Here is a 112619-nt window from a genome sequence, read left to right as displayed (position 1 = left end):
CCGAGCACATTGTCCGACCGGTGGACACCCGCCTGCCGCGCGGCGGTATCCATGCGGATCATCGCTGGAACGCCGATGGCGCGGGCGATTGCCGCGCAGGTGCCCTTGTCGACAAGCGCGGCGAAGCGACGGGCAAGCTCGCCCTCTGTCTCGTCGAAACGCTGATAGAGCCACGCCGCGACGACGCAGCCGAGCACGCGGTCGCCGAGAAATTCAAGCCGCTCGTAGTTGCGCTTACGCCCCCCGCCGTGCGTGAGCGCGGTTTCAAGCAGCTTTGCGTCGCTGAATTCGTGGCCGAGCGCCTCTCGTGCCCAACCGGCGCTTTCCATCAGAAGAGGCGCCCGATGCGCTCCCAACGTGCGGCGGAGACCCAGGTCCACGGCAGGAACCAGTTTGCCGAACCGTCGGTCGAGAAGAACATGATCTCGGCGCGGCCGACGAGGTTTTCCGCAGGCACGAAGCTGATGCCGCCCTCGGCGAAGCTGAAGCGGCTGTCGGAGCTGTTGTCGCGGTTGTCGCCCATCATGAAATAATGGCCTTCGGGCACGACGAACGGAGCGGTGTCGTCTCCGGCGCTTGCAGGATCGCTGTCGAGCACGAAATAGCTGCGGCCGCCGGGCAGCGTCTCTTCGAAGCGCATGTAGCGGCACATGCGCTCGCCGCTCGCATCGACGAAGATCTCGCCCTTCAGGCAGGCCATGTTCGGGCTCTGCGGCACGACGAAATCGGCGACGCGGCGCTTCGGCACGGCGTCGCCGTTCAGGTAAAGCCTGCCGCCGCGCATCTGGACGATGTCCCCCGGCAGGCCGATCACGCGCTTGATGAAGTCCGTACGGTTGTCGCTCGGCGTCTTGAACACGGCGATGTCACCGCGTTCCGGCGCGCTGCCGGCGATGCGCCCCTCGAAGATCGGCGGTCCCATCGGGAACGAATAGCGACTGTAACCGTATGGCCATTTCGCGACGAACAGGTAATCGCCGACGAGGAGGCGCGGCAGCATCGATTCGGACGGGATATTAAAGGGTTCGTAGCCGAAGGAGCGCAGGAACAGCGCGATCAGCACCGCGCCGACGATGGTTCTGAGGCCTTCCTTCATCGAGCCGAGCATCTGCTCACCCCGCGCCTGATGGACTGCGCGGGAGGCTTCGGTAGAAGGGTCTACGGTTTCGGGATCGCTCACAGGGCGGCACTATTGGCCCCGGTCCGGGGTGTCAAGCAAGGAGCGGAGGGCGGATGGACGAGCGGAGCAGGGCCTGGGCGGCGGCGGAAGCGGCAGCGCGTGAGGTTCCGACGCTGGCGGGGCTGTTCGCAGCGGAAGCGGATCGAGTGAGCCGGCTTTCGGTGGACGTCGCGGGGCTGCACGTCGATGTTTCGAAGACGCACCTTTCGTCGGGCGTGGAGGTCGCGCTTGCGGACCTGCTGACGGTATCGGGCTTCGAATCGGCGCGGGCGGCGCTGTTTTCGGGCGCGGTCGTGAACCCCAGCGAGGGGCGGGCGGCGACGCACGTGGCGGAGCGGGGTTCAGGAAGTGGCTCCGCGGTCGCGGCGGCCGACGCCGCGCGAGCGGCGACGCGGCGGCTCGTGGAACGCGTCGAGGCGGGGGCGTTCGGCGAGATCCGACACATCCTCCACATTGGCATCGGTGGCTCGGCTCTGGGCCCCGCGCTGCTCGTCGATGCGCTCGCCGGGAACGCCGGGCGGTACGATACGCACATCATCTCCAACATCGACGGTGTTGCGCTGGAGCGCGCGATGCGCGCCTGCGACCCCGCGCGGACGCTGGTCGTCGTCGTCTCAAAGACGTTCACGACCGTGGAGACGATGACCAATGCGGAGAGCGCGCGCAACTGGATCGGCAGCGCGGCGCGCTTCGTCGCGGTGACGGCGGCGCCCGAGAAGGCGGCGGCGTGGGGCGTTGCGCGCGACAACGTGCTCGGCTTTGCGGAAAGCGTGGGCGGGCGTTACTCTTTGTGGTCCGCAGTGGGCGTGACGGCGGCACTCAGCCTCGGCTGGGCGGCGTTCGAGGCACTTCTGGCGGGCGCGCGGGCGATTGACACGCACTTTGAAAGCGCGCCGCCGGCGGCGAATGCGCCCGTTCTCGCGGCGATGGTGGACGTTCTTTATGCGGCCTTGCTCGGCGCGGAGACGCGAGCGGTGTTCGCCTACGATGAGCGGCTGCGGCTACTGCCGTCCTTCCTCCAGCAGCTCGAGATGGAAAGCAACGGCAAGCGCGTTGACCGCGAGGGCTGGGCGATGACGCATCCAAGCGCGGCGATCACGTGGGGAGGCACGGGCACGGACGCGCAACACGCCGTGTTCCAGCTGCTGCATCAGGGCACGCATCTTGTGCCTGCCGAGTTCGTGATGGTGAAGACGCCGGAGCACGGGCTCGGGGCGGCCCATCATCGGCAACTGCTGGCAAATGCCGTTGCGCAGGGGGCGGCGCTGATGCGCGGGCGGACGACCGAAGAGGCATTGGCGATGAGCGGCGGCGATGCCGCGCTTGCAGCGGCGAAGACGTTTCCGGGTAACCGGCCATCGAGCGCAATCGTGCTTGAAACGCTGGATCCGCACACGCTCGGCGCGCTGATCGCCTTCTATGAGCACCGTACGTTCACAGTGGCGGTGCTGCTCGGCATCAACCCGTTCGACCAGTGGGGGGTCGAGCTGGGCAAGGAGATGGCCCGCGCCGCTTTGGACGGCAGCGCGGGGGAAGGGTTCGATGCATCGAGCCGGGCATTGCTGGCGCGGGTGCTTTAGGCCCCGGCGGCCACCAGCGCCTGTTCGATGTCGGCGATGATGTCGTCGATGTGCTCGAGGCCGATCGACAGGCGCACGTAGCCGGGGGAGACGCCGGTGGCGATCTGGTCAGCTTCCGAGAGCTGCGAGTGCGTCGTCGAAGCGGGGTGGATGGCGAGGCTGCGGGCGTCGCCGATGTTTGCGACGTGGTAGAGCAACTTCAGATTGTCGATGAAGGCGCGGCCGGCTTCGCGGCCGCCTTCAAGTTCGAAGCCGAGCAGGCCGCCGTAGCCGCCAGAGAGATACTTGTCGGCGCGGGCACGGGCTTCGCTGCCTTCGGCTGAGGGATGAATAACCTTCGTTATCCCCTTGCGCTTCTTCAGATAGTCGGCAACCGCCTGCGCGTTGCTGCAATGGCGCGGCATCCGGAGCGGCAGGGTTTCTAGGCCCTGCAGCAGCTGGAAGGCGTTCATCGGCGAGAGCGCGGCGCCGAGATCGCGCAGCAACACGGTGCGGGCGCGCAGGATGTAGGCGATGGGGCCGAGCGGCTTCACCGCCTGCGTCCAGACGGCGCCATGGTAGCTCGGGTCCGGCGTGTTGAGCGTCGGGTGACGCTCCGGCGTCGCTTCCCAATCGAAATTGCCGCCATCGACGATGAGGCCGCCGATCGAGGTGCCGTGGCCGCCGATATACTTCGTTGCCGAATAGACGACGATGGCAGCGCCATGATCGAACGGGCGCGCGAGGAGCGGCGCGGCGGTGTTGTCCACGATGAGCGGGATGCCAAGCCCCCGGCCGAGCGCGGCGACCTCAGCGATCGGGAACACGCGCAGCTTCGGGTTCGGCAGCGTCTCAGCATACCAGGCGCGGGTGCGATCGTCGCTGGCGCGGACGAACGCCTGCGGATCGGCTGGGTCGACGAAGCGCACCTCGATGCCCTGATCCCTCAGCGTGTTCGCGAACAGGTTCCATGTCCCGCCGTAAAGGTCTGTAGAACTGACAATATTGTCGCCGGCGCGGGCGAGATTCTGGATCGCGAATGCCGACGCTGCCTGACCCGACGCGACCGCGAGCGCCGCAACGCCGCCCTCGATTGCGGCAATGCGCTGCTCGAGGATGTCGGTCGTGGGGTTCATGATGCGCGTGTAGATGTTGCCAAGTTCGGACAGCGCGAAGAGGTTCGCCGCGTGCTCGGTGTTTTTGAACTGGTACGAGGTCGTCTGATAGATCGGAGGGGCCACCGCGCCCGTCGTCGGGTCCGCGCGCCAGCCGGCGTGAAGCGCTAGCGTTTCGGGGTGCAGGCTGTTGGTCACGGGCGATCCTCCTTGTTGGTTTTGAAGCTCTAATCGGGTGACGGGGGCTTCGCCAAGAGGTGACACGCCTTGCTGCGATGCAGCAGGTGCTGTATGCGCGCGCCAAATCCGTTTCCTCGAATCTGAAAGAGACCCCCATGGGCCTTCGCAACGTGGCAATCATCGCCCACGTCGACCACGGCAAGACAACGCTCGTGGACCAGCTGTTCCGCCAGTCCGGCACCTTCCGCGATAATCAGCGCGTTGAAGAGCGCGCTATGGACTCGAACGACCTCGAAAAGGAGCGCGGCATCACGATTCTCGCGAAGTGCACCTCCGTCGAGTGGACGCACGGCGGCGAGACGACGCGCATCAACATCGTCGATACGCCCGGCCACGCCGACTTCGGCGGCGAGGTGGAGCGAATCCTCTCGATGGTGGACGGCGTGATCCTGCTCGTCGATGCCGCCGAAGGCCCAATGCCGCAGACGAAGTTCGTGACCGGCAAGGCGCTGGCGCTCGGCCTGCGGCCGATCGTCGTCGTGAACAAGGTTGATCGTTCGGACGCGCGCGCCGATGAGGTGCTCGACGAAGTGTTCGAACTGTTCATGGCGCTCGACGCGAGCGATGAGCAGCTCGACTTCCCGGCGCTCTTCGCCAGCGGTCGTGGCGGTTACGCCGGGCTTTCGGCGGACGTGCGCTCCGGCGACCTGACGCCGCTGTTCGAGAAGATCGTCGAGCACGTGCCCGCGCCGGACGCCGATCCGGCGGGGCCATTCGCCATGCTGGCGACGCTGCTCGACCGCGACAACTTCCTCGGCCGTATTCTCACCGGTCGCATCACCAGCGGCAAGCTTTCCGCCAACATGCCGATCCGCGCGCTCGACCCCGAGGGCAAGGTCGTCGAGGAAGGCCGCGCCAGCAAGGTGTTCGCGTTCCGCGGGCTTGAGCGCGTGCCGGTGGAAAGCGCCGAGGCGGGCGATATCGTCGCCATTGCGGGGCTTTCGACGGCAACCGTCGCCAATACGATTGCCGAGCCTTCGGTGACGACGGCGCTGCCCGCGCAGCCGATTGACCCGCCGACGCTCGCCATGACCTTCGCCGTCAACGACAGCCCGTTCGCAGGCCGTGAAGGCAGCAAGGTGACGAGCCGCATGATCCGCGACCGCTTGCTGCGCGAATCAGAGGGCAATGTCGCCATCCGCGTCACCGAAAGCGCCGACAAGGACAGCTTCGAAGTGGCGGGACGCGGCGAGCTTCAGCTTGGCGTGCTCATCGAGACGATGCGCCGTGAAGGCTTCGAGCTGGGCATCTCGCGTCCGCGCGTGCTGTTCCGCGACGGTCCGAACGGCCGCGAAGAGCCCTACGAGACCGTCGTGATCGACGTCGACGAGGAGCACTCGGGCACGGTCGTCGAGAAAATGGCGCTCCGGAAGGGCGAGATGACCGACATGCGCCCGTCGGGCGGCGGGAAGACCCGGCTGACGTTCATCGCGCCGTCGCGCGGACTTATCGGCTACCACGGCGAGTTCCTGTCCGACACGCGGGGCACCGGCATCATGAACCGGCTGTTCGACAGCTACGGGCCGCACAAGGGCCAGATCACGGGCCGCCAGAACGGTGTGCTGATCTCGATGGAGCAGGGCGAGGCCGTCGCCTACGCGCTGAATGCGCTCGAAGATCGCGGCATCCTGTTCATCTCGCCCGGTGAGCCGCTGTATCAGGGCATGGTGATCGGCGAGAACGCGAAGCCTCAGGATCTTGAGGTCAACCCGCTGAAATCCAAGCAGCTGACCAACTTCCGCGCTTCGGGCAAGGACGATGCCATCCGCCTGACGCCGCCGAAGCGCATGACGCTGGAACAGGCGATCGCCTACATCGACGACGACGAGCTGGTTGAGGTGACGCCAAAGTCGATCCGCATCCGCAAGCGCTTCCTCGACCCGCACGAGCGTAAGCGCGAATCGCGCAAGGCGGCGGCTTAACTGCCGTCCGCCGTCCGCATGAAGGTGATGCCGCGCACGCGCTCGGTCCCGAGCGTGAAACTGCTGCGGTCGTCGGCGAACTTGAGCGTCATGCCTTCCCCGCGATAGATGCCGTCGGGTGAAAGCGTGAAGCTCAGCGGTGCGCCCGTTTCTGCATAGGGCGATGAGATCGCGGCGGTCAGCCGTGGGCCTTCCGACGAGATGTCGTAGGTCGCTTGCAGTTCCTCGGCATAATAGCGCCCGCTCGGTGTTGCGGTATTGGGCTGCAGGATTTTGCCTTCGATGAGTTCGAGAATGGCGTCGGCCTTTTCAACGGGATTCCAGTCGCTTCGATTACAGAACACTGCGATGCCGAGGCGGCGCTCCGGCAGGCGCTGGTACTGATTGAGGAAGGCTTCCGCGCCGCCGCTGTGCTGGACGAAGTGCTGCCCGCGCCGCTCGCCGACCATCAGCCCGCCCGCGTATGCCTGCCGGCTAGGCTTGCGGAGGGCAGGTTCGCCGTTCGTGAAACGGCCGGGTTCGAGCATGATCGCGCTGACCGCGGGCGTCCAAACCTTGTGGCCGACCTCGATATCGTACTCGTAGCGCGCGAGATCGTTGATCGTCGTCATCAGCCCGCCCGAACCGCTGATCAGCGGATAAGTGTCGCGAATTTCAAAGCCGCCATCCTTCGGCTTGTAGCCGTGCGCCACTTTGCCCTGCGGCCTCGCGCCGTTCATGAACAGGCTGTTCTTCATGCCGAGTGGTTTCAGCACGGCCTTCGCGGCATAGTCGCTGAACGGCATACCCGAGACGCGCTCGACGATCTCCGCAAGCAGCAGATAGCCGCCGTTCGAATAGGTGAAATCGGTGCCGGGGGTGAAATTGGTCGCCTTCTGGCGCAGCACCAAATCAAGCGCCTTCGCCTTCGTGAAGGTCGCGGCGTCGTTGCTGCCCGACCAGCGTGCGAGTGCCAGCCAGTCCCGCACGCCCGAGGTGTGGTGGATGAGCATCCGGACGGTGACGGGCACCTCATAGGCGGGCAGTTCCGGAAGGTATTTGCGGACATCTTCATCAAGGCCGATTTTACCCTTCGTGATGAGCGTCGCGGCGGCAAGGACGGTGAATTGTTTTGAGACCGACGCGGCATAGATGAGCGTGTCGCCATCGAGCGGCGTTTTTGCCTCGACGTCGGCCATGCCGGATGCGGTGACGAACAGCGGCTTGCCAGCCTTGAACGCGCCGACCGCGCAGCCCGGCGCCGCAGCGGCGCCCGAATCGGAAACGAGTTTCCGGACAGCGTCGAGATCGGTCGCCGCGGCCGGAGACGAGGGCATCACGGCAATAAGCGCAACAAGAACACGGGACCGTTTCATGAGTAACCCCCTCCAACTGAGCGAGCGGAGAGGGAAGGGCATACGGCCCGGCGCAGCAAGAGCGTATCTGCGCGGCGCGCTATAACCCGGGGTTATTCGGTACGTTTGCCTTCAGGCCGCGACGAGTACGCCGAGATCGGTGAGAAAGTCGGCACCGCCCGTCTGCTGGAGCGGCAGCGCGGTCGCGCAGAAGGCGCATTCGGCGGAACTGCGGCCGATGTACCAGTTGGTGTGCCCGCAGCCCGGGCAGCAGTTGATCTTCGACGGCCGGTACACAAGCCGGTAGCCCTGCTTCGAGCCATCATAGGCGCGCGTGTCGAGCATGGTCCTTGTCCTTTCAACCCGGCGCCAAATGTGGGCGCCTCGTCGCTGGAACACGCAAGGAGGGTGCCAGTTCCCCATGTTACGGAAATTGCAGTGTTCCGAGGATTGGGGGCCACAGGAATGTAAGGTTTATCGACCCATTTGTGCCAGGATGAGACAGGTCGACAGGTCGATTCGAAGACGTAACGTATTGATTTGGCGTTCAGACGCTCAGCAGATGAACCTCGCCAGGCTGCGGGATGAGCATACCGTACCATTCGAGGAACTTGCCGTTGCCGTCCCGCACGGCGGTGCCCGTGGCGCTGAAGGTCACGTATTCGCCGCCCGGCGGCCGCATCCGCATGATCGCCCCGCGCGGGGTTCCGCTTTGGATCGCGAGTGCGAGGGCTGATTTGACGATCGCGACGTCGTCAGGATGCGTGAAGCTCTGCCAGCCGACGCCGAGCGCATCTTCGGACGGGCAGCCTGTGAGCCGGGTGAAACTGTTGTTGATGTAGGTGACTTCGCCCTTCGAATTGCACGCAAAGATGATGACGGGGACGGTGTCGACGATCGATTCAAAGCGTTGCTTGATGATTTGTAGGCACTCGACCTCGGCGCGCAGGCGGCGGACTTCGCTTTCTTTGCGGGCGAGCGCCGCTTCAGAACGGACGCGGACATGATCGACCGCCTTGCGGACGAAATCGAGTTCCTCGGGACCGGGCGAAAATCCCGGCAGCTCTATCTCACGGCCCACGGCCAGTCTCCGGCAAAACGCGACAGGGTGCAAACATACTGGCACGCGAGGGTTAATGCGCTGTATGCGCCGGGCGGAAAGGGGATATTTGTGACATCACGGGAAGCGGAACTGGACGCTGCGCTCGGCGGGCTCGGCGTTGTTTTCACAAAGCACGAGCACGAGGCGGTATTCACCGTGGGCGAGAGCGAGGCGCTGCACCAAGTGATCGCTGGGGCGCACACCAAGAACCTGTTCCTGAAGGACGAGGCGGGCGCGTTCTTCCTGGTGACGATCCCCGCCGACGCGCGCGCGAACCTGAAGGCACTGCCTGCCGTGCTCGGATCGCGGCGGCTGAGCTTCGGAAAGGCGGAGGACATGGAGCGCTTGCTCGGCATCACGCCGGGATCGGTGACGCCGCTCGCAGCATTCAACGATGCAGGCCGCGTGGTAACGGTGGCGCTGGATGCGGCCCTCGCGGCGGCGGAGACGGTGAACGTCCACCCCTTGCGCAACACGGCGACGGTCGGCATGTCCGGGCCTGACCTTGTGCGCGCTCTCGAAGCGTGGGGACATGCGCTGATCATCGCCCACATTCCGATTCTGGAGGAAAAATGATCCTCTTAACTTGCCTTCGGTGACGTTCATTTTCCTTCGCTGGACTGGCGAAAACCACTGTAAAACCGCCATTCCTCTTTCACTGACGTTCATTGACATTCGCTAGCTGTCGTGTTTTCTGGTGGGCATAGCAGTTGGAACGGAACGCCATGCCCACCACGCCAAAACGCAGATCGCGGCCCGCGACAGTCAAGGAAATCGACGCGCTGCGCACATCGGGGAAACACTCCGTCGGCGACAGTCTGCTGCTCGTGGTGGGGACGAACGGCACCCGCTCATGGATCGCGCGCGTGCGCAGTCCAGACGGTCGCCGACGCGATATCGGCCTCGGGCCGCTCGCTGATGTGAGCCTCGCCGAGGCGCGCGAGAAGGCACGCGAGTTGCGTGGCCAGACCCGCGCCGGGCTCGATCCGCTCGCCGAGAAGCGCAAGGCGGCGCGCGTCGTGCCCACATTCGAGGCGGCTGCCCGGAAGGTCTACGCCGAGCGCGAGGACGGCTGGAAAAGCCAGAAGCACCGGGAACAGTGGCTGAATTCCATGGAGCACCACGTTTTCCCGAAAATCGGGCGGCTCCCGATCAATGCGGTGACCGGGCCGCTGATCGTCGAGGCGCTCAAGCCGATCTGGACGACGAAACCCGAAACCGCGAGCCGAGCTCTACAGCGCATCGCGTCCGTCGTCGCTTGGGGCGCGGCGCACGGCTACCGCGACAGTGAGGCGCCCGTGCGGGCCATCCGTATGGGATTGCCGCCCCAGCCCCGCCGCAGCGGCCATTTCGCGGCCATGCCCTACACCGACGTACCGAGCTTTATGCAGCGCGTCCGCGCCGAGACGGTGACGGTCGGTCGGCTCGCGCTGCAGTTTGTAATCCTGACGGCGGCGCGCTCGGGAGAAGCGCGCGGCGCGAGGTGGGATGAGTTTGACACCGATAAGGCGCTCTGGACCATTCCGAAGGAGCGCATGAAAGCCGGAGATGAGCATGTCGTCCCACTATCCCCTGCCGCGCTTGCGTTGCTGAAACAGATTCCCCGGCTCGAAAAATGCCCGCTCGTGTTTCCCGGCGTGAAGCGCCAGCCGCTTTGCGATGCGACCTTGGGCAAAATCCTCCGCGATGCCGGCGAGACGTGCACGGTGCATGGCTTCCGGTCGAGCTTTCGGGATTGGATATCGGAAGAAACAAACTTCCCCGGCGAAGTCGCCGAAAAGGCGCTGGCCCACAAGATTTCGAATGCTGTCGAGGCGGCTTATCGGCGGGGCACGTTGCTGGAGAAGCGCCGCGCCATGATGAACGCGTGGGCCGCTTTTCTGGAGGGCGGGCAGGGCGCCGACGTCATTGATTTCACGAACATCGCGGCAACGTCGCGGAACGGATCGGCGTAGTGCCGATAGCGGCCCGTGCTGGCGCTGGTACCGCTGGCACGGGCCTTACCACCAACGTCCACAGGAGACGAAAATGGCTGTAAGTACCCTACCGAGGCCGGACGAATTGTCCAATGCCCACACACCCGCCACGCTTCTCGACGCTTACGAGGCCGGCCGCATGACGCGCCCCGAGCTGCTCGACCATTTGCTCGAATGGCGCAAGACGTCTGCGCTGGTGAAGCCGCACAGGATCGAGGATGCGCTGTTCGAGGCCGGCGGCGTCGTTAATGCGCTTCGCCTCATGCACCATGGGCTTGACGACGACGACGCCGAACTCGCGTTCCACATGGTCATCGAGGACCTTGCGGGTCGGATCAACATCATCAAGGCGATGGTCAAAGGCGAGAGCGCTGATGCGGTGCGAGTGGGAGCTGGGGCATGAGCGCGTCTACCGATAGGAGGGCCGTACTCGCAGGGATGGCGCTCGCGCCTGTCGCAGCGCTCCCCGCCCTTGCAAACGTGCCGGATCGGAGCGCGTGGACCGCAGCGTTACACGGCTTCAAGATGGCCTTCGACGCCGAAAGGGTTGCCCTGAAGCCATACAAGGCCGCGAGTGCGGCCCTTACGCGGCAGAGTCTGCCCACGCCAAAAGTGGCAATCAAGGACGAGCGTGGCGAGGAATATTTCTACAGCCTGCAGTTTTGCGAAAGGCTGATCGATGGCGTTCCTGAAAGCAAAAGGGACACCGACCCGGTCATCCGGCAAGCGTTTGAAGCGGTGGAAGAACACCACCGGGTCAGGCTGGAGAATAAGAAGCTTTGCACTCATCTCCGCGTGGATGAGCTCGAAGCCGCGTGGTCCAGCGCGTGCGATGATAGAACCGAAGCCGCGAACACGCTGATGGAATGTCCCGCACCGGATTTGGCGGCGGTCATCCAGAAGATCGATATGCTCCACGACGAGGTTGATAGCTGCAATCTTCTGATTGACGTTCGCAACGACCTCAGGCGCCTGAACGGGGGAGGGGCAGCATGAGCGCGACATTCGCTCTTCCGCCCGCCTTTCGTCACGCGACGGCGCTCCCCCGCACCGCATTGGAGCAGCTCATCGAGGAGCTTGTCACGATGCTTGACGCCGCGGACGGAGACCCCGACCTTGAGGACGGCGACGAGGATTGCTGCATCGGCCACGACGACGACCTTGCCTTTCGCTTTGATGATGGCGGGGCGGGAGACGACGTCGATGCCGAGGATGAGCACGACCGGGAGTTGGTCGATTTCGGATAGGCCCCGTGGTGGGGCTCGGCGTGGGCAAGAGCGCCCAGCGGGCCCCACCACGGCCAGTTTCGGCGCTAGGGCGCGATAAGTTCGGCGGATTGTGTATCCGCCAAAGGTTCCGGCAACACGCCGGGCGCGAGGGCTGGGTCGACGGGCCGAAAACGCGGCTACCCGGCCGCGCTGCCCTCGCGATACGAACCGGGCCGCTGGGGAGCGGGTGATGTTTGAGGACGGATTCCATGCGGTCGAGACAACACCGCCGCGCCGCGTCGTCGATGTTCATGGCGACATCGTTTTGGCGGCGCCGCAGCTCGTCGCGCACCTTTGCCACCCCGCGAATCCCAAAAAGGCCGCAGAGGCTGAACTTACGCTAAAGGAGTTCGCCGCCGTCGTGCTGAGAGCGCGAGGCGAAGGCCGTGGGCGCGATCTCGTGCGCGATCAGGTGAAGGCCGCCGCCGGGAGGGAGTTACACAAGCCGGTCGTGCTCGATCGGCGCCTCCGATATCTGGAGAACCGCTTTGCACAATCCATGCGAGCCGGGCTTTGGCTCAACGATGCAATCGTCAACGCAGAATCCAGCCTGCGCCGCATTCTGCCTCAACGGGCGCGGTCCATCGAGAAGGCTGTTCGTGAGGCGTCGGCGGGCGGCGTAATCGCCGACACGCAGAAGGATGGCCACAATCCGGCGCCGCGCCGCACCCTGTGGCTGCCGTACTTCCCGGCTGCGCACCTCGCGCTTGAGGCGCGCCTCGCGATGTGGGATTTTGTCGAGAAGGGCGGGAGGTTGCGATATCCAAAGCAGTTCGCGCTGCTGAATTTCGCGTTCATTTCAGATTGGGTAACCGATGCGCTGACCCAGGCGGAAAAGCGCGCTTTTCTTGTGGGCAAAGCCGACATCGCACCCGGCGTCGACAAGCTGATTTATTTTCGACCGGCACGTTTTTTGCAAGTTTAGGGCGCCCACACTTCGCGCAACTTCCTTTCAGTTGAATTCAATTGAAGGGATCGAAATGGAACAGATCGCGGTCACCGTGGATGAAGCCAAGCGTCAGCTCTGCGTCGGCACAACTCGGCTTTATCAGTTGGTCAACAGCGGCGAACTCGACTCGGTTCGCCTCGGCAAGCGCCGGCTCATCAAGGTCGCCAGCATTCGCCGGCTCCTCGGTGAGGAAGCGGCGTAGCGATGAGACAGACACAGAAACGCCGCCCTGGCGGGGGCGGCGCTGCACCGAAGTTTGGGGACTACCGGCTGCCGACTTCATACCCTGATACCGCGCTGCTGTCCACAATCGCCGAGATCGATCGACGCATGTCGGTGGCATGGCTGGCGGGTCTGGTGGTGCGGAATGGATAAGCCCCGCCTGTTCCTCGTCATCACCGAGCGTCCCGACGGCTGGCAAGTCGAGCTGCATGGTCCCGTTGGCGGGCACCTCGTCACGCTCGCACGCGGCCTTGAAATGCAAGCGGCAGTCGTCCGGGCCGGGATCGAAGCTGCCGAGCGCGGGATCGAGGTGCGGACATGACGCTCGCCCCACTCGATACCGCCGAACTCATCGCCGCCGCGCCCGAAGTCGCGCGCATCCTTCTCGGCGCACCCCAGAAGGCCAGCCGGCCGGGTGAGATGCGCTACCGCCGCAAAGGCTCGCTGACCGTGTTCACGGAAGCCGCGACCTACTTCGATTTCGAGGCCGGCGAAGGTGGCGGGTTACTCAGCCTGATCGCACAGGAAAGGCACTGCACGCCCGGCGAGGCCGTCGCGTGGCTTCGTGAAATGGGCTTCATCTCGCCAGCGCCGGGCGCGCCCGTGCCGCGCCGGCGCGCGGAGAGGTTGGCGAATCCGTCCCCCGATCGCGACCATGCAGGGGAACCCGCGAAGCCCCGCAAGGATGACGCGGAGCGCATCCGCCGGGCGCTGGCGCTGTGGAACGAGGCTATCAGCGCCGAGGCGACCATGGCTGACCATTATCTCGCCGGTCGCGGTGTGGCGCTGCCTGCCGAGCCGTCCCGCATGATCCGCTATCATGCCGCATGTCCTTTCGGCGAAGGGCAGCGCCTGCCGTGTATGCTCGCCCTGATGCGCGATCCGGCGACAGGTGAGGCGATCGGCGTCCACCGTACCGCCTTCTCGCCTCAAGGAATGAAGCTCGATCGCCGGATGCTCGGCAGAGCCGGCGCGATCATGCTGAGCCGTTCCGACGATGTAACGCACGGTCTCGGTATCGCCGAGGGCATCGAGACCGCCCTGTCGGTGCTCGCGGCGGGCTGGGCGCCGGTCTGGGCGGTTTGCTCGGCCGGGGGCATAGCCAGCTTTCCGGTGCTGCCCGGAATCGAGGCGCTGACCGTCTTCGCGGATGCCGACGAGCCGGGCCAGAATGCCGCGCGTGCTGTCGCCGAGCGGTATGCCGACGCGGGGCGCGAGGCGTCGGTGATCTATCCCCGCCAGATCGGCGCCGACTTCAACGATCTCGGGAGGGCAACATGAGCCCACTCAGCCCGGAGAACGTCGTTGTGGAGCGGTTCGCACCGCGGGAGGCTGAATCGCCGCCGGCGGGCACCGCTCACCCCGAGATCATCGCCACGCCATTCGCTTGGCACGATCCGGCCACCATGCCCCGGCGCCCCTACATTCTCGGCCGCCTGTTGCTGCGGGGCACTGTCGCATCCGCAGTAGCGCCGGGAGGCGTCGGCAAGTCCGCCTTCATGGCCAGCACTGCGCTCGCGCTCACCAGTCGCCGCCCCATTCTCGGCGAGCAGGTCTGGGACCGGGCGCAGCGCGTTTGGTATTGGAACCTAGAAGACGACGCGACCGAGCTGGACCGCGTGCTGCTCGCCGCCTCGCTGCACCACGGCGTCAGCGCGGAGGATTGCGCCGATCGACTGTTCGTCGACAGCGGCCTCGACGGGCAGGGGCTTTGCACGGCGACCGAGGATGCCAACGGCTTCAAGATTATTGAACCGGTCTATGAGGCCCTCGCGGCTGAACTGGAGCGCCGAGACATAGACGTCCTGATCGTCGATCCGTTCGTGTCGTCTCATCAGGTTTCGGAGAACGACAACACGAAAATCGACGCCATCGCGAAGCGCTGGGGGCGCCTGGCCTCCCATTGCCAGTGCGCGATCGTCCTTGTTCACCATAGCCGGAAACTCGCCGGGCAGGCCGTGACGGCGGAAGCCTCGCGCGGTGCGGTTGCTCTCATCAATGCCGCCCGCTCGGTGCTCGTGTTCAACCGGATGACCGCCGAGGAAGCCGACCGTTTCGGCATCAATGACGACGCCGAGCGCCGCCGGCATTTCACGGTCCAAGACGACAAGCACAATCGCGCCCCGCCTGAAAAGGCCAAGTGGTTTCGCATCGCATCCGTGCCGCTCGGCAACGGTGACGATATCGGCGTGGTTGAGCCTTGGGCGCCGCCCGACGCTTTCGACGGCATCGATCACACGGTCTTGCGGGCCGTTCAGGCGAGGGTCGCTGACGGTGAGTGGAGGGCATCGTCGCAATCCACCAGCTGGGTAGGCATCGCCATCGCGGACGTGCTGGGCGCCGATCTGGAAAATTCGACGGACAAGACCCGTGTGAAGGCGCTCGCCAAAGGGTGGATTCAGTCCGATGTGCTGCGTGTGGTCGAGGGTAAGGATGAGAAAAGCAACATGCGAAAATTCGTTCGCGTCGGCATCCATGTCGACAGCCCGGCGAAGGGTGCAGAATGATCACCTCCTCACCTTCAAACCTGAGGTGGGGAAAGGTGGGGAAATCCACCCCGAACCTCATCCCCACCCCACTATACGTAGTGGGTGGGGTGAGGTGGTGAGGAAGGCCCTCACCTTGAAATTTCAAAGTGGGGAAAATGCCCCGGTGAAGGAATACGCGCGATGACCACCGCAGCCCCGAAACCGATAGCCACCGACGAACTCCGCGACATGGCTCGGGAGCTCATCCGTGGCTGTGGCGGCGACCGGGCGCTGGCGCTCGTGGCGCTGGACGAGATTCGCGGCCACGTCTGGCGCGGGAAGTTTTGCGGCAATCCGCTGTGTGGCGACCCTGGGTGCACGGGCTGCCTGCCGTACTGAGCCGCACAATCCGCACAGATCGCGCGCGCGAGGTGCGTTGTTATCAACGCAGGAACAACGGGAGGTCGTACAGTTCGGACAGATCGCGCCCGCGCGCGAGGGCCTGTTTTCAGGGACGGAGCAGGTGAGGCCTGGGCGCTGAGAACTTGAAAAAACCTGAAACCGCAAACGCCGTCAGGAGCGGAAAAGGGCGAGCGCATGTTGAAAAATGTTGAAATCGCCGCCGCCGTCGAGAGCGGAAAAGGGCGGGTCGCTTGTTAACAAACGTTAAGGATGCCGCCGCCGTCGACGCACAAAGAACCGGACAAAACCGTACATTTAAGCGCCGAAATCACGGTGCGACGTAAGGAGGTGTGGGAGGCATTAGAAACTGCGCAAACTTCGCGTAGTTTTGAAGGCCGTGGAAACAAAGGTTTTGCAGCAGACACTGCTGAGCGCGGCGAGTAAATCGTGCAAATTTGCACGAAAAGGTCGGACACCAAGACGGATTTGCCGTCTCGACCTGACGAAGGACGAGCGGGACAGGCATATTCGGCGATACGCGGAATTGCTGGAGATCCGCGCGAAAGAGGTTTTGCTTCAAAATGAACCGAAACCTATTTCCAGTCCGGAGGGTGGAAGGCCGAAAACAAGCATCGCTCAGCAGATCGCCGAAGAGACGGGCTTGAGCAAAAGCACTGTCCAACGCGCCCTCAATCCGAAACCTCCCGTCCAGATCAAATCCGTCATCGAGCCCGAGAGTGAACAAGAGGCCATCATCCGCGAGGCCAACGCGATTGTGGCAGCTTGGAACCGCGCACGGCAGGCGATCCGGTTGGCGCAACGGTTGGCATGGCACCGGAGCCGTGCTGAGATCGGCTTAAATCTGCGGCCCACGCTGGACAGTCTGGAGGACTGCACGTCCGCCGATGCTCACCTAGGTTCGAATGGCACCGGCACGCTTTTTGCACGTGTCCGCTGATCGGGTTCTCGTCATCCTTCTCCCACTCCCCGGCATGTCGCCGGGTGAATGGGAGAATGACGAAATGCTTTTTTACACCCGCCGAGACGGCACCATCTGCGATCCGGTCGAAGCCATCGACAGCGACGGCACCATTCGCGACGGATTCGCAGTCCGCCAGCCGCTCATCCTCAAAGACCGCCAGACCGCCGCCGGCTTCATCGCCTTCCGTGACGCCGACAAGGCGCCGAAGGCGCTCGACGAAGCTGTGAAACTCCATTTCGCGGCGCTCGCCAAAAATCACAACGTCGATGTCGAGACCTTTCTCGCCACCCGCCCGCGCTTGAGCCTTGAGGAGGATATCACCTCCATCGTCAAGAATTACGTGGCCAGCCTCGCCGCTGCCAGCATCGCTGCCGAGTTCGGCGACACCGCAGCCGCCAAGGCCACCCGCGACCACGCCCTTGCCACCCGCTACGGCGGCCCCGCACCGCACACCACGGCAGCCATCCGCGACGCCGCGCGCCGGAACCGATACGCAACCGACGTCGCGCCTATCGCTAGCACTCCCGCCGCCGCTGCCACCACCACCGATACCGCCGCCATTCGCGATCAGGCCCGGCGCAACCGCTACGCCGATGCCGCGCCAGCCGAGGCCGCCGAGATCGGCGCCAATATCGGGTGGAGGTCGTAACATGGCGAAACCCCTCGAAGACCGCCAGCGCGCCGCGCTGATGCCGGGCGCGCGTCTCGGCGACGTTCGTGCCGTGCTCGCCGAAACCCAGACCGCAGCGCAGGCGGCAACCGATGCCGCAGCCGAGGCTCGCGCTATCGCGATCGATCCCCGCACACCTTCCGACGCAGCCCGCGCCGCTCGTCACGCTGCCGCCGATCACGAACACGATGCCGAGCGTCAAGTCGCCGCGGTGAAGCTGCTCGCCGAAAAGGTGGCAGCGCTGGAGACCGCCGACGCCACCGCCAAGCGCCGCGTCGATGAACAGGCCGCCGAGGCCGAGCGCGACGCGCTGGTGGCCGAGTGGCGCGACCGGGTGCCGGGCATCGTCTCGTACCTGATCGAACTTTTCGAGCGCACCACTGCGAATGAGTCCCGCCTCGATCGCCTCCGCATCCGCACAGGTGGTGCCGAAGCACTGGCGCGCGGCGTGCCGGGCAACTTCCACTCGGCGCATGGTGGCCCGATCAACCGGTTTGCGGAGATGAAAATTCCGCGCTGGGACAGCGACGGTCTGGCATGGCCGCGACGGGCTGGCGTGATTCCCGACACGTTCGTTGCCCAGCGCGAGAGCGAGCAGAAAAGCCGCGAGATCGCACGCGAGCGCGCTGTTTCTGGCCACCCGGTCTGGGCCATCGTGCACAATAAGCTCGGCTACGGCGTCCGCGGCGTCCGCTTTCGTGCCAACCCGACCGGCAATCCGCTGGCGCACCATGCCTTCTTCGCGGAGATGACCGCCGAGCAGGTTACGGCGGCCCGCGAGATTGGCGTCGTCGTCGATGTGCTCGGCGATGATGCCTTTCACCCCTTCCACCTCGCGCTGCCGGCTGGCGCGAAGGGCCATGCTACCATCGCCACAAAGACCGGTGACGTTCGCGTTGGCCCCGATGGCCTCACGGCGCACGTCAACCGCGAGCAGCTGTATGCCGCCCGCCGTGCTGGGCTCATGGCCGAGCCTGCTCAGCTGCCAAACGCCGAGCAGGCAGCAGCGTGACGATCACAAGATCCTCCCCGGTCGCGCATCAGCGTGGCGCACCGGCAACTCCGCGCCGCTGCCATGGTCCCCTTTGCGCGTGCGGCGCGGGCATTTCTTCGAATGCTCTCCGACGGTCGGATGAGCGCCGCTCGGCGGTTCCTTGCTTCCCGCCGAGCGGCAACTTTTCGCGGGTGCTGTCGTGGTGAAGATCACCGGCGCCGATCGCGTCTTGCGCCGCCTCGACCGCATGGCCGGCGCGCAAGCTCATCGTGAGATCGGCGCCGCGCTGTTCGCTGGCGGGCACCTGATCGCAACGGAAGCGCAAATCAGCATCACGACCGGCGCCGTTTCGGGCAAGGGGCACGTGCCGAGCGCCCCCGGCGAGCCGCCGAACAATGACACGGGCGCGCTCGCCAATCAGATCGAAGTGACTCAGGTCGGCGACCTCAAGGTCGAGATTTCCAGCAACGCGCCGCACGCCGCTCCGCTGGAGCTGGGCACGTCCAAGATGACCGAACGTCCGTACATGCGGCCGGCAGCCGTGAAGCGCCGCGGCGAGGCTGTGCAGCTCGTGCGCAGGGTCATTGCTCGTCAGGTGAGGGGATAGACATGGCTACCGTCGAGGAAATTGTTGTTCTGCTGGAAGCTCGCATGGAAGGCTACCGCCGCGAGGTGCGCGCGGCACATCAAGAAACGGCGCGCGCAATGGACGGCATCGGGAAGTCGACGAAACGTGCCGAACTCCTCGTCAGCACCGCCGCACGCGCCATGTCGGCAGCGCTCGCCGGCATCTCAGTCGTCGCGATCGGACGCGCCGCCGTGCAGACGGCGCTGGACTTCAAGCGCCTTGAGCAGGGGATGCGGATTGCAACCGGCTCCACCGAGAAGGCCGACGCGGAATTCTCATTCCTGCGTAAGACGGCTGACCAGCTCGGCATCCGGCTGCTTACCTTGGCTGAGCAATATGTCGGCCTCGCTGCAGCCGCGCGTGGCACGACGCTGGAAGGCCAGGCAACCCGCGACATCTTCGACGCGATCACGCGAGCCGTCATCGCTACCGGCGGAGGCGCTGAGCAAGCGCACGGCGCACTCCTCGCCATTCAGCAGATCATCTCCAAAGGCACGGTGAGCGCCGAAGAGCTGCGCGGGCAGCTTGGCGAGCGCCTGCCCGGCGCGTTCCAGATCGCGGCGCGCGCCGTCGGCAAGACGACTGCCGAGCTTGGCAAGATGTTGGAGCAGGGGCAGCTCCTGTCTGCGGACTTCCTGCCTCGCTTTGCGGCTCAGCTTCGCGAGGAACTGCCCTCATCTGTCGAGGCGGCAAATGCGCCGTTTCAGCGCCTACGCACGGTGCTGGACGACATCTCGAATTCGACCGCCGACGGTTTCATGGGCGCGCTTTCAGAAGCTACGGACGAATTGGCGTCCGTCCTCAAGCGCATGGACGAGGACGGCTCGCTGCGGCGTCTCGGCGAGGACATCGCGGCTGTTATCCGTATCGCGGCGGGCGGGCTGGCGACGCTGGACCGGCTCGCGACCACGCTGAACACGATCGCGAATCATCCGCGCAAGGCCGGATACTCCATTCCTGACCTGATCGATCGGGGTATCGGCGTCGACCGCCGCGGCGGCAAAAAGACCGGCAAGACGATCGAGCAGCAGCTTCGTGAGCAGATCGCGCGCGATGAGGCGCTGTTGCCGAAAACCGGCAAGGGCAGCGCCATCGCGGACGAGGTCGAGACGCGACTTGAGGCGGCGCGGCAGGGCCTTGTCGCGCTTCAGGCTGGCAAGGTTCTGGAACTGAAGGCGACGCTCGACCGCGTGAACGCCGGCGTCATCAAGGTCTCCAAGGAAGCGCGCGCCAATCTCGAAAAGGAGCTGGCTGCTGCGACTGCGGCGCTGAGCTCGGACAAGGCGGCGCCTACCGACCCTCGCGGGACGCCGCTCGGCGTGGCAGGCAAGGCCGGCAAGGCCAAAAAGCCCAAGCAATCCGCGCTCGAAAAGTACCGTGAGTCCACCGACTACGCGTTCGACGCGAAACAGGACATCAAGGATTTCGTCGAATCCACCAAGGAAATCGACCTTGCCAACGTCCGTATCGGCAAGACGATTTCTTTCACTGAATATCTCGGTGAGAGCTTCAAGGAAGTTGCCGACGTCGTCGACCGCGACATCGGCAAGGCATTCGACGGAATGGAGGAGCGTAGCCGCCGACTCGATCAGGTCGCACAGGAATTTGCCGCCTCTTTCTCCGGCGCGTTCGAGGATGCCATTCTCTCCGGCGATCTGGACGGCGCTCTCGATGGTCTGCTTGAGGACATGGCGCGACTGATTATCCGGCTGACCATTATCGAGCCGCTGGCCAAATCCGTCGCGGATGCGCTTAAGGGCGGTGGGTCTGGCGGGGGCGGGTTCTTCGGCAGCCTGCTTAGCAGCATCGGGACGTTTTTCTCCGGTGGAACGACCGGAAAGGCGACGGGCGGCGCCGTCCATCCGTTCCAGCGAATCCGCGTCGGCGAGCATGGTCCGGAAGAACTCCGAATGGGAAGCGTCGGCGGCTATGTAAGTCCCATGCCGACCGGGCGCGGAGGCAATAGTGGCGCTGCGCTTTCCATCACGATCAACGCTCCCGGCGCAACCGCAGAAACTGTCAGCATGATCCGCCGCGAGATCAACAATGCTGCCGGCCCAATCATCAACGCTGCCAGCAACACGACAATGCAGCGTGCCACCCGCCGTACGCTACCGCGGGGGATGGGTTGATGCGCACCCCCGACATCACCACGGCGTTCGCCAGCGACGCCGAGCAGACGCAGGCAGTGCACGACGCCATGAGCGACCTTATACGCTCATTCGCGGCGCTGGGAATCGACGACGATCAGCTCGCGAACGGGATGCTCGCTGCGGCGTGCACCGTCTGGAGCGCCCGCCGCGGCCCTGAGAACATTGCGGGATACCTGCGCACGGCGGCCGAGGCCTATGAAGCCACGTATCATACGATGGGCGCCACGCCGGGGCGGCATTGAGCGGAGGGCTAGTCCTCCAAGGCTGGGCGGATTCTCTTGGCGTTTCGGGCATTTCTGCTGGAGTGCTGAACTGATGCCCACCGGCTAGCCAACTGGCGTTGCGCTGTGGACCTGTCCCGGAGCGGGTCTGGAGAGGCTCTGGAGCGGTCAAGGGCCGGAAATGATTTCCGGTTGCGAAATAGGAGGGGCGGGGAGCTTGGTGATGCAATGAGCAGCCGCTAGGATGCGACAGAATCGCAGGGGGCGTTCTTGGGGCTGTTTGACTTCTGGAGTATCTTTCGACGCTCCTTTTTAAGGGCTGGAGAGATTGCTTTCTTTGCTCAAGTGTTAGAATTTCTTGGATTATTTGAAGGTTTGAATGAGCTTATTTGGTCGAAGCAGCACTTTCCCGGTTTCCTGTTGATTGCCTGCGCTGGTAGCTTCCTGTACGATATCGTGCATGTTGTGACGCGTCCGGAAATTCCACTTCTACCCGAGAAGCCTTGCGGCCAGGACGAGCCGAGACTACCTTTGGAGCAAGAGATATGACGCAGATCCTCATCTTGGTCGGTGGGTACATTGCCCTGCTCGCGCTTCTCTCGATAGCGGCGCGGCCGGCGCGCCGTGGCCTCATCCAAGTATCGAAAAACCTTGCCAAGCTAGAACTTACCGAACGCGAGCGCCATATGGTGAACGCGCTGCTGTCAGCTTCATATTCTTGGAGGTCTGCGCCGATAATCGCGCTCTCGTTTTTGACCGGGCTGCTGCAAAGCCCTCACTCCCTTGATGAGGAGTCGGAAGAATTTGCCTCCGCGATTCCAAACTTAATTCGGAGCGAGGACTTCCATAGGCTGTTCGAATACCATTTAATCTCGGTGGCGTCGGTCAATCCTTTGTTCGGCCTTTTGGCCTACGCGGCTAGGTTGGCGTTCCGTGCAAAAACGCGTTTCCACACTCAGAGCCGGATGACTGTCCACCAGATCGAATTGATCGGTATGAAGGCTGCGGTGTAGTCACCGCCAAAACCATCAACCGGTCGGCCCGATGTTAGGCTAGCAACCGATGGCAGTTGGCAATCGCGGTAGCGAGGCCCTGATCGGTCATTCGGCAGTGATAACGGAATTGAGTTACCGCATCCTGCAACTCTCGGGCCCGATTGGCGCGCACAATCTCGCCCTCTGCCTGCAACACCACTTTTCTACCGCTCTCCATATCGACCATGACTTCGCGCAGCGCAGCTATGAACCCGGCATCACGCACGCGAGCGAGAGATTGCGTGCTTTCGACCATACGACAAGCTTGAAGGTACACTTCGAGCGCGTCGATACATTTCATCTGATTTTCTGGATCGAATGAGGTGAGCACTTTGAGTTCGTGGCCTTGATCATGTGCTCTGCGCAGTTTGCCCAGCGCATGAAGAACCATGGTAACGTCCTCCCGAACCTCATGGCGCCGACGCCTGTCTTCGATCCAGACGGCCCCGCTGACCGCGAAGGCGGTACCCATCAAGGCGCCGGTGAAGCTTAACCACGCTTCGGCGTTCACAGGTTGCCCCAGCGAATAGACGATGAGGGCGATCCCGAGTGTAACGATCAGGCCCGCGACCGCCCCGAGTAAGAAATCCCCCCAAGTTTTCATGCTCACACAATACGATGAGGGTGGCCGGCGCGTCCAGCACCGCCGGCCTGCAGGGCGCTTTGATTTACATCAGCGGCTATATACGGCCGCAGGAAATGCTTCCTCAAAAGAAGCTGGCACCATTCCCTTTTCCTTGTAGCCGCCCGGTTCGCACCAAAAGCCTATCGAGGGGTCGCGCTCTTTTCCGTCCGCCTTGGCGATTGCCGTAACATTGGCGTTCAACAGCTTCGCGCCCATCATGCAGTTGTTCATATTGTAGGAACCATCAACCTTCGCATCGAAGGAAGACCAGTGGATGCGCATTGAATGATCGACTGGCGAATTTCGATACAACGTCATCGCGCTCGATTGTTCGCCACATGCGGCCAACGTGGTTAGGCAGAATGCCAGAATCGTATTGGCGTAACTCACCTATCTGAACTCCTCCCAAACCCTCTCGGCCTACTGTCCAACCGCCTCCACGCGATATCGAAGCCCTGACCCGTCGACTCCGAGGACCGTCATCCGCACGTCCCGAAAAGCAACTGGGGCAGGGAAGGCCGAACCGATTTCGAAGCTATAGTCTTCGGTGAACGCGGGGCGCGCCATGTCATTCGCGAACTCCCGGTAAGAAAGACGGAGTACGCCACCCGCAAAGCCGAGATACGTGACCGATTGCTTGAAGGTGTCGGTATCCGGGGCGGGCAGTTCGGCCCTTTCATAGGGGACAGGCTCCGCCAGCTTAAAAGCCTGCGTTGCGGAGTCCCTGGCCGATCGATCGAATCTGCCGTCTCCGTCATCGTCCAGACCGCAATAACCGGTTTTCACGTCGCACGCCTTGAAAGCGGTGCGTGTAGAGGCAGAAATCATATGGGCGCCAGCTTGGGCGCTGTCATAGAATTTCACCTTCAATGGAGCCTTGAGGATCGCCCCGTCGACCGCCTCATAGCGAGTGCGCTCAAACACGGCGACGCCCACGGTCGCCGTGGCGTCTGTGCCCACTGGCGGCACGGTGACGGCTCTAACCGGACCTGCGCTGGCGCTGGGCGCAAGGATCAAAATCAATCCCGAAAGCACGCTGAACTGCATTGATCCACCTCTGCATAGGCGCGTCTTCATCACTCAGTGACCGCCGGCCGCCGACGGCTCGGTACGCTGAGAACCATCGCCTTTCCGGCGCGCATGATCTCGATATCGTGGGCGGGTCGCTTATGGGGCTCCCCGAGGCGCTTGAACCACGTGACCTCGTCCTTGAATGGGCGTCCATTGAGCTTTGTGATGACATCACCCGGCAGCATTCCAGCGACCGCAGCAGGACCGTCCGGCGTCACCGATTTAACGCGACGATACCCGTTCCGCCCATCCGTCCCCAAATCTCCCTCGATGCCCAGCCAGACGGCATTCGGGAACGTCGTGCCGACGGGAAGGGTGCCGCCGGCCTCGATCAGGAAGCCGAGCAAGCTGTTGTAGTCATCATCGCCGTCTAACGGCATTTGGCGCATTTGACCCATCGCCATTTGCGTCTCGACCCACCCGCCTGCCTGCGCGCGTACCGTATCACCCACGTCGGCAAAGGTGACGCGGAGGAACTGGCGCGGAGTGGTCGAATAGCTGTTGCCGAGCAGGAGCTGCGTCGCGATCTGCTGCCCTGTGTTCATGGGCGCCTCGCACACGATCTGTCCGGGCGTATTGGTGATGACCGCCATGCGCTTGTCCATGCAGGCGGACGCCACCTTGCCGCGGGCCTCCTCCTCAGTTGCCACACGCATAACAGCTTCAGGCAGTCCGGACGGCGTGACAGCGAGCCTAGGCAGCGCCACGGCGGAATCGGCCAGCGAGGCGCCAATCAGGCACGCAGCCGCCACGAACGATCGTTTCATCCCCTTGCCCCCAAAGAAAAATTCAGGCTGTTGTGTAGCCGAAAAAAGGCCGCTTGTCGCCGATTGCCGCGTGTTGGTTTGGTGGTGGGTACAGCAAGGAAGTATCTGACAACACATTGTAATAGGCTGGTAATTCGCCACGCATGGAGGAAAAATGACCATCGAAACCGTTTCGACCAACCGCAGCTTTGGCGGCACGCAGGGTGTTTATAAACACAGCTCGCGCGAAACCGGCACCCCGATGGTGTTCAGCGTGTTCGTGCCCGATCACGGGCCGGGGGCGAAGCTGCCGGTGGTGTGGTATCTTTCGGGGCTCACCTGCACGCACGCGAACGTCACAGAAAAGGGCGAATTCAGGCGCGCGTGCGCCGAGCTCGGCCTGATCTTCGTGGCGCCCGACACGAGCCCGCGCGGGGATGACGTGCCAGACGACGACGCTTACGATTTCGGCAAGGGCGCTGGCTTTTATGTGGATGCGACGACCACGCCTTGGGCCGCGAACTTCAGGATGCGCAGCTACATCGAAAGCGAACTTCCCGAGGTCCTCGGCGCGCACTTCCCCGCGGACATGACGCGGCAGGGCATCATGGGCCATTCGATGGGCGGGCACGGTGCGCTGACCATCAGCCTGCGCAATCCCGGTCGGTTCCGCGCGACCTCGGCGTTCGCGCCGATTGTCAGCCCTCTGAACTGCCCGTGGGGCGAGAAGGCACTCGGCGGCTATCTGGGGCCGGACCGTGCAGCATGGCGGCAGTATGATGCCTGCGCGCTGATCGAGGACGGCGCGCGCGTGCCGGATCTGCTTGTCGATCAGGGCGGGGCGGACAATTTCCTGAAGGAACAGCTGAAGCCGGAACTGCTGGAAGCGGCGTGCGCGAAGGCGAGCATTCCGCTGACGCTGGCAATGCGCGAGGGCTATGACCACAGCTATTACTTCATCTCGACTTTCATGGCGCAGCACCTCGCGTGGCACCATGAACGGCTCATTCGTTAGGACGGATCGGCCTTGTCGCTGCGCAGTGCTTCACGGAAGGATTCGAGGCGGGCGCGGTAGCCTTCGGCGTCGCCATATTCGAGGAAGGCGCTGTAGCGTTCGTGTGCGCTGCTGACCTTCAGCGCATGCTTGATCGGGCACCAGTATTGCTCGGTGCGGGCTGCGACCTCCCGCACGTAACTGACAACGCCGTTGCCGTAGCTGCAATAGGTGCAGTTCAGCGCCTCGATCCAGTTGAGATAGGCGAGGTGCCCGCGATCGAGTGCGATGTGGTCGCGGCGGCGGACGCGTGGGATACCGTAGTCGCGGAAGCAGATCGCCTGATAAAGGCTGGTCCAAAGGTCGATCAGCACGAACGGCACGATCAGCGAATAGATCACGGGTGCAGTCGCGAGCGTCCTGAAGGACGACTGGGCGATGAACTGCGTGACGCCCATGCGCAGGCGTTTGTGCTCGGCGACGATGCCGTGCTCGAACTCCACCAGCCTCGTCTTCAGTGACCAGCCGAGCGCCTTGCGGCGGCGTTCGATCTCGCGGTCAAGTTCCTGCTGCAGACGGACGATCTCGTGCGCCAGTTCTTCCATCCGTCCTGTCACGCGTTTCCCCCTGAAACCGGTTTGATGGCCGATGGTAGGGCAACGCGGCACCTTGCGCGACTCCCGATGGCGCGTGACTTTGTCCTGGGACTGGCGTGAGCCTGCCTAGGCGGGGACGCGTGTGTAGCGGCCGTCCACGTAGAGGAGCGGGTCGACGGTGTCGCCGACGGTGACCGCCTCGACGCGGCCGATAACGATGGTGTGCGTGCCGTAGGCAAACAGGCCATCCTGCTTGCAGACGACGTTTGCCTGCGCTCCGGCAAGCAGGGGAAGGCCGCCGGGGCCATCCCGCCAGTCACCGCAGGCGAAGCGTTCATTACCCTTGGCGCCGCCACCGCAGAGGCGCGAGATGTCTTCCTGATCGGCCGAGAGCACGTTGATGGCGAAATCCGCGCCCGCCGCGAGCGGCGCGTGGATCGAGGCAGAGCGGTTGACGCAGACGAGCATCGAGGGCGGGTCCATCGACATAGCCTCCACGGCGGTCGCGGCCATCAGGAAGCGCTCGCCCTCGTGGCGGCTGCTGATGACGCAGACCGTGGTGGCGAGGCGGCGCAGCGCCTGCTTGGTCGCACCGACCAGATCGATTTCACCCAATGCGCTTCTCCTGCCACAGCCTGCGGGGCCTATGGCACAGGACGAAACGCCACGTCTAGCCGATGGCGGGGAGATCGAGGCGCTGTTCGCGCGCGCAATCGAGGGCGATGTCGTAGCCCGCGTCGGCGTGGCGCATGACGCCGGTCGCGGGGTCGTTCCAGAGGACGCGTTCGATGCGGCGGGCGGCCGCTTCGGTGCCGTCGCAGACGATGACCATGCCCGAATGCTGTGAATAGCCCATGCCGACGCCGCCGCCGTGGTGGAGTGACACCCACGTCGCGCCGGACGCGGTGTTGAGAAGGGCGTTGAGGAGGGGCCAATCTGAGACCGCGTCGGAGCCGTCGCGCATCGCTTCGGTTTCGCGGTTAGGGCTGGCGACCGAGCCGGAATCGAGATGGTCGCGGCCGATGACGACGGGGGCCTTGAGTTCACCGGAAGCGACCATTTCGTTGAAGGCAAGGCCGAGGCGGTGGCGGTCGCCGAGGCCCACCCAGCAGATGCGCGCGGGGAGGCCCTGAAAGCGGATGCGTTCGCGCGCCATGTCGAGCCAGTTGTGGAGGTGGGGATTGTAGGGGGTGAGTTCCTTCACCTTGGCGTCGGTCTTGTAGATGTCCTCAGGGTCGCCAGAAAGCGCCACCCAGCGGAACGGGCCGATGCCCCGGCAGAACAAGGGCCGGATGTAGGCGGGGACGAATCCGGGGAAGGCAAAGGCGTCCTCGACGCCGGCATCCTTGGCGACTTGCCTGATGTTGTTGCCGTAATCGACCGTGGGCACGCCCGCTTTCTGGAAATCGAGCATGGAGCGTACGTGCGCGGCCATCGAGGCCTTTGCGGCCTCGGCAACGATTTCCGGGTTCTGTTCGCGCATCCCGAACCAGCGTTCGAGGCTCCAGCCGGCCGGGAGGTAGCCATTCACGGGATCGTGCGCGGAGGTTTGGTCGGTGAGGAGATCGGGACGGATGCCGCGCCGGTAGATTTCGGGCAGCAGCTCGGCGGCGTTGCCGAGGAGTCCGACGGAGACGGGCTTCGTGGCGGTGGTGATGATCTTGAGGGCTTCGTCGAGGCTCCCAGCCGCGTGGTCCAGGTAGCCGGTGCGAAGCCGCATCTCGATGCGGCTCGGCTGGCATTCAATCGCGAGGCAGGAGGCGCCGGCCATCGTGGCGGCGAGTGGCTGCGCGCCGCCCATACCGCCAAGCCCCGCCGTCAGCAGCCATTTGCCCGAAAGGTCGCCCCCGTAGTGCTGGCGGCCCATCTCCACGAACGTTTCGTAGGTGCCCTGCACGATGCCCTGCGTGCCGATGTAGATCCACGAGCCCGCGGTCATCTGGCCGTACATGGCGAGGCCCTTGCGATCGAGTTCGCCAAAATGCTCCCACGTCGCCCAATGGGGCACGAGGTTGGAGTTGGCGATGAGCACACGCGGCGCATCGGCGTGCGTGCGGAACACGCCGACGGGCTTCCCGGACTGGACGAGCAGGGTCTCATCGTCCTCAAGGCGGCGCAGAGTCTCGACGATCTTGTCATAGCTTTCCCAATCGCGCGCGGCGCGGCCGATGCCGCCGTAGACGACCAGCTCCTCGGGACGCTCGGCGACGTCCGGGTGGAGGTTGTTCATCAGCATGCGCAAAGGGGCTTCGGTGAGCCAGCTCTTGGCGCTGAGCGTGGTGCCCGTGGCAGGGCGGATGACGCGGGTGGTGTCGGTGCGGGTCATGCGGGTTCCTTCGCGAAGGCGATCGCGGCTTCGAGGATCTCAGTCAGCAAGCGCTGAAGCGGTGCGGCGCGGGCAGGGTCGTAGTCGGCGGGCCAGTTGCCCCACGCGGTGACGGGCGGCTCGGGGAGATAGGTGCGCATGGCGAGCTCCATCTGGACGGCGTGGACGCCTTCGCGGGGACGGCCGTAGTGGCGCGTCGTCCAGCCACCCTTGAAACGGCCGTCGAGGATATGCGTGTAGGACGAGCGTTGGCAGGCGGCCATCATGGCTTCGGCAAGCGCAGTAGCGCAGGTGGTGCCGCTGTTGGTGCCGACGTTGAGGTCGGGAAGATCACCGGGGAACAGGCGCGGGACGTGGCCGCGGATGGAGTGGGCGTCATAGAGGACGACGCGGGCGTGCCGCCTGCGGAGGCGCGCGATCTCCCCGGCGAGCGCGGCGTGGTAAGGATCGAACCAGGTTTCGCGGCGGCGCGCGATTTCGGCGGCATCGGGTTCTTCGCCCGGATGGTAGAAGGGTTCGCCGTCGAACGTCTCGGCGGGGCAGAGGCCGGTGGTGATCTGGCCCGGATAGAGCGAGACGCCGGCGGGATCGCGGTTCACATCGATGACGGTGCGAGACATGCCGGTGCGGATTGTGGTTGCGCCCAGATCACGCGCGAAGGCGTAGAGCGTATCCACCCACCAGTCGGTATCCTTGAGCGCGAGCCAGGGCGACCGCAGGGTCTGCTCGATTTCGAGCGGGATCGTCGTACCTGTGTGCGGGAAGGCGACGACGAGCGGCGCGTCGCCTTGGTGGACCATCAGCCAGGTCACAGGACGGCAAGTTCCGTGAAGGCCGCAAGCGTACCGGCATTCACGATGTGCGTTGCCGCGACGATGTCCGGATGGAAATGGCGGTCGTCCTCAAGCTTCGGAACCTCGGCACGGAGCGCGGCGCGGGCCTGCTCGAGCGCGGGGCTGGAGGTGAGCGGCGCGAGGAAGTCGCAGCCCTGCGCGGCGGCGAGATATTCGATGGCGAGCACAGAGGCGAGGTTCTCCGCCATCGGCAGCAGCCGGCGGGCACCGTGCGCTGCCATCGAGACGTGATCCTCCTGATTGGCCGATGTGGGGATCGAATCGACGCTGGCCGGATGGGCGCGCTGCTTGTTTTCGGAAACGAGCGCGGCCGCCGTTACCTGCGGGATCATGAAGCCCGAATTGATGCCGGGATGCGGGGTGAGGAAGGCGGGGAGGCCGGAGAGCGCGGGATCGACGAGCATTGCGACGCGGCGCTCGGCGATCGAGCCGATTTCGCAGAAGGCGAGCGCGAGCATGTCGGCGGCGAAGGCGACGGGCTCGGCGTGGAAATTGCCGCCCGACAGCGCCTCGTCGGTGTCGGCGAAGATCAGCGGATTGTCGGAGACGCCGTTCGCTTCGTCGACCAGCGTTTCGCCGGCCTGCCGCAGCAGCGTGAGCACGGCGCCCATCACCTGCGGCTGGCAGCGCAGGCAGTACGGATCCTGCACGCGGGCGTCGCCTTCGAGGTGCGAGGCGCGAATTTTGGAGCCCTGCATGAGCGTGCGGAGTGCGTCCGCCACGTCGATCTGACCACGATGGCGGCGGAGCGCGTGGATGCGCGGATCGAACGGCGTGTCGGAGCCCTTGGCGGCCTCGGTGGAGAGCGCGCCGGTGACAAGCGCGGTGCGGAACAGGCTTTCCGCTTCGAACAAGCCCGCGAGCGCATAGGCAGTAGAAAACTGCGTGCCGTTGAGGAGGGCGAGGCCTTCCTTGGCGCCGAGCGTGAGGGGGGTGAGCCCGGCGTCCGCAAACGCGGTGGCGGCGGGGGTGCCGTCGATCTCGCCGACGCCCATCATTGTGGCGGCAATGTGCGCGAGCGGAGCGAGATCGCCGCTAGCGCCGACCGAGCCTTGCGACGGGATGGTGGGCAGCAGGTCCTTCGCCAGCATGGCTTCGAGCAGGCGGACGGTGGTCATCGAAACGCCCGAGGCGCCGTGGCCGAAACTCGCGAGCTTCAGGGCCAGCATCAGGCGAACGACAGCGCGCGGCGTGGGTGCGCCGACGCCGGCGGCGTGGCTGAGTACGATGTTGCGCTGGAGCGTCGCGAGGTCGGCGTCCGCGATGCGCACCGAGGCGAGTTTTCCGAAGCCGGTGTTGATGCCGTAGACCGGATCGCCGTGCGCGACGATACGCGCGACGGCGGCGGCGCTCGCTTCGATGCGGGCGCGGCAGGCGTCGTCGAGGATAGCGACCTCACCGCGATAGATGGCGCGAAGATCGGCGAAGCCGATGGCGCCAGGACGAAGCGTGACGGTCATTGACCTCTCCGAATGCGGGCATGGAGCGGGTTGAAGCCCATGCGGTAGACGAGTTCCGCCGGCTGGCCGATGTCCCAGATCGCGAGGTCGCAGGCCTTGCCGGGTTCGAGCGTGCCGACGTCGCTGTGCCCCAGCGCGCGGGCGGCCTCGCGGGTGAAGCCGGCGATGCACTCCTCGACCGTCAGGCGGAACAATGTGGCGGCCATGTTCATGGCGAGGAGCGGCGAGGTGAGCGGCGAGGTGCCGGGGTTGCAATCGGTGGCGAGGGCGATGGGGACGCCGTGCGCGCGGAGGGCCTCGACGGGCGGGCGCTTTTCCTCGCGCGTGAAATAGAACGCGCCAGGGAGGAGGACTGCGACGGTGCCGGACGCCGCCATCGCGGCAACGCCCGCCTCGTCCAGATATTCAAGATGATCGGCGGAGAGCGCGCCGTGGCCGGCGGCGAGCGCGGCGCCGCCGAGATCGGATAGCTGCTCGGCGTGGAGCTTGACCGGCAGGCCGAGCGTGCGAGCGATTTCGAACACGCGGGCGACCTGCGCGGGCGAGAAACCGATGCCTTCGCAGAAGGCATCGACGGCATCGACGAGGCCTTCGGCGGCGAGCGCGGGCAGCATCGTGTCGCAGACATGCGCCACGTAGGCGTCGCGGTCCGCGAATTCCGGCGGCAGGGCGTGGGCGCCCAGGAAGGTGGTGGTGACGGTGACGGCGCGCAGGTCGGCGAGGCGGCGCGCGGCGCGGAGTTGCTTGCGCTCGTCGGTGAGGCTGAGGCCGTAGCCGGACTTGATCTCCACCGTGGTGACGCCCTCGGCGATGAGCGCGTCGAGGCGGGGCAGGGAGGCCGCGACAAGCTCGTCCTCGGTGGCCGCGCGCGTGGCTTTCATCGTCGAGACGATGCCGCCGCTACTCCGCGCGATCTCCTCGTAGGAGGCGCCCGCGAGGCGCAGTTCGAACTCGCGCGCGCGGTTTCCCGCGTAGACAAGATGCGTGTGGCAATCGACGAGGCCCGGCGAGATCCAGCGGCCTTGGCAGTCGATGCGCTCAGCGGTTTTCGGCGCGCCTGCGCTCGGCCCCGCGTAGGTGATGGCGCCGTCCTCGCACGCAACGGCGCCGTCCTCGACGATGCCGAGGCCACGCCCTTCGAGGGTCATGAGTCTTGCGTTGTGCCAGAGGCGATTCATGCGTGTCATTCTCAGCGCGATCGGCTATTATGTCTAGACATAATATCGAGGTGGTAATGCAAAGGCTTTGGTTCTCGCAGGCAAGACTGAATAGTGGCTGGGCGAAGGACGTGCGGCTCACGCTGTCGGGCGGGGTGATCGAAAGCGTCGAGACAGGCGTCGTGGCAGCGGCCGGAGATGAACGCCACGGCATTGCCATGCCGGGGCTCTGCAATGTCCACAGCCACGGTTTCCAGCGCGGCATGGCGGGCCTTTCGGAGCGGCGCGGGCGGCCGGACGACGATTTCTGGTCATGGCGCGAGGTGATGTACCGCTTCCTCGACCGCATGACGCCGGACGACATCGCCGCGATTACCGCGCTCGCCTATGCCGAGATGCTGGAAAGCGGTTACACGCGTGTCGGAGAGTTTCACTACCTGCATAATGATGTGGGCGGTGCCCGCTACGCCGACCCGGCGGAAACAGCGGGCAGCATCGTCTCGGCTGCGGCGGAAACCGGTATCGGGCTGACGCTGCTTCCCGTGTTCTACGCCCACGCCGATTTCGGTGGAGCGCCTCCCGCGCCGGGGCAGCGCCGGTTCATCAGCGATATCGACGGTTTCGCGCGGCTGATGGAGGCGAGCAGCGCCAAACTGCGCAAGGGTGACGTGATCGGCATCGCCCCGCATTCGCTACGCGCGGTGACACCGGAAGAACTCGCCGCGATCCTGCCGCTCGCGGAGGGCGGCCCCATCCACATCCATGCCGCCGAGCAGACGAAGGAGGTGGATGCCTGCCGCGCATGGTCCGGGGCGCGGCCTGTCGAGTGGTTGCTCGACAACGCGGGCGTGGACGAACGCTGGTGCCTGATCCACGCGACGCACATGGATGATGCGGAAGTGATGGGGCTGGCCGCATCGGGCGCCGTCGCCGGTCTCTGCCCCGTGACGGAAGCGAACCTCGGCGACGGCGTGTTTCCGGCGGAGGCCTATCTGCGTCTCGAAGGCCGCATCGCTACGGGCACCGACTCCAATATCCTCGTCGATGCGGCGAGCGAACTGCGCATGATCGAATACAGCCAGCGGCTTCGCCACCGCCGCCGCAGCATTCTCGGCTGCGAAGAGACGGCGTCGGTGGGCGAGCGGCTGTTCGGCGCGGCGCTCGCGGGCGGCGCGCAGGCACTGGGCATGCAATGTGGGCTCGCCGCGGGAATGCCTGCCGATATTGTCGCGCTCAGCGCTTGCCATCCGGCGCTCGCCGCAAGAAAAAGCGACATGATTGTCGATAGCTGGATTTTCGCGGGCGGTGCGGACTGTGTGGACAGCGTCTGGGTCGGCGGCGTGCGTAAGGTCGAAGGTGGCCGGCACGTCGCACGCGGGGCGATCGCGGCGCGTTATGCCGCTGCGCTGGAGCGCCTCACCGCGTGAAGCCTGGCGAGCGCATCCGCGCCGATATCGAGGGACGCATCCGTTCAGGCGAATGGAAGCCGGGAGACCGCATCCCCTTCGAGCATGAACTTGTCCGCCTCTACGGCTGCTCGCGCGCCACGGTAAGCAAGGCGCTGGAGATGCTCGCGCGCGCGGGGCTTATCGAGCGGCGGCGCAAGGCGGGATCGTTCGTCGCGCATCCGCGCGTCCATTCGGCGGTTCTGGAGGTCCCTGACCTTGCGAGGGTCGTCGCCGAGCGCGGCCTTGCTTATCGCTGGCAGAGGCTGAAGCGCGAGGTGCGGGACGGCACAATTGTTGTCACCGGCCTCCATCACGCGGGCGATGAACCCTATTGCATCGAGCAGCGCGAAATCTCGCTCGCCGCGGTGCCCGAGGCCGAAGCCGAGTTCTTCACGGACGAAGCACCCGGCACGTGGCTGTTGAAGCGCGTGCCGTGGAGCGAGGCGCGGCACCGGATCAGTGCCGTGATGCCTACCGCCGCCGAAGCCCGCCTGCTCGGCATCCCGCGCACCGCGTGCCTCCGCATCGAACGCTGGACATGGCGCGGCGGAGAGCCGGTGACAAGCGTCTCGCAGCTCTTCCCCGGCGACCGCCACGACCTCGTCGCAGACTTTGCGCCGGGCGTCTGAATTCAGGTTTCGGGAGGAGAGAAAGTGGTGGATGCACTAGGGCTCGAACCTAGGACCCGCTGATTAAGAGTCAGCTGCTCTACCAACTGAGCTATGCATCCACATCGGGCATGAGATAGGCGCCGGGGCGCCGCTTTCAACCGCGAGGCGGGGGCTATAGCGCGGGGTATGCGGGGTTGCAAGGCCGGAATTGATGCCGACGCCCTAGAATGATGACGGACCTTCGCCGATCATGGTTTCCTCGCGCTGGCGGTCGATCGAAAGCAGGATGCCGATGAGGAGCATTGCGGTCATCATCGCCGATCCGCCGTAGGACATCAGCGGCAGCGGAATGCCGACGACGGGCGCGAAGCCCATCACCATTGCGAGATTGACGAACACATAGAAGAACAAGGTGCAGGTGAGGCCCGCCGCGGTCAGCCGCGCGAACTGGTTGCGGGCGCGGAGCGCCACCGAGAAACCCCAACCGAGTATGACGACGTAGCAGGCGAGCACGAAGATCATGCCGAAGAGGCCCCATTCCTCGGCCATCGTCGCGAAGATGAAGTCGGTATGCAGCTCGGGCAGGTACTGGAGGTGGCTCTGCGTGCCCGACAGAAAGCCCTTGCCCGAAAGCCCGCCCGAGCCGATCGCGATCTTCGATTGGGTGATGTGGTAGCCCGCGCCCAGCGGATCTGCGTCCGGATCGAGGAAGATGAGGATGCGCCGCCGCTGATAATCGTGCAGCAGGCTGACGGCGATCGGGATTGCCGCGACCAGCGCCGCGCCACCGCCCACGAACAGTGACATGCGCGCGCCCGCCAGAAACACGATCACCACCCCGCCGAACGCGATCGAAAGCGCCGTGCCGAGATCGGGCTGCAGCATGACGAGCGCAACGGGCAGGCCGATGAGGATCGCGGGCGCGACGAGGCTGCCCCAACGCTGCGTTTCGACGCGCGGCAGGTAGTGAAAGAAGCGCGCCAGCGCGAGCACGATGGCAATCTTCATGAGTTCGGAGGGCTGCAGCCGGATGATGCCGAGATCGAGCCAGCGCTGGCTGCCGCCACCCACTTTGCCCAGAATCTCGACGCCGAGAAGCATCACGACAACAATGCCGTAAGCGGGATAGGCAGCGCGCAGCCACCACGATAGCGGCACCTGGCTCATGGCGAGCGCCATCACGAAAAACAGCGTGAAGCGGATGCCCTGATTGAACGCCCACGGGCGTACGTGCCCGCCGGCGGCCGAATAGAGCACGGCCAGCCCGAATCCGCCGAGCGCGAGCAGCGTCAGCAGCATCCGCCAGGGCAGCGCCTGCAGCCGATCGGGAATCGCGCTGTTAAGCATCGGGGATGGGTTCTGTGGGTGAGGGCGGGGCGGCCGCCTGCGCCGCTGCGGCGGCCACAGCAGCACGCTGCGCGGCTTCGCGGCCCCAGCCTTCCTCCAGCCGTTCGAGCGCTGCCATCGCGATCTCGGGCGCGAACAGGAAGGTCATCACATCCTTGGCGATGGGCGCCGCGGTTATGCTCCCGCCGCCGCCGTGCTCGATGACGACGCTTACGGCGTAGCGCGGCTCCTCGACCGGCGCGAAGGCGATGAAGTGGCCGTGGTCGCGGAACTTCCAGGGGATCGACTTGTAATTGGCGCCGCGCGTCGCGCTGGTCAGCGCGCGCACCTGCGCGGTGCCGGTCTTGCCCGCCATCTGTATGGGGATGGGCAGGCGCGAGCGTCCGGCGGTGCCCTGCGGACCGTTCACGGTGAGACCCATCGCATAGCGGATGCGCGCCAGATGCTCCGGATCGACGTCGAGCGTGCCCGGCGTGCTGCCGCCGGAAACGAGGCGCGGCACGACGCTCCGGCCTGAAGCGATGCGCGCCGACATCACGGCAAGCTGCAGCGGCGAGGTGAGCATGTAGCCTTGGCCGATCGCGGTATTCAGCGTCTCGCCGGTCAACCACTCCTTGTCGTAGCGGCGCCGTTTCCATTCAGGCGTGGGAATGAGGCCGTCGCGCTGCGTGGGCAGCGACAGGCCCTCATACTCTTGTCCGAGCCCGAGGCGTTTCGCCATGTTGGCAATGCGCTCGATGCCGATCTCGCGGCCGCGCGTATAGTAATAGACATTGCAGCTCTGGAAGATGCTCTTGTCGAGGTTCACGGTGCCGTGCCCGCCGCGCCGCCAGCAGCCGAAGCGATGGCTACCCAGATAATAGGCGCCCGGGCAATGCACCGTCGCCTCCGGATCGATGCCGTATTCGAGTGCGGCGAGCGCCGTGACCGGTTTGAACGTCGATCCGGGCGGATAAAGCCCCTGCACGGTCTTGTTGATGAGCGGATTGTGGTCGTCCGACATCAACGCGTTCCATTCCTTGTGGCTGATGCCGTCGGAAAAGCTGTTCGGATTGAACGCGGGCATCGAGACTAGCGTCAGCACGTCGCCCGTCCACACGTCGATCACGACGACGCTGCCGGATTCGGGCCCGAGCCGCCGCGCCGCGAAGGACTGAAGATCACGGTCGATGGTGAGCTTCACCGTCTGGCCCGGAGAGTCGTTCACCGTGGAAAGCTCGCGGATCACGCGGCCGCGCGCGTTCACCTCCACGCGGCGCGCACCGGCTTTGCCACGCAGCGGCACGTCCAGCACCTTCTCGATGCCGTCCTTGCCGAGCTTGAAGGCCGGGTGCAGGTAGAGCGGGTCGCGGTCCGCGGCGAGATACTGCTCGCGCGTTGGTGCACCGACGTAGCCGAGCAGGTGGCCGACCGCCTCGCCATCGGGGTAATAACGCGTGAAGCCGCGCACCGGCTGCACACCGTCGTAATCGGGCAGGCGCACGTTTATCGCCGCGAAATCGTTCCAGCTGATGCCCGCCGCAACCTGAATGGGGAGGTATTTGGGCTGCGTTGCCGCCGCCTCGCGAATCCGCGCGACCTCTTCGGGCGGCAGCCGCAACAGGCGGGTGAGATCGGCAAGTGTCTGTTCGAGGTCGGCGATCTGTTCGGGGATCATCTCCAGCCGGTAATCAGGCTGGTTGACGGCAAGCGGCTTGCCGTTCCGGTCGACGATCCAGCCCCGCCGCGGCGGGATCAGCCGCACGGAAACGCGGTTATCCTCGGCAAGGAGCTTGTATTTCTCCTGCTCGAAGATCGAGAGATAGGCCATGCGTCCGGCAAGCAGCAGGCCGAGGCCGCCGGTCGCCGCGCCGACAAATAATGTGCGGCGCGTGAACATCTGCTCTCGGGCGGCTTCGGAGGTGAGCTTCATGGCGCCCACCTACGCTGGATCCGCGCGAAGAAGTGCGCGGCGAACGGATACACGGCGATCGTCGCCGCGGTCTGCGTCGCAAGCGGCAGGAAGGGGAACGGGTCCGCGACGAGGGCGCAAAGTCTCCACAGCGCCAGATGGTACACGAACAGTATGGGTATGCTGAACAGCCAGTCGCCGATCCAGCTGGCGCGGCGGACATGTGCGTCGGCATAGCGCACGAGCATCATGAACAGCGGCAGCAGCAACCCGTTCGCGCCTACGGGGGTTCCGAGCAGGATGTCGCCGGCAAGCCCCATCGGTAGCCCCGTCCATTCGGGCATCTGCTGCGGGCGGTAGAGTGTCCAGAGTAGCACGAGCAGAAGCGCGAGATTGGGCATCACCGGCAGCGGTGCGAACATTGGAAGTGTCATCACCATATAGGCGGTGACGACGACGATCATCGGGATCGACAACTTCCAGTGATCGAAGATCCAGCGCGCCCGTTCGCGCGCGGTCATCTGATGCCACGGCGTCGTAATCACTCGGCGGCCTGCTGTTGGATGACGGCTTCGGGGTGGGATTCGCGCTCCCGCGGTGTTTCTTCGGGAAGCGGCATCGGGGGCATGTAGGGGCGCTCGACGATCACGTAATCAAGCCCGTCCGGGGTCGTCGCGGGGCGGGCTTCGGGCATGTCGCCGGAAACGCGCACGACGGTTGCGACAGCAAGCCCGGGCGGGAAAAGCCCGCCGTCGCCCGATGTGACGAGCCGGTCGCCGACGCGGACTTCCGAATTGGAGGGCCCCGAAAGGTCGACGTCGAGCAGCGGCAGGTTCTTCCCGATGAGGAGCGCGGGAAGACCAGTGCGGACCACGCGCACGGGTACGCGGCTCGAAACGTCGGTGAGCAGCATCACGCGTGTGGCGCGGCTGCCGACATCGACGGTGCGCCCGATGAGCCCCGCCGCGGCGAGCACTGGCTGACCGGGTTCGACGCCGTGGCGTGCGCCGCCGCTGATCAGTGCATAGCGGACATAGGCGCCCGTCGAGGAGCCGGAAATCGCGAACACGCCGATGCGCTCGCGCGACGGTTCGGTGACCCTGAGAAGCTTCTTGAGTTCGCGGTTTTCGTGCAGCGCCTGCAGGTGGCGTTCGCGCTCGATCTGGTACATGCGGTCGCGGCCTTCGAGCAGGCGCACTTTCTCGACAGCCTTGAAATAATCGGCGACGGAGCCCGCCGCGGCCTGAACCTCTGCCAGCGGCACGAGAATGGCGGCCCACAGCGGTGCAACGAGATCGGCTGCGCCGCTGCGAAGCGCGGAATAGCGGTCGGGGCTGGCGCGGCTCAGCACCAGAAGCATCGCGGCGATGGCGACGGCGGCAATCGTCGCCGCGCGTCCCAGAAGCGCAATGTTGCGTTGACGGCGCGAACTCCGCCCGCTCGATCTGCGGGGTGGCCACGCCATCCGCAGTAACTCCCTAGAGTGCGGTGGTCAGGACGCCGCGAAAGATCGGCTCTTCGAGCGCGCGGCCGGTGCCGAGCGCAACGCAGGTCAGCGGATCGTCAGCAACGGTGACGGGAAGCCCGGTCGCATCGCGCAGAACTTCATCAAGTTGTCCGAGAAGCGCGCCGCCGCCGGTGAGCACGATGCCTTGATCCACGATGTCGGCGGCGAGCTCTGGTGCTGTGTTTTCAAGGGCTTGGCGCACGCCTTCGACGATTGCCGACACCGGCTCTGACAGCGCCTCTGCAATCTGCGCCTGGTTGATGGTTATCTCCTTCGGCACGCCGTTCATCAGGTCGCGGCCCTTGATCTCCAGCGTCACGCCGACGCCGTCGAGCGGCGGTTTCGCCGTGCCGATTTCCTTCTTGATACGCTCGGCGGTGGCCTCGCCGATCAGAAGATTGTGGTTGCGGCGGACGTAGCTGACGATCGCGTCGTCCATCTTGTCGCCGCCGACACGCACGGATGTTGTGTAGGCGAGGCCGCGCAGCGAGAGCACGGCGACTTCGGTGGTGCCGCCGCCGATGTCGACAACCATCGAACCGATCGGCTCGGTGACCGGCATTCCGGCGCCGATTGCGGCGGCCATCGGTTCCTCGATCAGATACACTTGGCTCGCGCCGGCATTGTTCGCGGCATCGCGGATCGCGCGGCGCTCGACGCTGGTGGAGCCCGAAGGCACGCAGATGACGATTTCGGGATAATTGCCGAACTTGCGCGTGTGCACCTTCTTGATGAAGTGGTTGATCATCTGCTCGGCGACGTAGATGTCGGCAATCACGCCGTCGCGCAGCGGACGGATGGCTTCCACGTTGCCCGGCGTCTTGCCCATCATCATCTTGGCGTCGTTGCCGACCGCCTTCACGACCTTGCGGCCGTTGATCGTTTCGATCGCGACCACCGACGGTTCATTGAGCACGATGCCCCGGCCGCGCACGTAGACGAGCGTGTTGGCGGTGCCGAGATCGATGGCCATGTCCTGGGCAAGAAAACCAAAAAGGCGGCTGAGCATGGAGTTCTTCTCTTTTATGCGTGTGGACGCGCGTTGGCCTGCATATGCAGTGTTGTCGCGGGGAAGTGCAAGGGGCGCATTGGCGTCGCTTTCGTGGTTAACGCGGCTTTCACCACGCAATACGCGACGAACCGCTAACAAAGCCTTGCGATCGTTGCTAGGAAGACGCGGCCATGTCGATCCGCCGCCTGCCTGAAGACCTCGTCAACCGCATCGCTGCCGGTGAAGTCGTCGAGCGGCCCGCGAGCGCGGTGAAGGAACTCGTCGAAAATGCGCTCGATGCGGGCGCAACGCGAATCGCGGTCGAGCTTGAAGGCGGCGGCCTCGATCTCATCGCGATAACCGACGACGGCTGCGGGATGGACGCGGACGACCTCCGCCTCTCGCTGGAACGCCACGCCACCTCGAAGCTGCCGACCGGCGACCTTGAAGCGATCGCCACGATGGGCTTCCGCGGCGAGGCGTTACCCTCGATCGCCAGCGTCAGCCGCTTCCGCATCGCCAGCCGCACGGCAGGCGGGGAGGGGTGGGAGATCGAGATCGACCACGGCGCTGTGCTGCGCGACGGTCCCGCTTCACTGCCGCCCGGCACGCGTGTTAGCGTCGCGGACCTGTTCGGCAAGGTGCCCGCGCGCCGCAAGTTCATGAAAAGCCCGCGCGCCGAACTTGCCGCCTGCCTAGACACCGTGCGCCGCCTCGCGATGGCGCGCGCCGATGTCGGGTTCAGCGTTGTCCACGAAGGCCGCCGTATCCTCGACGCGCAGCCTTCGGCGGACCTCCTCGAAAGTGCCCGCGTGGCGCGGCTCGCAGCGATCCTGGGGCAGGAGTTCACCGACAACGCGGTGGCGATCGATCTGGTGCGCGATGGGCTTCGCCTCGGCGGGCTCGCAGCGGTGCCCACCTACAGCCGGGGTGCGGCGGATCATCAGTATCTGTTCGTCGGTGGACGTCCGGTGAAGGATCGGCTGCTGCTCGGTGCGGTGCGCGGCGCCTACCGCGATCTCTTGGCGCGAGACCGGCATCCGGTACTCGCGCTGTTCCTCGACGTGCCGTTCGATTTCGTCGATGTGAACGTCCACCCGGCGAAGACCGAAGTGCGCTTCCGCGATCCGGCACTGGTACGCGGCCTCATCGTGTCGGGCCTGCGCCATGCGCTCGACAGTGGCAGCGGCCACGCCGCGACGACGGTGTCCGAAGCCGCGCTTGCGGCATTTCACGCCGAGCCGCTGGCGCCCGCGCCACAGCCACACCGCTCAGCGTCGATGTTCGGCGAACACAGCTTCCGCTTCAATGCCCCTCCGCAGGCGCGCGCCGAAGCGCCGTCACCCGTCTACGCCGAAAGCCGCGACGCCGACCTCACGGCATTCCCGCTCGGCGCGGCCCGCGGGCAGGTGCATGGCAGCTGGATCGTCGCGGAAACGGCAGACGCGCTCGTCATCGTCGATCAGCACGCCGCGCATGAGCGCCTGACGCTTGAAAAGATGAAGCGCGCCATGGAAGGCGGTGGGGTCCGCGCGCAGGCGCTGCTGCTGCCCGAGGTCGTCGAACTCGAGGAAGCCGAATGCGACGGCCTGGAAGCTCACGCTGCCGAGCTCGCCGAAATGGGGCTGGAGATCGAACGCTTCGGCGCTGGCGCCATCCTCGTTCGCGCGGCACCCGCAATCCTCGGCAATGCCGACGCGAAGGCGCTCGTGCGCGATCTTGCCGACGACATCACCAGCCTCGGCGCCGCGCACAGCCTCAAGGAACGGCTCGACGAAGTCTTCGCGACGATGGCCTGCCACGGCTCGGTGCGGGCAGGGCGATCGCTCAGCGTTACAGAAATGAACGCGCTGCTGCGGGAGATGGAGGCGACGCCGCATTCGGGCCAGTGCAACCACGGACGCCCGACCTATGTGAAGCTCGCGCGCGGGGATATCGAGAAGCTGTTCGGGAGGCGGTAGCCATGAAGCGATCCGTGCTGTTGTCGATGCTGCTGCTTTCAGCACCCGCGCTGGCGCAGAGCCAAACGCTTCCGGAGCGGACCTACGGCACGTGGAAGAATCCGAAGAACAGCGTCCACGTCGAGGCGCAGGAGTGCGACGGCAAGATGTGCGGCGTCGTGGTGTGGGCGAACGACAAGGCCAAGGCTGACGCGCGGCGCGGCGGCACGGACCAGCTCATCGGCCGTCAGCTCTTCCAGGATTTCGAGGAACAGCAGGAAGGCCGCTGGAAGGGCAAGGTCTTCGTGCCCGACATCAACCGCACCTTCCACGGCACCGTCACGATCATCGATGCCGATACGCTCGAAGGGAAAGGCTGCCTCATCGGCGGCATCGGCTGCAAATCGCAGGTGTGGACGCGGGTGAAGTAAGCGGAAGCCGCCTACCGCATCGTGGCCGCCGCGCTTATCCTGTTGAGCCGGAACATCACGCCACGAACGACAAGGCCGATCGCAAGCAGAACCAGACACCACAGGCTCGCTTCGAGGCCGATGCCGTAAGTCGCGAAGGCGATGAAGAGGATCGCGCCCGCGATCAGGAGACGCTGGGCGGGGGCGGGGCTGCACCGCCACGCCGCGAGCGCGGATGTCAGATAGACAAGCACCATCGCAGCGGTTGAAAGCAGAATGATGAACGTGAAGAGATGCGCCGTCGCGCGACTGCTGTTGGCAAGCAGCAGAATGACGCTGAGGATGGTGGCCGCGATCTGCGCGGCGACGGGCGTGTTGCTTCCGCGCGTTTTTGTCATGGCCTTGGGCATCTCGCCGCGCAGGGCCATCGCGTAACCAAGCTCACCGCTGCCGAGGATCAAACCGTTCAGGCATCCGATCGCTGCGACCGCGACGGTCAGCGCGCTTACGGTTGCGGCGGTATTGCCCCAGCGCGACACCAGCGCATCGGCAAAAGGCGCCGGCGAAGCGACGATGGCGCTGGTCGGCAGCAGCATCTGGATCGCCGTTCCGGCGATGAGATAGAGCAAAACGACAAAGGCCGTGCCGCCGATCAGCGCGCGAGGGATTGTCCGCTCGGGATCGCGGACCTTGCCGACCGGGGTCGTTACCGTTTCGAAGCCGGTGAAGGCGAAAAAGGTGAGCGCCGTCGCCGTTGCGATGTTGGCGAAGTTCACCGCCACCGGCGCGAAGGGTTCGAAGGTGCCGCCCGTTACGCCGCGTTCGACAAAGAGGAAGACGACCGCCAGCAAGGGAATAAGCTTGATGGCGACGGTAATGATCGAAAAACTGCCTGCAGCGCGCACGCCCACCGCGTTGATCGCGGTGAGCACTATCAGCCAGCCGATTGCCATCGGGACGATCGCGGCATCGCCGCCAAGCGAGGGGCTGACGAAAGAGAGGGCCGCCGCCGCGGCGAGCGCCACCGCCGCCTGCGCCACCCAGTTCGACACCCAGAAGCTCCACGCGACGAGGAACGCGACCGTCGACCCGTATTCCTTTTCGACATTGGCCTGGATGCCATCGCCGCCCAGGCGCGACAGGCGCGCGAGGCCATAGGCGATGCACAGGATACCGACCCCGCTGATGACCCAACCGATCAGTGCGTTGGGGCCGAGGGGCGCAAGGCTGATCGGAAGCATGAAGATGCCCGAGCCGATGATGGTGCCGACAACGAGTGCGGCCGTCATCCAGAAGCCGATCATTTGCGGCTTGGCGCTTGCAGTCATGGTGCCCCCCCACCGACCGGAACGGCAGAATCGCCGTCAGGTCGATGGGGACGTTAAACGAACTGTGGAGGGTGCGGAAATTTTATTGGTACAGGGCCGGGTGTTAGTCCCATCCCCCTCAATAGTTGGCGCGCAGCGTCAGCAGCACGTTCCGCGGCTCGCCGTAGTTGTTGTACGTGTTGATCGAGCCGACCCGGGCGTAATAGACCTTGTCGAACAGGTTGTTCACCGTCGCGAAGACCCGTAGCTGCTCGTCGAAGCGGTAGCCGAGTTGGGCGCTGGCGACCGCGAACGCGCCCTGTTCGCGGATACCGGCGACACCGCCGCCCACGACCTTGCTTTGTGCATTGACCCCGATCGACGCGAACGCCCCGCTGAGCGCAGCGGGTTCGTAGCGCGCATAGCCCTTGAACTGGTGGCGCGGTGTGAAGATGTCGAAGACCGTGCCGGTCTGCACTGCTGTGCCCACCTCGTATTCGGTCTTGACGTTGGTGTAGCCCAGATTGAGGTCGAGGCCTGCAAGCGGGCTTCCCGTTACCTCGAACTCGAAGCCTTCGATGCTGACCTCTCCGGCGGCCACGAAAAAGCCCGGTGCGGAGACGTCGGCGAGCGCGCGGTTCTTGTCCTTGCTGCGGAATACGGCGGCGCTGGCGTTCAGTTTTCCGTCCAGAAACCGGCCTTTCAGGCCGATTTCGTACTGCTCGCCGACGCGCGGATCGATCGTCGTCCCATCCTGCTGCAGCGCGGTCTGCGGGTTGAAGATGTCGGAATAGCTTCCGTAAAGCGTGACATTGTCGGTGAGATAGAGCACCGCGCCGATGCTTGGCGTGAACTGCCCACGTTCCCGCGATGTGACGCGGAAATCGGTTGCGGTTGAGGGCGGAATATTGCGGGACTTGTTGGTGAAGTTGCTGAATCGCCCGCCAAGCACCACAGTCAGCGGATCGAGGATACGGAGCCGCGCCTGCGCATGGAAACCGCTCTGCCGAAGATCGGTTTCGCTGCCCTGCGTGAACGGGCCGGGCTGCGGAATCGAATCCACATCGAAGATCGAGTAACGGCCGACCACGGTCTGAGAGCGGGACAGGAACGATGTCGTCCGCTTGTCGAAGCTGTAACCGAGCGCCAGTTCATGTTCGCGCCCGAACAGCGTGAAGGGACCGGTCGCATAGGCATCCACCGCCCGCTTGCCGTTCTCGCCGTCGCTGCGGCGGTTGACATAGGTTGCCGTCAGCGTGGCGGGATCGACGCCGGTTCCCGGCTGGATGAATGCATCGACGAAGGAGCGCGGAATCTCGCGTTCCAGCGCGCGCACCTTCAACGTCCACCGCCCGATGCGCTGCTCGACCTCTGCGGCGTATTCGACGGTCGTATCGGTGAAGATGTTCCAGTCTGGAAGGTGCTGGAAACTGCGCGGAAAGCCGAGGAATTGCTGGTTGGTGAATGCGGGCTGGCCGTTTTGCGGCGGGTTGGCCTCGTTATGCTGATAGCTGACCGACGCGCCGATCGTGGTGGTGGGCGTAAGGTCGTAATCGACCGCGCCGTAGGCGACGAATTTGCGCGTATGCGATTTCTTCTGGAAGAAATCCCGGTCGAGCAGGCTGCCGACCGCGCGGACGCGAAGCTTGCCGGCGGCATCGATCGGCCCGCCAATATCGAACTCGCCGCGATAGTTGTTCCACGAACCGGCGGCGAGGGCGGCCGACATCGAAAATTCAGCGAGGCCGCGCTTGCGGATGAGATTGATCGTGCCGCCCGGTGATCCGGCACCGCGGAACAGGCCGGTCGGGCCGCGCTGAACCTCGACCCTTTCATAAATTACCAGGTCGAATTCCGGCACGCCGGACGAGAAGGTCGATGGGACGCCATCGTAAGCATAATCGAGCACGAATCCGCGCGCCCGGTAGTCCGGGTTCGATCCGTCGAAGGGCATCACCGTCACGCCCGTCACCTGCTGCAGGGCTTCGCCGATCGTGAAGAGGTTGCGATCTTCGATCTGTTCGCGGGTCACGACACTTATCGATTGGGGAATCTCGATAAGGGGTGCCGGGCTCTTGCCCGCCACCGCCGCTGTTTCCGGCGCATAGCTGTCGTCGGCGGCGATACCGGTGACGACGATCTCCGGGTTGCGATGTTTCTCGTCCTCCGCATCGTCGGCATATGCGGGAACGGTCAGAAGCGGCAAGCCGAGCAGAAGTCCGGCCCTGAACGGCAATGAAAGAATCACGATTTCCCCCTGAATGATATGAGACAGTATATCATATCAATTAGCGCCAAAACGTTTCGGCGCAAGTCAGGGTTTTGGATAATCGTGATCGGTACAGGGCAGGAAAACGGTCGTGCGGCAGCCTCTCAGCCTGCCTTGCGTGCCTCCTTGATCGCCTTTTTCAATTCGTCATACCCCACCGCGCCCGAGAGGATGCGATTGCCAATGACGTAGCTCGGCGTGCCCGTCAGCCCCAGCGCGTTGCCGAGGCGGAGGTTCTTGTCGATTTCGCGCTTCAGGCGCTCGCTTTTCATGTCGGTCGCGGTTTTGGCTTCGTTCAGCCCCGCCTTGCGGACACCCTGAATCGTCTTCTGGGTGGAGACGCGCGCCTTGTCCGTGAACATCCAGTTGTAGAAGGCGCGGTACTTGCCCTGCTCGGCGGCGGAAAGGCTGGCGAGCGCAGCTTCGCGCGAGGCTTCGCCGAGCACCGGGAGGTCGCGGTAGACGACCTTCAAATTCTTGTCCTCCTTGAGCAGCCGTTCGACGTCCGGGTGCGAGAGGCGGCAGTAGGGACAGTTGAAATCGAAGAATTCGACGAGCGTGACATCGCCGTCCTTCGCGCCCGCCCATGCACTGCCGAAGGGCGTTTCGATCTCGTCGCGGTTCTGGGAAACGAGGCTGGAGACCTCGCGCGCCTGCAGGCGGTTCACCGCTTCGGGAATGATCTCCGGGTGCGCGAGGATATAATCGTGGACGATCTTCTCCACCTCCTCGCGCTGCGCTTTCGTCAGCGCGCCGCCGTTCGCCACAGAAGGCTGGCGTCCGGTGAGCAGCATCAGCAGGCCACCTGCGAGCAGCAGCAGCGCGATCGCGCCCGCGATATTGGCCGCAAGCGGCCAGCGCGCCCGCAGGCGTTTGTAGAAGTCGATCATAAAGCCCCTAACGACGTTTCCGCTTGCCGTCCTCGTCTTCGACGGCGTGTTGGCTCACCATGTAGATATCCTGCGCGCGAATCCAGTCCGGAGTGCCGGGGCTGAGGCCTGCCATGGCCGTGCGCGAACTCGCGAGCGCGAGCTGTGCGTTGCCGGTGAGATTGTTCTGCTCGGCGGTGGCGAGCGCGGCGCGCGCTTCGTCGCCGCCGCGCGCGTAAGCGATGCCGAGCTGATACCAGGCGAAGGGATTGCGGTTGTCGCGCGCCACTGCCGCCCGCAGCACGCGCTTTGCCTCCTCCGTATTCTCGGGCTTCTCTGTCGCGATCAGCGCATGGCCGAGCATCCCGGCGATCAGCGGCTGATCGGGCGCGAGCGCCACCGCGCGGCGCAGCGGGCCGATCGCATCACCGACCCTGCCGGATTCGAGCAGCACCTGTCCCTTGAGCTCCAGGAAGAATGGGTCGTCCGGCGCGTCCCGCAGCAGCCAGTCGATCTCGGTCTCCGCGCGGTCCGGGAAGGCATTCTTGTGCCATGCATAGGCGCGGGCGTAGCGCGCAGGTACGGACGTGTCGGTTTCCGGGTACTTCTGGAAGGTGCGCGACGGCTCCTCGATATAGCCGTGGAGCTTTGCCTTGATGCGCAGGAACTTCGCCTGCAGCGCCGGATCCGTGGGCTTTTCCCACGCTGCATCGTTCTTGTAGGTGTTTTCGAGCGAAGCGATGCGATCGCCCGTCAGCGGGTGGGTGCGCGCGTAGCCGTTGTCCTGCGGAATCGCGAGCCGGAACTCCTGGTTCTGCAGCTTTTTGAAGAAGCTGATCGAGCCCCGGCCGGAAAGCCCCGCCTTGTGAAGGAAGGTCGCGCCGGCCTGGTCGGCCGCCGATTCCTGCGTGCGCGAATACGCGAGGAACTTGCCGAGCGCGGCTTGCTGCCCGCCCGCGAAGATCGCCATGCCGGCTTCGCCCGCGCCCGCCGCCATCGCCGCCGCGCCGAGCAGCATCGAGAGGAGGGTGATCGAGGTTGCCGTCTTGGCACCCTCGCTGAAGCGCACGACATGGCCGCCAGTGATATGGCCGATTTCGTGGGCGATGACGCCCTGAACCTCGTTGACGTCGTCAGCGGCCATGAGGAGGCCGCTGTGGATGTAGACCGCCTGTCCCCCCGCGACGAAGGCGTTGATCGAGGAATCGCCGATAAGGATGACATCCAGCGAGCGCGGATTGAGCCCGGCGGCCTCGGCGAGCGGCGCGGAGATTTCATGGAAGAAGGCTTCGGTTTCCGCGTCGCGCAGGATGCTCTGGGCAAGCGCGGGGCGGATCGACGCCATAAAGGCGAGAACAGCGGCGAGCAGGAGGCGCAGGCCCGCCGAAAAAGGCTTTCGGGCTGAAACAAACCGGGATGTCATCGCCGCCCTATCACCTTTCGCGACTGAACCCCCAATGAGCGAAACTAAGGCGGCGGCGGGCGATTGCAAGCCCGCCGCCGTGTCTCTGGTACGCTGGCGTCCTAGTCGCCGAACGTCCGCTGCCACCAGCCCTTACGCGGCGGTGCGGCGACTTCCCCCGTATCGTTCGCGGCAGGCTCGGCCGTCTCGGCGACCTCTACGGCCTCCGACACGGTTTCCGCTGCAGGCGCGCTTTTGGCGGCGGCCTTGCGGCGCGGCGCGCGCTTCGGCTTCTCGGGCGCTTCGGCGGCAATCTCTTCAGCCTGTGCGGCGGGTTCCGGTGTAGGCTCCGGCTCGGGCGCAGCTTCCACGGTCCCCGCCTTCTTGCGACGGCTCCGCTTGGGCTTGGCTTCGGCCTCGGCCTCGGCAGCAGGCGCTTCGACGGCGGGTGCTTCGACCGTTTCCGGTTCGGCCGCTTCTTCCGGGGTTTCGGCCTTCACGGCCTTGCGGCGACCGCGCGGTTTGCGTGCAGGGGCTTCCGCGGGCTCGGCGGGTGCTTCCTCCGCAGCCGGTTCGATGTTCGGCGCGGCTTCGTCCTCTGCGGTCTCGCTTTCAGCGGCTTCGCCCGGGACTTCGTCACCGTTCCTGCGGCGGCCGCCACGACGACCCCGGCGGCGGCGGCGGCGCTTGTTGCCATCCTCATCCTTGTCGTCGCGCGATTGCTCCTGCGTCTCGGCGCGTCCGGCTTCACCTTCTGCGGCTTCGTCCGCATCCTCGCCGGCGTCGAGAGCTTCTGCGGCATCCTGCGGCGCGGGGCGGCGCTCGTCGTCGCGTTCGCGGTCGCGACGGTTGCGCCCACGGCGGCGGCGGCGCGGGCGGCCGCCATCGTCGCGGCGCTCATCGCTGCGCTCGCGGCGGTCGGAGGCTTCGGCTTCGACCTCTTCCTCCTCGACCTCGTCCTCGTCTTCCTCGATGATATCGTCGTCGTCATCCTCGGCGACAGGCGCAACGGGCGCCTGCAGGCTGACGCGGGCGACGGGCGGCGGGCCGCTACCGTCGATCTCCTGATCACCGACATTGAGGTCGCCGTTCGGCGCGATCTCGACCATGACGCCGTACAGATCCTCGACGCGCGAGATCTGGCTGCGTTTCACGTTCAGCATGTAGATCGCCACCTCGAAGGGCAGGCGCAGCGTGATGCGGCTGTGCTTGCCGCGCAGCGCCTCGGCCTCCAGCACGCGAAGCGCGCCGAGCGCGGCGGACTGCACGGTGCGGACCATGCCCGCGCCGTCGCACACCGGGCAAACATGCGTCGAGGCTTCGAGCACGCCGGTACGCAGCCGCTGGCGGCTCATTTCGAGCAGGCCGAACGACGAGATGCGGCCGACCTGGATGCGCGCGCGATCGTGCTTCAGCGCTTCCTTCAGTGCCTTCTCGACCTTGCGGTTGTTCGAATGCACATCCATGTCGATGAAGTCGATCACGACGAGCCCGGCCATGTCGCGCAGGCGAAGCTGGCGGGCGATTTCGCGCGCCGCTTCAAGGTTCGTCTTGAGCGCGGTTTCCTCGATATTGTGCTCGCGCGTGGACTTGCCCGAGTTGATGTCGATCGAAACGAGCGCTTCGGTCGGGTTGATAACCATGTAGCCACCCGACTTCAGCTGCACCACCGGGTGATACATGGCCGCAAGCTGCTGCTCCACCTGGAAGCGCTGAAAAAGCGGAACAGGATCAACGTATTGTTGAACCTTCTTCGCATGGCTTGGCATCAGGAGCTTCATGAAGTTCCTGGCCGCACGATATCCCTCCTCTCCGTCCACCAGCACTTCGCCGATGTCCCGATTGTAGATATCGCGGATCGCCCGCTTGATGAGATCGGAGTCCTCGTGGATCAGGGCCGGCGCGGATGAGGCCAACGTCTTCTCGCGGATTTCGTCCCAAAGGCGCGTGAGATAATCGAAGTCGCGACGGATTTCGGCGCGCGTGCGCGACAGGCCGGCGGTGCGGATGATGCAACCCATGCCCGTCGGCAGCTGCAGTTCCGAAACGATCGACTTCAGCCGCTTGCGGTCGCTCTGGTTCGAGATCTTCCGGCTGATGCCGCCGCCGTGGTTGGTGTTCGGCATGAACACGCAGTAGCGGCCGGCAAGGCTGAGGTACGTCGTGAGCGCCGCACCCTTGTTGCCGCGCTCTTCCTTGACGACCTGCACCAGCAGCACCTGACGGCGCTTGATGACTTCCTGAATCTTGTAGCGGCGACGCAGATTCTGGCGCTTCGCCCGCATGGCGTTGTCGTGATCGTCGTGATGATCGCTGCCGACCGTGGTGGGGGCGGGCGGTTCGCTGTCCTCGCCGTCGTCGGACGGCTCGTCGGCGCTCTCCGCGTCGTCGTCGTCATCCTCGTGCTCGGCGTCCATCTCGGCGCGGTGCGCCTCGGCAGCTTCGCGCTCCTCGCGGAGCAGCGCGTCACGATCCTCTTTCGGGATCTGGTAGTAATCCGGGTGGATTTCCGAAAAGGCGAGGAAGCCGTGCCGGTTTCCGCCATATTCCACGAACGCCGCCTGTAGTGAGGGTTCGACGCGTGTAACCTTGGCGAGGTAGATATTGCCCTTCAGTTGTTCCTTGTGGGCGGATTCGAAGTCAAACTCCTCGATCCGGTTGCCTTCTATGACGGCGACCCGGGTCTCCTCCGGGTGGCGCGCGTCGATGAGCATGCGCATTGACATTTAGTATTCTCCGAGGCCTCGGCACCGCTGAGGCTTCAGCCGCAGGCGATGGGGCACGTGTTACGGGAGCGTCGGGCAAGCCCGCGCTCCGATGGTTTGGAACTGTGGCGAGCCGCATATCGCGCGCCGAGGGGAAGGCCATCGCCTTCAACGTCTCCTCATGGCATCGCATTGCCGACATGCGTCAAAACCTCGATCTTAGCGGCAGCATCTCCCCGTCCGGCAGAATGCCAGTGCCGTTTCGCGCGGGAAGGCGTGAAACCATCGACCCGGTAAAAGAGTAGACGGTTTGGACACTGTCGAAGGACCGGACATTGGCCGCTATTCGGTCTGCTAGCAGCTATGCGTGGCATGAACAACACAAAGCGTTACGGAAATGTGCAATTCACTTGAATACTCCGAACCTTAACCATAAGATTCGGCAGAAGTTCGCCATTTCCGGGGGTTTCCGGGCGAACAAATGTGCTCTTGCGGGGGATGGGACATGTCGCGCTGGTTGAGGCGGGGAGGGCAGGCGTTTTGCGCACCGCTGATCGCGGCGTGCATCACGCTTTCCGCGCCCGCCATGGCCGCGCGGCTTGGCGATGCGGTCGTCACCGCGAGCGGCGACGGCGCTGCCGTCAGCATCGGTGCGGAGGGGGCCGGGCGTGTCTCGGCGTTTGCATTGTCCGGCCCGCCCCGGCTCGCCATCGATCTCGACGGCATGACGGCGCCGGGCGGGTCCGCGCCGGGCGGCGGGCTTGTCACCAAGGTTCGGAACGCCCAGTTCGATACTGATACGGCGCGGCTGGTTCTGGACCTCGCATCGCCCGCGAGGATCACGTCAAGCACGTTTTCCGGCGGGAAACTGCGGTTGACCGTGGCGCCGACCACGGAGGCCGTATTCGCAAAACTCGTCGCGGCGGGACGCACGACGCTGATCGCTACGCCCCCGAAGGCGGAAAAGCCGATCGTCGCATCGATGCAGCCCGCGGCGCCACCGCCGAAGTCGGTTCCGAAGCCTGTCCCGGCGGTCCCCGCCAAGGTTGCGCCGACGACGGCGAAACCCGCTGCGCTCCCGCCCACGAAGGTTGCGGCGGTTGCGCCGCGCCCCCGCCTTGCAGGGCGGTTGCCGGTCGTGGTGATCGATGCCGGACATGGCGGCAAGGACGTCGGCACGATCAGCGTGCTCGGCGAGAAGAAATACGAGAAGGACGTGGTTCTCGCGATCGCCAAGGCGATCAAAAAGGAACTCGACGCCTCGGGGCGCGTAAAGGCGATCCTGACGCGCGACGACGACACTTATTTGCGCCACCGCGACCGGTTCGGCATTGCGCGGCACAGCAATGCCGCGCTGTTTATTTCCGTGCATGCCGACAGCGCACCTGTTCCGAACGCGAGCGGCGCAACGGTCTATACGCTCTCTGAGACCGCGTCCGACGCCGAGGCGGCGCGCCTTGCCGCCAAGGAGAACCGATCGGACATCATCGCGGGCGTCGATCTCGCGGTCGAGACCAACGAGGTGACCGACATCCTTATCGACCTTGCGCAGCGCGAGACGATGAACACCTCCGCTGAGTTCGCCGCCATCCTCCAGCGCGAAATGCGGCAGGACATCAAGGTCCGCAGCCAGTTCCACCGTTTCGCGGGGTTCCTGGTGCTGAAGGCGCCGGATGTGCCCTCGGTGCTGCTGGAGACAGGCTATCTTTCGAACGAGGAGGACTCGAAGTTCCTCTTCTCCTCGTCAGGCCAGCAGCGGATCGCCAAGGCTGTGCGCCGTGCGGTCGAGGCGCATTTCCTGCGGCGGCTCGCCCAGCGCTGAACCGCGCTCGCTGAGGATCGTCTCGGCGACATGCAGCGTGCGCTCGTTGTCGACATCGATGGCAAGCGCGCCGTCGGTGACGAGGACGGGATGGATGGCGAAGCCGAACCGCCGCGAGAAACCGCGGAATGCGCCGCTGAGCGTCGCTAGGCCGTAGCGGAAGCGGATGAGGTTGAGGAGGCCGAACGCCTTCACGATCCGCATCGGAAATTTGGCGAACTGGCCACCGCCCCGGAAGACTTCGGCGGCTTTCAGTGCTTCGCGCGAGCCGATCACGTAGGTGTTGCAGTTCGAATATTCGCCGCAGCGGAAGCGGTAGAAGCGGCGTTGCCCGTCCGGGTGGGCGGCGATCACGCGCTCGCGCCGGGCGAATGCGACGGCGGCGTCTGCGCCTTGCGCCGCCGCGAGGATTTCGGCGACGCTCGCGGGGGTCAGGTTCACGTTGTCGGCGGTGGTGACGAGGAAGGGCGGGGCGGATGCATCCGCGGCGCCGATCACGCTGTCGACCAGATTGGGCGCGGAGCGCTCCACGAGGATGCGTCCGCTGCCGAGATGCCGGATGAGCGGCGCGAGAATTTCAGGCGCGTCGATCGAAACGACGATCCGGGCAACCCCCGGGGATGCGTCGAGCGCTTCGAGGACGTGGAGGAGCATCGGCTTGCCGGCGACGGGGACAAGGCACTTGTGCGAGACGCCCGCGTTCGCGGCGAGCGGATCGAGGCGCCCGTCGCGCTTGCCCGCGAGCACGATGGCGGAGAAGGCGGCGCTCATTTCAGGCGACAAGCCGGTCCGAAGCGGCGGTTATCAGCCCCTGCCGCCACAGGCTATGCGCGACGATGGACTCGACGAGCTCGTGATGCTCGATGCCGAGCGTCGCGGCGGAGCGGGAGATGCTCTTTTTCGACCAGAGATTGCAGGAGAGGTTCACTTCCATGAACCACACGCTCTCGGTCGCCGGATCGTAGCGGAATTCGAAGCGGCCGTAATCAAACGGCCAGAGCTCGCGGCAAAGCGTGCGCGTCATCGCGTAAAGCCGCTCGGCGACGCGGGAATTCGCCAGCACTTCGAGCGGGTCGTCCCGCTGCTCGGTAAGCGCGCGCTTCTCCTCGTAGCTGCGGAGCGCATCGGGGTCGGCTGGGATGTAGGCCATCGCCGGCAACAGCCACGGCTCCGCCGCGCGGCCGCCGACAACCGGCACGGCGACATCGAGAAGGGGCAGCCACGGCTCGATGATCGCATCGTGGCCCGCAGTGTGGAGGTGCGCGGCGTGCGCGAGCGCGCCCGACCAGCTTTCAGTGACGCCGATACCCCAAGAGGCCGAGGACGCATTCGGCTTCACGATGTAGCGCGCGGCGTCCAGCGCCGCCACGGCGGCAAGATCGGTGCCGCGACGGAGGATGCGCCAATCCGACGTCGGCACACCGTGCTGGCGGGCGACGAGCTTCATCAGGTGCTTGTCGTCCGAAAGCCCGCGCAGGATCGGCGAGGCGCCGAGATAAGGAATGCCGAGACGCTGAAGCAGCAGCGGCGCCAGCATCTCGCTGTTGAGGAACCCGGCGCGGTTCAGCAGCGGGAACACGAAATCGACGTCGGGCTCAGCAAACAGCGCGTCGAAACTGTTTGCGGTCACGACATTGAGGCCAATCTTCTCGAGCGTGCTTCGCAGCTCGTGGTGATAGACGGCGTGGTTGCCGTCCACGCGGTCATGGCTGCCATCGCCGCAGGCGTGCTTGGCCAGCAGCATGATTCTGAGCGAGGCCTTCAGATGCGCGGGGATCTGCAGGCAATGTTCGTGGGGAAAATCCGTATCCATGGCGGCCGGTTAGCAACGCTTGGTAACGGTTCGATGCCAGTCGTGTTGCGGGACGATGACGTTGGCGTGCCAGGTGCGGTTCGGCGCGTCCGGCTTGAGACTGGCTGCCGGCCTGCTATAGGCAGCGTCGATGGCACGTCTTGCCCAGATTCTCGGCGACCTCAAAAGCCGGTTCCGTGCCCTGCCGCGTTGGGCGCGGGCGCTCAGCTATGTCGCGGGTGGCGCGGTACTGCTTGGCATCCTCGTCGTGTTCGCCGCCTGGCTGATCTTTGCGCGCGGGCTTCCCGACGCGGCGCAGCTTGCCGAGTATGAACCGCCGCTGCCGAGCCATGTGCGCGCGGCGGACGGGACGCCCTTCACGAGCTTCGCGCGCGAGCGGCGCATTTTCCTCGATTACGAGCAGACGCCGAAACAGCTCGTGGGCGCGTTCGTTTCCGCCGAGGACAAGACGTTCTTCACGCACCCCGGCATCGATCTGCCCGGCATCTTTCAGGCGGCGATCACGAATTTGAAAGCGATGGGCACGGGCAAGCGGCCCGTCGGTGCTTCCACGATCACGCAGCAGGTGGCAAAGAACCTGCTGCTGACGAACGAGGTGAGCTATGTGCGCAAGGTGAAGGAGATTTTCCTTGCCCGGCGCATCGAGCAGGCGCTGACCAAGCCTGAGATCATCGAGCTCTACCTCAACCAGATTTTCCTCGGCCGCAGCGCCTATGGCGTGCAGGCGGCGTCGTTCGCCTATTTCAACAAGCCCGTCGATGAGCTTTCGCTTTCCCAGACGGCGTTCCTCGCCGTGCTGCCGAAGGCGCCCGCCAACTACAACCCCGCCACCGAAAAGGGCCGTGTCCGGGCGCTTGCCCGACGCAACTGGGTGCTGGGGCAGATGGCCGAGAACGGCTACGTTACCGCTGCCGAAGCACGCGCCGCTGCCGCCGAGCCGATCGTGGTGGTCAACCGCGCCGAAATTCCGCGCGACCGCACGGGCGCCTATTTCATTGAGGATATCCGCCGCGAACTTGTCGAAAAGTACGGCGAAGAGGGCGAACACGGTATCTACACGGGCGGATTGTGGATCCGCTCGACGATCGACCCGGTGATGCAGCGCGTCGCCGAAATGGCGCTGCGCGACGGCCTCGTGAAGTACGACCGCCCGCGCGGCTGGCGCGGCGTGACCGACAAGATCGAGCTCGGCGAGGGCTGGCCGCAGCGCCTGCGCGCCGTGAACCTGCCGGTCGGCTACGATGACTGGCGCGCGGCCGTGGTGCTCGAAAAGGCGGGCGGGGTGATCTCGCTCGGCTTTGAAGACGGAACGAACGGCCGCATGTCCGCGCAGAACGCTTCGATCCCCGTGCGGGGCGTCGGCGTGCCGGCGTTCCAGCGGCTCGCGCCAGGGGACGTCATCCCCGTGAAGCGCCTTTCCGGCGACGATTACACGCTACGCCAGATCCCGGACGTCGGCGGCGGCATGGTGGTGATGGAGGTTTCCACGGGGCGCGTGCTGGCGATGGTCGGCGGGTTCGACGCGCGGCGCTCGCAATACAACCGCGCCACGCAGGCGATGCGGCAGCCGGGGTCGGCGATCAAGCCGTTCGTCTATGCCGCCGCGCTCGACAACGGCTACACACCCGCGTCGGTGATCGTCGACGGACCCTACTGCGTGTTCCAGACGCGTTCGCTCGGCACCAAGTGCTTCCGCAACTTCTCGGGCGGCTACGCGGGCCCGCAGACAATGCGCTGGGGTCTTGAACAATCGCGCAACCTGATGACCGTGCGCCTTGCCTACAATACGGGCATGGACAAGGTCGTCGAAACGATCGACCAGATGGGTATCGCCAAGCTGGCGCCGGTGCTTTCGATGTCGCTCGGCGCGGGCGAGACGACGGTGATGAAGCTGACGAACGCCTATGCGATGCTCGCGAACGGCGGCAAGCGGCAGTCACCGGTGCTCTACGATCTCATTCAGGACCGGCACGGCCGCACGATCTACCGCGCTGATGCGCGCGACTGCGCAGGCTGCAACGCGCCGGACTGGGACGGCGACGCGATGCCGCGTCCCGCCGATGCCCGGCCGCAGGCGATGGACGCGAAGACCGCCTATCAGGTGGTGCACATGCTCGAAGGTGTCGTGCAGCGTGGCACGGCGGTGGTGCTGCGCGACCTCAATCGGCCGATGTTCGGCAAGACCGGCACCACGAACGGCCCGACCAACGTATGGTTCGTGGGTGGCACCGCGGATATCGTCGCGGGGCTTTATATCGGCTTCGACGATCCGCAGAATATGGGCGGCTACGCGCAGGGCGGCACGCTCGCCGCGCCCGTTTTCAAGCAGTTCGCCATCGCCGCGCTGAAGGACGCGCCGAAACGGCCTTTCGAGATATCGCCCGGCGTGCGGATGGTGCGGATCGACCGGCGTTCGGGAAAGCGCGTATACGGTGGCTGGCAGGTTGATACCGATCCGCGCGCCGCCGTGATCTGGGAAGCGTTCAAGCCCGAAAGCGAACCGCGCCGCGTCGCTGCCGCTTACGATCCGTTCGCGAAGCGTGAAGTCGTACGATCGGACAGCGACTTCTTGCAATCCACCGGCGGCATTTACTAGAACCCGCCACTTTCAACGGACAGGAACAGGACAATGCGCGCTGAAGCGCTCAATCATGTCGACCGGATCAAGCAGGCGCTGGCCCTGCTGAGGAGGTTTCTTTGACTGGGATGTCGCCCTCAAACGTCTCGATGAGCTGAACGCCGAGGCCGAGAATCCCGATCTCTGGAACGATCCCAAGGCCGCGCAGAAGCTGATGCTGGAGCGGCGCCGCCTCGATGAGGCGATCCAGGCGACGCGGAGCATCCAGACCGAACTCGACGATACCGTCGAGCTGATCGAGATGGCCGAGGCGGAAGGCGACGAGGATCTCGTGAACGACGGCGTCGCCGCGCTCGAGGCGCTCGCGAACCGTGCCGACAAGGATAAGGTCGCCGCGCTGCTTTCGGGCGAGGCCGACGCGAACGACACCTATATCGAGATCAATGCGGGGGCGGGCGGAACGGAGAGCCAGGACTGGGCCTCCATGCTGCTGCGCATGTATCAGCGCTGGGCGGAACGACGGGGCAACAAGGTCGAGCTCGTCGATTATCACGGCGGTGAACAGGCGGGCATCAAGTCCGCGACACTGATGGTGAAGGGCGAGAACGCCTATGGCTACGCCAAGACCGAGAGCGGCGTACACCGGTTGGTCCGCATCAGCCCGTATGACAGCGCGGCACGGCGGCACACGAGCTTTGCGAGCGTGTGGGTTTATCCCGTGGTGGATGACGACATCGCCATCGAGGTCAACGAAAGCGACCTGAAGATCGACACCTACCGCGCCTCGGGCGCCGGCGGGCAGCACGTCAACACCACCGACAGCGCCGTGCGCATCACGCACGTTCCCACCGGCATCATCGTCGCCTGCCAGAACCAGCGCAGCCAGCACAAGAACCGTGCCGAAGCGATGAAGCAGCTGAAGGCGCGCCTCTATGAGGCTGAGCTTCAGAAGCGCGAGGCTGAGGCGAACGCGGTGAACGCGACCAAGACCGACATCGGCTGGGGCCACCAGATTCGCAGCTACGTGCTGCAGCCCTATCAGCAGGTGAAGGACCTGCGCACGGGCATCGTCAACACGAGCCCGGATGATGTGCTCGACGGCGATCTGGACGACTTCATGGCGGCGGCGCTCGCGCAGCGCGTGACGGGCGAGAAGGTGGTCGTTTCCGACGACGACTGAGGGTGACGCACAGCCCTTGCGTCAGGCGTTTTCGAGATACCGGTCGAGCCCCGCGGTCATGTCTGCGATCAGGTCGTCTGCGTCCTCCAGCCCGCAGTGGATGCGGAGCATGGGCCCTTCGGTCTGCCACCGGGTCGCTGTGCGCAGCGGCTTCACGGGCAGCACGAGGCTTTCGTAGCCGCCGAACGAGAAGCCCATGCCGAAATGGCGGAGATTGTCCACGCAGGCAGCAAGCGCCTCGCGGCTTCCCGGTTTCAGCGCGATGGCGAACAGGCTGGCGTAGCCGCTGAAATCACGCGTCCACAGCGCGTGGCCGGGGTCGCCTGACAGGGCGGGGCAGATCACGCGCTCGACGGCGGGGTGCGCGGCGAGCGCCTGCGCAAGCGCCAGCGCGGTTTTGCCGTGACGTTCCATGCGGATGGCGAGCGTGCGCAGGCCGCGCAGGGCGAGCGCGCAGTCATCGGGCGCGGCGGTCTGGCCGAGGCGGAGCGCTGTGTTGCGGAAGCTTTGCCACGCATCGGGGGCAGCGGTCACCGAACCCATCAGCGCGTCGCTGTGGCCGACCACGTATTTGGTGAGCGACTGCACCGAAAGATCGACGCCGTGGCGGATCGCGGGGAAGAGCAGGGGGGTTGCCCATGTGTTGTCGAGGATGGTGAGGATGCCGCGTGCGCGGGCGAGCGCCGCGATGGCGGACACATCCTGCACCTCGAAGGTCAGCGAGCCGGGGCTTTCCAGATAGATGACGCGCGTGTTCGGGCGGATCAGCGCGGCGATATCCGCGCCGATGAGGGGGTCGTAGAACTCCGTCTCTATGCCGCTACGCGCCAGCAGCGCCTTCGCCATCACGCGCGTCGGCTCGTAGACGTTGTCCGCCATCAGCACGTGGTCGCCGGCGGACGTGGCGGCGATGAGCGCGGCAGCGATTGCAGCGACGCCCGACGGAAACAGGTGCGTGCCCGCCGCGCCCGGCTCCATTTCGGTCAGCGCCTCGGCGAGTGCCCACTGCGTGGGTGTGCCGCGGCGGCCGTAGTAGAGCCCTGCATCCGGGTTGCGCGATGCCGCCTCGTAGGCGTCCAGCGTTTCGAAGAGACAGGTCGAGGCGCGGTAGACCGGCGGATTAACGACGCCGTGCGTCCATTCCGGGCGGCGCCCGGCGTGGACGAGCTTCGTGGCTGGGGCGTCGTCTTCGTCGCCGCTCACGCCGCTCCGGTCACGACGGGCGTGTCCGCCTCGCCGCCCCACTCGGACCATGAACCGTCATAGAGCGCGGTCTTCTTCGCGCCGAGCAGGTGCAGCCCGAACGAGAGCACGGCGGCAGTGACGCCCGAACCGCAGGTGGTGACGACAGGCTGATCCGGATCGACGCCGACTTCGCGGAAAGCGCCGCGCAGCGCTTCACCCTGCTTGAAGGTGCCGTCCTCGTTGAAAAGCTCGGTGTAGGGCAGATTGAACGAGCCCGGGATGTGACCGGGTCGGACGCCGGGGCGGGTTTCCGGCTCCTCGCCGCGGAAGCGGGCCGCGCCGCGCGCGTCGACGACCTGCTCGGCCTTGGTCTTCAGGTTTTCCTTCATCTGCGCGAGGTCGCGGACCTGCGCCTTGTCCTTCCAGACGGTGAAGTGGCGATGGCGCACCACGGGCTTGCCCGATTCCATCGCGCGGCCTTCGGCCTTCCACTTCTGGAGGCCGCCATCGAGGATCGCAACTTCATGCGCGCCGAAGAGGTTCAGCAACCACCACGCACGCGCCGAGGAGCGCAGGGGCGAGTTGTCGTAAACGACGATGCGGCTGCCGTCGCCAAGGCCGATCGCCTGCATGCGGCTCGCGAACTTCTCGGCGCTGGGCACCATGTTCGGCAGGCTGGAGCCGGTATCGGAGAGCTCGCCGAGATCCATGAACACGGCGCCGGGAATGTGCGCGGCCTCGAACTCGGCGCGGGCATCGCGCGCGTCAAGGAAGTAGGAGGCATCGACGATGCGCAGGTCGTTTGCGCCAAGCTCTTTCGCGAGCCATTCCGTCGTTACCAGCGAATCCATGCGTTGCTCCTTGAACCTGTGTCTCAACCGGACTTCCTGAATAGTCGGACGCCCCGATATTGCCAATGGCGTATGGGCGCTCTAACGCGAAACCCATGGAAACGACGCATCTCGGCAAGGTGAGCGCGCTTCCGGCCTCTCCCGACGCCGCGAAGCTCGACTACGTCCCCAATCCGCGGCCCGAAAGCCGCTACCTCGTGCGCTTCGCGGCGCCCGAGTTCACATCGCTGTGCCCGGTGACGGGCCAGCCCGATTTCGCGCACATCGTGATCGACTATGTGCCGAACGCGCGCATCGTGGAATCGAAGTCGCTGAAGCTGTTCCTCGGGAGTTTCCGCAATCATGCGGCGTTTCACGAGGATTGCACGGTCGGCATCGGCGAGCGGCTGTTCCGCGAGATGGCGCCGCATTGGCTGCGGATCGGCGGCTACTGGTATCCGCGCGGGGGCATTCCGATCGACGTGTTCTGGCAATCGGGCGCGCCGCCTGCCGACGTTTGGGTGCCGGATCAGGGCGTCGCGCCTTACCGGGGGCGAGGATAAGCGAGATCCTCCGGCGGGACGGGAGTCTTGCCCAATAGGGTTTATGGGTCGATACCTCCGGAATCCCGGCCTTTTCGTGCCCGGATACCCCCCGAAGTTGATGAAGTTGAGACATGCCCGCGCATGATCGCGCGCGGGGGCGCGTGTGAGCGCGGGTGCGCCTGGGGATTGATTTTCCACACCGGCCTGCCGTTTTTTGCATGAGCGGATTCCACGGGCGAACGCGTATCGCGGTTCGCGGCGAGTCTTTCATGCGAAACCCTATTTTGGAAGGGGCCGAGGTTGATGTTGTGCGTCCCTCGACTTCGCTCGGGATGAAGGCCCTATTACTCCACAATCATCATCCGGAGCGAAGTCGAGGGACGCACAAACCCCTCGGCGTCAGGGAATGCCGATCAGCTTGTGCGTCTGGAGCGACAGGCGCCATTTCGGATGGCTGAGGCAATAGGCCGTGGCGGCGGCGATGTTCTGCGCCTGCGCGGGGCCATCCATCGGTTGCAGGAAGAAGTTGCGGAAATCGAGGCTCTCGAACATCTCCGGGCTGTTGTTCGGCTGCGGGTAGACGAGCTTCAGTTCATCGCCCGATGTTTGCACCAGCTCGGCATCCGCCTTGGGGCTGACGCAGATCCAGTCGATCCCGGCGGGCGCGGGGAGCGTGCCGTTGGTTTCGAGGGCGATCGAGAAGGCGCGCGCGTGCAGGGCATCGATGAGCGCGCGGTCGAGCTGCAGCAGCGGTTCGCCGCCGGTGCAGACGACGAGGCGATGCTCGGCGCCCATGCCCCATGCCGCCGCGACGGCGTCTGCGAGCGCTTCGGCGTCGGCGAATTTGCCGCCGCCGGGGCCGTCGGTGCCGATGAAATCGGTGTCGCAGAAGGTGCAGACGGCCGTGGCGCGGTCGCGTTCAAGGCCCGACCAGAGGTTGCATCCCGCAAAGCGCAGGAACACGGCGCGGCGCCCGGTCTGCGCGCCCTCGCCCTGCAGGGTGAGGAAGAGTTCCTTGACGGTGTAGGTCACGGCGCGGCGTAGGCGGTGGGGTCGGGGAGGCCCGCCTCCTCGAAACCCTTGTGGCGGAGGCGGCAGGCATCGCAGCGGCCGCAGTGGAGCGGTGTGCCGTCCGCGCCCGTGGCGGGATCGTAGCACGTCCACGTTCCGGCGATATCGACGCCCAGCCGTGTCGCTTTGCGCGCGATCCCGGCCTTGTCGAGGTCGATGAGCGGCGTGTGCACCTTGAAGCGCTCGCCCTCGCTGCCCGCCTTGGTGGCGGTCGCGGCCAGCGCCTCGAACGCCGCGATGAAGGCGGGGCGGCAATCGGGATAGCCCGAATAATCGAGCGCGTTGACGCCGATGAAGATGTCCCGCGCGCCGATCGCTTCCGCCCACGCGAGCGCGACGGACAGGAACACGGTGTTGCGCGCCGGAACATAGGTCGGCGGGATGACGCCGCTGTCGATGGGGCCGTCGCCCTTGGGCACGGCAATGTCGCTGGTGAGTGCCGATCCGCCGAACGCGCGCAGATCGAGCGGCAGAACGATGTGCCGCACCGCATAAACGGATGCCGCCCGCCGCGCCGCTTCCAGCTCCACACGGTGGCGCTGATTGTAGTCGATGGTGAGCGCGTGCACGGCGTAACCCCCGGCGCGCGCGATCGCCGCGCACGTAACGGAATCGAGGCCTCCGGAAAGTAGAACGATGGCCGGTTGCGAAGTCGTCATGGTGGCGCGATAGTCAATTCATCGGACAGGGGCAAGTTTCGGGGGCATTTATGCGCAGGCACATCTTCGCGGCGATTGCCGGGATTTGTCTTACGTCTGCAGGCGCGCAGGCACAGAAGCTGCAGGAGCGCTATGACGCCGCTGAAAAGGCGTTCGCAGCCGGGGAATACGACAAGGCGGCAACACTGTTTGCCGAGGTGCAAGGACGCCTCGCAAAATCGCAGCGCGGCACTACGGTGGACGCTTATTTACGGCGACGCATCGCCGAAACGGACATCGCGCTCGGACGACCGGAGCGTGCGATTGCCGTGCTGGCACCTATCGTGTCCATTTATGCGAAGGCGCCGGGTCAGCCTTTTCTGATGGAGACGTATAGCCTTCTCGGCCGCGCCCATGAAAAGCTCGGCGAAATGCAACGGGCGACGGAGAATTATCAGGCGGCGCTGCGGCTGAACACCGATCCCGCCCGCAAGACCGCCCTGTCGATTCCGCTCGCGCGGGCTGCCGTTTTCACCGATGCGCCCCTCGCGCGACGCCTTGTCGATGCGATGATCGAAGATTTCAAACCGATGGAAGACAAAAAGCGCAGCGGCGAACTGCTCGGCGAACTCCAGTCCTTGCGCGGACGCATAGAGCTCAACGCGGGAAATCACGCCGAGGCGCTCGACTGGTTCAAGAAGGCGGCCAAAAGCGCGGGCGGCGTTGGCATGCGGGTTTCACTGTCCGACGTCGCGATCAGGTCCGATCTCGCGGTGGCAAGTCATCTCACCGGCGACGACGACAAGGCTTTTTACTACATCGCGATGACGGGTTTGGGGCGTATGGGCGGCAAGGGGCCGCAATTCCCCGACGGGAGTGCGCTGAAACTGCCGGATTGCTCTCCGGCGTTCGGTATCGGTCCGGAGGATCTCGTCGTGCTCGACATCGCGCTGGGTGAGGACGGCCGTGTCATCAGCGCCGCGCCCATCTATTCGACGAAGCCGGGCAAGATCGAGGCGGAGTTCGTGAAAGCGGCGCGGGCATGGCGTTGGTCTGCCGAGGAGATAGAGAAGACGGAACCGTTCTGGCGGTTTTCCATCCGCATCGCGACCCGCTGCACGTTCAATACCGACCGGCGCTGGATCGGTGCCGGCTTTCTGCGCGAGCTCATAAAGGAAGTGAACGCAAAGAAACCCTTGCCGGATGTCGATAGCCGGGTGGGCACCGATGCACTTCGCGCCGAGCTTGCAAGGCGCGAAGCTGCCGATGGGCCGGATGCGATGAGTCTCGTCCCGGTTCTTGCAACGCTTGCGGAGGAAGACGAGGACGGCGTCTACATCGAACGCGCGCGGCAGATCATGGAGGCGAACGGGATTTCTTCGCGAACCCGAGCCATTCTGGGCGTGCTTGTGGCCCGCAGCCTGATGAAGCGCGGCGACGAGGCGCTTCAGATGCAGCCCGGTGCCGACTGGCCCGCCGATGTCGTCGACTGGTTCCGTGTCGAACAGGGCCTGCAGCTCGAAAGGCACAAGCGCAGCGAACGCGCGATACCGCTTTACACGGCGGTGTTCGAACGCGGCAATGCGAAGACCGACACGCTTGCCCAGTTTGCGGCGCTGCGGCTCGCCTCGATCGCCTTTGAACGAAAAGCGCAGGAGCATGCGTCGGGCTATCTCGCGGCAACGGGGCTGCGGCCCGATCAATGCGCCCTCGTGGATGCGAGCCCGATTCCGGCAAGCACCGGCGCCAGTTCGAGCGACTACCCGCATGAAGCGTTGAACTGGGGCTTCGAGGGTTACATGGTTTCGAACTATGACATCGGCACCGACGGGAAGACGAAATCGCCGCGTATCGTGTTCGCCTATCCGCCGTTCGTGTTCGAAGAGACGATGGATCGGATCATCAGCCGCTGGCGGTTCAAGCCGATCTACCGGGAGGGCGAACAGATCGGCTGCACCGGCGCGCGCCAGACGTTTCGATTCCGCATCCCCGGCAAGAGTTGATCGGCCCAAAAAGAAAAAGGCCGCCGGATACGACCGGGCGGCCTTTCAAAAATCAGTCGGCTGGATATCCAGCTAGGGGAGGTAAGGTGTGCCGCGAGGCACGAGCCCCGTTTAGCGCGCGTATGGTAAAATTCGGGTTAAGCCTGATTTTTCGCGTTTGATCGCCCGGCGCGCGCCCTGTAATCGTCGCGGCCATGAAGCGGACCCTGCTCCCACTCAACGCGCTGCGTGTCTTCGATGCGGCGGCGCGGCATCTGTCGTTCACCAAGGCGGCGGATGAGCTTGCGGTGACGCCCGCCGCCGTCGGCCAGCAGATCCGCACGCTGGAAGACGTGCTCGGCACCGTGCTGTTCCGGCGCATGACGCGGAACCTCGAGCTTACCGACGAGGCGGTGCGCAGCCTGCCTGCGCTCCGCGAAGGCTTCGCGAAGCTGGAAGAGGCCGTGGCGATCATGCAGGCGGGGCAGGGCGAGGAACGCCTGACGATCGCGGCGCCGCGCGACTTCATCGGCAAGTGGCTGGCGCCCAGACTTGGCCTCATCAAGGCATCGACGACCGCGCGGCAGGTGACGATCCTCCCCACGGAAGGGCCCGTCGATTTCAACGCCGCCAATCTCGATGCCGCGATCTTCTTCGGCGCGATGCCCGCCGAGGAGGAACTGAGCGGCAAGCTGATCGCGCCGGGCACGACCGTGCTGGTGGCGGCGCCCGAGATCGCCGCGAACGTCAAGATCGTTTCGGAAGTCGCCGCCCAGCCGCTGATCGAGCACCCATCCGCCGACTGGCGCGGCTGGTTCGAGGCGCATGGCGTGCACATGACGGACCGCAGCGCCAGCCTCGGCGTCGCCGACGCCGGGCTCGCCATCGACAGCGCGGTCGCGGGCTACGGGATTGCGCGCGTGCCGCTGGTGCTGGCCGACGCCGACATCGCTGCCGGGAAGCTCGCTGTCGTCATGGAGCCGAAGCTTTCGGACGAGGCATACTGGCTGATCGCGCCGAGTGCGCAGTGGCGGCAGAAGAAGGTGCGCGATCTGGTGGCGGCGCTATCCGAGGCTTGACGAGGGGGTGCGTCCCTCAGACGTCGATGGCGTCTTCCGAAACGCCGGCGGCGCGTTCCTGGATGAAATTGAAGCGGTGCTCCGGGTTGCGGCCCATCAGGCGGTCGACGAGATCGACGACGGGTGCGCGCTCCTCGTAGGTGTCCGGCAGCGTCACGCGGATGAGCGTGCGCTTTTCCGGGTCCATCGTGGTTTCGCGGAGCTGCATGGGTGACATCTCGCCGAGGCCCTTGAAGCGGCCGATCTCGACCTTCCCGCGCCCGGAAAATTCGCCCGCGAGCAGCTCGTCCTTGTGTGCGTCGTCGCGCGCGTAGGCGACCTTGCCGCCCTGCGCGAGGCGGTAGAGCGGCGGCTGCGCGAGGTAGAGGTGGCCGTTCTTCACAAGGCCCGCCATCTCCTGGAAGAAGAAGGTCATCAGCAGCGTGGCGATGTGCGCGCCGTCAACGTCGGCGTCGGTCATGATGACGACGCGGTCGTAGCGGAGCGCATCGGGATCGAAGCGGTCGCGCGTGCCGCAGCCGAGCGCCTGGATGAGATCGGCGATTTCCTGATTGGCGCCGATCTTGTCGCGGTTCGCCGAGGCGACATTCAGGATCTTGCCGCGAATGGGCAGGATCGCCTGCGTCTTGCGATCGCGCGCCTGCTTCGCCGAGCCGCCCGCCGAATCGCCTTCGACGATGAAAATCTCGGTGCCTTCGGGCGCGTCCGCCGAACAATCGGTGAGCTTGCCGGGCAGACGCAGGCGGCGGCCGCTCGTTGCCGTCTTGCGCTTGATTTCCTTTTCGGCGCGGCGCTTCAGCCGCTCGTCCATGCGTTCGAGCGCAAAGCCGAGAAGCGCGCGGCCGCGCTCCATATTGTCCGAAAGGAAGTGGTCGAAATGGTCCTTGACCGCAGCCTCCACGAACCTTGCGGCCTCCGGGCTCGTCAGCCGGTCCTTGGTCTGGCTCTGGAACTGCGGCTCGCGGATGAACACCGAGAGCATGATCTCTCCGCCCGAGAGCACATCTTCGGCGGTGAGGCCTTCGCCCTTCTTCTGGCCGATCAGGCTGGCGAAACCGCGGATGCCCTTGACCAGCGCCGTGCGCAGGCCCGCCTCGTGCGTGCCGCCCGCAGGGGTGGGAATCGTGTTGCAGTAGTAACTCGCGGAGCCTTCGCCATAGAGCGGCCACGCAACCGCCCACTCCGCAGATCCTTGCGAATCCGGGAATTCGGCGCGCCCTGCGAAGAACTCATTGGTCGCGCACGCGCGGTCGCCGAGCTGTTCGGCAAGGTGATCGGCAAGCCCGCCTGGGAACTGGAACACGGCGGTCGCGGGCGTGTCGTCGCTGATAAGCTCCGGGTCGCACGACCAGCGGATCTCGACGCCGCGGAAGAGATACGCCTTCGACCGCGCAAGGCGATAGAGGCGGGCGGGGCGGAACGTCGCCTTGTCGCCGAAGATCTCGGGATCGGGGTGGAAGGCGACGGTGGTGCCGCGCCGGTTCGGGGCCGCGCCGACCTTTTCAAGTTTGGAGACCGCGTGACCGCGCGAATAGCGCTGGCGGTAAAGCTCGCGGTTGCGCGCGACCTCGACGACGAGCTCGTCGGAGAGCGCGTTCACCACCGAGATGCCGACGCCGTGAAGGCCGCCCGAGGTGGCGTAGGCCTTGCTCGAGAACTTGCCGCCCGAGTGCAGCATGGTGAAAATCACCTCGAGCGCCGACTTGCCCGGATATTTGGGATGTGCGTCGATGGGGATGCCGCGGCCATTGTCAGAGATCGTCAGCGTGCCGTCCGACGCGAGCGAGACCTCGATGCGGTTCGCGTGCCCGGCGACCGCTTCGTCCATGCTGTTGTCGAGCACTTCGGCGGCGAGATGATGCAGCGCGCGCTCGTCCGTGCCGCCGATGTACATGCCGGGGCGGCGGCGCACGGGCTCCAGCCCTTCGAGAACTTCGATCTGGTCTGCGGTGTAGTCGGTCGGGTTGGCGGCGCCCGTGAAGAGATCACTCATAGCGGCCTTATAGGGAGCGCCGAGGCAGGGGTGAAGGGCTTAGCGCGCCTGCTTGAAGAGCGCCGAAATCGTGTCGTTGTCGAGACGCCGCTCCGCGGGGTGAATGATCGCGGACAGCGATTCGACGCGCCTGCGAATCCGCTCCGCCAACGCCTCACTCGCATATCGCGCGGCCTCGCCTTCCAGCGGGCGCAGCTCGGCGAGCCCGTTCAGGATGAACGCCGAGAGGTCGCCGCTCAGGCGATCAAAGCGGCGGCGGACGGAGGCGGGGGCAAGCGTATAGGCTGCGATCACAAGTGCTGAATCGCGCAGTTGGCTCGCTTCGAAGTGTTCGACGTAGTCACGCGGGCACCAGGCATGGAGGTCGCGGTGGAGCGCCGGATCGCTGCCCGCGACTTCGAGGAGCATCAACACTTCGTTGAATTGATTGAGGAAATCGCTCGCGAGGCCGGTGTGCGGATCAATGCCGGTGATGGCCTCTGCCGCGATGTCCGCGATGCGCGCGGCGAGGGCTTCGGTCATGTCGGGCGGAAACGCGGCGGCGTTCCGATAGGATTCGCTCACTGTCCAGCCGCCTGCGTCCACGTCCATCATCCCATGCCTCATAGGTGACAGGCGTGAAAAACGCCTTAAGCGTCGACGACGTCGCCTTTTTTTGCGGGAGATGCATTTTTGCGTTGCAACACGCTGTGCTGCAGTGCAATATTATTGTGCCTATATGGCAATCCTCCCCAAGGATTTGACTAGAGGGCCGGCGGTAACGCCGGCCCTTCTTTCTGTCTGGATTCAGACTGTTGCGTGAAAGCATCAGCTGCGTTGCAACTTTGTGACCAAAGGGGCGAAAGCGCTTGTGCATCGCCGCAGCGTGGTCAACGCTCCCCCTTGAAGCATAAGCTTCGGAACGACCCCTCCCAGGGCGAGCAGCGATCACAGCTGAAATGAAGGTGGAGGAATGATGAAAAAGGGAATTGGCGGCCGCGCGATCTCGATGACCGTGCTTGCGGCTGCATCGCTTGTCGGCAGCCTCGCAGTGGCGGCTCCGGCCTTCGCGCAGGACGCGGAAGCGCCCAGCGATTGGGAAATCTCGGGCAACGCCGGAATTTTCTCGCAGTATCGCTGGCGCGGTGTTTCGCTTTCCGATGAAGAAGTGGCCTTCCAGGGCGGCATCGACGTCGCGCATTCCAGCGGCTTCTATGTCGGCACGTGGGGCTCGAGCCTTGCGGGCTACGGCTCCTACGGCGGCGCCAACACCGAGATCGACGTTTACGCGGGCTATGCCGGCGAAGCGGGCGGCTTCGGCTACGACATCGGCGCGATCTGGTATCTCTATCCGGGCACCAGCGGGACGGACGTGGTGGAAGTCACCGCCTCGCTGAGCAAGGAACTCGGCCCGGTCGGCGCCACGGTCGGCGTTGCCTACGCACCGAAGCAGGATTCGCTCAGCAACGACGACAGCTTCTACCTCTATACGGACTGGTCGGCCGCGATCCCGAACACGCCGGTCTCGCTGAACGCGCACGTCGGCTACACCGACGGTTCGCTTTCGGTCGACCGCGGGTTCTCGACCGACGGCGACTATCTCGACTGGTCGCTCGGCGCGTCGGTCTCCTACGACAAGCTGACGCTCGGCGTGTCCTACGTCGACACCGACATCAAGGGCGGCGACCCGTCGATCAACACGATCACGGACGCAGCCATCGTGGTCTCGCTGACCGCGGCGTTCTGATCCGATAATGTAATCGTCACGGGGAAAGCCCCGGAAGTCTCAGGACTTCCGGGGCTTTCTTTGTGCGCCTTGGAACTGTAGCAGTGAACGTCCAGTGGGAGAAGAGTCGTGGCGACGGATATCTCGGCTTGGCTGGCGGGTGTCGCAGGCGGTTTCGGGCTAATTCTGATCTACGTTGATGCTCCCAAACTGGCTGTCGAAATAGCGATTTATGTCAGTTTCCTGTTCGCAATACCGCCAATCATCCGTGCCATTCGGCAGATGTTTCGGTAGTCTCGGGTTGCAGGCCATGCTGCCCAAAATGAAAAGGGGCCCGCGCTTTCGCGCGAGCCCCTGAACGGCCCAAATCCCCCGATCAGGCCGAATAGTACATGTCGAATTCGACAGGCGAAGGCGCCATTTCCCAGCGCTGCACTTCGTGCATCTTCAGGTCGATGAAGCTGTCGATCATCTCGTCGGTGAAGACACCGCCGCGCGTGAAGACCTTGCGGTTCTTGTCGAGGTTGACGAGCGCCTCACGCAGCGAGCCGCACACGGTCGGAACCTTCTTCAGCTCCTTCGGCGGAAGGTCGTAGAGGTTCTTGTCCATCGGCTGGCCGGGGTGGATGCGGTTCTCGATACCGTCGAGGCCGGCCATCAGGATCGCGGCGTAGCAGAGGTACGGGTTTGCCGTGGCGTCCGGGAAGCGGAACTCGACGCGGCGGCTCTTCGGACCGGTGCCGTAGGGAATACGGCAGGAGGCCGAACGGTTGCGGCTGGAATAGGCCAGCAGCACCGGCGCTTCGAAGCCCGGGACGAGACGCTTGTAGCTGTTCGTCGAGGGGTTCGTGAACGCGTTCAGCGCCTTGGCGTGCTTGATGACGCCGCCGATGAAGAACAGCGCGGTTTCCGAAAGACCGGCGTAGCCGTCGCCCGAAAACAGCGGCTTGCCCTTCTTCCAGATCGAGATGTGCGTGTGCATTCCCGAGCCGTTGTCGTCCTTGATCGGCTTCGGCATGAATGTTGCCGTTTTGCCATAGGCGTGCGCGACGTTGTGCACGACATACTTGTAGATCTGCATCCGATCGGCGGTCTGGACGAGCGTGCCGAAGGTGAGGCCAAGCTCGTGCTGCGCTGCAGCAACTTCGTGATGGTGCTTGTCCATGGGCAGGCCCATTTCGAGCATCACGGAGACCATTTCCGAACGCAGATCATGGCACGGATCAACCGGCGCGACGGGGAAGTAGCCGCCCTTGGCGCGCGGACGGTGGCCCATGTTGCCCTCGTCGTACTCGCGGCCCGTGTTGGTCGGCAGCTCGATGTCGTCGATCTTGTAACCCGAGCCGGCGTAGCCGTTTTCGAAGCGCACGTCGTCGAAGACGAAGAATTCGGCCTCGGGGCCAACGTAGGCGGTGTCGCCGACGCCGCTGTTGCCGAGGAACGCTTCGGCGCGCTTGGCGACCGAACGCGGGTCGGAGCCGTAGAGCTCGCCCGTCGCCGGATCGACGACGTCGCAGAACACGATCAGCATCGGCGTCGCCGAGAACGGATCGACATAGACTGCGTCAAGATCAGGCTTCAGGATCATGTCGGACTCGTTGATGGCCTTCCAGCCGTCGATCGAGGAGCCGTCGAACATGATGCCGTCGGTCAGCATGTCTTCATCCACCACGCCGGCGCACATCGCCATGTGGTGCCATTTGCCCCGAATGTCAGTGAAGCGGACATCGAGCCACTCGATCTCCTGGTCCTTGATCATTTTCAGAACGTCGGCTGGTTTGTTCGCCATTACTCGCCTTTCCTCTTTTTACCCTGCTGGTGTGGAGTTTGTTGCCCGATTGATTGTTCAGATGGCTTCGCTGTCGCGCTCGCCGGTGCGGATGCGGTAGGCCGACTCGATCGTCGACACGAAGATTTTGCCGTCGCCGATGCGGCCGGTTTTTGCGGCGCCCGCGATGGCTTCCACGGTGCGCTCGACGATGGCGTCGTCGACGACGACCTCGAGCTTCACCTTGGGGAGGAAGTCCACGATATACTCGGCACCGCGGTAAAGTTCGGTATGGCCCTTCTGGCGGCCGAAACCCTTGGCCTCGACAACGGTGATGCCCGACACGCCGACTTCGTGCAGCGCTTCCTTCACCTCATCAAGCTTGAAAGGCTTGATGATCGCCTCGATCTTTTTCACCTGGCTTTACCCCTTGAACGAATTCGATCTGCCCCGGACGGGGTATTGCCCTCGCGTAACGCATGATCCGTGCCAGATACCGCAGCGCGGCAAAGCGCATTTTCAGGCAGCCTGCCGACCAACGATTGCACGACTTCCGGGCATCTTGCCTAAAAATTCAGCAGGGGCGAGTGCCTCGCTTGACGGCGGGCCGGGGCGCCCGTATGTGCGCATCCTCATCGCGTGTGGCGACCGTAGCTCAATCGGTTAGAGCGCCGGTTTGTGGTACCGGAGGTTGCGGGTTCGATCCCCGTCGGTCGCCCCATTTTCCTGCTTTTCCGTCCGTCAGTAGTCCTTCGACCAGCGCAGGTTGACGCTGGTGCCGCCGAGCGTCGCGACCGACGAGAGGATCGAAAGCGCGCGGGTCAGTTCGATCTCCAGCTGGGTGGCCGTGTAGCCCTGCGCGTCGGTGGCGACCTCCACGTAGACACGGTCGGTCAGGTACTCGCCCGCCGCGACGGCGGTTTTCTGGCCGGTGAGCTGGTTCGCCTCCATGATGCGCAAACGATCGAGGCCCACGGCGCGGCGCACGGCGTTGATCGGGTTGATACCGCCGCCGCCGCCCTGCAGCGAGGCGACCGCGCCGGCGAGCTGCAGCGCCTCGGGCGCGGAGAGATTCGCGATCGAGGTGCCGAAGAGCACGCGCGAGAGCACCTCATCCTGCGGCAGCGCCGGGATCGACGAGAAGGCAATTTCGGGACGCTGGCCGGTGCCACGGATCGTGATTGTGGCGGTGAGACCCTCCACGCGCGCCTCGGCGGCGATGTCCACCACGGGATCGGGCGGATAGGTGCCGGTGAAGCGCAGCTCGCCGCGTGTCAGCCGGAAGGTCTTGCCTGCGAATTCGTAGTCGCCGCGCACGAGTTCGGCGACGCCGCTGATGCGCGGGGCGGTCGCCGAGCCCTTGATGTCGAGATTCGCCGACCATTCCGAATCGAGACCCATGCCGCGGACCATGATCTCGTTGTTGCCCTTTGCCTTCACGTCGAGCTGCCAGACGGTGGGCTCTGCCGCGCCTTCGACGACGAGGGGTTCCGCGCGCAGCAGCTCGGTGTTCTTCTCGCGCACGCGGAGCGCGGGAACCTCGGTTTGCGCGGTCTGCCCGATATTGAAGCGGGCGCGATCGATCTTGACGTCGCCCGAGATGATCGCGCCTTCCGGGCTGTTGCTGATGCGCAAGGGGCCGCTCGCGGTGGCGCGCAGGTCGTCGCGATTGAGGATCAACGCCGATTTCATGATCATCGCGATCTCGATCGGGAAACCGCGCGCGAACGAAAGGTCGATGCCGCCGCTACCGGAGATGCTGCCGGTGCCGGCGGTGCCGGAAAAGCCGGTGAGTTCGAGGCGCGAGCCGGTGAAGCGCCCGTCGAGGCGGATGTTGTCCACGACGGTGCCGGTGATCGCGCTTTCGATGCGCGAGGCGCGCGAGCGCACGACGCCGGTGAGGGCGGGGTCGCCAAGCTCGCCGCTGATCTCCAGCGCCACCGCGATGTTGCCGCGCACGCTGAGCGCGCCGACGCCGGTCAAGGGCCACAGCATCTCGGCGGGGCCGCGCCAGCGGAGCTGACCCGTGATCGGCGCCTTCATCAGGCGGTCGAGCCAGGGGTCGTCGATGCTGCCGGGGATCGACAGCAGACGGCCCTGCAGGATGCCGAGGCGCTGGCCATTATCGAGGAAGGCGGCGCGCATCACCGCCTTGTTCGCTTCGAGCTGCGCGACGACGGCAAGATCGACGGGCTTCGAGAAGGCCTCGCTCGCGCGCGTGAAATCGGTGACGCGCAGCTTCGCCGTGCCGCGCGGGAGGCCGCCGGAGGGGAAGATCATGTCGATGCGGCCGCTCGCAGTGCCGGTGAAGTTCATGCCCGGCAGCGCGAGCTGAAGCAGGCCGAGCCCGGCGGCATTGAGATCGGTGGTGAGAGCGATCGTGTCGCCGAACGTGCCGCTGATCCGCGCGGAACCCGACGGCAGGTTGAGCACCACGGGCGCAAGCTGCCAGCCATCTTCGCCGCGTTCGAGGCGTGCGGGCGCCGCAAGCGCGAATTTCTGCCGGGCGATCGTGCCCTGGCTGGTGATGATGACGCTTTCGGGATCGAAGCTCGCCGCAAGATCGAACGTGAAGGGCGCGCCGCGCTCGCCGGTGGCGATGAGCGCGGCGGTGCCTTCGCCCGCCTGCATTTCAAGCGTGCCCTTCAGCGTCTTCAGGAGCAGCGCCGACTGCTTCAGGCCTTCGATATCGAAGCGGCCGGAGATTTCGGCGCCGGCCTCCCGGAGCACGATGCTGCCGTCTACCCAGCCGCGCCGGATGGTGGTGCCGCCGCCGAAATCGAGCCGCGCGGCACGCGCACCGAGATTGGCGTCGATGCGCTGCACGCCGTCTTCGGGCGACAGGCGGATTTTCCCTGAGATGCCGGTGCCGCGCACGTCGAGCACGCCCGAGACTGCCGGTGCGCCTTCCACCGCGCGGAGCGGGCCCGATGCTGTCAGCCCCGCGATCTCGGCGGCTTCGATGTCGTAGACGGTCTGCGGCGCGCCGGTGAGGATGCGGCCCCGCGCGCGCGCCGGGCCTGCCACCGTGTCGGCAAGCGCGGTGAAGACATAATTCTCGCCCTGCGGCGTGAAGGTGGCGCGAATGTCGCGAAGCTCGATGCCCGCCGCGTAGCTTTTGACACGTATGCGCGCTTCGGGGCGCGTCACGAGGCCACCGAGTTCCACGTCCATCGGGCCGTAGCGCTCCGAAACGGCATTGCCGGTGAAGCGGATGCGCTGGTCCATCGCATAGGTGCCGCGCCCGGTGACGCGCATGTCGGGCGAGGTGAGCACAGCGTTCGTGAAGGTGACGAGACCGTCGGGCGTGCGGACAATGTTGGCGACGACGCGTGGATTGCCCTGGAAGAGGAAGCTGAGCAGGCCGTTGTCGAGACGCGTCATCGCGGCGTTGGCCTTGCCGCTGATCCGCAGGCGATTGCCGGCGCGCGTGTCGGGTTCGAAGAGCAGATTCGCCTTCATGTCGGCCCTGCCGAGACCGGGGATGACATAGCGTGGCAGGTTGCCGTCAGCTTTGACGCTGTAGCGGCCCGTGCGCGTTTCGATGCGGAGATCGGCGAGCGCTGTGACGCGGTCGCTCGAAACCTTGAGGCCCTTGCCGACGATGTTGGGGCCTTCGAGCGCGATGACGCCGGTGATGCGCGGGTTGGTGGCGAGGGCCTCGACGAGTTCGCCGAGCCCGGTGACGCGAAGCGCGCGCGCCTCGACGGGAACGGCGAGCTTGTCCTTCGGGAGTTCGCCCTTGCCCGTCACCTCGACACGGTCGAGGCGCGTGGTGCCGATGGCGAGCCAGTTGGCGGACAGGCGATAATCGACGAGGGGGCGCGAGAAGGGGCCATCGAGCGTCATGGCGAGGCGCATGTCGTCCGCCGTCATCGTCGAGATGAGCGCCTTCGGCTGGCGTACCGAGGCGCCGACCGAGACGGTGCGGAAGCGGGATTCGGCGAGGTCCACCGTGCCGTCGAGTTCGATGCCCACCGATGGGGAGACGATCGAGGCGCGGCCTTCGATGACGCGCTCGGCAATCGTCGCGGCGGCGTCCACCTCGATCGACGGCGAGCCGAACTTGCGGACGAGACCGCCGACGGCAAGGCCGGGGGAGGCGGTGCCCTTGAGCGCGAAGCGGCCGTCGTCGGCGCTGAGCGCGAGGTCCATGAGCGGGGCGTCGCCGAGCTTGCCGACGGCCGTGCCGCGCCACTTCTGCCAGCTGCCTTCGCCTTCGATCGTGGCGACGAGCGGCTGATCGAGGCCGAGAATGCCGCCGACGACCCCGCCTGCGGGCGCCACGAGGCGGCCTTCGATATCGAACACCTTGTCGTCGGGTCGGGCATCGACGCGGGCGACGAGCGCGTCGCCGCCAGTGCGTGAGGAGGCGCGCAGCGCGGCGAGCAGGCGGCCGCTCGCGATGTCGGCGCCGCCGTCCGCGGAGATCTGGTGGCGCTTGCCGAGAACGGGTGGTTCGAGCGTCAGGTTGCCGATCTCGAAACGTCCGACATAGATGTCGTAGTTCGGGAGGATCGGCTTTTCCTCCTCGCTCGGGATCAGCTTGGGGACCTTGAGCAGCCGCGCCTCGGGCACGACGAGCTTCACGATATGGAGCCGGCGGCTGAACACCGCCTGCGGGCGCCAGTCGAGCTCGACACGCGGGGCTTCGAGGAAGCGGCCCTGCGGGTCCGACAGGGTGAGGCCGTGGACGACGGCGGCGCCGTAGAGCGAGCCGTCGATCCGGTCGATGTTGATACGCAGCCCCGATTCGGGCGTAAGGCCCATGACGCGCGCGACGAGCCAGGCCCGGCCTTTGTCCGTATCGAGCACGGTAAGCGCGGCGGCGATGAGCAGCGCAAGGCCAACGGCGATCGCGGAGAGCCAGAGGAAACCGCGCATCGCATAGGTCCAGAACGGGCGGCTCAGCACCTCGTCCTCGATCTCCTCGATGATGCCGTCGCGCTCCATCAGAACGCCTGCCCGATGGAGACGTAGACGGCGACGCGGGAGTCGCCCTTCTGACGGTTGAGCGGGGTGGCGACGTCGATGCGGACGGGGCCGAAGTTCGTGTAGTAGCGCGCGCCAATGCCGGCACCGAACTGCAGGTCGCGGAAGCGCGGGTAGGAGCGGGTGTCGATCTGGCCCGCGTCGACGAAGGGCACGATGCCGAAGTTGCCGAAGCGGTAGCGCGCCTCGAGGCTGAACTCCATCAGGCTGCGGCCGCCGAGCGGATCTCCGTCCGCGTCCTGCGGGCCGACATCCTGATAGCCGTAGCCGCGCACCGAGCCGCCGCCGCCCGCGTAGAAACGCCGCGACGGCGCGATGCGCGAGCGCGTGGCGCCGAAGATCGTGCCGAGGCGCGCGCGTCCGGCAAGGACGAGCTTGTCTTCCATCATCGGCAGGTAGGCCGAGCCATCCACCTGCGCGCGCGTGTAGCCGAAGAACCCGTCCTGGAACGAGCCTTCCGGGCTCGCCCAGCCCGTGAGGCGGAAGCCGCGCTTGGGATCGAGCAGATCATCGGTGCCGTCGTAGGCGATCTGCACCGGCGCGGCGGCGATGATGAAGGTTCGCAGCGGCGCGAAGCCCGGCGCGATGCGCAGGCTGCGGTCACGCTCTTCCGAAGCCAGCAGCTCGGCGCCGAACCGGTAGGTCCACGCCTTCTGCCAGATGAGGTTGGTCTCGCGCTCGATGAAGGCGCCGAGGCTGAGCGTGCGCGCATAATAGGCCTCGCGATCCTCGACGCTCGCCTCGACGCGCGCGGCAAGCGTGCGGTCGCGCTGCTTCCAGTTCGAGCGGCGGAGATCGGCGGACAGGCGCTGCTCCTGCGTGCCGAGCACGCCGCGGAACGTGACCTGCCCCTGCGGGCGGATGAGGTTCCGGTGCTGCCAGCTCGCCTCGACGCGGAAGCCGTCGGTGGTGCTGTAGCCGACCTGCCCGGCCAGCGTGCGCTGCGGGGCAGGGGTGAGCGCGACGACGACATTCACGGGCACCGTGCCGTCGGCCTGCGGTTCCTGGCGTTCCGGGGTGATGCTGACCGTGCTGACGAGACCGGTGGCGATCAGCGCGCGGCGAAGGTCTTCGATCTCGCGCGTGTCGTAAGGGTCGCCCGGCTTGAAGCGGGCGAGACGGCCGATGTGCTTGGCGCTGAACAGCGGGTCGCCATCGACGCGAATCTGGCCGAAGCGGGAACTGTCGCCGAGCTTCACATTCAGCGCATAGGTCGCCGTGCGCGTATCGTGATCGACGACGATGTCCGGATTTTCAACGTCCGCGAACGGAAAGCCGCTTTCGCCGAGGCCGAGGCGAAGCCGGTCCAGCGCCGCGTTCACGTCGTTGGCGACGAGCGGCTGCTTTTCCTTGAGGTCGAGCTTCTGCTCGACGAGCGCGCGTTCCGCCTCGTCGTCCACATTGACCTGGATATCGCCGAGCGCGTAGCGCGGCCCCGTGTCGACCGCGGCAGTGACCTTAACGCGGCCGTTGCGGGCGGCGGGATCGACCTCGATCGCGATTTCGGGATCGTAATAGCCCTCTGCGCGGAGCAGGCGCGTCAGCAGTTCGGTATCGGTGCGCGCGCGGCGCTGAAGCTCGGCGAGCGACGGTACGGTCTTGCTGCGCCCGGCATAGAGCGCCGAAAGCGACTTGAACGCGTCGGCGACCTTGAGGTGGCCGATCGGCCCCAGATCGAAATCATAGCGAAGATCGACGGGCGCTTCCTGCGTCTCCAGCGCGACGTCGGCGTCGGCGGCCTCTTCGGCGAAGAGGTCTTTCCATTCGTCCTCGATCTCGGGAAGCTCGGGGAGCGGGGCGCGGGGGTTGGTTCTCTGGTCGTTCGCGTCCGCAGGATCAGCGGCATCAGGGGCTGGCTTTTCGCCCGATGCGGGGGTCGCAGGCTGCTGGGCCGCCGCCGGTGACGACAGGAAGAGCGCAATAGCCGCGATACTGGTGCCGATCAGCGCTCGATACATTACACGGGTCTAGCCGAAGCCGGCCCCGCGCCGGTAGGGGAATTTTGCCGGGTTTCCGCCTCGGCCTATCGGCTCATCGACGGATCAGTGCACTTCGCCGACGACGTCCTCCAGCTGGAGCAGCATGATGGCGCGCTCGACCTGCCGCCAGCGGCAGAAAAGGTTGAGATTGCCGGAGTCGCGGTAGCGATCGGCGATGGTCGCGGCTTCGACGACAGCGTCATCCCCGAACTTGGCGATCAGGCTCGAGGCATCCTCGAGCGAACCGCGATCATGTATGGCAAGCAATTGCATTGGAGATTACCCCCGCCTATCCTGTTCCTGCACCGTCTCCAGCAAGGCCGATGCCAGAAGCCAATCGCCTGAATTCAAAGGGCTTTATTGTTTCACTGTCTGCATGGCATGTGCGGCCTGTTTCAGGACGGGACAGTTGGTGCAGAAATCGACCTGAAGGTATCGAAGGAATGAGAAATGCAGGCTGAACGGCCGGGGCAAAACCAAAGCTCTCCCGCAGGACTGTTCATCGCGCTCGGGCTCTTTGCAGGCACGGGATTCGGTATTGCGTGGCATCAGGCCATGCTCGGCGCCGTCATCGGCATGGGTGCCGGAATTCTGCTTGCCGTTCTATGGACGGTGTTCAGGCGAAAGCGCTGAATTTCAGCGCAGTTCGCGGCCCACCCAGATCACACGGCCGACGATGTCCAGGCTCTCCGCCGGGCAATCCTCCCAGTCGGGCCAGCCGGGGTTGTCGCTCTTGATGGCGATGCCGCCTGACGCAGGGTTTCGCGTCAACCGCTTCACGACCACGCTTCCGCCGCTGCGCAGCGCGTAAATGCCGTCGCGCAGGGTTTCGGCACCGTCAGCCATGTCGATGAGCACCGGATCGCCGTGCGAAAGCGTGGGGTGCATCGCATCGCCCGCGATGCGCAAGACCGTGAGCGCTTGCGGATCGCCGCTGCACAGCCCGGTGAGCCAGCGTGTCTGAAAGGCGAGCGCGGCCTCTGGCGCATCTCCGGCGGCATCCAGACAGGGGATGAGCAGATAGTCGTCCGCCGCCGCGCCCTCGGCGGCACGGGAGATGACCGCCTGACCGACGCGGGACTCAGGGCCGCCCAAGACGTGTTCGGGCACATCGAAATGGCGCGCGAGCGTGCGCCGGTCATCCTCGTCGAGCTTGCGGGGCACGCCGCGCCGGATGAACTGCTGAATATAGGTCGGGTTACGGCCGATGAGGCGCGACACAGACGCGTAATCCTCTCCACGCGCGCGAATGAGCGTGTCGAGTGTCCGGCGAACCACGGCTGCGTTCAGGGTGTGCCTCCCTCGGGCAAATAATGATCGTTTTTATCCTAGACTTGTAGGAAATCGCTTCATAGTTGTTTTTTACCTACAGAAAAGGGGAGAAAAACAATGTCGTTGTTGTTTCAAATCGAACGTTGCCTGAAACGCACACGTCTGACGCCGACCCGCTTCGGGCGGAATGCTCTCGGTGACCCTCGGCTGGTGTTCGACCTGCGGCGTGGGCGCGAGCCGCGCCCGCGCACGATGGCGCGCATCGAGGCCTATATTCGGGGGCTCGGCGCCTGATGCCCTGCCCCCTGATGCGAACGGTGAGGGGCCGCCTGAAGGCTTGCACGGATGCGCTTCACGGCGCCGTTGAAACCTATGATGCGGTGCCCTGGGCGAGCGCCACCTTCGAGGGACAGCGCCATGCCTTCACGCTGCGCATCGACGGCGAGGCGGCGAGCGTCGACCGCGCGGCGCTGCGCGTGTGCGGCACGCTGCTGGGGGAGGAGATCGACCTTCCCGGCGAACTCCTCGCCGATCTCGTGATCATTGGCGAGGACAGTCTGCGGCACGGGACGATGCAGGCGCGGCGCCTGCATTTCGAAGCGCTTACCGTGCGCGACTGAGCAGGCGTTCGTAAACCGGCACGTAGGCCGCGACGCTGCGATCCCAGTTGCGCTCGGCGGAGACCCACGCCTTCGCGTGCGCCCGCCGCGCGGGCCACGCGCTGCGATCGGCGAGGAGGCTGATCAGGGCATCGGCGGTGGCATCGGGATCGTCGGCCGCGAAGAGCGTGCCGGTGACGCCGTCCTCGATAAGTTCGCGGTGTCCGCCGACGTTTGAAGCGGCGACGAGCTTTTCCTGCGCCATCGCTTCGAGCGGCTTGAGCGGCGTCACCAGTTCGGTGAGGCGCATCGCCTTGCGCGGATAGGCGAGGACATCGACGAGGCTGTAATAGCGATCGACCTCGCTGTGCGGCACGCGGCCGACGAAGCGGATGCGGTCGCTTGCGGACGATGTCGCCGCCGCCGCCCGCAGCGAGGCCTCCATCGGCCCGCCGCCGACGAGCAGAAGATGCGCCTTCGGCCGTGCCGCGACGAGCCGGGGCATTGCCGCGATGAGGATGTCGAGGCCTTCGTAGTCGTAGAAGGAGCCGAGGAAGCCGATGACCTCCGCGTCTTCAAGGCCAAGCTCAGCCGCGAGCGCGGTGTCGCGCGGCAATGGATCGCCGAACTGCGCGAGATCGACCGCGTTCGGGATCTCGAACAGCTTCGCTTCGTCGATGCCGCGTGCGCGGAGGTCGCCAAGGAGGCCCTTGCAGATCGCGCCGACGGCATCGGCCTGGCGGCAGGCCCAGCTTTCGGCGGCGTGGGTGAGCCGGAATTTGAGGTCGCCCTCGCGCCCGGTGCCGTTGCCGACTGCGGCGTCTTCCCAGAAGGCGCGGATTTCGTAGACGAGCGGCAGGTTGTGGCGGCGGGAGGCACCCCACGCCGCGGCGAAGGTGAGCACCGGCGAATGCGCGTGCAGCAGATCGGGCTTCTCGGCCTCGATCAGCGCATCGAGCCGCTTCGACGTCGCAGCGATCTCGCCGATGACGGGCAGTCCCGAACGCCGGGAACGGTGAAAGGTGAGGCCGTCGATGACCTCCGGGTCCGGCCCTTCGGCATAGTGCCGCGGCGTCGTCAGCATCAGCGGCTGCCAGCCGAGGCGGCGCTGGCCTTCAATGAGGGCGCGCGAACGGAACGTGTAGCCGCTGTGGAGCGGCAGCGAGTGATCGAGGATGTGAAGCGGCTTGATCGCCATCAGCGTCCGCGCCGCACCAGATCGGCGACGCAGCGCTCTGCCGTGCGGCCGTCCCAGAATTCCGGGCGTTTCGCCGTGCCGGGCGCGGCGGCGAGCGCTGCATCGAGCGCGCCGACGAGCGCATCGGCCTTCACGAGCCGATTGGTGCCCTCAGTGACGGTGACCGGCCGCTCGGTGTTGTCGCGGAGCGTGAGGCAGGGGATGCCGAGGTAGGTGGTTTCCTCCTGCAGGCCGCCGCTGTCGGTGATCGCGATGCGCGCGTCTTTCAAGAGACTCATGAACGGCTTGTAGGACTGCGGCTCGGCGAGCGTGATGTTGCCCTTGGCGAGCGTCTCCGCCAGGCCGAACGCTTCGACGCGGCTCTTCGTGCGGGGGTGCATCGGGAACATCAGCGGCAGGCGCTGCGACGCTTCGACCAGCGCATCGACGAGCGCCTTGAGCTGCGGCTCTTCATCGACGTTCGACGGGCGGTGCAGCGTGACGATGCCGTAATTGCCGGGCGTGAGGCCGAAGCGGGCGGGGGCGTTTTCGGCATCGAGCTTGGACCGGATACGCTCGAAACTGTCCATCATGATGTTGCCGACGCGGGTAACCCGGCTTTCAGGGATACCTTCCGCGCGAAGATGCGCGTCGCCGTCGGGTGAGGGCGTCCACAGCACGTCGGAGATCGCGTCCGTCACCAGTCGGTTGATCTCTTCGGGCATGGCGCGGTCGCCCGAACGCAGTCCCGCCTCGAGGTGAACGACCGGAATGTGGAGCTTGGCGCCGACCATCGCGCACGCCGCGGTCGAGTTGACGTCGCCGACGACGACGAGCCAGTCCGGCCGTTCGTCCATTGCGATCTTCTCGTAGGCGATCATCACCTTGCCGGTCTGCTCGGCATGGCTGCCGGAGCCGACGCCGAGGTGGTGATCGGGAGCGGGGAGATCGAGATCGGCGAAGATGTCGTCCGACATGTTCGCGTCATAATGCTGCCCCGTGTGGATCAGAACGGGCTCGAAATCATCGTGAGCGGCAAGCGCGTGCCAGAGCGGCGCCACCTTCATGAAGTTCGGGCGCGCCGCCGCGATCATGTGCACTCGCCTGGTCATGCGTGCTCCGTTTCCCTTTTCACGTCCGCGTCCTATTGCCAATGCGCCCGGCTTTCGCAAGGCCGGGGCGCAAACATTCGGCAGGGGCTTTCCATACGGTGACGGCTTTGCCCTTCGATGCACGAGATGTTAAGCGGGGGCGGTTAACAGCGCGATGACGGCGGCGGCAAGCCACGCACGCTAGGGACAAGGCCCGGATGGTAGACAATTTCGCATTGCTGGTGTCGCAGCTGATGATGATCGTCGTGCTGTGGCGCTGCTTCACGCTTCCGGACGAGGGCGACAACATGCGGTCCAAAGCGTTTGGACCCAAAAACCGCCGGCAATCGGCTGAAGTCGACAAAACGCCGGAAGCCTGATGCGCGATATTGTTCTCCTCGGCTTGATTCTTGCCTTTGTCGCCGCTTCGTTCCGGCGGCCTTATTTCATGGCGCTCGGCTATATCTGGGTTGATTTCCTGCAACCCCAGAAGTTGACCTACTCGTTCCTCAGCGGCGCATCGATTGCGCTCTTCATGGCGATCGGCGCATTCGCCTTTTACATCCTGCGGGATGAAAAACAGCGTATTCGCATCGGTACAGCGCAGGTTCTGGTCGTCCTGCTCGTTCTGTATGCGACCGTTTCCACGTTTGGATGGGCCGTGGTTACGGATCATGCCGCAGAAAAGTGGGACTGGGTTTGGAAGGGGTTGCTGTTCTCCGTCTTCTTGCCGTGGGTGCTGACAACGCGCCGGCGCGTGGAAGCCGCTGCGTTCGTAATGGTTCTGAGCACGGCCGCGATCACCATATCGGGCGGCATCAAGACCTTGCTGGGCGGCGGTGGTTACGGGAACGTATCGTTCCTCGTGGTGAGCAATACGGGCCTTTACGAGGGCAGCACGCTTGCGACGGTGGCACTGTCGTTGATCCCGATCACACTCTGGCTCTATCGCCGTAACACGATCATAAAGCGCAACAATCTGACGTTTCTCGCGACGGCAGGCATAATCTTCTCGATGTTGCTTGTGACCATAGGCGCCGAAGCGCGGACGGGCCTGGTCGCGGGCGCAGTGCTCATCATCCTGCTCTGGTGGATCAGCAAGCGTAAACTGGTTTTTGCAGCATTGATCGCGGCTGTGGCGGTGGTCGCGATACCGCTGCTGCCGACCTCGTTCACGGATCGCATGGCGACGATCAAGAGCTTCGACGAGGATGCGTCGGCCTCGACGCGCCTCGCCGTATGGGGCTGGACGCTGGACTATGTTGCGGAGCATCCGCTCGGGGGCGGGTTTGGCGTTTACCGGATCAACCGGCTGGATATCGATATGCAGCGCCGCGAAGGCGATGCAGATAACCAAGCCGTACGGACCGTTACCGTTCAGGACAATTCGCGTGCTTTCCACAACAGCTATTTCGAGGTTCTGGGCGAGCTCGGCTATCCGGGGCTTGCAATATATCTCGCCATCGTTGCTCTCACCCTCCAGGCGGCGTGGAAGCTTCGAAAGATCAGTACGGGCGATCCCGACCGCGATATCTGGTTTCGCGATCTCGGTACGATGATGTTGGTTTCCATACTCGTCTACATGAGTGGTTCGATGTTCGTGGGCATCGCGTTCCAGCCGCCGTTTTACGATCTTCTCGCCATTACGATCGCGGCGACGCACATTGCCCGCCGCGAACGCCTTGCGATCAGGGACGAGGAAAAGTTCGGCCCGCGCGTGCGCGCAGGCGGTATGGGGTCTCCGGCGCCGGCAAAAGCCTGATGCGTGGGAGAGGGTGGTTCCAACGCCGCGTTGACGCCTTTACAATCCCATTGAACCCCAAGCGGCCGACGGCGTTGGAAAGCAGATGCGAAACAATTCGATAATTCCCGCCTCCGACGTCGAGACGTTCCGCGAGGCGTCCTCGTGGATCACCACCAACGGCACCGCGCTCCTCATCTACGGCGCTGTCGCGGTTGGTATCTACCTGCTGCTGGTCGGCGTCCGCGCCATCGCCTGGCGCGTGGTCGGTTCGCCCACGGCGTTTCAGCCCAACAGCTGGCGGGCGATTTTCGGGCGGGTGCTCCGGCGCACGAACAGTTTCTTTCTCGCGGCCGTCGCCGTGCATTCCGTCGCGGCGAGTGTCCCCGGGCTCGCAAGCATTCTTCCGGCGGTAAGGTTTCTCTTCACGTTCGCGGCGGTTTTTCAGGGCGCCATCTGGCTGCGCGAGTTCGCGCTGGCGGTAATCGCGCGGCGGGCTGAGGGGGAGGACCCCCACAATTCGACGCTCGTATCGGCGATGGGCGTTATCCGCATCCTGCTCAACGTGGCGATCTTCGCGATTGCGGGGATCGTCATCCTCGACAACCTCGGCGTCAACGTCACTGCGCTCGTCGCGGGTCTCGGCATCGGCGGCATCGCCATCGGCCTTGCCGCGCAGGGTATCTTCTCAGACCTTTTTGCGGCGCTTTCGATCCTGTTCGACAAGCCGTTTGTGCGCGGCGACGTCATCACGGTCGATACGCTGACCGGCACTGTGGAGGCGATCGGCCTCAAGACGACGCGGATCCGCTCGCTTGCGGGCGAACTGGTCTCGGTTTCGAACGCCAAGCTGCTTGAAAACCGTATCCACAACTACGCGGTGATCCACCAGCGCCGCGTCGTCATGCAGATCGGCATCATCTATCAGACACCGCCCGATGTCATGGAAACGCTGCCGGAGGAAATCCGGAAGATCGCGGAGCAGGTTCCGCTTATCGAGTTCGACCGCGCGCACTTCTGGAATTTCGGCGCAAGCTCCATCGACATGGAGATCGTCTTCAACGTCGCCGCGGCGGGCATGCAGGAAATGATGAGCGCCCGGCAGGCATTCATGCTCGGCGTCGTGCGCCGCTTCAATGAACTGGCTGTGGACTTCGCCTATCCGACGCAGATGGGCTTCCTCGGCGGGCTCGACGGCAAGGTGGTCGATCCGCTTTCGATTCCACGCGAGTTTCAGCCCGTACCCTAGAGCATCGTGGGAAAAACCGGTTCCCACTTTTCCGCACGATGATCTAAAGCGTCACATCCTCGATCGAAAGCAGGCTGGCGTTGCCGCCTGCCGAGGTCGTGTCGATGCTGATCGTGCGCTCCACCGCGAAACGCGGCAGATAGTGCGGCCCGCCTGCTTTCGGCCCGGTGCCCGAGAGGCCTTCGCCGCCGAACGGCTGCGAGCCGACGATCGCGCCGATCATCGAGCGGTTGACGTAGAGATTGCCGACGCGCGCTGCCGCCACCGTGCGGTCGCAGCGGCTGGCGATGCGGCTGTGGAGCCCCATGGTGAGGCCGTAGCCGCTGCGGTTGATGCGCGCGATCGTCTCGTCGAGCGTGCCGGTCTTCCACGTGGTGACGTGCAGGATCGGGCCGAACCATTCCTTCGTCAGATCCTCGATACGGTCGAGGCGGATGACGGTCGGCGCGACGAAGCGGCCTTCGGGCACCGCGACCGCGTGCAGCCAGCGGTCCGCCACCGACAGGCGGTAATCTTCGAGCTTCCGGTAAGCCGCGTCATCGATCACCGGGCCGACATCGGTGCGCGGATCGGCGGGGTCGCCGACGACGAGCGTGTCCATCGCGCCCTTCAGCATCTCGAGCGTGCGATCGAGCACATCTTCCTGCACGATGAGCAAGCGCAGCGCCGAGCAGCGCTGGCCCGCCGAACGGAAGGCTGACGTCACGACGTCAGCGATCACCTGCTCGGGAAGCGCGGTCGAATCGACGATCATCGCGTTGAGACCGCCGGTTTCGGCTATGAGCGGCACGATCGGGCGTGCGTCGTCCGCCACGAGGCTGCGCGCGATGGCCTTGGCCGTGCCGGTCGATCCGGTGAAGGCGACGCCCATCACGCGCGGATCGGCGGTGAGCGCATTTCCGGGCTCGGCGGCGCCGACGACGAGCTTCAGTACGTCCTTCGGTATGCCGGCTTCGTGGGCGAGCGCGACGGCGCGCAGGGCGATGCGCGGCGTCTGTGGCGCGGGCTTGGCGACGACGCTGTTCCCGGCGACGAGCGCTGCCGTGACCTGCCCGAGGAAGATCGCGAGCGGGAAGTTCCACGGCGCGATGCAGGCGAAGACGCCGCGGCCTTCGAGGCGCATCGTGTTGCTCTCGCCCGTGGGGCCGGGCAGTTCGATGGGCGCGAACTCTGCGCGCGCCTGATTGGCGTAGTAGCGGCAGAAGTCGGCGGCTTCGCGGACTTCGCCGATCGCGTCGCCGAGGGTCTTGCCTGCCTCGTGGACGGCAAGCGCCATCAGTTCGATACGGTGTTCCTCCAGCAGATCGGCGAGGCGATCGAGCGCGGCGGCGCGGGTTTCGACGGGGGTGCGCGACCATCCTTCGAATGCGGCGTCGGCGGCGGCGATGGCGGCGTGCACCTCCGAGACGGTCGAATCGGCGGGCGGGGCGCCGATGTCGGCGCGTGCGGCGATGGCGGATGCGGTGTCTTCGAGGGTCATGGCGTCCTGCAGATCAAGGCCTTCGCTGTTGCCGCGCACGGCACCGAACAGGTCGGCGGGGAGGGGGATGGAGGGGTGGCGCGTGCCCTGCACCGACGCGATCTTCTCGACCGGATCGGCGAGCAGTTCTTCCTCGGTGACGTTCGGGTCGGCGAGCTGATGCACGAAGCTGGAGTTGGCGCCGTTTTCGAGCAGGCGGCGCACGAGATAGGCGAGGAGGTCGCGGTGGCCGCCAACGGGCGCGTAGATACGGCAGTTGTAGCCGCCTTCGCGCACCAGCCGATCATGAAGGCCTTCGCCCATGCCGTGCAGGCGCTGAAATTCGAAGTCGCGGCGGTCGCCCGCCCATTCGAGCAGGGTCGCGACGGTGAGGGCGTTGTGGCTGGCAAACGCAGCGTAGATGTTCTTCGCAGCGAGCATGTCGCGCGCGCAGGCGAGGTAGGAGACGTCGGTCGCGGCCTTGCGCGTGAAGAGCGGATAGTCGGAGAGCCCGGCCTCCTGCGTGCGCTTGATCTCGCTGTCCCAGTACGCGCCCTTCACGAGGCGCACGGCGATCTTGCGGTTCGTCTCGCCGCCGATCGCGTCCGCCCAGGCGATGACCGCGCGGCAACGCTTCGAATAGGCCTGCACGGCCATGCCGAGCTTGTCCCAGCCGGAAAGCGACGGCGCGCGGGCAGCGGCGGCGATGATGTCGAGCGACATGACGAGCCGCTCCGATTCCTCGGCGTCGACGGTGAGGCCGATGTCCGCCTTGGCGGCGCGTTCTGCGAGTTCGACGAGCATGGCGGAGAGTTCGGGAACGCAGGTGTCGGCGTGCGCGGTTTCATAGCGCGGGTGGAGCGCGGAGAGCTTTACCGAAATGCTGTGGTCGCGGCCCTTGCTGCCCTTGCCGATGGCGTCGATCGCATCCGCGTAGGAGCGGAAGTAGCGCTCTGCGTCGGCCCGCGTGCGCGCCGCCTCGCCGAGCATGTCGAAGCTGGCGACGAAGCCGGTGTGATCCTTGTCGTTCGCGCGTTCCAGCGCCTCCTCGATCGTGCGGCCCATCACGAACACCTGCCCCATCAGGCGCATCGCGGTGCCGACGGCAGTGCGGACCACAGGCTCGCCGACGCGGCCGATCAGGCGCTTCAGCGTCGATCCGCTCTCGCCGACGAGCGAGCGGGTGACGACGAGGCCCCATGTCGCGCCGTTGACGAGCGTGGAATCGGATTTGCCCGCGTGCGCCGACCAGTCGGCGGTGCCGAGCTTGTCGCGAATGAGGAGGTCGGCGGTTTCGGCATCCGGCACGCGCAGGAACGCTTCGGCGAGCGCGAGGAGGGCGATGCCCTCGTCGGTGTTGAGGCGGTATTCCTGAAGGAAGCGGTTGACCCAGCCGCTCGACTGCGCGGCGCGGAGTTCGTCGAGGAGGCCCGCGGCGCGCGCGGTGATCCGGCCCCTTGCCGCTGCATCGACGCGCGCAGCCTCGCACAGCGGCAGGATCACGTCGGGCTCGGGCGCGCGGTGCAGGCGCTGCATATCGGCAAGGATGTCGGCGATGGGCATGACGGATCTTTCGCTGATGATCCTTCGATCATGCCAGCGAATGCGGAAAATGTGCTTTGCAATTTTGGTGATATGTCGGAATTATATCCGATGAATTCTCATTTCACCGAAGAAGGTTCGTATTGATGATCGATGCCGTGGATCGCGCTATCCTGCGCACGCTGCAGGAAGACGGGCGCATCACCAACCAGGCGCTCGCCGAACGCTGCAACCTGTCGCCCGCAGCCTGCCACGAGCGCGTGCGGCGGCTGCGCGAGAAGGGCTACATCGTCGGCACGGTCGCGGTGCTTGATCCCGTGCTGCTTGATTGCGCGCTGCTGATTTTCGTCGAGGTGCTGCTCGACCGCACGACATCGGACGTTTTCGACGATTTCGCTGCCGCCGTCCGGCGGATGCCCGCCGTGCTCGAATGCCACATGGTGGCGGGCGGGTTCGATTACCTCATCAAGGCGCGCGTGAAGGACATGGCGGCCTACCGCGCCTTCCTCGGCGATACGCTCGTCGATCTGCCTGGGGTGCGGGAAACGCGGACCTATGCGGTGCTTGAAGAGGTCAAGAATACTCACGTTTTGCCTATCTAGGCATGGTGGCCACGGCATCCTAAGCCGGGCGCGAAAAAGGGAGGTGTGGATGACGGTTTCGGTGCAGGACTACAGGGCCATGATCGGCACGGAACTCGGTGTTTCGCGCTGGTTCGAAGTCGATCAGAAACGGATCGATACGTTCGCAGAATGCACTGAGGACTTTCAGTTCATCCATGTCGATTCCCAGCGCGCTGCGGAAACACCCTTCGGCGGCACCATCGCCCACGGATTCCTTACGCTGTCGTTGCTTTCGGCCATGGCTTACGAGCTGTTCCCGAAGCTTGAAGGCGCGAAGATGGGCGTGAACTACGGCATGAACAAGCTGCGCTTCCTCGCCCCCGTGCGTTCGGGCAAGCGCGTTCGCGGGCGCATGAAGCTGCTCGACGTGACGGAACGAAATCCGGGTGTTTTGCAATCCACCTACGAGGTGGTTGTTGAGATCGAGGGCGAGGACAAGCCCGCACTGCTGGCCGAATGGGTCGGCCTCACCTACGTATAAGATTCAGGAACAGGAGACTTTCCCATGCGCGAAGCCGTTATCGTTTCCACCGCCCGCACGCCGATCGGCAAGGCCTATCGCGGCGCCTTCAACGCCACGCCGTCGCCGACGCTCGCGGGCCATGCCGTGAAGCACGCGGTGGCGCGCGCGGGGATCGATCCCGCGGAGGTGGACGACTGCATCTTCGGCTCGGCCATACTGCAGGGCGTGCAGGCGCCGTGCATCGGGCGGCTTGCGGCGCTGCGCGGCGGGCTGCCGGTTACGGTGGCGGGCATGGCGCTCGATCGCCAGTGCGCGAGCGGCCTGATGGCGATCGCGACGGCGGCGAAGCAAGTGATCGTCGACGGGATGCAGATCGTGGTGGGCGGCGGCGTCGAGTCGATCTCGATGGTGCAGAACGAGAAGATGCGGGTGGAGCCCGACATGAGCCTGATCGAGATGCACCCGGCGGCCTACATGCCGATGATCGACACCGCCGAGATCGTGGCCAAGCGCTACAACATCAGCCGCGACGTGTGCGACGAATTCGCCTTCCAGTCGCAGCAGCGCACGGCGGCGGCGCAGCTGGCGGGCAAATTCGACGACGAGATCGTGCCGCTCCCCTCCGTGATGGTGATGAAGAACAAGGAGACGGGCGAGGTCACCAAGCACGAGGTGACGCTGACGAAGGACGAGGGCAACCGGCCCGAGACGACGCTTGAAGGTCTGATGGGCCTGCAGCCCGTGCGCGGCCCGGGCCACAATGTGACGGCGGGGAACGCGAGCCAGCTTTCGGACGGGGCTTCGGCCTCGCTGGTGATGGAGGCGAAGGAGGCGGAACGCCGGGGCCTGAAGCCGCTCGGCCGCTATGTCGGCATGGCGGTGGCGGGTGTTGCGCCCGACGAGATGGGCATCGGGCCGGTGTTCGCGATCCCGAAGCTTTTGAAGCAGAACGGCCTGAAGATCGACGACATCGGCCTTTGGGAGCTGAACGAGGCGTTCGCGGTGCAGGCGCTGTATTGCCGCGATAAGCTCGGCATCGATCCCGAAAAGTTTAACGTGGATGGCGGTGCTATCTCGGTGGGGCACCCCTACGGCATGTCGGGCGCGCGGCTCACCGGCCATGCGCTGATCGAGGGGCGTCGGCGCGGCGCGAAATACGTTGTCGTCACGATGTGCATCGGCGGCGGGCAGGGCGCGGCTGGCCTGTTTGAGGTTTACAGCTGATCGGCAACGATCCGCTAACCATTTTCGTGCGAGAATCGGGACATGTCGAACACACCCGATAATCACCGGAATGCCGCACGAGCCGCGACGAATTATCTGGCCAGGATGGATTACCGTCGTGGCCAGGTGACGGCGCGCGTCATCGACATGTCGATGACGGGCGCCCGTCTGGCCACGCACGAGCAGATCGCGATCGGCGAGCGGGTCGTGCTGACGACGGTGCGCATGGGTATACGGTCCGGGGTCGTCGTGCGCTTTAACGATGGCGAACTCGGCATCCGTTTCACGGACGAGATCGCCGAGGCGCACGAAGCGCGCATGGCAGCCGCGAGCTAAGCGGCCGCATACTCCTGCGCGAAGGCGGCCGCCGCGCCGACAAGGCCGGTGTGCATGTGCGTGACCAGCCTGACGGGAATCTGCTGCATCCGCGCGCCGTAGCGCCCCTTGTCGAGAAAACGCGTATGAAAGCCCGAGGCGCGAAGCCGCGTTTTCGCGCGGTTGGAAAGCCCGCCCACGATGGCCACACCCATCGCGCCGTGCGCGAGCGCGATGTCGCCAGCGACGGCGCCGTAAATCATCGCGAAGCGGTTGAACGCGTCCATCTCGCCCGCGAGCGCGGCGGACCAGAGGTCGGCGTCGCTCCTCGGTGCGGCTTCGGGATCGAGTGCGGCGCGGATCGCGGCGAGGCCCGGGCCGGAGACGAGCCGTTCGCTCGAGACACGGCCATACATCTGCCGCAGCGCGGGCATCATCGCCTCTTCGGCGGCATCGAGCGGCGCGAAGGCGATGTGCGCGGCTTCCGTCTCCACGACTTCGACTCGCCCGCCGCGCCGGAGCAGGATGGCGCTGCCGAGGCCGGTGCCCGGCCCGATCACGCTCACCGGATGGTCGAGCGGGAGCGGCACGTCGGGGCCGCAAAGATGCTCGGTCCACGCATGTCCGAGCGTGGCGACGCCGTGCGCCATCGCGCCGAAATCGTTGAGCAGGGTCAGTCTTTCGAGGCCGAGCCGTCCGGCGAGTCCGGCGCGCTGGATCTTCCAGTCGTTGTTCACGAAGGCAAGCACATCGCCCGCGATGGGGGCCGCCACGGCAATCGCTGCGGCGTTCGGCAGCGCATGGCCGAAGAGGGCGGGAAGGGCAGCCCAAGCCGCTTCAAGCCCTTCGAAGTCCGCACTTTTCAGCGTCACCGGTTCGCCGAGTTCACACCGCCCGCCTGCGATCTCTGCGATCGCGAAGCGGGCGTGCGTGCCGCCGATATCGGCTGCGACGATCCTCATCGCGCCGTCAGGCGGGGCACCAGTGAATGTCGACCGGAACGGTGACTTCGGCGAGCACGCGGCCGATCGGCGTGTCCGAAAGCGGCCCGTCCTCCAGCGCCTTTTCGAGTATGGCCTTCGCCTCGTCGCCTTGGAGCGCGAGGATGAGCGTGCGCGCCGAGGTGATCGCTGCGCGGGTCAGCGTCACGCGCGCCACCGGCGCGTCCTTCGGCAGCGGATCGGGCATCACGCCGATCGCGCGGCGCGCCTTCGGGCCGTTCAAAGCCTCGTCGAGATCGGGGCCGCGGAAGATGCCCGCCGTCTCGCCGTTCGCGCCGACATCGAGCCACACGAGATCGGGCGGCCATTGCAGGTCTTCGAGCCGCGCGTCGGCGGCGCGGCCAGCCGCCTTGTAATCGGCGTTTTCGCTGCCGATGGGCAGCACGCGCGCGCCTTTCGGCAGGAAGATGCGGGCGAGCGCGGCGGCGGCGGACAGCGGACTATCGACCGCGACGAGGCAGTCGCCGGTCGGCACGATGGTAACGCGTTTCCAGTCGAACTTCGCTTTCGCGACCTCTTTCAGCACTATGAGCGCGATGCCGCTGCCGGGCACGGCGATCAGCGCCTGCCCGCGCGCATCAATGGCGCTTTCGATAATGAACTGGATGTCGCCCGCCGCCGACGCGGCGAGTTCGGCGGAATCCTCTGCATCCCACCATTCGGCTTCAATCATGGCTGCTCCTGCCGGAATGTTCGCTCCGAGGCCGGGCTCGAAGCGAACGATGAAGAATCGCGCCCTGTCTAACGACTGAGACGCGATTCTCCATCCGCAATTTGCCCCGCGCGACGGTCTATTCGGCCTGCACCGAGCCCTTGGCGGGAACGATCGCCGCGGGCTCGCCGCCCAGCGCCACCGTGACCACAGGCGTTTCCGCGCCGCCATCCGCCCGATCGAGCGTCAGCGTCGCGGCCTTCCGGTTACCCGCCTTGTCCTTCAGCACCGCGGTGACGCTCGCCCAGCCTTTGGCGGTCTGAACCGTGCCGAGCCGGTCGGCGGTCCACACCGTGCCCGATTTCACGTCCTTCAGTTTCACCGTGCCGGTGGCGAAGCGTTCGCTTGCTCCCTGCTTCGCAGTGAGGGTGATGCTGTAATCCGCCGACTGTCCGTTCGCCGTGAAGGCGCGTGCCTTTGAGGCGGTATTCATCGGGCGGCTCGGCATGTGCGCATCGCGCAGCAGCATCGCGCCCGGTTTCGCACCGGTCGCTGCGCCGCCCTCCAGCGCCGGAACGCCGTTGACGATGACGTGGCGGACACCATCCGACGGCAGCGTCGGTGCGTCGAAGGTCGCGTGGTCGCGAACGGTCTTCGGATCGAAGATCATCACGTCGGCGCGCATGCCGGGCGCGAGCTGACCGCGGTCGACCATGCCGATGATCGCGGCGGGCAGTGCGCTCATCTTGCGGACGGCGTCTTCCATCGTGATCGTGCCGGTGTCGCGCACATAATGGCCGAGGATTTTCGGAAAGCTGCCGAAGTAGCGCGGATGGCCGCGGTTCTTGATCGAGGCGCCGCAATCGCAGGCGACCGCCGTATCCGGATACTGCAGGAAGGCGATCACATCCTTCTCGTCCCCGAACGTCATGTTGGCGCGGGTGTAGGGATCGCGTTCCAGCGTGCGGAGCACCGCCTCGCCGGCGCGGATGTTTTCAGCGGCCATGATGTCGGTAAGCCGCTTGCCGAGATCAGGGAGCGCAATGCCTTCGGCGCCGCCGAGGCGCGTTGCCATCGCATATTCCGCCGCCTCGACGAGCTGCGGGCGGAGCTTCGGATCCTTGAAGCGCGCGAGCATCGCGTCGCGTCCGCCGTCAGCCGCCCAGCCGGGGACGAGGAACGCCTGCAGCATCGTCTGCCCGGCGAGGTAGGGGTAGATGTCGATTGCCGTCCACGCACCGCGCGCGGTGGCGGCGGCGACCATTTCGAGCACCTTGGGCGCGTTGCCGCGTTCCTTGCCCGCGCTCTTGATGTGCGTGATGACAGGAACAAGGCCCGCCTTCTCGCCGATCAGAACGGTCTCTTCCATGCCCTTGAACGAGCTGAGGTTGTCTTCGGGGCGCAGCCGGTCGTGGTTCGGGAAGTTGGTGCGCCAGGGCTTCGCGACCGAGACGATGTCGATCACCTCCTCGGGCTTCGCATAGTAGGACGGGCGGTAATCGAGACCCGAGGCGACGCCCCAGGCGCCCGCCGTCAGGTTCTTTTCGATCGCGGCCTTCATCGACGAAATCTGCTCGGGTGTCGGGCGCAGGTCGCGGTCGCCCATCGCATCCCGCCACACGGCGTTGAAGCCGACATAGGCGCCGATATTTTCGGCAAGCCCTTTCGCGGCCATCTCCGGGAGCTGCGCGGCGATATCGTTGCCGCCGCCGCCGTCGGCATTGATGATCTCGGTCGTGACGCCCTGCGTCAGCATGTTCACCGCGGTCGAGACGCCTTCTGGCTCGGCATGGCTGTGGATGTTGATGAAGCCGGGCGCGACGACGAGCCCGGCGGCGTCGATGGTCTTCACGGCTTTCGCCTTGCCGAGATTTCCAACGGCAACAATGTGTCCGCCCGCGATCGCGACATCGCCGCGATAGGCGGCAAGGCCGCTGCCGTCGACGATGGTGCCGCCCTTGATCACGATGTCATAGGCGGCGTCCTGCGCGGCGGCCGGGAACGCGGCTGCGGAGGCAAGAAGCAGGGCCGTGCCCGCGATACGCATGGTCGGGATCATCTTCACTTCTTTGCTCCGCTGTTGCTGTTGAACCAGGCTTTCGCCACGTCATGATAGCGCTGGTTTGCGCCGCCCTGCGTGTTGACGAGGAGGACGATGGCCGTCTTCTCGTCCGGGTAAGTGTAGAGCGCCGAATTGAAGCCGTTGATCGCGCCGCCGTGGCCAACCACGCGGCGGCCGTCGCGTTCGCCCACGGCGAGGCCGAGTCCGTATTCCAGCGGCGGGGGTCCGCTCGGAAAGGACTTGCTCACCGCGCTCGTCAGGCGTCCGTCCTTCAGCTTCGCGGGTTCGATCATCAGCGCGAGGCTTTCAGGCTTCACGACCTTGCCGGAGAACAGTGCCTCCTGCCAGCGGAGCATGTCCGCCGCGGTCGAGCGTATCGCGCCGGCGCCGTGCGCCACGCTAACCGAAAGCGGCAGCGGATTGGCGAGCTTGCCGTCCAGCAGATCGTAACCTTTCGCGCGGCGTGGGACGATCGCGCGCTCGTCGTCGTAGGCCGTGTCGGTGAGGCCGAGGGGCTTCGTGATCATCTCTTCGAGCGCGACGCCATACGGCTTGCCGGTCAGCTTCTCGACGATCGCGGCCGCAAGAACATAGGCCGAATTGTTATAGCGATAATCTTCGCCCACCGCGAAGTCGGTGAGATTGTCTTGCCCCGCGATGTAGGAAATCATCTCCTTCGTGTCGTGCGCGCGCCACCCGCGCGACTGGAAATTCTTGTCGGTGTAGCTGTGGATGCCCGAGGTGTGATCCAGCAGGTGGCGGACGGTGATGCCGTCGGCCTTGGGGAAATCCGGGAAATATTTGCTGATCGGATCACTGAGCGAGAGCTGCCCGCGCTCCACCAGCATCATCAACATCGCCGAGGTGAACTGCTTGGTGATCGAGCCGATGCGGAAGATCGTGTCGGCTTTCACCGGCTGACCGTCCTCGAGATCGGAATAGCCGTAGCCCTTCAGAAAGACGATCTTGCCGTCCTTCATCACGCCGACCGCACCGCCCGCGAGTTTTCCGCTCTCGATTGCTTCCGCCATGACCTTGTCGATTCCGGCCGTGACCGCCTTGCCAGCGGTGATGCGTGGTGCACTCTCGGCGGCGGCCGGCAGAGGGGCCGCGTGTGCGAGCAGCAGCACGGCAGGCGCGACGCCCAGCCAGCGAAAGATTTTCCGTTTCCCCATCGATCGTCAACTCCCATCCCTGCGGCGATTCGCCATTCAGGATATTGGCTATCCTAAATGGAAAAATTCAACCTGAATGAGTTCATTAATGGAAATTCGTTTCCACGCGCTGGAAACGGCGCGTGTCACGGAGAAGATTGTAGAAAATTGTGAGAAAATGTGGAGGCCCGAGCCGGAATCGAACCGGCGTGCAAGGATTTGCAGTCCTCTGCGTAACCACTCCGCCATCGGGCCTCGATGCGGGAGGCGCGCTCTCTAGACCATCGCAAGGGGCGGTGTAAACGTCTCTGTGGCGATGCCTTTCGACGGAAGGCGCACGGGATTGGACGGACGCCGACTTTCCGCCTTGGCGATGCGGTGCGAAACTCCTAAAGCCGGATGCAGCTGCGCCGTGCCTCAAGCGGACCGCGGCTTGCAAATTTAGTGTGTTATTTATATATAACACCGTGAACAGGTCAGGAGGACGCGAAGCCCGTGAAATTGCCGGACTTCAGGAAGATGCGCAGCGCAATGATCGACAGCCAGCTGCGTCCCAGCGGTATCGTCGAGCCTAATCTCATCGCCGCGATCAAATATGTGCCGCGCGAGATGTATGTTCCCGCCGAGCTTTCCTCGCTGGCCTATCTCGACGAGGCGCTTGAGGTCGTGCCGGGCCGCGCGATGCCGGCGCCGCTTGTCGGCTGTCTGCTGATGTCCGCGCTTGAAGTTGCGCCGACGGAGCGCGCGCTCATCGTGGGCGGCACGACGGGCTATTCGGCCTCGATCCTTGCGCGACTCTGCGCGCATGTCACGCTGGTAGAGGACGATGCGACGCTCGTGCGCCGCGCGTCCTCCGCGATCTCGAAGACCGGCGTTTCCAACGTCAGCGTCGTCGAAGGTCCGCTTGCCGAGGGCTGCGCCGAGGGCGCGCCGTATGATGTGCTGCTGATCGACGGCGAGGTCGAGGACGTGCCGGACGCGCTCGTCGCGCAGGTGCGCGACGGCGGACGCATCGCGGCGGTGCTCGCCGAGCGCGGCGCGGCGCCGAGCGTTGCGGTGGGCCGTGTCGCGGGCGGGCATGTCGGCTGGACGCGTCTGCTCGAAGCGGGCGCACCGCGGCTCAAGGGTTTCGAGCGGCCGCGGGTTTTCGAGTTCTAGGAGCGGGCGAATGGGTGGCAGGTTTTTCGTTCTGATGGGGGGCGCGGCGCTCGCCGCGCTTGCAGCAACGCCGGCGGCGGCGGAAAGCCTCCGCGATGCGATGGCCGCCGCTTACGCCAACAACCCCGTTCTGGCGGGCGCCCGCGCGGGCCAGCAGGCGGTGTCCGAAGGTGTCGTGCAGCAGCTCGGCGCGTTCCGTCCCACCCTGGGGGCGCAGGCCGCGCTCAATCAGGATACCACCGGCCCCGGCCGTTTCAACGACATGAGCCGCCTCGTGACGGTGGGGGTGCAGCTCAGCCAGCCGGTGTATCAGGGCGGCCGTCTGCAGGCGGGGCTGAAGGCCGCGAAGAACCGTGAGATCGCGGGCCGCGAACAGCTTCGCGGGATCGAGAACCAGACGATTTTCGATACCGTCGTCGCCTATATGGATGTGCTGCGGCTGCAGGCCGAGGTGGACCTGACGTCGAACCAGGTGCGTGTGCTCGAACGCCAGCTGCAGGCGTCGAACGACCGCTTCGAGGTCGGCGACCTCACCCGCACGGACGTCGCGCAGAGCGAGGCGCGTCTTGCGCTTGCGCGCAGCCGCAGTATCGCTGCGCTCGGCAACCTCGCGAACGCGCGCGCTACATACGAGCGCGTCGTGGGCCACGCGCCGGAAAACCTTGAGCAGCCGCAGCTCCCCACGCTGATCCCCGGCACGCAGCAGCAGGCGATCGACCTTGCGCTTGCCGACAGCCCGTTCATGCTCGCCGCGAAGTCCGAGCAGGAAGCCGCGCGCCAGGATGTGCGCGTGCAGAAGGGCGCGCGCCTGCCGAGCGTCGATGCGACCTTCGGCGTCGGCTATACGAACTTTCGCGGCCTCTCGGCTGCGGGCGCGGGCGTCCGCAGCAGCGGCATCGATTATACGCAGAACATCGGCGCCACGCTGACGCTGCCGATCTTTCAGGCGGGTGTGCAGGGCTCGCGTATCCGAGAGGCTGAGGCGCGCTTCTCGCAGGCCGAACAAAACGCACTCTCCGCCGAACGCAATGCCATCGAAAGCGCGCGTCAGGCGTGGGAAAACCTGCAAAGCGCCCGTTCGACGATCGAATCGGCGAAGATTCAGGTCAGTGCCAACGAACTCGCGCTTGAAGGCACGCGCGCCGAAAACGAGGTCGGCTCGCGCGATATCCTTGATGTGCTGAACGCCGAGCAGGAACTGCTCGATGCGCGCGTCACGCTGGTGCGCGCGGAACGCGATGCGTTCGTGGCCAGCTACGCGCTGCTCGCAACGGTGGGCCGCGCCGAGGCGGACGACCTCGACCTGCCGGTCGAAATCTATCGCCCCGAAGCCTACACCGCGCAGGCGAAGAGGCACTGGGTAGACTGGGCGCCAGGCGAACGCCAGCCGGTCACCACGCAGGTGACAGCACCGAACACGATGGGGCCGCCGGTTCCGCCGAGCGTCCAGCAGTAGCCGCGTGACAACGCCCGGCGATTGGCGCTAAATCGCACGCATGGCAGGCAAGCCCGAACCCACGATGGAGGAAATCCTCGCGTCGATCCGCCGCATTATCGCGGAGGATGACGGCGAGCGCGTGCGCGCGCCGGACCCGGAGCCCGAGTTCGACGACGAGGACGAGCCGCTCGACGAGACGGGCGTGCGGTTCGAGGCGGAGCCTTCCGCGGTGCTGGAGCTTTCGGAAGAAGCGCAATCCGCGGTTTCCGAAGATATCATGGCGAAGGCGTCTGAGAGTTTCTCCGCGCTGTCCTCCCTGCGCCTGCGCGGCAATGGGGCGGGGCCGGAAACGCTCGAAGGTCTCGTCCGCGAGCTGCTGCAGCCGATGCTGAAGTCCTGGCTCGATGCCAACCTGCCGGAAATCGTCGAGCAGATGGTCGCCCGCGAGATCGCCCGCATCACGCGCAAGTAAGCGCACCGCCCGCTTGCCGCATCGCAGCATCGCTGGCAAAGGGACGCACATGACGATCGAAAAGACCTTCGCACCGGGCGAAATCGAGGCCCGCTGGTACAAATACTGGGAAGAGAACGGGAAATTCCGTCCCGAACGCCCCGATGCGGCGCCGTTCACGATCGTAAACCCGCCGCCCAACGTCACGGGCAGCCTCCACATCGGCCACGCGCTCGATAATACGCTGCAGGACATCGTCGTCCGCTACGAGCGGCTGCGCGGCAAGGATGCGCTGTGGGTGGTCGGCACCGATCACGCCGGCATCGCGACGCAGATGGTGGTGGAGCGCCAGCTTGAGGCGAAGCAGGACAAGCGCACCAACTACAGCCGCGAGGATTTCATCGCGAAGGTGTGGGACTGGAAGGCCGAAAGCGGCGGCCAGATCACGCGCCAGCTGCGCCGCCTCGGCTGCTCGATGGATTGGAGCCGCGAGCAGTTCACCATGGACCCGCACTTCACGCGCGCGGTCGTGAAGGTGTTCGTCGACCTCTACGATCAGGGCCTCATCTACCGCGACAAGCGGCTGGTGAACTGGGACCCGAAGCTGAAGACCGCGATTTCCGACCTCGAGGTCGAAACGCGCGAGGTGAAGGGCCACTTCTGGCGCTTCAGATACCCGCTCGCGGACGGCGCGACGCTCGCCGACGGCCGCGATTACATCGAGGTTGCGACCACGCGCCCGGAGACGATGCTCGCCGATATGGCGGTGGCGGTCCACCCGGAGGACGAGCGTTACAGGAGCGTCATAGGCAAGGACATCATCCAGCCGATCACAGGCCGCCGCTTCAAGGTGGTCGCCGACGAGCACGCCGACCCGGAACTCGGCTCGGGCGCCGTGAAGATCACGCCGGGCCACGACTTCAACGACTTCGAGGTCGGCAAGCGCGCAGGCATCAAGCCCGCCGACATGCTCAACATGTTCGACGCCGAGGCAAAGGTCGTGCAGACGGCGGACGGGCTCATCCCGGCGGAATTCCTTGGCCTCGACCGTTTTGACGCCCGCAAGCTGGTCGTCGAGCGGCTCAAGGAACAGGGCTTCCTGATCCTGCACGTCACCAAGGACAAGGACGGTGAGGAAACTGAACACGACGCCGAACCGCGCACGATCCAGACGCCCTACGGCGATCGCGGCGGCGTGGTCATCGAACCGTGGCTCACCGACCAGTGGTACGTGAATGCCGAGGAACTGGCGAAGAAGCCGATCGAAGCCGTGCGCAGCGGCGCCATCGAGATCGTCCCCAAGACGTGGGAAAAGACCTTCTTCAACTGGATGGAAAACATCCAACCCTGGTGCGTCTCCCGCCAGCTCTGGTGGGGGCACCAGATACCGGCTTGGTACGATGAGGACGGCACCGCCTATGTGGCGGAGACGGCGGAAGCCGCGCAGGCGCTTGCGGGCAACAAGAAACTGAGCCGCGATCCCGACGTCCTCGATACCTGGTTCTCCTCAGCCCTCTGGCCGTTTGCGACGCTCGGCTGGCCGGACGCGGACGCGCCGCTGTTAAGCAAGCACTACCCGAACGATCTCTGCATCTCGGGCTTCGACATCCTGTTCTTCTGGGATGCGCGCATGGCGATGCAGGGGCTGCATTTCATGAATGACGTGCCGTGGAAGCGCCTCTACCTGCACGGCCTCGTCCGCGCGGCGGACGGCCAGAAGATGTCGAAGTCGAAGGGCAATGTCGTCGATCCGCTCGGGCTGATCGACAAGTACGGCGCCGATGCGCTGCGCTTCTTCATGGCGGCGATGGAGAGCCAGGGGCGCGACGTGAAGATGGATGAGCGCCGCGTCGAGGGCTACCGCAACTTCGCGACCAAGCTGTGGAACGCCGCGCGTTTCTGCCAGTCGAACGGCATCGAAGCCTCGCGCACGATTGCCGCGCCTGCTGCCTCGCGCGCCGTCAACCGCTGGATCATCGCCGAGGTCGCCGCGACCGCGCAGGCGCTCGAAACCGCGATGGCGGAGCTGCGCTTCGATGCCTATGCGGACGCGATCTACCAGTTCACGTGGAGCCGCTTCTGCGACTGGTATCTCGAACTCATCAAGCCGGTGCTCGCCGAGGGCGGGGAAGGGGCCGACGAAACGCGCACGGTTGCGGGATGGGCGCTCGATCAGATTCTGGTCATGCTCCACCCGGTGATGCCGTTTGTGACGGAAGAACTCTGGCACGCGCTTGGTGACCGGGGCGGACACGACCTTATCACGGCGAAGTGGGTGGACGTCGGCGCGGTTGATGCTACCGCCTCGGCGGAAATCGACTGGCTGATCCGGCTCGTTTCCGAAATCCGCTCCAGCCGCACCGAGCTTGGCGTGCCGCCGGGCACGAAACTGCCTCTGCACGTGCGCGATTGTTCGCCGGTCACTGTCGCGCGGCTTGAGACCAACCGCTCGATGGTTGAGCGGCTGGCCCGCATCGAGGGCATCTCGCACGAACCCGCGCCGGCGGGCGGCGCAGCGCAGATCGTCGTCGATGAGGCGACTTATGTGCTGCCACTCGAAGGCGTCATCGACCTCGCCGCCGAGCGCGTGCGTCTTGAAAAGAACGCGGCGGCGGCTGAGAAGGAACGCGACAGCCTCGCGGGCCGCCTCGGCAACCCGGCGTTCGTCGACAAGGCAAAGCCCGAAGCGGTCGAAAAGGCGCGCGCGGATCATGCTGAGAAATCCGCCGAGGCGGAGCGGTTGCGGGCGGCACTGGCAAGACTGGGGTAGTCGTGCTCCCTCTCCCAGTCGGGGAGAGGATTGCCTGCTCAGCTCGACATCAGCACGAGCATTGCGAGCAGCAGCACACCGCAGACGCCGAGGATGAACAGCAGTTTGCGGTCGTCGCGCATTCGCTGCGGCTTCTTCTTCGCCATTCTCAGTCCTCCCCCTCGGCCGCGCGCGGCAGCCATTCCGGCCATTCGACGCTGACCGGATGGCCGGCGAGCGTCAGCAGTGCATCGGCATATTCCACGCGAAGATAGGCGATACCATGCGCACCCGCGAAGCTGCGCAGCGTGCCCGCCTCGCGGTCTCCGGCCATGATCGTTCGGTCTTCGCCCACGGGCTCCGCCAGCATCACCGGAAGGAAGCGTTTGTTCACCTTGGCGCGCCAGTTCATGCGCGCGGTGTTTTCCTGCCCGACGTAGCAGCCCTTGGAAAAGCTCACTCCGTTCAGCTCGGCGGCGTTCGTTTCCAGCCACATCGTCTTGTCGATCTCGAAGTCGGGCGTGTCCGGCACGCCGAGGCCGATCCGCCATGTGTGCCAGTCCGCCGTGTCCGCATCCACGGAGCCGCCCGCCGCGAGCCAGCGGTGGCCGAGCGCGGGGAGGCGGGGATCGTGGGGACGGGAGAGCGCGCGCTCCTTCCAGCCCGCGAAGACGCGAAGCTGCGAGGGTGCGATGTCGATCGCGCGGCGCAGTCGGTACATCCTCAGCTTCTTCGCAAGATCGTCGGCGCGGCTTTTGTGGACATCGATGAAGATGCCCGCTTCGCCGCCGTCGTAGAGGATCATGTCGGCGATATACTTGCCCTGCGCAGTGAGCAGCCCTGCCCACACCGGTGTTTCCGGCGTCAGCACCGTTTCCGACACGTCGCTCGTAACAAGCCCGTTCAGGAACCCCCGCACGTCCTCGCCGGAAACCACGAGCACGGTGCGATCATCGAGATATGCAATCATGAGAAGAAGCTAGGGACTGGTGCGCCACGTGCAAGGGGGTATAGCATCGCGTTCATGAGCCAGAGCTTCGATCTCGTCCTGAAGGGCGGCCACGTCTTCACGCCTGCGGGCCTTGTCCAGACCGATGTAGGGGTGCGCGGGCGCAGCATTGCGGCCCTCGGGTCTTTTGCCGACGCGGGCGAAGTGATCGACTGCACGGGCCTCACGGTGCTTCCCGGCGTCATCGATACGCAGGTCCACTTCCGCGAGCCCGGCCTTGAGCACAAGGAAGACCTCGAATCGGGCAGCCGCGCCGCCGTGATGGGCGGGGTGACGGGCGTTTTCGAAATGCCGAACACCAATCCGAATACCGATACTGCCGAAGCGCTCGCCGACAAGCTGGCACGCGCCAAGGGCCGCATGTGGTGCGAGCACGCCTTCTACGTGGGCGCCACCGATGCGAACGCGGAAAAGCTCCGGGAGCTGGAAATGCTCCCCGGCGCGTGCGGCGTGAAGGTCTTCATGGGCGCTTCCACCGGTAGTCTTCTGGTGGAAGACGATGCCACGCTGCTCAAGGTGCTCAAATCGGGCCGCCGCCGCGTCGCCATCCATGCCGAGGACGAGCCGCGGATGCAGGCGCGCAAGGATCTGCGCATCGAGGGCGACCCCTCCAGCCATCCGGTGTGGCGCGACGACGAGTCGGCCATCCTCGCCACGCGCCGCGTGCTTGGCCTCGCGCGCGAGGCCAAGCGGCGTATCCACGTGCTCCACGTCACCACGCCCGCCGAACTTGAGCTGCTCGCACAGCACAAGGATATCGCGAGTTGCGAGGTGACGCCGCAGCACCTGACGCTGGCCGGGGAGGAAGCCTATCCGCGCCTCGGCACCTATGCGCAGATGAACCCGCCGATCCGTTCCGGCGCGCATCGCGACGGGCTCTGGCACTGGCTCCAGCAGGGCGTGCCAGACGTGTGGGGTTCGGACCACGCGCCGCACACGAAGGACGAAAAGGCGAAGCCCTATCCGGCGAGCCCGAGCGGAATGCCCGGCGTGCAGACGCTGCTGCCGCTGCTGCTCGATCATCTGGCGTCGGGGCGTGTGACGCTGGAGCGCGTCGTCGATCTCACGTCAGCGGGTGCCGTGCGCCTGTTCGGCCTCACCGCCAAGGGCCGCATCGCGCCCGGTTTCGACGCGGATTTCAGTATCGTCGATCTGAAGTCGCGCTGGACGATCGAGAACGACTGGCTGCAATCCAAGTGCGGCTGGTCGCCGTTCGAGGGCATGACGCTCACCGGGCGCCCCGTCGGCACGATCATCCGCGGCCGCCGCGTGATGTGGGATGCGGGCCTCATCGGTGCCGCCATCGGCGAACCCTTCCGCTTCGACGAGACGCTGCGCACCTGAGAAAAACATTGGGGGGGACATGGGGACGGACGACCGCGCCGAAGAGGAATTCGACGTCAAGCGCGATCGGCTGGTGATCCTCGCCTCGTCGCTCGGCACCGTCTTCGAATGGTATGATTTCTTTATCTACGGCACGCTCGCCGCGCTGCTCGGGCGCATGTTCTTCCAGGTGGAGAGTGAAACGCTCGCCTTCCTGCTCAGCCTTGCGACGTTTGCGGTGGGGTTCCTCGTCCGCCCGCTCGGCGCGATCCTCTTCGGCTATCTCGGCGACAAGGTGGGACGGAAATACACGTTCCTCGTGACGATCACCGTTATGGGCCTCGCTACCGCCGCGATCGGCCTGCTGCCGACCTATGCGCAGATCGGCGTTGCCGCGCCGCTGATCCTGATCGGGCTTCGCTTCGCGCAGGGCCTCGCGCTCGGCGGTGAATATGGAGGTGCGGCTGTCTACGTGGCCGAACACGCGCCCGCGCACCGGCGCGGCTTCTATACGAGCTGGATCCAGATTTCGGTGGTTGGCGGCTTCCTGCTGTCGATCATCGTCGTCGTCTCCGCGACTGCGATCGTCGGCAAGGACGCCTTCGAGGTGTGGGGATGGCGCATCCCGTTCCTCGCTTCGCTCATCCTGCTCGCGATCTCGCTCTGGATTCGCATGAAACTGAACGAGAGCCCGGTATTTCGCGCGATGAAGGCGGCGGGGAAGACCTCTGCGAACCCGTTCGTCGAGAGCATCCGCGAGAAGGGCAATCTCGGCCGCATCCTCGTCGCGCTCTGCATCGCTGCGGGCTTCACAGTGATCTGGTACAACGCGCAGTTCTACACGCTCTATTTCCTGCAAGGCGCGGCAAGAGTGGCGGAGGCGGACGCGCGCCTGCTCGTCGGCGCCGCCGTGATCGTCGGCGCGCCGAGCTTCATCTTCTTCGGCTGGCTGTCGGACCGGGTGGGGCGCAAGCCTGTCATCCTCACCGGCTTCGCGCTTACGCTCGTCCTGCTGTTTCCGCTCTACTGGCTGATCGGCGCGGCTGCAAACCCGGCGCTCGAGCGCGCCATGACCGCACACCCCGTCACCATCGTCACGCCCGAAGCCTGCCGCTACGATCCCTTCGCGGACACGCAGAACAGCGCGTGCGCCGAAACGCTCGAATGGTTCGCGTCGAACGGCCTCAACTACGCGCGCACGCCTGCGGCAGTGGCGGAGGTCGAAGTCCGCGTCGCAGATGCGCGCATTTCCGGGTTCCAGCCCGAAGCCTTCCGCGCGGCACTCGATGCGGCAGGCTATCCGGAAACCTCGGACAAGGCCGATCGGCAGGGCTGGCTCGTGGTGCTTGCGGCCGCGATGCTCACGCTGCTCACCGGCATGACCTACGGCCCCGCCGCCGCGATGCTCGTCGAGCTGTTTCCCGCGCGCATCCGCTATACGTCCATGTCGGTGCCGTACCACATCGGCACCGGCGTCTTCGGGGGGCTTCTGCCGCTTGTCTCGCAATATATCGTCGTGTCTTCGGGCGCCGTGTTCGGCGGTCTGTGGTACACGTTCGTCATCGTCACGGTCGCGCTACTGGTGACGTACTTCTATCTCCCCGAAACGCGCGGGCGCGACATCGCCGGCTGAGCTATTTCAGCCTTGCCTTGAACCAGCCGAGCGCCTCGCCCCACGCCGCCTTCGCCGCCGCCTCGTTGTAGCTGGGGCGATAGTCGGCGAGGAAGCCGTGGTCGGCTTCGGGGTACAGGATGATCTTCGAAGGCGACTTCGCCTTTTCGAGCGCAGTCTTCATCGCGTCGACGTCCGCGACAGGAATGCCCTTGTCCTTGCCGCCGTAAAGGCCGAGGACCGGCGCCTTCAGTCGCGCCGCCACCTTGATCGGCTGACTGGTCATGATCGGCGGCTTGTTCTCGCCCGTGAGCCGCCCGTACCACGCGACGCCGGCATCGACGCGCGGGCTGTACGCGGCATAAAGCCACGTAATGCGCCCGCCCCAGCAGAAGCCGGTAATGCCGAGCTTCGATGGATCGCCGCCATCTGCAGCCGCGAACGCTGCCGCCCTGTCGAGATCGTCCATCACGATCGCGTCGGGCACCTTCGAAACGATGGTGGAAATCAATGTCTGGATGTCCGATTCCTTCGTCGCGTCGCCCCAGCGCGCGTAAAGATCGGGTGCGATCGCATAATAGCCCGCGTGGGCGAGGCGGCGGCAGATGTCCTTGATCCACTCGTGCACGCCGAAAATCTCGTGCACCACCAGGATCACCGGCGCGCGTCCGCTGCCTGCGGGTTTCACGCGATAGGCGGGCATCTGGCCCTGCTGAACCGAGATCGAAAGCATCCGCTCGTCGAGGCCCTTGAGATCGGTCTTGAGCGTGCTCGCGGCGACAGGCTGCACGGCGGCGGCAAAGCCAGCGGCGAACGTGCCGCCGACGAGCACGCCACGGCGCGAGAGGCCGGTGGAGGCGACCCAGTTCCGGTCTTCAGGCAAACGGTCGGTTGTCATGGCAATGGCTCCCTCTTTTCAGGTGCGAACGAAGGCGAGGGCGCCTGGATGCGGGGGACGGCGCCCGCTGCGACAATGCACCACGGGCTCTTTTGTTGCCAGTGCGAGGCGATGATGCGGAGCAGATTATAGGGCGGCCCCGGTGTAATACCGAGGCCGCCCGTTTTGGCAGCGTGACCCGTTTTTCAAGCACCGTTCTGTTCGCGGTCGGCATATCGGCGGGTGATCGCCGGTCGGAGCGGGTGAGATGGTCGTTGTTCTCGTTGTCGTATGCCGCGTTCCGAATACCGCCGAGGGTGGCCCCAGGGTCGCGTGAGACAAAGCATGGACCATGCCAGATGATGGAAAGCGCGCATTCCAGCCGTAGCTTCTCTCGCTTGCTTTCAAGGGTGTAAAGAAGATCGACAGCCGCTATTCCTCAGCCTGAAATACGCACAGCGGAGACGGGCAATGGCGAACTCGCGTTCGGTCACGATTTCAACCGCGAAGGCGGGCATCGGCTTCGGCACGGCGCTCGCGATCACGATTTCGTGGAGCCTCCACAAATCGATCCTGTGGGCGATCGTCCACGGCTTCTTCTCGTGGTTCTATGTCCTCTACTACGTTCTAAAGCGCTGACGCCTGCGCCGAATTCAGCTATCATGACCGCCCTGGAAGAGGGGGGGCGGTCGATGGTTCGAAAGATACTGGGCACGTTCACAGGCATTGTCGCCGCGATGCTGGTGGTCGCGGCGATGGATTATGTCAGCCGGATGCTGGTACCGGAGGCGGTGAGCGCGGCAGACTTCGCTGCGGTGCCGACGTCGGCAAAAGTGGTGATGGCGCTCGGCTGGTTCTTGGGGGCGCTCATCGGCGGCCTCATCGCCGTGCGGATCACGCGCTGGGCGGCTTCGGGCTGGATCATCGCCGGGCTCATCCTCGCGGCGTGTCTCTACAACGGCTTCACGATTCCGGGCGTTCCGCTGTGGATGCAGATCGCAGGCGTGATCGCGCCGCTCCTTGCGGGGTTCATCGTGCGGGTCGTTTCGAAACCCGCCTGACCGATCAGAGCTGGCAGGTGCCTTCGCGGGTTTCGGGCGCGGCCCCGGCGCGATACCAGCGCGTCTTGCCGGGCAGCGCGGCGGCATCCTGATAGCAGACCTCGGCGGCCGTTCCGGCGGGGTCGATCAACACAGTCCACTGATGGTCGCCGCAATTGTGCTGCTCGCACGCCCACGCCACGACCTTGCCGTTCTTCATCTCGAAGGGGGCCGAGGGGCCCCCGTGTTCGCCCATCACCCAGCCGAGCACGGCCTTGTCGGGAATCGCGGCGGCGATCGCGGACTTGACCACGGGCTGATCGAAAAAGGCGACGTCGTTCACCTTGTCGAACGGATACTTGCCGGCGTAGGCGGCGAGATCGATTCCACCGGTGTCCGCACCGGTATCCGCCGGCGTCGGCGCTGCGGTTTCGACATCGGCTTCCGGTGTCGTGCCGCCTGCCGCCGCATCTACGCTGCTTGGGTCCGTGGCATCCACCTTGGGCTGGTCCGCCGGGGCTGCGTTGTCGCAGGCCACGGCCACAAATCCGGCGAGCAGAATCACCAGCGTCCGCATCTCTCGTCCCCTCTCGTTCAGGTCTCTTGCGGCATTATGGCAGCGATTAACCGAGCTTGTCATCTGCGCGGTCGAGCAGATCGTCAGTCACCTGCATCAGCAGCAGCGGTTCATCTGCCGCGTCCTCGATGGCATCCACGAATGCGGCGCGCGTTTCCGGGTCGTCATAGGTCATCTTCGCATCAAAGGCCCGGCGCCAGCTCGCTTCATTGGGCCATTCCGCTACCCCGATGAAGCGGCCGTCCGAATCCCGGTGCAGACGCGAGCCGAGGCTGCCATAGCGTTCGCGGATGAGTTCGGTGCCGCGCCGCCACGCGGCGCGGAACTGCGCTTCCTTGCCGGGTTTCACCTTCCACCAATAGGCTGCGACGAACATCATCCTGCCTCCGATTGGGCCCACTTCCTTGGAAAGAACGCACGGTGCCCCGAAAAGCGCCTTGGAGACGGACCGATTCAGACATAGCTTGCGCACAAAGCCCCCGAGGAGGATCGTTTGATGCGCCTGTTCAGCCTTGCCATTGCCGCAGCCGTCACTGTCGCCAGCCCCGCGCTCGCCGCGCTCGCCGTCGGCGCGAATGCGCCGGTGTTCACGACAAAGGCTTCGCTTGCCGGAAAGCCCTTTGATTTCTCGCTGGCATCGGCGCTGAAGAAAGGCCCCGTCGTGCTCTACTTCTTCCCGGCCGCCTTCACTCCGGGCTGCACGGTGGAAGCCAACGCCTTCGCCGACGCGACCGACGATTTCGCGAAAATGGGCGCAACCGTGATCGGCATGTCCAATGACCCGATCGAGAAGCTGAACGAATTCTCGGTGAAAGAGTGCCGCAACAAGTTCGCGGTCGGCGTGGCGGATAAGGCGCTCATCAAAAAGTACGATGTGCCGCTGGCGCTCATGCCCGGCCGTTCCAACCGTACGTCCTACGTGATCGCACCCGACGGCAAGATTCTCTTCGTCCATTCCGAAATGGCGCCGAAGGGCCACATCACCGGCACGTTCGCAGCGGTGAAGGCATGGCATGCCGCGCACGCGGGCACCAAGGGCAAGGGCGCGAAGTAGGGCTCAGAAGCTCAAGAACGTGTTGAAGCCGCCGTAGATCATGCGCTTGCCGTCAAAGGGCGTGTTCTCATGGTCGTGCTTCAGGCGTTCGTCGGCCATCACCTTGGCATTGATTGCGTCCCGCGCCTCGCGCGACGGGTAAGTGATCCACGAAAAGATCACGACCTCGCCGTCTTTCGCCTGCACGGCACGCGGAAACGACGTGAGTTCGCCATAGGGCACGTCGTCAGCGACGCACTCCACATAGGAAAGCGCGCCGTGCTCCATCCAGACTTTGCCAGCAAGCGTGGCAAGCGCCCGATACTCATCCAGTCGATCTTGCGGCACTGCGAGCACGAAACCATCGACGTAGGTCATGCAGATCCTCCACCTTTTCTTTCAGCCTACCGCAGGTTTGGCGGGCGGGCACCCCGCTCACGACGAAGCGAGGAACTGCTGCGGGGTTTGCTGATTGTTCATGGCGGGGGCGCGATGGACGAGGAACTGGCGATGGCTGCGAAGGTAAGCAAACTTAAGGAAGATGATCTGCCGGGGCACGAGAGCCGGCTGGCGCCCAAACCTGATTGCGAGCCGCGTTATCCGGGCTCCGGGCGGCTGAAAGGCAAGGTCGCCCTTATCACGGGCGCGGATAGCGGCATCGGACGGGCAGTCGCGGCGCTTTTTGCACGCGAGGGCGCGAAGGTCGCGATCCTTTATCTTTGCGAGCATGACGATGCGAAGGAAACCGCGCGTATCGTGAAGGAGGAGGACAGCGAGGCGCTGACGATCGCGGGCGACATCGGCGACAAGGCATTCTGCGAGGATGCGATTGCGAAGGTGGTGAAGGCGTTCGGCCGCCTCGACATCCTCGTCAACAACGCGGGCGAGCAGCATCCCGACAAGGACATCACCGATATCACCGACAAGCAGCTGCGCCGCACATTCCAGACCAACGTGTTCGGCATGTTCTACCTGACGCAGGCGGCCCGGCCGCACCTGAAGAAAGGCGCGGCGATCATCAATTGCACCAGCGTCACCATGTATCAGGGCTCCGAGGAGTTGCTCGACTATTCGGCCACCAAGGGCGCGATCACCGCGTTCACGCGCAGCCTTTCGGAAAACCTTGTAGGGGAGGGCATTCGCGTCAATGCCGTCGCGCCTGGGCCCATTTGGACCCCGCTCAATCCGTGCGGCGGGGCGAGCGAGGAGAAGCTGGAGCATTTTGGTGAGTCGACGCCGATGGGTCGTCCCGGCCAACCCAATGAAGTGGCGCCCGCCTTTCTGTTCCTTGCCTGTGAGGACGCGAGTTACATGTCGGGGCAGGTGCTGCATCCCAATGGCGGGGTGATCGTGAACGGCTGAGCGCTTGCATCGCCGTGCGGCGAGGCCCAGAGGGGGCGCGCAGCGATGGGGAACGAGCGATGGCCGAAGAAGACTATGTATACGACGAGGAAACGGGTGAGTGGATCAGCGCGGCCGATGCGGTGGCGCGGGCTGTGGTGGAGGTGCGGGATGCAAGTGGAAACTTGCTTGCCGACGGGGACAGCGTGACGCTCATCAAGGATTTGAAGGTGAAGGGCGCGGGGCAGACGCTGAAGGTCGGCACGGTGATCAAATCCATCCGCCTGACGGGCGACCCGCAGGAAATCGACTGCCGGTTCGAGGGCATCAAAGGCCTCGTCCTGCGCGCCGAATTCGTGAAAAAGCGCTAAAGTCGCGCGATCAGCGCCTGTGCTGCCGCGGGCGCACGGAGCTTGGCGCCGTTGATCATGAACACGAACGTATCGCCACGCCTGGCCCAGGCGCGGGCCTTGGCGGCCCAATCATCGAGCGCGGCGGGGGTGTAGCCGGTGGGGAGATCCTCCTCCGCGCGTTGCAGGCGGGCGTAGGCGAAATCGGCGGTGGCTTCGTCGATCGTCGGATAGCCGGGCTTGTCGGCGTAGACGATCGCCGCGCCGGCATCCTTCGCGAGACGCACGAACGCGACATCCTCGAAGCTCGCATGGCGGACCTCCAGCGCGTGGCGCAGGGGGCGCGACCCGATCTTCGCGGGCAGCAGCTTCAGGAAACCCGCGAAGTCCTCCGCGTCGAACGCCTTGGTGTGCGGGAACTGCCAGAGGATGGGGCCGAGCTTGTCTTCGAGCGCTTCAAGACCCTGGCCCAGAAACTTCGCGACCGACTCCGCGCCGTCGGCAAGTTTCTTGCGGGCCGTGGTGAAGCGCGAGGCCTTCACGGTGAACACGAAGCCTTCGGGCGCAGCCTCGGCCCACTTCGCAAAACTCGCGGGCTTGAAGCTGCTGTAGAAGGTGCCGTTGATCTCGATCGCGCCAAGCCGCGCGGCTGCATATTCAAGCTCGCGCGCCTGCGCGAGGCCCTGCGGATAAAACGTCCCGCGCCACGGCTCATAAGTCCAGCCGCCGATGCCGACGCGTATCCGCCCCCCGCTCACAGGCTCACGCTGCCCAGGCGAACGGCAGCGGAAGTTGCACCTTCTCCGTAACCTCGCCGAGCGGCCATGATCCGTGCGTGATGTGACGCCCCGCGCCGACATGGCTTTCGATGAGCACCAGCTCGTCCGCGCGCCAGCTGATCGGATCGACAGCCTCGGTGCCCGTGCGCCACTGGTGCCCGTGCGCGAGGGTCATGTGCGGGGGCGACGCCGGCACGTATGCCGCGACACCCGCCTCGACAAGGCGCTGCACGAGATCGTGGCGGAAGCTTTCGATGAAGGTCAGCGGTTCGGACGCGGTGAGCAGCGCGCGGTCGTTCGCGCGCACAAGCTGATCGAGCACGGGGCGCTGCGCGGGGAGCGGAACATCGTGCAGCGCCTCGCCGATGCGCTCCACCAGCCGCGGCTGCGGCGTTTCATAGGTGCCGCCGATCATCGCGAGCGGGATGTGCAGCCGCTCGGCAGGGAGCCGCGTTCCGGCGAGCCGGTAGACCGGCCCCATGAGCCCGAGCGTGGTCGCGAGCAGCGAGGGCGGCCGCAGCGCGAGGAAATAGCGATGGAAAACGACGTTTTGCATGACACGCCTCTCATCCGTTCCGTCGTTTCTCAATAGAACAAAAGAGGAACGACCGCAACCCCGTCAATACAACGCACGACGCGCCATCCGGTTCTGCCGATTTCCGGCGCATCCGTTCGCGATTGCGGCTAAGGACGGCGGCGGAGCATCCGCTCCAGCGAAACAAGGATACGGCAATGGCCAAGGGTCAGATGAAATCGAACAAGGAAGCCCGCAAGCCAAAGGCGGAAAAGCCCAAGAAGACCAACGTTTCGCAGCCTTCGAACAAGCCCGGCGGGCTCGTTACGCTCAAGAGCTGAGGGTCGGCGCGAGACACGCGCGCAGCCGCATCCAGTCCGCCTGCTTCACCGCGCCGGGCACGGCGCAGGCGCCGCTGCTGGAGAGGAGCGTGAGCACGCGCCAGCGCGCGGCATCCTCGCCAAGCTGGCGCAGCCCGATCCGCTCGGCGGTACGTCCGTTGAAGGCGATCGTCTCCAGCGCCGGCAGCGCGTCCGCCATCGCGGCGAGGTCGCGCGCGGCGGGATCGCGAATGGCGCTGTCGAGGCTGCCCGCGCGCGACCTCGCCGCGATGGCGGACGCGCTGCCGGCGCTGGAGAC

Annotated in this window: 110 protein-coding genes, 3 tRNA genes and 1 pseudogene (1 of these 114 running past the window's edge); 57 read left to right on the top strand and 57 right to left on the bottom strand. The window is 65.3% G+C overall.

Going from position 1 to position 112619, the window contains the following annotated elements; all coding sequences use genetic code 11:
* Window positions 1-329, bottom strand: the 5' portion of a protein-coding gene (rnc, locus tag H2052_RS05625) for a ribonuclease III (RefSeq protein ID WP_293779000.1). 334 nt of this gene lie to the left of the window's left edge; the window shows 329 of its 663 coding nt (coding positions 1-329); it begins with the start codon at window positions 327-329; its stop codon lies beyond the left edge, outside the window.
* The gene (gene lepB / locus H2052_RS05620) at window positions 329-1096 is read right to left on the bottom strand and encodes a signal peptidase I (RefSeq protein WP_293779095.1); all 768 of its coding nucleotides are present in this window, start codon (window positions 1094-1096) and stop codon (window positions 329-331) included. The genes rnc and lepB overlap by 1 nt, the downstream gene beginning before the upstream one ends.
* A 137-nt stretch (window positions 1097-1233) precedes the next feature.
* Here lepB and pgi point away from each other — a divergent pair, with 137 nt between their 5' ends.
* Window positions 1234-2760 (top strand): glucose-6-phosphate isomerase, encoded by a 1527-nt coding sequence (gene pgi, locus H2052_RS05615; protein ID WP_293778998.1) that lies wholly within the window; start codon window positions 1234-1236, stop codon window positions 2758-2760.
* Here pgi and H2052_RS05610 read toward each other — a convergent pair.
* Complete coding sequence (locus H2052_RS05610) at window positions 2757-4052, bottom strand: PLP-dependent transferase (RefSeq protein ID WP_293778996.1); 1296 nt, start codon at window positions 4050-4052, stop codon at window positions 2757-2759. The genes pgi and H2052_RS05610 overlap by 4 nt on opposite strands.
* A 137-nt stretch (window positions 4053-4189) precedes the next feature.
* Between H2052_RS05610 and typA the strand changes: the two genes are divergently transcribed.
* Window positions 4190-6016, top strand: a complete 1827-nt coding sequence (gene typA / locus H2052_RS05605) for a translational GTPase TypA (protein ID WP_293778994.1) — start codon at window positions 4190-4192, stop codon at window positions 6014-6016.
* Here typA and H2052_RS05600 read toward each other — a convergent pair.
* The 3 genes from H2052_RS05600 to H2052_RS05590 all read right to left on the bottom strand — a co-directional run bounded on the left by H2052_RS05600 (window position 6013) and on the right by H2052_RS05590 (window position 8431).
* Window positions 6013-7371, bottom strand: coding sequence for a serine hydrolase domain-containing protein (locus H2052_RS05600; protein ID WP_293778992.1), 1359 nt, complete (start codon window positions 7369-7371; stop codon window positions 6013-6015). The genes typA and H2052_RS05600 overlap by 4 nt on opposite strands.
* 111 nt (window positions 7372-7482) lie before the next feature.
* Complete coding sequence (locus tag H2052_RS05595; RefSeq protein WP_293778990.1) at window positions 7483-7695, bottom strand: hypothetical protein; 213 nt, start codon at window positions 7693-7695, stop codon at window positions 7483-7485.
* A 202-nt stretch (window positions 7696-7897) separates the two neighbouring features.
* Complete coding sequence (locus H2052_RS05590) at window positions 7898-8431, bottom strand: PAS domain-containing protein (RefSeq protein WP_293778988.1); 534 nt, start codon at window positions 8429-8431, stop codon at window positions 7898-7900.
* Window positions 8432-8521: 90 nt separating this feature from the next.
* Here H2052_RS05590 and H2052_RS05585 point away from each other — a divergent pair, with 90 nt between their 5' ends.
* The 19 genes from H2052_RS05585 (at window position 8522) to H2052_RS05495 (ending at window position 22398) form a co-directional block, all read left to right on the top strand.
* The gene (locus H2052_RS05585; protein WP_293778986.1) at window positions 8522-9028 is read left to right on the top strand and encodes a prolyl-tRNA synthetase associated domain-containing protein; all 507 of its coding nucleotides are present in this window, start codon (window positions 8522-8524) and stop codon (window positions 9026-9028) included.
* Window positions 9029-9177: 149 nt separating this feature from the next.
* A complete protein-coding gene (locus H2052_RS05580) occupies window positions 9178-10407 on the top strand; it encodes an integrase arm-type DNA-binding domain-containing protein (RefSeq protein WP_293778984.1) in 1230 nt (409 codons plus the stop codon).
* A 73-nt stretch (window positions 10408-10480) separates the two neighbouring features.
* Entirely contained in the window at window positions 10481-10831 is a 351-nt protein-coding gene (locus H2052_RS05575; protein ID WP_293778982.1) for a hypothetical protein, read from the top strand.
* A 122-nt stretch (window positions 10832-10953) separates the two neighbouring features.
* Complete coding sequence (locus H2052_RS05570) at window positions 10954-11424, top strand: hypothetical protein (protein WP_293778980.1); 471 nt, start codon at window positions 10954-10956, stop codon at window positions 11422-11424.
* Window positions 11421-11675, top strand: a complete 255-nt coding sequence (locus H2052_RS05565) for a hypothetical protein (protein ID WP_293778978.1) — start codon at window positions 11421-11423, stop codon at window positions 11673-11675. Before H2052_RS05570 ends, H2052_RS05565 begins: the two co-directional genes overlap by 4 nt.
* Window positions 11676-11883: 208 nt before the next feature.
* On the top strand, window positions 11884-12621 hold the full coding sequence (locus H2052_RS05560; protein WP_293778976.1) for a hypothetical protein: 738 nt from the start codon (window positions 11884-11886) through the stop codon (window positions 12619-12621).
* A gap of 55 nt (window positions 12622-12676) precedes the next feature.
* The gene (locus tag H2052_RS05555; protein ID WP_293778974.1) at window positions 12677-12847 is read left to right on the top strand and encodes a helix-turn-helix domain-containing protein; all 171 of its coding nucleotides are present in this window, start codon (window positions 12677-12679) and stop codon (window positions 12845-12847) included.
* A gap of 165 nt (window positions 12848-13012) precedes the next feature.
* On the top strand, window positions 13013-13189 hold the full coding sequence (locus tag H2052_RS05550) for a hypothetical protein (RefSeq protein WP_293778972.1): 177 nt from the start codon (window positions 13013-13015) through the stop codon (window positions 13187-13189).
* Window positions 13186-14148, top strand: coding sequence for a toprim domain-containing protein (locus H2052_RS05545; protein ID WP_293778970.1), 963 nt, complete (start codon window positions 13186-13188; stop codon window positions 14146-14148). The genes H2052_RS05550 and H2052_RS05545 overlap by 4 nt, the downstream gene beginning before the upstream one ends.
* 26 nt (window positions 14149-14174) lie before the next feature.
* On the top strand, window positions 14175-15374 hold the full coding sequence (locus H2052_RS05540) for an AAA family ATPase (protein ID WP_293778968.1): 1200 nt from the start codon (window positions 14175-14177) through the stop codon (window positions 15372-15374).
* Between the two features lie 162 nt (window positions 15375-15536).
* Window positions 15537-15734, top strand: coding sequence for a hypothetical protein (locus H2052_RS05535; protein WP_293778966.1), 198 nt, complete (start codon window positions 15537-15539; stop codon window positions 15732-15734).
* A 415-nt stretch (window positions 15735-16149) separates the two neighbouring features.
* Complete coding sequence (locus H2052_RS05530) at window positions 16150-16695, top strand: hypothetical protein (protein WP_293778964.1); 546 nt, start codon at window positions 16150-16152, stop codon at window positions 16693-16695.
* 64 nt (window positions 16696-16759) lie between these two features.
* Window positions 16760-17368 (top strand): hypothetical protein, encoded by a 609-nt coding sequence (locus H2052_RS05525; RefSeq protein ID WP_293778962.1) that lies wholly within the window; start codon window positions 16760-16762, stop codon window positions 17366-17368.
* A 1-nt stretch (window position 17369) separates the two neighbouring features.
* Entirely contained in the window at window positions 17370-18401 is a 1032-nt protein-coding gene (locus tag H2052_RS05520; protein ID WP_293778960.1) for a hypothetical protein, read from the top strand.
* A 181-nt stretch (window positions 18402-18582) separates the two neighbouring features.
* On the top strand, window positions 18583-18990 hold the full coding sequence (locus H2052_RS05515; RefSeq protein ID WP_293778958.1) for an HK97-gp10 family putative phage morphogenesis protein: 408 nt from the start codon (window positions 18583-18585) through the stop codon (window positions 18988-18990).
* Between the two features lie 2 nt (window positions 18991-18992).
* The gene (locus H2052_RS05510) at window positions 18993-21143 is read left to right on the top strand and encodes a tape measure protein (protein ID WP_293778956.1); all 2151 of its coding nucleotides are present in this window, start codon (window positions 18993-18995) and stop codon (window positions 21141-21143) included.
* Window positions 21143-21406, top strand: a complete 264-nt coding sequence (locus H2052_RS05505; protein WP_293778954.1) for a hypothetical protein — start codon at window positions 21143-21145, stop codon at window positions 21404-21406. The genes H2052_RS05510 and H2052_RS05505 overlap by 1 nt, the downstream gene beginning before the upstream one ends.
* 249 nt (window positions 21407-21655) lie before the next feature.
* Window positions 21656-21934 (top strand): hypothetical protein, encoded by a 279-nt coding sequence (locus H2052_RS05500; RefSeq protein ID WP_293778952.1) that lies wholly within the window; start codon window positions 21656-21658, stop codon window positions 21932-21934.
* Window positions 21931-22398: a hypothetical protein gene (locus H2052_RS05495; protein ID WP_293778950.1), complete on the top strand. Its 468-nt coding sequence runs from the start codon at window positions 21931-21933 to the stop codon at window positions 22396-22398. The genes H2052_RS05500 and H2052_RS05495 overlap by 4 nt, the downstream gene beginning before the upstream one ends.
* A 34-nt stretch (window positions 22399-22432) precedes the next feature.
* On the opposite strand, the gene H2052_RS05490 is transcribed toward H2052_RS05495, so the two are convergent.
* From H2052_RS05490 to H2052_RS05475, 4 genes are all read right to left on the bottom strand, one after another.
* Window positions 22433-23023: a hypothetical protein gene (locus H2052_RS05490; protein ID WP_293778948.1), complete on the bottom strand. Its 591-nt coding sequence runs from the start codon at window positions 23021-23023 to the stop codon at window positions 22433-22435.
* A gap of 69 nt (window positions 23024-23092) precedes the next feature.
* Window positions 23093-23434 (bottom strand): hypothetical protein, encoded by a 342-nt coding sequence (locus H2052_RS05485; RefSeq protein ID WP_293778946.1) that lies wholly within the window; start codon window positions 23432-23434, stop codon window positions 23093-23095.
* Window positions 23435-23464: 30 nt separating this feature from the next.
* The gene (locus tag H2052_RS05480) at window positions 23465-24091 is read right to left on the bottom strand and encodes a hypothetical protein (RefSeq protein WP_293778944.1); all 627 of its coding nucleotides are present in this window, start codon (window positions 24089-24091) and stop codon (window positions 23465-23467) included.
* A 29-nt stretch (window positions 24092-24120) separates the two neighbouring features.
* Window positions 24121-24882: a PDZ domain-containing protein gene (locus H2052_RS05475; protein WP_293778942.1), complete on the bottom strand. Its 762-nt coding sequence runs from the start codon at window positions 24880-24882 to the stop codon at window positions 24121-24123.
* Between the two features lie 154 nt (window positions 24883-25036).
* On the opposite strand from H2052_RS05475, the gene fghA reads away from it, so the two are divergent.
* Window positions 25037-25876: an S-formylglutathione hydrolase gene (gene fghA / locus H2052_RS05470; RefSeq protein ID WP_293778941.1), complete on the top strand. Its 840-nt coding sequence runs from the start codon at window positions 25037-25039 to the stop codon at window positions 25874-25876.
* Here the strand turns inward: fghA and H2052_RS05465 are convergent.
* From H2052_RS05465 to hutI, 6 genes are all read right to left on the bottom strand, one after another.
* Window positions 25873-26472 carry a hypothetical protein gene (locus H2052_RS05465; protein WP_293778940.1) on the bottom strand — a complete coding sequence of 200 codons (600 nt, stop codon included), beginning with the start codon at window positions 26470-26472 and terminating at the stop codon, window positions 25873-25875. The two genes, fghA and H2052_RS05465, sit on opposite strands and share 4 nt — an antisense overlap.
* A gap of 105 nt (window positions 26473-26577) precedes the next feature.
* Window positions 26578-27066 (bottom strand): flavin reductase family protein, encoded by a 489-nt coding sequence (locus H2052_RS05460; RefSeq protein WP_293778938.1) that lies wholly within the window; start codon window positions 27064-27066, stop codon window positions 26578-26580.
* 55 nt (window positions 27067-27121) lie between these two features.
* A complete protein-coding gene (hutU, locus tag H2052_RS05455) occupies window positions 27122-28777 on the bottom strand; it encodes a urocanate hydratase (protein WP_293778936.1) in 1656 nt (551 codons plus the stop codon).
* Window positions 28774-29577, bottom strand: a complete 804-nt coding sequence (gene hutG / locus H2052_RS05450; RefSeq protein ID WP_293779093.1) for an N-formylglutamate deformylase — start codon at window positions 29575-29577, stop codon at window positions 28774-28776. The genes hutU and hutG overlap by 4 nt, the downstream gene beginning before the upstream one ends.
* Before the next feature lie 8 nt (window positions 29578-29585).
* Entirely contained in the window at window positions 29586-31091 is a 1506-nt protein-coding gene (gene hutH / locus H2052_RS05445; protein ID WP_293778934.1) for a histidine ammonia-lyase, read from the bottom strand.
* The gene (hutI, locus tag H2052_RS05440) at window positions 31088-32278 is read right to left on the bottom strand and encodes an imidazolonepropionase (protein WP_293778932.1); all 1191 of its coding nucleotides are present in this window, start codon (window positions 32276-32278) and stop codon (window positions 31088-31090) included. The genes hutH and hutI overlap by 4 nt, the downstream gene beginning before the upstream one ends.
* A 47-nt stretch (window positions 32279-32325) precedes the next feature.
* Between hutI and H2052_RS05435 the strand changes: the two genes are divergently transcribed.
* Window positions 32326-33675, top strand: coding sequence for a formimidoylglutamate deiminase (locus H2052_RS05435; RefSeq protein ID WP_293778930.1), 1350 nt, complete (start codon window positions 32326-32328; stop codon window positions 33673-33675).
* Complete coding sequence (locus tag H2052_RS05430) at window positions 33672-34325, top strand: UTRA domain-containing protein (RefSeq protein WP_293778928.1); 654 nt, start codon at window positions 33672-33674, stop codon at window positions 34323-34325. The genes H2052_RS05435 and H2052_RS05430 overlap by 4 nt, the downstream gene beginning before the upstream one ends.
* A gap of 25 nt (window positions 34326-34350) precedes the next feature.
* Here the strand turns inward: H2052_RS05430 and H2052_RS05425 are convergent.
* From H2052_RS05425 to H2052_RS05400, 6 genes are all read right to left on the bottom strand, one after another.
* Window positions 34351-34426, bottom strand: a tRNA-Lys gene (locus tag H2052_RS05425).
* Window positions 34427-34529: 103 nt separating this feature from the next.
* Window positions 34530-35654 carry a rod shape-determining protein RodA gene (gene rodA, locus H2052_RS05420; protein WP_293778926.1) on the bottom strand — a complete coding sequence of 375 codons (1125 nt, stop codon included), beginning with the start codon at window positions 35652-35654 and terminating at the stop codon, window positions 34530-34532.
* On the bottom strand, window positions 35647-37566 hold the full coding sequence (gene mrdA, locus H2052_RS05415; protein WP_293778924.1) for a penicillin-binding protein 2: 1920 nt from the start codon (window positions 37564-37566) through the stop codon (window positions 35647-35649). Before mrdA ends, rodA begins: the two co-directional genes overlap by 8 nt.
* Window positions 37563-38090: a rod shape-determining protein MreD gene (mreD, locus tag H2052_RS05410; protein ID WP_293778922.1), complete on the bottom strand. Its 528-nt coding sequence runs from the start codon at window positions 38088-38090 to the stop codon at window positions 37563-37565. Before mreD ends, mrdA begins: the two co-directional genes overlap by 4 nt.
* Entirely contained in the window at window positions 38087-39010 is a 924-nt protein-coding gene (gene mreC, locus H2052_RS05405; RefSeq protein WP_293778920.1) for a rod shape-determining protein MreC, read from the bottom strand. The genes mreD and mreC overlap by 4 nt, the downstream gene beginning before the upstream one ends.
* A gap of 13 nt (window positions 39011-39023) precedes the next feature.
* Window positions 39024-40061: a rod shape-determining protein gene (locus tag H2052_RS05400; RefSeq protein ID WP_293778918.1), complete on the bottom strand. Its 1038-nt coding sequence runs from the start codon at window positions 40059-40061 to the stop codon at window positions 39024-39026.
* 173 nt (window positions 40062-40234) lie between these two features.
* On the opposite strand from H2052_RS05400, the gene mutL reads away from it, so the two are divergent.
* Together mutL and H2052_RS05390 are read left to right on the top strand one after the other, a co-directional pair.
* Window positions 40235-42004, top strand: coding sequence for a DNA mismatch repair endonuclease MutL (gene mutL / locus H2052_RS05395; protein ID WP_293778916.1), 1770 nt, complete (start codon window positions 40235-40237; stop codon window positions 42002-42004).
* A 2-nt stretch (window positions 42005-42006) separates the two neighbouring features.
* Complete coding sequence (locus tag H2052_RS05390) at window positions 42007-42414, top strand: DUF2147 domain-containing protein (RefSeq protein WP_293778914.1); 408 nt, start codon at window positions 42007-42009, stop codon at window positions 42412-42414.
* 11 nt (window positions 42415-42425) lie between these two features.
* Here H2052_RS05390 and H2052_RS05385 read toward each other — a convergent pair whose 3' ends face one another.
* The 5 genes from H2052_RS05385 to H2052_RS05365 all read right to left on the bottom strand — a co-directional run bounded on the left by H2052_RS05385 (window position 42426) and on the right by H2052_RS05365 (window position 50966).
* Window positions 42426-43721: an amino acid permease gene (locus tag H2052_RS05385; RefSeq protein WP_293778912.1), complete on the bottom strand. Its 1296-nt coding sequence runs from the start codon at window positions 43719-43721 to the stop codon at window positions 42426-42428.
* Between the two features lie 118 nt (window positions 43722-43839).
* Window positions 43840-45948, bottom strand: coding sequence for a TonB-dependent siderophore receptor (locus H2052_RS05380; protein ID WP_293778910.1), 2109 nt, complete (start codon window positions 45946-45948; stop codon window positions 43840-43842).
* A 125-nt stretch (window positions 45949-46073) separates the two neighbouring features.
* Complete coding sequence (locus H2052_RS05375; protein ID WP_293778908.1) at window positions 46074-46859, bottom strand: DsbA family protein; 786 nt, start codon at window positions 46857-46859, stop codon at window positions 46074-46076.
* A 7-nt stretch (window positions 46860-46866) separates the two neighbouring features.
* Complete coding sequence (locus H2052_RS05370) at window positions 46867-48261, bottom strand: M48 family metalloprotease (RefSeq protein ID WP_293778906.1); 1395 nt, start codon at window positions 48259-48261, stop codon at window positions 46867-46869.
* Between the two features lie 101 nt (window positions 48262-48362).
* Window positions 48363-50966 (bottom strand): ribonuclease E/G, encoded by a 2604-nt coding sequence (locus H2052_RS05365; protein ID WP_293778904.1) that lies wholly within the window; start codon window positions 50964-50966, stop codon window positions 48363-48365.
* A gap of 484 nt (window positions 50967-51450) precedes the next feature.
* Here H2052_RS05365 and H2052_RS05360 point away from each other — a divergent pair, with 484 nt between their 5' ends.
* Window positions 51451-52767 carry an N-acetylmuramoyl-L-alanine amidase gene (locus H2052_RS05360; RefSeq protein WP_293778902.1) on the top strand — a complete coding sequence of 439 codons (1317 nt, stop codon included), beginning with the start codon at window positions 51451-51453 and terminating at the stop codon, window positions 52765-52767.
* On the opposite strand, the gene H2052_RS05355 is transcribed toward H2052_RS05360, so the two are convergent.
* Both H2052_RS05355 and H2052_RS05350 read right to left on the bottom strand, forming a co-directional pair.
* A complete protein-coding gene (locus H2052_RS05355; RefSeq protein ID WP_293778900.1) occupies window positions 52690-53538 on the bottom strand; it encodes an NTP transferase domain-containing protein in 849 nt (282 codons plus the stop codon). The two genes, H2052_RS05360 and H2052_RS05355, sit on opposite strands and share 78 nt — an antisense overlap.
* Window position 53539: 1 nt before the next feature.
* Complete coding sequence (locus H2052_RS05350) at window positions 53540-54580, bottom strand: phosphoribosylglycinamide synthetase (RefSeq protein ID WP_293778898.1); 1041 nt, start codon at window positions 54578-54580, stop codon at window positions 53540-53542.
* A 130-nt stretch (window positions 54581-54710) separates the two neighbouring features.
* Between H2052_RS05350 and H2052_RS05345 the strand changes: the two genes are divergently transcribed.
* On the top strand, window positions 54711-57176 hold the full coding sequence (locus H2052_RS05345) for a PBP1A family penicillin-binding protein (protein WP_293778896.1): 2466 nt from the start codon (window positions 54711-54713) through the stop codon (window positions 57174-57176).
* A gap of 33 nt (window positions 57177-57209) precedes the next feature.
* A protein-coding gene (gene prfB / locus H2052_RS05340; RefSeq protein WP_293778894.1) for a peptide chain release factor 2 occupies window positions 57210-58338 on the top strand; the annotation gives its coding sequence in 2 pieces (ribosomal slippage) (window positions 57210-57278 and window positions 57280-58338; 1128 coding nt in all).
* 21 nt (window positions 58339-58359) lie between these two features.
* Here the strand turns inward: prfB and metC are convergent.
* Together metC and sseA are read right to left on the bottom strand one after the other, a co-directional pair.
* The gene (gene metC / locus H2052_RS05335; RefSeq protein ID WP_293778892.1) at window positions 58360-59541 is read right to left on the bottom strand and encodes a cystathionine beta-lyase; all 1182 of its coding nucleotides are present in this window, start codon (window positions 59539-59541) and stop codon (window positions 58360-58362) included.
* A complete protein-coding gene (sseA, locus tag H2052_RS05330; protein WP_293778890.1) occupies window positions 59538-60374 on the bottom strand; it encodes a 3-mercaptopyruvate sulfurtransferase in 837 nt (278 codons plus the stop codon). The genes metC and sseA overlap by 4 nt, the downstream gene beginning before the upstream one ends.
* Before the next feature lie 95 nt (window positions 60375-60469).
* Here sseA and queF point away from each other — a divergent pair, with 95 nt between their 5' ends.
* The gene (gene queF, locus H2052_RS05325) at window positions 60470-60916 is read left to right on the top strand and encodes a preQ(1) synthase (protein ID WP_293778888.1); all 447 of its coding nucleotides are present in this window, start codon (window positions 60470-60472) and stop codon (window positions 60914-60916) included.
* Window positions 60917-61297: 381 nt separating this feature from the next.
* Here queF and queE read toward each other — a convergent pair whose 3' ends face one another.
* Window positions 61298-61930 carry a 7-carboxy-7-deazaguanine synthase gene (queE, locus tag H2052_RS05320; protein ID WP_293778886.1) on the bottom strand — a complete coding sequence of 211 codons (633 nt, stop codon included), beginning with the start codon at window positions 61928-61930 and terminating at the stop codon, window positions 61298-61300.
* Window positions 61927-62628: a 7-cyano-7-deazaguanine synthase QueC gene (gene queC / locus H2052_RS05315; protein WP_293778884.1), complete on the bottom strand. Its 702-nt coding sequence runs from the start codon at window positions 62626-62628 to the stop codon at window positions 61927-61929. The genes queE and queC overlap by 4 nt, the downstream gene beginning before the upstream one ends.
* Before the next feature lie 50 nt (window positions 62629-62678).
* On the opposite strand from queC, the gene H2052_RS05310 reads away from it, so the two are divergent.
* A complete protein-coding gene (locus H2052_RS05310) occupies window positions 62679-64610 on the top strand; it encodes an energy transducer TonB (protein ID WP_293778882.1) in 1932 nt (643 codons plus the stop codon).
* A gap of 194 nt (window positions 64611-64804) precedes the next feature.
* Window positions 64805-65668 carry a LysR family transcriptional regulator gene (locus H2052_RS05305; RefSeq protein ID WP_293778880.1) on the top strand — a complete coding sequence of 288 codons (864 nt, stop codon included), beginning with the start codon at window positions 64805-64807 and terminating at the stop codon, window positions 65666-65668.
* Window positions 65669-65684: 16 nt separating this feature from the next.
* Here H2052_RS05305 and parE read toward each other — a convergent pair whose 3' ends face one another.
* Window positions 65685-67661 carry a DNA topoisomerase IV subunit B gene (parE, locus tag H2052_RS05300; protein ID WP_293778878.1) on the bottom strand — a complete coding sequence of 659 codons (1977 nt, stop codon included), beginning with the start codon at window positions 67659-67661 and terminating at the stop codon, window positions 65685-65687.
* A gap of 39 nt (window positions 67662-67700) precedes the next feature.
* On the bottom strand, window positions 67701-68255 hold the full coding sequence (locus H2052_RS05295; protein WP_293778876.1) for a hypothetical protein: 555 nt from the start codon (window positions 68253-68255) through the stop codon (window positions 67701-67703).
* A 361-nt stretch (window positions 68256-68616) separates the two neighbouring features.
* On the opposite strand from H2052_RS05295, the gene H2052_RS05290 reads away from it, so the two are divergent.
* Together H2052_RS05290 and H2052_RS05285 are read left to right on the top strand one after the other, a co-directional pair.
* Window positions 68617-69387 (top strand): TorF family putative porin, encoded by a 771-nt coding sequence (locus H2052_RS05290; protein ID WP_293778874.1) that lies wholly within the window; start codon window positions 68617-68619, stop codon window positions 69385-69387.
* 108 nt (window positions 69388-69495) lie between these two features.
* Window positions 69496-69660 carry a hypothetical protein gene (locus H2052_RS05285; RefSeq protein ID WP_293778872.1) on the top strand — a complete coding sequence of 55 codons (165 nt, stop codon included), beginning with the start codon at window positions 69496-69498 and terminating at the stop codon, window positions 69658-69660.
* Between the two features lie 82 nt (window positions 69661-69742).
* Here the strand turns inward: H2052_RS05285 and glnA are convergent, their stop codons facing one another.
* Both glnA and H2052_RS05275 read right to left on the bottom strand, forming a co-directional pair.
* Window positions 69743-71155: a type I glutamate--ammonia ligase gene (gene glnA, locus H2052_RS05280; RefSeq protein WP_293778870.1), complete on the bottom strand. Its 1413-nt coding sequence runs from the start codon at window positions 71153-71155 to the stop codon at window positions 69743-69745.
* Between the two features lie 57 nt (window positions 71156-71212).
* Entirely contained in the window at window positions 71213-71551 is a 339-nt protein-coding gene (locus H2052_RS05275) for a P-II family nitrogen regulator (RefSeq protein WP_271256489.1), read from the bottom strand.
* Window positions 71552-71778: 227 nt separating this feature from the next.
* Here H2052_RS05275 and H2052_RS05270 point away from each other — a divergent pair.
* Window positions 71779-71855: transfer RNA gene (locus H2052_RS05270), tRNA-His, on the top strand.
* 20 nt (window positions 71856-71875) lie between these two features.
* On the opposite strand, the gene H2052_RS05265 is transcribed toward H2052_RS05270, so the two are convergent.
* From H2052_RS05265 to H2052_RS05255, 3 genes are all read right to left on the bottom strand, one after another.
* Entirely contained in the window at window positions 71876-76087 is a 4212-nt protein-coding gene (locus H2052_RS05265; protein ID WP_293778867.1) for a translocation/assembly module TamB domain-containing protein, read from the bottom strand.
* A complete protein-coding gene (locus H2052_RS05260) occupies window positions 76087-78084 on the bottom strand; it encodes a BamA/TamA family outer membrane protein (RefSeq protein WP_293778866.1) in 1998 nt (665 codons plus the stop codon). The genes H2052_RS05265 and H2052_RS05260 overlap by 1 nt, the downstream gene beginning before the upstream one ends.
* A gap of 84 nt (window positions 78085-78168) precedes the next feature.
* Window positions 78169-78378: a hypothetical protein gene (locus H2052_RS05255; protein ID WP_121048184.1), complete on the bottom strand. Its 210-nt coding sequence runs from the start codon at window positions 78376-78378 to the stop codon at window positions 78169-78171.
* A 177-nt stretch (window positions 78379-78555) separates the two neighbouring features.
* Here H2052_RS05255 and H2052_RS05250 point away from each other — a divergent pair, with 177 nt between their 5' ends.
* Window positions 78556-78738, top strand: coding sequence for a hypothetical protein (locus H2052_RS05250; RefSeq protein ID WP_293778862.1), 183 nt, complete (start codon window positions 78556-78558; stop codon window positions 78736-78738).
* A 3-nt stretch (window positions 78739-78741) separates the two neighbouring features.
* On the opposite strand, the gene H2052_RS05245 is transcribed toward H2052_RS05250, so the two are convergent.
* Window positions 78742-79383 (bottom strand): S24 family peptidase, encoded by a 642-nt coding sequence (locus H2052_RS05245; protein ID WP_293778860.1) that lies wholly within the window; start codon window positions 79381-79383, stop codon window positions 78742-78744.
* Between the two features lie 111 nt (window positions 79384-79494).
* Here H2052_RS05245 and H2052_RS05240 point away from each other — a divergent pair, with 111 nt between their 5' ends.
* Both H2052_RS05240 and H2052_RS05235 read left to right on the top strand, forming a co-directional pair.
* A complete protein-coding gene (locus H2052_RS05240) occupies window positions 79495-79671 on the top strand; it encodes a hypothetical protein (protein ID WP_293778858.1) in 177 nt (58 codons plus the stop codon).
* Entirely contained in the window at window positions 79671-79997 is a 327-nt protein-coding gene (locus H2052_RS05235; RefSeq protein ID WP_293778856.1) for a hypothetical protein, read from the top strand. The genes H2052_RS05240 and H2052_RS05235 overlap by 1 nt, the downstream gene beginning before the upstream one ends.
* On the opposite strand, the gene H2052_RS05230 is transcribed toward H2052_RS05235, so the two are convergent.
* Window positions 79981-81168, bottom strand: coding sequence for a TIGR04063 family PEP-CTERM/XrtA system glycosyltransferase (locus H2052_RS05230; protein WP_293779090.1), 1188 nt, complete (start codon window positions 81166-81168; stop codon window positions 79981-79983). The genes H2052_RS05235 and H2052_RS05230 overlap by 17 nt on opposite strands.
* Window positions 81169-81173: 5 nt before the next feature.
* Window positions 81174-82265, bottom strand: coding sequence for a UDP-N-acetylglucosamine 2-epimerase (non-hydrolyzing) (wecB, locus tag H2052_RS05225; protein ID WP_293778854.1), 1092 nt, complete (start codon window positions 82263-82265; stop codon window positions 81174-81176).
* Between the two features lie 197 nt (window positions 82266-82462).
* Here wecB and H2052_RS05220 point away from each other — a divergent pair, with 197 nt between their 5' ends.
* From H2052_RS05220 to H2052_RS05210, 3 genes are all read left to right on the top strand, one after another.
* Window positions 82463-82624, top strand: coding sequence for a hypothetical protein (locus H2052_RS05220; protein WP_293778852.1), 162 nt, complete (start codon window positions 82463-82465; stop codon window positions 82622-82624).
* Complete coding sequence (locus tag H2052_RS05215; RefSeq protein ID WP_293778850.1) at window positions 82624-84006, top strand: putative O-glycosylation ligase, exosortase A system-associated; 1383 nt, start codon at window positions 82624-82626, stop codon at window positions 84004-84006. The genes H2052_RS05220 and H2052_RS05215 overlap by 1 nt, the downstream gene beginning before the upstream one ends.
* Window positions 84007-84091: 85 nt before the next feature.
* A complete protein-coding gene (locus tag H2052_RS05210) occupies window positions 84092-85234 on the top strand; it encodes a mechanosensitive ion channel domain-containing protein (protein ID WP_293778847.1) in 1143 nt (380 codons plus the stop codon).
* 43 nt (window positions 85235-85277) lie between these two features.
* Here the strand turns inward: H2052_RS05210 and H2052_RS05205 are convergent, their stop codons facing one another.
* Window positions 85278-88256 carry an L-glutamate gamma-semialdehyde dehydrogenase gene (locus tag H2052_RS05205; protein ID WP_293778843.1) on the bottom strand — a complete coding sequence of 993 codons (2979 nt, stop codon included), beginning with the start codon at window positions 88254-88256 and terminating at the stop codon, window positions 85278-85280.
* 125 nt (window positions 88257-88381) lie between these two features.
* Here H2052_RS05205 and H2052_RS05200 point away from each other — a divergent pair, with 125 nt between their 5' ends.
* Genes H2052_RS05200 through H2052_RS05185 form a run of 4 tightly spaced genes read left to right on the top strand, consistent with a single transcriptional unit; the run spans window position 88382 to window position 90881 of the window.
* On the top strand, window positions 88382-88837 hold the full coding sequence (locus H2052_RS05200; protein ID WP_293778840.1) for an Lrp/AsnC ligand binding domain-containing protein: 456 nt from the start codon (window positions 88382-88384) through the stop codon (window positions 88835-88837).
* Window positions 88838-88886: 49 nt separating this feature from the next.
* On the top strand, window positions 88887-89339 hold the full coding sequence (locus tag H2052_RS05195) for a MaoC family dehydratase (RefSeq protein WP_293778837.1): 453 nt from the start codon (window positions 88887-88889) through the stop codon (window positions 89337-89339).
* 24 nt (window positions 89340-89363) lie between these two features.
* Complete coding sequence (locus tag H2052_RS05190; RefSeq protein WP_293778834.1) at window positions 89364-90545, top strand: acetyl-CoA C-acyltransferase; 1182 nt, start codon at window positions 89364-89366, stop codon at window positions 90543-90545.
* Window positions 90546-90587: 42 nt separating this feature from the next.
* The gene (locus H2052_RS05185) at window positions 90588-90881 is read left to right on the top strand and encodes a PilZ domain-containing protein (RefSeq protein ID WP_293778831.1); all 294 of its coding nucleotides are present in this window, start codon (window positions 90588-90590) and stop codon (window positions 90879-90881) included.
* Here H2052_RS05185 and H2052_RS05180 read toward each other — a convergent pair.
* From H2052_RS05180 to H2052_RS05160, 5 genes are all read right to left on the bottom strand, one after another.
* On the bottom strand, window positions 90878-91822 hold the full coding sequence (locus H2052_RS05180) for a glucokinase (protein ID WP_293778828.1): 945 nt from the start codon (window positions 91820-91822) through the stop codon (window positions 90878-90880). The genes H2052_RS05185 and H2052_RS05180 overlap by 4 nt on opposite strands.
* A gap of 7 nt (window positions 91823-91829) precedes the next feature.
* Window positions 91830-92534 carry a 6-phosphogluconolactonase gene (locus H2052_RS05175; protein WP_293778825.1) on the bottom strand — a complete coding sequence of 235 codons (705 nt, stop codon included), beginning with the start codon at window positions 92532-92534 and terminating at the stop codon, window positions 91830-91832.
* A 118-nt stretch (window positions 92535-92652) separates the two neighbouring features.
* Window positions 92653-94572, bottom strand: coding sequence for an amidohydrolase family protein (locus tag H2052_RS05170; protein WP_293778823.1), 1920 nt, complete (start codon window positions 94570-94572; stop codon window positions 92653-92655).
* A gap of 2 nt (window positions 94573-94574) precedes the next feature.
* The gene (locus tag H2052_RS05165) at window positions 94575-95750 is read right to left on the bottom strand and encodes a serine hydrolase domain-containing protein (protein ID WP_293778821.1); all 1176 of its coding nucleotides are present in this window, start codon (window positions 95748-95750) and stop codon (window positions 94575-94577) included.
* A 160-nt stretch (window positions 95751-95910) separates the two neighbouring features.
* Window positions 95911-95984 (bottom strand) — tRNA-Cys (locus tag H2052_RS05160).
* A 240-nt stretch (window positions 95985-96224) separates the two neighbouring features.
* On the opposite strand from H2052_RS05160, the gene H2052_RS05155 reads away from it, so the two are divergent.
* Genes H2052_RS05155 through H2052_RS05140 form a run of 4 tightly spaced genes read left to right on the top strand, consistent with a single transcriptional unit; the run spans window position 96225 to window position 101546 of the window.
* On the top strand, window positions 96225-96887 hold the full coding sequence (locus tag H2052_RS05155; protein WP_293778820.1) for a protein-L-isoaspartate O-methyltransferase: 663 nt from the start codon (window positions 96225-96227) through the stop codon (window positions 96885-96887).
* Window positions 96888-96897: 10 nt separating this feature from the next.
* Window positions 96898-98343 carry a TolC family outer membrane protein gene (locus H2052_RS05150; RefSeq protein ID WP_293778817.1) on the top strand — a complete coding sequence of 482 codons (1446 nt, stop codon included), beginning with the start codon at window positions 96898-96900 and terminating at the stop codon, window positions 98341-98343.
* 40 nt (window positions 98344-98383) lie between these two features.
* Window positions 98384-98797, top strand: coding sequence for a DUF2497 domain-containing protein (locus H2052_RS05145; protein ID WP_293778814.1), 414 nt, complete (start codon window positions 98384-98386; stop codon window positions 98795-98797).
* Between the two features lie 49 nt (window positions 98798-98846).
* Window positions 98847-101546: a valine--tRNA ligase gene (locus H2052_RS05140; protein ID WP_293778811.1), complete on the top strand. Its 2700-nt coding sequence runs from the start codon at window positions 98847-98849 to the stop codon at window positions 101544-101546.
* Between the two features lie 148 nt (window positions 101547-101694).
* On the opposite strand, the gene H2052_RS05135 is transcribed toward H2052_RS05140, so the two are convergent.
* Window positions 101695-102495 carry a folate-binding protein gene (locus tag H2052_RS05135; RefSeq protein WP_293778808.1) on the bottom strand — a complete coding sequence of 267 codons (801 nt, stop codon included), beginning with the start codon at window positions 102493-102495 and terminating at the stop codon, window positions 101695-101697.
* A gap of 54 nt (window positions 102496-102549) precedes the next feature.
* Here H2052_RS05135 and H2052_RS05130 point away from each other — a divergent pair, with 54 nt between their 5' ends.
* On the top strand, window positions 102550-103878 hold the full coding sequence (locus tag H2052_RS05130; protein WP_293778806.1) for a dihydroorotase: 1329 nt from the start codon (window positions 102550-102552) through the stop codon (window positions 103876-103878).
* Between the two features lie 19 nt (window positions 103879-103897).
* Window positions 103898-105490 carry an MFS transporter gene (locus tag H2052_RS05125; RefSeq protein ID WP_293778803.1) on the top strand — a complete coding sequence of 531 codons (1593 nt, stop codon included), beginning with the start codon at window positions 103898-103900 and terminating at the stop codon, window positions 105488-105490.
* Window position 105491: 1 nt separating this feature from the next.
* Here H2052_RS05125 and H2052_RS05120 read toward each other — a convergent pair whose 3' ends face one another.
* Window positions 105492-106367 carry a dienelactone hydrolase family protein gene (locus H2052_RS05120; RefSeq protein WP_293778801.1) on the bottom strand — a complete coding sequence of 292 codons (876 nt, stop codon included), beginning with the start codon at window positions 106365-106367 and terminating at the stop codon, window positions 105492-105494.
* A gap of 450 nt (window positions 106368-106817) precedes the next feature.
* Here H2052_RS05120 and H2052_RS05115 point away from each other — a divergent pair, with 450 nt between their 5' ends.
* Window positions 106818-106985, top strand: coding sequence for a hypothetical protein (locus H2052_RS05115; protein WP_293778798.1), 168 nt, complete (start codon window positions 106818-106820; stop codon window positions 106983-106985).
* Window positions 106986-107038: 53 nt separating this feature from the next.
* On the top strand, window positions 107039-107407 hold the full coding sequence (locus tag H2052_RS05110) for a hypothetical protein (RefSeq protein ID WP_293778795.1): 369 nt from the start codon (window positions 107039-107041) through the stop codon (window positions 107405-107407).
* 4 nt (window positions 107408-107411) lie between these two features.
* Here the strand turns inward: H2052_RS05110 and H2052_RS05105 are convergent, their stop codons facing one another.
* Both H2052_RS05105 and H2052_RS05100 read right to left on the bottom strand, forming a co-directional pair.
* The gene (locus tag H2052_RS05105; protein WP_293778792.1) at window positions 107412-107963 is read right to left on the bottom strand and encodes a hypothetical protein; all 552 of its coding nucleotides are present in this window, start codon (window positions 107961-107963) and stop codon (window positions 107412-107414) included.
* Window positions 107964-108009: 46 nt separating this feature from the next.
* Window positions 108010-108339 (bottom strand): antibiotic biosynthesis monooxygenase, encoded by a 330-nt coding sequence (locus H2052_RS05100; RefSeq protein WP_293778789.1) that lies wholly within the window; start codon window positions 108337-108339, stop codon window positions 108010-108012.
* A 120-nt stretch (window positions 108340-108459) separates the two neighbouring features.
* On the opposite strand from H2052_RS05100, the gene H2052_RS05095 reads away from it, so the two are divergent.
* The gene (locus H2052_RS05095; protein WP_293778786.1) at window positions 108460-109017 is read left to right on the top strand and encodes a peroxiredoxin; all 558 of its coding nucleotides are present in this window, start codon (window positions 108460-108462) and stop codon (window positions 109015-109017) included.
* A 3-nt stretch (window positions 109018-109020) separates the two neighbouring features.
* Here H2052_RS05095 and H2052_RS05090 read toward each other — a convergent pair whose 3' ends face one another.
* Complete coding sequence (locus H2052_RS05090) at window positions 109021-109374, bottom strand: DUF1428 family protein (RefSeq protein ID WP_293778784.1); 354 nt, start codon at window positions 109372-109374, stop codon at window positions 109021-109023.
* A 132-nt stretch (window positions 109375-109506) separates the two neighbouring features.
* Here H2052_RS05090 and H2052_RS05085 point away from each other — a divergent pair, with 132 nt between their 5' ends.
* Window positions 109507-110358 carry an SDR family oxidoreductase gene (locus tag H2052_RS05085; protein WP_293779088.1) on the top strand — a complete coding sequence of 284 codons (852 nt, stop codon included), beginning with the start codon at window positions 109507-109509 and terminating at the stop codon, window positions 110356-110358.
* A 59-nt stretch (window positions 110359-110417) separates the two neighbouring features.
* Window positions 110418-110708, top strand: coding sequence for an alkylphosphonate utilization protein (locus H2052_RS05080; protein WP_293778781.1), 291 nt, complete (start codon window positions 110418-110420; stop codon window positions 110706-110708).
* On the opposite strand, the gene H2052_RS05075 is transcribed toward H2052_RS05080, so the two are convergent.
* Together H2052_RS05075 and H2052_RS05070 are read right to left on the bottom strand one after the other, a co-directional pair.
* Window positions 110705-111445, bottom strand: a complete 741-nt coding sequence (locus tag H2052_RS05075) for a DUF72 domain-containing protein (protein WP_293778779.1) — start codon at window positions 111443-111445, stop codon at window positions 110705-110707. The two genes, H2052_RS05080 and H2052_RS05075, sit on opposite strands and share 4 nt — an antisense overlap.
* 4 nt (window positions 111446-111449) lie before the next feature.
* Window positions 111450-112022: a hypothetical protein gene (locus H2052_RS05070; protein ID WP_293778777.1), complete on the bottom strand. Its 573-nt coding sequence runs from the start codon at window positions 112020-112022 to the stop codon at window positions 111450-111452.
* Between the two features lie 176 nt (window positions 112023-112198).
* Between H2052_RS05070 and H2052_RS05065 the strand changes: the two genes are divergently transcribed.
* Window positions 112199-112321 (top strand): hypothetical protein, encoded by a 123-nt coding sequence (locus H2052_RS05065; protein ID WP_293778774.1) that lies wholly within the window; start codon window positions 112199-112201, stop codon window positions 112319-112321.
* Here H2052_RS05065 and H2052_RS05060 read toward each other — a convergent pair.
* A pseudogene (locus H2052_RS05060) lies at window positions 112311-112619 on the bottom strand (DNA-deoxyinosine glycosylase); the annotation flags it as partial. The gene H2052_RS05065 and the pseudogene H2052_RS05060 overlap by 11 nt on opposite strands.

This window comes from Sphingosinicella sp. (assembly GCF_013911755.1).
Lineage (GTDB): Bacteria > Pseudomonadota > Alphaproteobacteria > Sphingomonadales > Sphingomonadaceae > Sphingosinicella.
Note: the sequence above shows the minus strand (reverse complement) of the source record. Positions and strands in the feature narration are given on the sequence as shown.

Coding starts and splice junctions, on each gene's coding strand:
- H2052_RS05490 (WP_293778948.1), bottom strand. CDS start 23,023: ATGAAAACTTGGGGGGATTTCTTACTCGGGGCGGTCGCGGGCCTGATC.
- H2052_RS05065 (WP_293778774.1), top strand. CDS start 112,199: ATGGCCAAGGGTCAGATGAAATCGAACAAGGAAGCCCGCAAGCCAAAG.
- H2052_RS05495 (WP_293778950.1), top strand. CDS start 21,931: ATGACGCAGATCCTCATCTTGGTCGGTGGGTACATTGCCCTGCTCGCG.
- H2052_RS05365 (WP_293778904.1), bottom strand. CDS start 50,966: ATGTCAATGCGCATGCTCATCGACGCGCGCCACCCGGAGGAGACCCGG.
- H2052_RS05235 (WP_293778856.1), top strand. CDS start 79,671: ATGCCCTGCCCCCTGATGCGAACGGTGAGGGGCCGCCTGAAGGCTTGC.
- H2052_RS05400 (WP_293778918.1), bottom strand. CDS start 40,061: ATGCTCAGCCGCCTTTTTGGTTTTCTTGCCCAGGACATGGCCATCGAT.
- H2052_RS05260 (WP_293778866.1), bottom strand. CDS start 78,084: ATGTATCGAGCGCTGATCGGCACCAGTATCGCGGCTATTGCGCTCTTC.
- H2052_RS05125 (WP_293778803.1), top strand. CDS start 103,898: ATGGGGACGGACGACCGCGCCGAAGAGGAATTCGACGTCAAGCGCGAT.
- H2052_RS05370 (WP_293778906.1), bottom strand. CDS start 48,261: ATGACATCCCGGTTTGTTTCAGCCCGAAAGCCTTTTTCGGCGGGCCTG.
- H2052_RS05220 (WP_293778852.1), top strand. CDS start 82,463: ATGGTAGACAATTTCGCATTGCTGGTGTCGCAGCTGATGATGATCGTC.
- H2052_RS05080 (WP_293778781.1), top strand. CDS start 110,418: ATGGCCGAAGAAGACTATGTATACGACGAGGAAACGGGTGAGTGGATC.
- H2052_RS05565 (WP_293778978.1), top strand. CDS start 11,421: ATGAGCGCGACATTCGCTCTTCCGCCCGCCTTTCGTCACGCGACGGCG.
- H2052_RS05580 (WP_293778984.1), top strand. CDS start 9,178: ATGCCCACCACGCCAAAACGCAGATCGCGGCCCGCGACAGTCAAGGAA.
- mrdA (WP_293778924.1), bottom strand. CDS start 37,566: ATGAAGCTCACCTCCGAAGCCGCCCGAGAGCAGATGTTCACGCGCCGC.
- H2052_RS05555 (WP_293778974.1), top strand. CDS start 12,677: ATGGAACAGATCGCGGTCACCGTGGATGAAGCCAAGCGTCAGCTCTGC.
- H2052_RS05505 (WP_293778954.1), top strand. CDS start 21,143: ATGCGCACCCCCGACATCACCACGGCGTTCGCCAGCGACGCCGAGCAG.
- wecB (WP_293778854.1), bottom strand. CDS start 82,265: ATGACCAGGCGAGTGCACATGATCGCGGCGGCGCGCCCGAACTTCATG.
- H2052_RS05595 (WP_293778990.1), bottom strand. CDS start 7,695: ATGCTCGACACGCGCGCCTATGATGGCTCGAAGCAGGGCTACCGGCTT.
- H2052_RS05375 (WP_293778908.1), bottom strand. CDS start 46,859: ATGATCGACTTCTACAAACGCCTGCGGGCGCGCTGGCCGCTTGCGGCC.
- H2052_RS05250 (WP_293778862.1), top strand. CDS start 78,556: ATGCAGGCTGAACGGCCGGGGCAAAACCAAAGCTCTCCCGCAGGACTG.
- H2052_RS05070 (WP_293778777.1), bottom strand. CDS start 112,022: ATGCAAAACGTCGTTTTCCATCGCTATTTCCTCGCGCTGCGGCCGCCC.
- H2052_RS05100 (WP_293778789.1), bottom strand. CDS start 108,339: ATGTTCGTCGCAGCCTATTGGTGGAAGGTGAAACCCGGCAAGGAAGCG.
- H2052_RS05475 (WP_293778942.1), bottom strand. CDS start 24,882: ATGAAACGATCGTTCGTGGCGGCTGCGTGCCTGATTGGCGCCTCGCTG.
- rodA (WP_293778926.1), bottom strand. CDS start 35,654: ATGCTTAACAGCGCGATTCCCGATCGGCTGCAGGCGCTGCCCTGGCGG.
- H2052_RS05110 (WP_293778795.1), top strand. CDS start 107,039: ATGGTTCGAAAGATACTGGGCACGTTCACAGGCATTGTCGCCGCGATG.
- H2052_RS05185 (WP_293778831.1), top strand. CDS start 90,588: ATGTCGAACACACCCGATAATCACCGGAATGCCGCACGAGCCGCGACG.
- H2052_RS05195 (WP_293778837.1), top strand. CDS start 88,887: ATGACGGTTTCGGTGCAGGACTACAGGGCCATGATCGGCACGGAACTC.
- H2052_RS05575 (WP_293778982.1), top strand. CDS start 10,481: ATGGCTGTAAGTACCCTACCGAGGCCGGACGAATTGTCCAATGCCCAC.
- H2052_RS05240 (WP_293778858.1), top strand. CDS start 79,495: ATGTCGTTGTTGTTTCAAATCGAACGTTGCCTGAAACGCACACGTCTG.
- H2052_RS05345 (WP_293778896.1), top strand. CDS start 54,711: ATGGCACGTCTTGCCCAGATTCTCGGCGACCTCAAAAGCCGGTTCCGT.
- queF (WP_293778888.1), top strand. CDS start 60,470: ATGGAAACGACGCATCTCGGCAAGGTGAGCGCGCTTCCGGCCTCTCCC.
- fghA (WP_293778941.1), top strand. CDS start 25,037: ATGACCATCGAAACCGTTTCGACCAACCGCAGCTTTGGCGGCACGCAG.
- H2052_RS05510 (WP_293778956.1), top strand. CDS start 18,993: ATGGCTACCGTCGAGGAAATTGTTGTTCTGCTGGAAGCTCGCATGGAA.
- H2052_RS05385 (WP_293778912.1), bottom strand. CDS start 43,721: ATGACTGCAAGCGCCAAGCCGCAAATGATCGGCTTCTGGATGACGGCC.
- H2052_RS05105 (WP_293778792.1), bottom strand. CDS start 107,963: ATGCGGACGCTGGTGATTCTGCTCGCCGGATTTGTGGCCGTGGCCTGC.
- H2052_RS05115 (WP_293778798.1), top strand. CDS start 106,818: ATGGCGAACTCGCGTTCGGTCACGATTTCAACCGCGAAGGCGGGCATC.
- queC (WP_293778884.1), bottom strand. CDS start 62,628: ATGACGACTTCGCAACCGGCCATCGTTCTACTTTCCGGAGGCCTCGAT.
- H2052_RS05130 (WP_293778806.1), top strand. CDS start 102,550: ATGAGCCAGAGCTTCGATCTCGTCCTGAAGGGCGGCCACGTCTTCACG.
- H2052_RS05355 (WP_293778900.1), bottom strand. CDS start 53,538: ATGAGCGCCGCCTTCTCCGCCATCGTGCTCGCGGGCAAGCGCGACGGG.
- H2052_RS05090 (WP_293778784.1), bottom strand. CDS start 109,374: ATGACCTACGTCGATGGTTTCGTGCTCGCAGTGCCGCAAGATCGACTG.
- mreC (WP_293778920.1), bottom strand. CDS start 39,010: ATGGCGTGGCCACCCCGCAGATCGAGCGGGCGGAGTTCGCGCCGTCAA.
- H2052_RS05180 (WP_293778828.1), bottom strand. CDS start 91,822: ATGAGGATCGTCGCAGCCGATATCGGCGGCACGCACGCCCGCTTCGCG.
- H2052_RS05535 (WP_293778966.1), top strand. CDS start 15,537: ATGACCACCGCAGCCCCGAAACCGATAGCCACCGACGAACTCCGCGAC.
- hutG (WP_293779093.1), bottom strand. CDS start 29,577: ATGGTCCACCAAGGCGACGCGCCGCTCGTCGTCGCCTTCCCGCACACA.
- H2052_RS05150 (WP_293778817.1), top strand. CDS start 96,898: ATGGGTGGCAGGTTTTTCGTTCTGATGGGGGGCGCGGCGCTCGCCGCG.
- pgi (WP_293778998.1), top strand. CDS start 1,234: ATGGACGAGCGGAGCAGGGCCTGGGCGGCGGCGGAAGCGGCAGCGCGT.
- H2052_RS05145 (WP_293778814.1), top strand. CDS start 98,384: ATGGCAGGCAAGCCCGAACCCACGATGGAGGAAATCCTCGCGTCGATC.
- H2052_RS05290 (WP_293778874.1), top strand. CDS start 68,617: ATGAAAAAGGGAATTGGCGGCCGCGCGATCTCGATGACCGTGCTTGCG.
- H2052_RS05205 (WP_293778843.1), bottom strand. CDS start 88,256: ATGCCCATCGCCGACATCCTTGCCGATATGCAGCGCCTGCACCGCGCG.
- sseA (WP_293778890.1), bottom strand. CDS start 60,374: ATGGATTCGCTGGTAACGACGGAATGGCTCGCGAAAGAGCTTGGCGCA.
- mutL (WP_293778916.1), top strand. CDS start 40,235: ATGTCGATCCGCCGCCTGCCTGAAGACCTCGTCAACCGCATCGCTGCC.
- H2052_RS05390 (WP_293778914.1), top strand. CDS start 42,007: ATGAAGCGATCCGTGCTGTTGTCGATGCTGCTGCTTTCAGCACCCGCG.
- hutH (WP_293778934.1), bottom strand. CDS start 31,091: ATGACCGTCACGCTTCGTCCTGGCGCCATCGGCTTCGCCGATCTTCGC.
- hutI (WP_293778932.1), bottom strand. CDS start 32,278: ATGACACGCATGAATCGCCTCTGGCACAACGCAAGACTCATGACCCTC.
- H2052_RS05190 (WP_293778834.1), top strand. CDS start 89,364: ATGCGCGAAGCCGTTATCGTTTCCACCGCCCGCACGCCGATCGGCAAG.
- H2052_RS05435 (WP_293778930.1), top strand. CDS start 32,326: ATGCAAAGGCTTTGGTTCTCGCAGGCAAGACTGAATAGTGGCTGGGCG.
- hutU (WP_293778936.1), bottom strand. CDS start 28,777: ATGACCCGCACCGACACCACCCGCGTCATCCGCCCTGCCACGGGCACC.
- H2052_RS05175 (WP_293778825.1), bottom strand. CDS start 92,534: ATGATTGAAGCCGAATGGTGGGATGCAGAGGATTCCGCCGAACTCGCC.
- H2052_RS05350 (WP_293778898.1), bottom strand. CDS start 54,580: ATGGATACGGATTTTCCCCACGAACATTGCCTGCAGATCCCCGCGCAT.
- H2052_RS05310 (WP_293778882.1), top strand. CDS start 62,679: ATGCGCAGGCACATCTTCGCGGCGATTGCCGGGATTTGTCTTACGTCT.
- H2052_RS05550 (WP_293778972.1), top strand. CDS start 13,013: ATGGATAAGCCCCGCCTGTTCCTCGTCATCACCGAGCGTCCCGACGGC.
- H2052_RS05215 (WP_293778850.1), top strand. CDS start 82,624: ATGCGCGATATTGTTCTCCTCGGCTTGATTCTTGCCTTTGTCGCCGCT.
- H2052_RS05265 (WP_293778867.1), bottom strand. CDS start 76,087: ATGGAGCGCGACGGCATCATCGAGGAGATCGAGGACGAGGTGCTGAGC.
- H2052_RS05570 (WP_293778980.1), top strand. CDS start 10,954: ATGGCCTTCGACGCCGAAAGGGTTGCCCTGAAGCCATACAAGGCCGCG.
- H2052_RS05085 (WP_293779088.1), top strand. CDS start 109,507: ATGGCTGCGAAGGTAAGCAAACTTAAGGAAGATGATCTGCCGGGGCAC.
- lepB (WP_293779095.1), bottom strand. CDS start 1,096: ATGAAGGAAGGCCTCAGAACCATCGTCGGCGCGGTGCTGATCGCGCTG.
- H2052_RS05095 (WP_293778786.1), top strand. CDS start 108,460: ATGCGCCTGTTCAGCCTTGCCATTGCCGCAGCCGTCACTGTCGCCAGC.
- typA (WP_293778994.1), top strand. CDS start 4,190: ATGGGCCTTCGCAACGTGGCAATCATCGCCCACGTCGACCACGGCAAG.
- H2052_RS05305 (WP_293778880.1), top strand. CDS start 64,805: ATGAAGCGGACCCTGCTCCCACTCAACGCGCTGCGTGTCTTCGATGCG.
- H2052_RS05255 (WP_121048184.1), bottom strand. CDS start 78,378: ATGCAATTGCTTGCCATACATGATCGCGGTTCGCTCGAGGATGCCTCG.
- H2052_RS05120 (WP_293778801.1), bottom strand. CDS start 106,367: ATGACAACCGACCGTTTGCCTGAAGACCGGAACTGGGTCGCCTCCACC.
- parE (WP_293778878.1), bottom strand. CDS start 67,661: ATGAGTGATCTCTTCACGGGCGCCGCCAACCCGACCGACTACACCGCA.
- H2052_RS05600 (WP_293778992.1), bottom strand. CDS start 7,371: ATGAAACGGTCCCGTGTTCTTGTTGCGCTTATTGCCGTGATGCCCTCG.
- H2052_RS05210 (WP_293778847.1), top strand. CDS start 84,092: ATGCGAAACAATTCGATAATTCCCGCCTCCGACGTCGAGACGTTCCGC.
- H2052_RS05545 (WP_293778970.1), top strand. CDS start 13,186: ATGACGCTCGCCCCACTCGATACCGCCGAACTCATCGCCGCCGCGCCC.
- H2052_RS05480 (WP_293778944.1), bottom strand. CDS start 24,091: ATGCAGTTCAGCGTGCTTTCGGGATTGATTTTGATCCTTGCGCCCAGC.
- glnA (WP_293778870.1), bottom strand. CDS start 71,155: ATGGCGAACAAACCAGCCGACGTTCTGAAAATGATCAAGGACCAGGAG.
- H2052_RS05295 (WP_293778876.1), bottom strand. CDS start 68,255: ATGATGGACGTGGACGCAGGCGGCTGGACAGTGAGCGAATCCTATCGG.
- H2052_RS05200 (WP_293778840.1), top strand. CDS start 88,382: ATGATCGATGCCGTGGATCGCGCTATCCTGCGCACGCTGCAGGAAGAC.
- H2052_RS05135 (WP_293778808.1), bottom strand. CDS start 102,495: ATGATTGCATATCTCGATGATCGCACCGTGCTCGTGGTTTCCGGCGAG.
- H2052_RS05140 (WP_293778811.1), top strand. CDS start 98,847: ATGACGATCGAAAAGACCTTCGCACCGGGCGAAATCGAGGCCCGCTGG.
- H2052_RS05170 (WP_293778823.1), bottom strand. CDS start 94,572: ATGATCCCGACCATGCGTATCGCGGGCACGGCCCTGCTTCTTGCCTCC.
- H2052_RS05525 (WP_293778962.1), top strand. CDS start 16,760: ATGCTTTTTTACACCCGCCGAGACGGCACCATCTGCGATCCGGTCGAA.
- H2052_RS05165 (WP_293778821.1), bottom strand. CDS start 95,750: ATGGGGAAACGGAAAATCTTTCGCTGGCTGGGCGTCGCGCCTGCCGTG.
- H2052_RS05520 (WP_293778960.1), top strand. CDS start 17,370: ATGGCGAAACCCCTCGAAGACCGCCAGCGCGCCGCGCTGATGCCGGGC.
- H2052_RS05360 (WP_293778902.1), top strand. CDS start 51,451: ATGTCGCGCTGGTTGAGGCGGGGAGGGCAGGCGTTTTGCGCACCGCTG.